General features: G+C 36.9%; 96 protein-coding genes, 3 pseudogenes and 1 riboswitch. Of the genes and pseudogenes, 81 read left to right on the forward strand and 18 right to left on the reverse strand.

What is annotated here, in order from left to right:
• From ACPLVF_RS04040 to ACPLVF_RS04190, 31 genes are all read left to right on the forward strand, one after another.
• Nucleotides 1–736, forward strand: a 736-nt coding sequence (locus tag ACPLVF_RS04040) for an IS200/IS605 family accessory protein TnpB-related protein (RefSeq protein WP_424906541.1), incomplete at its 5' end; no start/stop codon positions are given.
• Nucleotides 737–891: 155 nt separating this feature from the next.
• Nucleotides 892–1,353, forward strand: coding sequence for a low molecular weight protein arginine phosphatase (locus ACPLVF_RS04045; RefSeq protein ID WP_424906542.1), 462 nt, complete (start codon nucleotides 892–894; stop codon nucleotides 1,351–1,353).
• An 18-nt stretch (nucleotides 1,354–1,371) separates the two neighbouring features.
• Nucleotides 1,372–1,818 (forward strand): ribose 5-phosphate isomerase B, encoded by a 447-nt coding sequence (gene rpiB / locus ACPLVF_RS04050; RefSeq protein WP_424906543.1) that lies wholly within the window; start codon nucleotides 1,372–1,374, stop codon nucleotides 1,816–1,818.
• Nucleotides 1,819–1,838: 20 nt separating this feature from the next.
• A complete protein-coding gene (gene glyA, locus ACPLVF_RS04055; protein WP_424906544.1) occupies nucleotides 1,839–3,080 on the forward strand; it encodes a serine hydroxymethyltransferase in 1,242 nt (413 codons plus the stop codon).
• 29 nt (nucleotides 3,081–3,109) lie between these two features.
• Nucleotides 3,110–3,739 carry a uracil phosphoribosyltransferase gene (gene upp, locus ACPLVF_RS04060; protein ID WP_424906545.1) on the forward strand — a complete coding sequence of 210 codons (630 nt, stop codon included), beginning with the start codon at nucleotides 3,110–3,112 and terminating at the stop codon, nucleotides 3,737–3,739.
• A gap of 18 nt (nucleotides 3,740–3,757) precedes the next feature.
• Complete coding sequence (locus tag ACPLVF_RS04065; RefSeq protein ID WP_424906546.1) at nucleotides 3,758–4,204, forward strand: deoxycytidylate deaminase; 447 nt, start codon at nucleotides 3,758–3,760, stop codon at nucleotides 4,202–4,204.
• Nucleotides 4,205–4,268: 64 nt separating this feature from the next.
• On the forward strand, nucleotides 4,269–5,300 hold the full coding sequence (locus tag ACPLVF_RS04070; protein ID WP_424906547.1) for a glycosyltransferase family 4 protein: 1,032 nt from the start codon (nucleotides 4,269–4,271) through the stop codon (nucleotides 5,298–5,300).
• A gap of 13 nt (nucleotides 5,301–5,313) precedes the next feature.
• Nucleotides 5,314–6,483 carry a non-hydrolyzing UDP-N-acetylglucosamine 2-epimerase gene (wecB, locus tag ACPLVF_RS04075; protein ID WP_424906548.1) on the forward strand — a complete coding sequence of 390 codons (1,170 nt, stop codon included), beginning with the start codon at nucleotides 5,314–5,316 and terminating at the stop codon, nucleotides 6,481–6,483.
• Between the two features lie 148 nt (nucleotides 6,484–6,631).
• Nucleotides 6,632–7,354, forward strand: a complete 723-nt coding sequence (gene sigI, locus ACPLVF_RS04080; RefSeq protein WP_424906549.1) for an RNA polymerase sigma-I factor — start codon at nucleotides 6,632–6,634, stop codon at nucleotides 7,352–7,354.
• Nucleotides 7,351–8,439, forward strand: coding sequence for an anti-sigma factor domain-containing protein (locus ACPLVF_RS04085; RefSeq protein WP_424906550.1), 1,089 nt, complete (start codon nucleotides 7,351–7,353; stop codon nucleotides 8,437–8,439). Before sigI ends, ACPLVF_RS04085 begins: the two co-directional genes overlap by 4 nt.
• 214 nt (nucleotides 8,440–8,653) lie before the next feature.
• Nucleotides 8,654–8,884 (forward strand): AtpZ/AtpI family protein, encoded by a 231-nt coding sequence (locus ACPLVF_RS04090; protein WP_424906551.1) that lies wholly within the window; start codon nucleotides 8,654–8,656, stop codon nucleotides 8,882–8,884.
• Nucleotides 8,885–8,901: 17 nt separating this feature from the next.
• Nucleotides 8,902–9,225 (forward strand): V-type ATPase subunit subunit G family protein, encoded by a 324-nt coding sequence (locus ACPLVF_RS04095; protein ID WP_424906552.1) that lies wholly within the window; start codon nucleotides 8,902–8,904, stop codon nucleotides 9,223–9,225.
• Nucleotides 9,212–11,113: a V-type ATP synthase subunit I gene (locus ACPLVF_RS04100; protein WP_424906553.1), complete on the forward strand. Its 1,902-nt coding sequence runs from the start codon at nucleotides 9,212–9,214 to the stop codon at nucleotides 11,111–11,113. The genes ACPLVF_RS04095 and ACPLVF_RS04100 overlap by 14 nt, the downstream gene beginning before the upstream one ends.
• A gap of 78 nt (nucleotides 11,114–11,191) precedes the next feature.
• Nucleotides 11,192–11,671, forward strand: coding sequence for a V-type ATP synthase subunit K (locus tag ACPLVF_RS04105; RefSeq protein ID WP_424906555.1), 480 nt, complete (start codon nucleotides 11,192–11,194; stop codon nucleotides 11,669–11,671).
• 12 nt (nucleotides 11,672–11,683) lie between these two features.
• Nucleotides 11,684–12,283, forward strand: coding sequence for a V-type ATP synthase subunit E (locus ACPLVF_RS04110; protein WP_424906556.1), 600 nt, complete (start codon nucleotides 11,684–11,686; stop codon nucleotides 12,281–12,283).
• 4 nt (nucleotides 12,284–12,287) lie between these two features.
• On the forward strand, nucleotides 12,288–13,292 hold the full coding sequence (locus tag ACPLVF_RS04115; RefSeq protein WP_424906557.1) for a V-type ATP synthase subunit C: 1,005 nt from the start codon (nucleotides 12,288–12,290) through the stop codon (nucleotides 13,290–13,292).
• Nucleotides 13,285–13,614: a V-type ATP synthase subunit F gene (locus ACPLVF_RS04120; RefSeq protein WP_424906558.1), complete on the forward strand. Its 330-nt coding sequence runs from the start codon at nucleotides 13,285–13,287 to the stop codon at nucleotides 13,612–13,614. Before ACPLVF_RS04115 ends, ACPLVF_RS04120 begins: the two co-directional genes overlap by 8 nt.
• Nucleotides 13,611–15,383, forward strand: coding sequence for an ATP synthase subunit A (locus ACPLVF_RS04125; protein WP_424906559.1), 1,773 nt, complete (start codon nucleotides 13,611–13,613; stop codon nucleotides 15,381–15,383). The genes ACPLVF_RS04120 and ACPLVF_RS04125 overlap by 4 nt, the downstream gene beginning before the upstream one ends.
• Complete coding sequence (locus ACPLVF_RS04130) at nucleotides 15,376–16,758, forward strand: V-type ATP synthase subunit B (RefSeq protein WP_424906560.1); 1,383 nt, start codon at nucleotides 15,376–15,378, stop codon at nucleotides 16,756–16,758. The genes ACPLVF_RS04125 and ACPLVF_RS04130 overlap by 8 nt, the downstream gene beginning before the upstream one ends.
• A 2-nt stretch (nucleotides 16,759–16,760) precedes the next feature.
• Nucleotides 16,761–17,387 carry a V-type ATP synthase subunit D gene (locus ACPLVF_RS04135; RefSeq protein WP_424906561.1) on the forward strand — a complete coding sequence of 209 codons (627 nt, stop codon included), beginning with the start codon at nucleotides 16,761–16,763 and terminating at the stop codon, nucleotides 17,385–17,387.
• Nucleotides 17,388–17,665: 278 nt separating this feature from the next.
• Nucleotides 17,666–18,430, forward strand: coding sequence for a YwmB family TATA-box binding protein (locus ACPLVF_RS04140; RefSeq protein WP_424906562.1), 765 nt, complete (start codon nucleotides 17,666–17,668; stop codon nucleotides 18,428–18,430).
• 19 nt (nucleotides 18,431–18,449) lie between these two features.
• Nucleotides 18,450–19,700 (forward strand): UDP-N-acetylglucosamine 1-carboxyvinyltransferase, encoded by a 1,251-nt coding sequence (gene murA, locus ACPLVF_RS04145; protein WP_424906563.1) that lies wholly within the window; start codon nucleotides 18,450–18,452, stop codon nucleotides 19,698–19,700.
• Between the two features lie 71 nt (nucleotides 19,701–19,771).
• Nucleotides 19,772–20,788 carry a stage II sporulation protein D gene (gene spoIID / locus ACPLVF_RS04150; RefSeq protein ID WP_424906564.1) on the forward strand — a complete coding sequence of 339 codons (1,017 nt, stop codon included), beginning with the start codon at nucleotides 19,772–19,774 and terminating at the stop codon, nucleotides 20,786–20,788.
• Nucleotides 20,789–20,847: 59 nt separating this feature from the next.
• Nucleotides 20,848–21,669, forward strand: a complete 822-nt coding sequence (locus tag ACPLVF_RS04155; protein WP_424906565.1) for a peptidoglycan DD-metalloendopeptidase family protein — start codon at nucleotides 20,848–20,850, stop codon at nucleotides 21,667–21,669.
• 116 nt (nucleotides 21,670–21,785) lie between these two features.
• Nucleotides 21,786–22,034 carry a sporulation transcriptional regulator SpoIIID gene (spoIIID, locus tag ACPLVF_RS04160; RefSeq protein ID WP_424906566.1) on the forward strand — a complete coding sequence of 83 codons (249 nt, stop codon included), beginning with the start codon at nucleotides 21,786–21,788 and terminating at the stop codon, nucleotides 22,032–22,034.
• A gap of 82 nt (nucleotides 22,035–22,116) precedes the next feature.
• Entirely contained in the window at nucleotides 22,117–23,127 is a 1,011-nt protein-coding gene (mreB, locus tag ACPLVF_RS04165; protein ID WP_424906567.1) for a rod shape-determining protein MreB, read from the forward strand.
• A gap of 8 nt (nucleotides 23,128–23,135) precedes the next feature.
• Entirely contained in the window at nucleotides 23,136–23,900 is a 765-nt protein-coding gene (locus ACPLVF_RS04170) for a flagellar hook-basal body protein (protein WP_424906568.1), read from the forward strand.
• 110 nt (nucleotides 23,901–24,010) lie between these two features.
• Nucleotides 24,011–24,817: a flagellar basal-body rod protein FlgG gene (gene flgG / locus ACPLVF_RS04175; RefSeq protein WP_424906569.1), complete on the forward strand. Its 807-nt coding sequence runs from the start codon at nucleotides 24,011–24,013 to the stop codon at nucleotides 24,815–24,817.
• A 20-nt stretch (nucleotides 24,818–24,837) separates the two neighbouring features.
• Nucleotides 24,838–25,167, forward strand: a complete 330-nt coding sequence (locus ACPLVF_RS04180) for a hypothetical protein (RefSeq protein ID WP_424906570.1) — start codon at nucleotides 24,838–24,840, stop codon at nucleotides 25,165–25,167.
• A 49-nt stretch (nucleotides 25,168–25,216) separates the two neighbouring features.
• A complete protein-coding gene (gene fabZ / locus ACPLVF_RS04185) occupies nucleotides 25,217–25,639 on the forward strand; it encodes a 3-hydroxyacyl-ACP dehydratase FabZ (RefSeq protein ID WP_424906571.1) in 423 nt (140 codons plus the stop codon).
• A 57-nt stretch (nucleotides 25,640–25,696) separates the two neighbouring features.
• The gene (locus ACPLVF_RS04190; RefSeq protein WP_424906572.1) at nucleotides 25,697–26,566 is read left to right on the forward strand and encodes a hypothetical protein; all 870 of its coding nucleotides are present in this window, start codon (nucleotides 25,697–25,699) and stop codon (nucleotides 26,564–26,566) included.
• A 6-nt stretch (nucleotides 26,567–26,572) separates the two neighbouring features.
• Here ACPLVF_RS04190 and ACPLVF_RS04195 read toward each other — a convergent pair whose 3' ends face one another.
• From ACPLVF_RS04195 to ACPLVF_RS04205, 3 genes are all read right to left on the reverse strand, one after another.
• Complete coding sequence (locus ACPLVF_RS04195) at nucleotides 26,573–27,310, reverse strand: AIR synthase related protein (RefSeq protein WP_424906573.1); 738 nt, start codon at nucleotides 27,308–27,310, stop codon at nucleotides 26,573–26,575.
• Complete coding sequence (locus tag ACPLVF_RS04200; RefSeq protein ID WP_424906574.1) at nucleotides 27,300–27,791, reverse strand: ECF transporter S component; 492 nt, start codon at nucleotides 27,789–27,791, stop codon at nucleotides 27,300–27,302. The genes ACPLVF_RS04195 and ACPLVF_RS04200 overlap by 11 nt, the downstream gene beginning before the upstream one ends.
• Nucleotides 27,792–27,871: 80 nt before the next feature.
• A riboswitch (cobalamin riboswitch) is annotated at nucleotides 27,872–28,049 on the reverse strand.
• A gap of 89 nt (nucleotides 28,050–28,138) precedes the next feature.
• Nucleotides 28,139–28,612 (reverse strand): Spy/CpxP family protein refolding chaperone, encoded by a 474-nt coding sequence (locus tag ACPLVF_RS04205; RefSeq protein WP_424906575.1) that lies wholly within the window; start codon nucleotides 28,610–28,612, stop codon nucleotides 28,139–28,141.
• A 348-nt stretch (nucleotides 28,613–28,960) separates the two neighbouring features.
• On the opposite strand from ACPLVF_RS04205, the gene ACPLVF_RS04210 reads away from it, so the two are divergent.
• Nucleotides 28,961–30,250, forward strand: coding sequence for a cyclic 2,3-diphosphoglycerate synthase (locus ACPLVF_RS04210; RefSeq protein WP_424906635.1), 1,290 nt, complete (start codon nucleotides 28,961–28,963; stop codon nucleotides 30,248–30,250).
• A 219-nt stretch (nucleotides 30,251–30,469) separates the two neighbouring features.
• Complete coding sequence (locus ACPLVF_RS04215; protein ID WP_424906576.1) at nucleotides 30,470–32,104, forward strand: M20/M25/M40 family metallo-hydrolase; 1,635 nt, start codon at nucleotides 30,470–30,472, stop codon at nucleotides 32,102–32,104.
• 188 nt (nucleotides 32,105–32,292) lie between these two features.
• On the opposite strand, the gene ACPLVF_RS04220 is transcribed toward ACPLVF_RS04215, so the two are convergent.
• Both ACPLVF_RS04220 and ACPLVF_RS04225 read right to left on the reverse strand, forming a co-directional pair.
• The gene (locus ACPLVF_RS04220) at nucleotides 32,293–32,781 is read right to left on the reverse strand and encodes an ECF transporter S component (protein ID WP_424906577.1); all 489 of its coding nucleotides are present in this window, start codon (nucleotides 32,779–32,781) and stop codon (nucleotides 32,293–32,295) included.
• Between the two features lie 77 nt (nucleotides 32,782–32,858).
• A complete protein-coding gene (locus ACPLVF_RS04225; RefSeq protein ID WP_424906578.1) occupies nucleotides 32,859–33,368 on the reverse strand; it encodes a transcription repressor NadR in 510 nt (169 codons plus the stop codon).
• 204 nt (nucleotides 33,369–33,572) lie between these two features.
• Here ACPLVF_RS04225 and ACPLVF_RS04230 point away from each other — a divergent pair, with 204 nt between their 5' ends.
• From ACPLVF_RS04230 to plsY, 8 genes are all read left to right on the forward strand, one after another.
• Entirely contained in the window at nucleotides 33,573–35,654 is a 2,082-nt protein-coding gene (locus ACPLVF_RS04230) for a ribonucleoside triphosphate reductase (RefSeq protein ID WP_424906579.1), read from the forward strand.
• Entirely contained in the window at nucleotides 35,645–36,340 is a 696-nt protein-coding gene (locus tag ACPLVF_RS04235; protein ID WP_424906580.1) for an anaerobic ribonucleoside-triphosphate reductase activating protein, read from the forward strand. Before ACPLVF_RS04230 ends, ACPLVF_RS04235 begins: the two co-directional genes overlap by 10 nt.
• Nucleotides 36,341–36,351: 11 nt before the next feature.
• A complete protein-coding gene (gene mobA, locus ACPLVF_RS04240) occupies nucleotides 36,352–36,933 on the forward strand; it encodes a molybdenum cofactor guanylyltransferase (protein WP_424906581.1) in 582 nt (193 codons plus the stop codon).
• 14 nt (nucleotides 36,934–36,947) lie between these two features.
• Nucleotides 36,948–38,081 carry a cation:proton antiporter gene (locus ACPLVF_RS04245; RefSeq protein ID WP_424906582.1) on the forward strand — a complete coding sequence of 378 codons (1,134 nt, stop codon included), beginning with the start codon at nucleotides 36,948–36,950 and terminating at the stop codon, nucleotides 38,079–38,081.
• Nucleotides 38,082–38,109: 28 nt separating this feature from the next.
• Nucleotides 38,110–38,475 carry a P-II family nitrogen regulator gene (locus tag ACPLVF_RS04250; protein WP_424906583.1) on the forward strand — a complete coding sequence of 122 codons (366 nt, stop codon included), beginning with the start codon at nucleotides 38,110–38,112 and terminating at the stop codon, nucleotides 38,473–38,475.
• A 28-nt stretch (nucleotides 38,476–38,503) separates the two neighbouring features.
• Nucleotides 38,504–39,268 carry a tRNA (adenine-N1)-methyltransferase gene (locus tag ACPLVF_RS04255; RefSeq protein WP_424906584.1) on the forward strand — a complete coding sequence of 255 codons (765 nt, stop codon included), beginning with the start codon at nucleotides 38,504–38,506 and terminating at the stop codon, nucleotides 39,266–39,268.
• A gap of 133 nt (nucleotides 39,269–39,401) precedes the next feature.
• On the forward strand, nucleotides 39,402–40,193 hold the full coding sequence (locus tag ACPLVF_RS04260) for a formate/nitrite transporter family protein (RefSeq protein ID WP_424906585.1): 792 nt from the start codon (nucleotides 39,402–39,404) through the stop codon (nucleotides 40,191–40,193).
• 126 nt (nucleotides 40,194–40,319) lie between these two features.
• Nucleotides 40,320–40,910, forward strand: a complete 591-nt coding sequence (gene plsY, locus ACPLVF_RS04265; protein ID WP_424906586.1) for a glycerol-3-phosphate 1-O-acyltransferase PlsY — start codon at nucleotides 40,320–40,322, stop codon at nucleotides 40,908–40,910.
• 85 nt (nucleotides 40,911–40,995) lie between these two features.
• Here plsY and ACPLVF_RS04270 read toward each other — a convergent pair whose 3' ends face one another.
• The 5 genes from ACPLVF_RS04270 to ACPLVF_RS04290 all read right to left on the reverse strand — a co-directional run bounded on the left by ACPLVF_RS04270 (nucleotide 40,996) and on the right by ACPLVF_RS04290 (nucleotide 44,677).
• A complete protein-coding gene (locus ACPLVF_RS04270) occupies nucleotides 40,996–41,904 on the reverse strand; it encodes a peptidoglycan-binding domain-containing protein (RefSeq protein ID WP_424906587.1) in 909 nt (302 codons plus the stop codon).
• 306 nt (nucleotides 41,905–42,210) lie between these two features.
• On the reverse strand, nucleotides 42,211–42,450 hold the full coding sequence (locus ACPLVF_RS04275) for a thioredoxin family protein (RefSeq protein ID WP_424906588.1): 240 nt from the start codon (nucleotides 42,448–42,450) through the stop codon (nucleotides 42,211–42,213).
• 203 nt (nucleotides 42,451–42,653) lie between these two features.
• On the reverse strand, nucleotides 42,654–43,823 hold the full coding sequence (locus ACPLVF_RS04280; protein WP_424906589.1) for a permease: 1,170 nt from the start codon (nucleotides 43,821–43,823) through the stop codon (nucleotides 42,654–42,656).
• 41 nt (nucleotides 43,824–43,864) lie between these two features.
• Nucleotides 43,865–44,200 (reverse strand): ArsR/SmtB family transcription factor, encoded by a 336-nt coding sequence (locus ACPLVF_RS04285; protein ID WP_424906590.1) that lies wholly within the window; start codon nucleotides 44,198–44,200, stop codon nucleotides 43,865–43,867.
• Nucleotides 44,201–44,317: 117 nt separating this feature from the next.
• Nucleotides 44,318–44,677, reverse strand: coding sequence for a putative zinc-binding protein (locus tag ACPLVF_RS04290; protein ID WP_424906591.1), 360 nt, complete (start codon nucleotides 44,675–44,677; stop codon nucleotides 44,318–44,320).
• Nucleotides 44,678–44,895: 218 nt separating this feature from the next.
• Here ACPLVF_RS04290 and ACPLVF_RS04295 point away from each other — a divergent pair.
• The 11 genes and pseudogenes from ACPLVF_RS04295 to ACPLVF_RS04345 all read left to right on the forward strand — a co-directional run.
• Nucleotides 44,896–45,093: pseudogene (locus tag ACPLVF_RS04295) on the forward strand (ArsR/SmtB family transcription factor); the annotation flags it as partial.
• Nucleotides 45,039–46,088 (forward strand): annotated as a pseudogene (arsB, locus tag ACPLVF_RS04300) (ACR3 family arsenite efflux transporter). The pseudogenes ACPLVF_RS04295 and arsB (ACPLVF_RS04300), both read left to right, overlap by 55 nt.
• A gap of 223 nt (nucleotides 46,089–46,311) precedes the next feature.
• On the forward strand, nucleotides 46,312–46,632 hold the full coding sequence (locus ACPLVF_RS04305; RefSeq protein WP_424906592.1) for a hypothetical protein: 321 nt from the start codon (nucleotides 46,312–46,314) through the stop codon (nucleotides 46,630–46,632).
• Nucleotides 46,633–46,637: 5 nt separating this feature from the next.
• A complete protein-coding gene (locus ACPLVF_RS04310; protein ID WP_424906593.1) occupies nucleotides 46,638–47,678 on the forward strand; it encodes a V-type ATPase subunit in 1,041 nt (346 codons plus the stop codon).
• 30 nt (nucleotides 47,679–47,708) lie between these two features.
• Nucleotides 47,709–49,772, forward strand: a complete 2,064-nt coding sequence (locus tag ACPLVF_RS04315) for a V-type ATP synthase subunit I (protein WP_424906594.1) — start codon at nucleotides 47,709–47,711, stop codon at nucleotides 49,770–49,772.
• 24 nt (nucleotides 49,773–49,796) lie between these two features.
• Nucleotides 49,797–50,198 carry an ATP synthase subunit C gene (locus tag ACPLVF_RS04320; protein WP_424906595.1) on the forward strand — a complete coding sequence of 134 codons (402 nt, stop codon included), beginning with the start codon at nucleotides 49,797–49,799 and terminating at the stop codon, nucleotides 50,196–50,198.
• A gap of 1 nt (nucleotide 50,199) precedes the next feature.
• Nucleotides 50,200–50,508 carry a V-type ATP synthase subunit F gene (locus ACPLVF_RS04325; RefSeq protein WP_424906596.1) on the forward strand — a complete coding sequence of 103 codons (309 nt, stop codon included), beginning with the start codon at nucleotides 50,200–50,202 and terminating at the stop codon, nucleotides 50,506–50,508.
• Between the two features lie 9 nt (nucleotides 50,509–50,517).
• Nucleotides 50,518–51,132: a V-type ATP synthase subunit E gene (locus tag ACPLVF_RS04330; protein WP_424906597.1), complete on the forward strand. Its 615-nt coding sequence runs from the start codon at nucleotides 50,518–50,520 to the stop codon at nucleotides 51,130–51,132.
• Nucleotides 51,133–51,134: 2 nt separating this feature from the next.
• Nucleotides 51,135–52,922, forward strand: coding sequence for a V-type ATP synthase subunit A (locus ACPLVF_RS04335; protein ID WP_424906598.1), 1,788 nt, complete (start codon nucleotides 51,135–51,137; stop codon nucleotides 52,920–52,922).
• Entirely contained in the window at nucleotides 52,919–54,292 is a 1,374-nt protein-coding gene (locus ACPLVF_RS04340; protein ID WP_424906599.1) for a V-type ATP synthase subunit B, read from the forward strand. Before ACPLVF_RS04335 ends, ACPLVF_RS04340 begins: the two co-directional genes overlap by 4 nt.
• Before the next feature lie 5 nt (nucleotides 54,293–54,297).
• Nucleotides 54,298–54,927, forward strand: coding sequence for a V-type ATP synthase subunit D (locus ACPLVF_RS04345; protein ID WP_424906600.1), 630 nt, complete (start codon nucleotides 54,298–54,300; stop codon nucleotides 54,925–54,927).
• Between the two features lie 9 nt (nucleotides 54,928–54,936).
• Here ACPLVF_RS04345 and hydF read toward each other — a convergent pair whose 3' ends face one another.
• Nucleotides 54,937–56,160: a [FeFe] hydrogenase H-cluster maturation GTPase HydF gene (hydF, locus tag ACPLVF_RS04350; RefSeq protein WP_424906601.1), complete on the reverse strand. Its 1,224-nt coding sequence runs from the start codon at nucleotides 56,158–56,160 to the stop codon at nucleotides 54,937–54,939.
• Between the two features lie 137 nt (nucleotides 56,161–56,297).
• Here hydF and cdaA point away from each other — a divergent pair, with 137 nt between their 5' ends.
• From cdaA to ACPLVF_RS04375, 5 genes are all read left to right on the forward strand, one after another.
• Nucleotides 56,298–57,119 (forward strand): diadenylate cyclase CdaA, encoded by an 822-nt coding sequence (gene cdaA / locus ACPLVF_RS04355; RefSeq protein WP_424906602.1) that lies wholly within the window; start codon nucleotides 56,298–56,300, stop codon nucleotides 57,117–57,119.
• Nucleotides 57,112–58,317 (forward strand): CdaR family protein, encoded by a 1,206-nt coding sequence (locus tag ACPLVF_RS04360; RefSeq protein WP_424906603.1) that lies wholly within the window; start codon nucleotides 57,112–57,114, stop codon nucleotides 58,315–58,317. The genes cdaA and ACPLVF_RS04360 overlap by 8 nt, the downstream gene beginning before the upstream one ends.
• Before the next feature lie 28 nt (nucleotides 58,318–58,345).
• Nucleotides 58,346–59,686, forward strand: a complete 1,341-nt coding sequence (gene glmM, locus ACPLVF_RS04365) for a phosphoglucosamine mutase (RefSeq protein WP_424906604.1) — start codon at nucleotides 58,346–58,348, stop codon at nucleotides 59,684–59,686.
• A 290-nt stretch (nucleotides 59,687–59,976) separates the two neighbouring features.
• Nucleotides 59,977–61,806 (forward strand): glutamine--fructose-6-phosphate transaminase (isomerizing), encoded by a 1,830-nt coding sequence (gene glmS, locus ACPLVF_RS04370; RefSeq protein ID WP_424906605.1) that lies wholly within the window; start codon nucleotides 59,977–59,979, stop codon nucleotides 61,804–61,806.
• 663 nt (nucleotides 61,807–62,469) lie between these two features.
• Nucleotides 62,470–62,676 carry a hypothetical protein gene (locus ACPLVF_RS04375; protein WP_424906606.1) on the forward strand — a complete coding sequence of 69 codons (207 nt, stop codon included), beginning with the start codon at nucleotides 62,470–62,472 and terminating at the stop codon, nucleotides 62,674–62,676.
• A 106-nt stretch (nucleotides 62,677–62,782) separates the two neighbouring features.
• Here ACPLVF_RS04375 and ACPLVF_RS04380 read toward each other — a convergent pair whose 3' ends face one another.
• Nucleotides 62,783–63,181, reverse strand: a complete 399-nt coding sequence (locus ACPLVF_RS04380; RefSeq protein WP_424906607.1) for a four helix bundle protein — start codon at nucleotides 63,179–63,181, stop codon at nucleotides 62,783–62,785.
• Between the two features lie 859 nt (nucleotides 63,182–64,040).
• On the opposite strand from ACPLVF_RS04380, the gene ACPLVF_RS04385 reads away from it, so the two are divergent.
• The 9 genes from ACPLVF_RS04385 to ACPLVF_RS04425 all read left to right on the forward strand — a co-directional run bounded on the left by ACPLVF_RS04385 (nucleotide 64,041) and on the right by ACPLVF_RS04425 (nucleotide 75,086).
• Nucleotides 64,041–64,382 carry a hypothetical protein gene (locus ACPLVF_RS04385; RefSeq protein WP_424906608.1) on the forward strand — a complete coding sequence of 114 codons (342 nt, stop codon included), beginning with the start codon at nucleotides 64,041–64,043 and terminating at the stop codon, nucleotides 64,380–64,382.
• 287 nt (nucleotides 64,383–64,669) lie between these two features.
• A complete protein-coding gene (locus ACPLVF_RS04390) occupies nucleotides 64,670–66,694 on the forward strand; it encodes a type I restriction-modification system subunit M (RefSeq protein ID WP_424906609.1) in 2,025 nt (674 codons plus the stop codon).
• Nucleotides 66,684–68,057 (forward strand): restriction endonuclease subunit S, encoded by a 1,374-nt coding sequence (locus ACPLVF_RS04395; RefSeq protein WP_424906610.1) that lies wholly within the window; start codon nucleotides 66,684–66,686, stop codon nucleotides 68,055–68,057. The genes ACPLVF_RS04390 and ACPLVF_RS04395 overlap by 11 nt, the downstream gene beginning before the upstream one ends.
• Entirely contained in the window at nucleotides 68,038–71,034 is a 2,997-nt protein-coding gene (locus ACPLVF_RS04400) for a type I restriction endonuclease subunit R (RefSeq protein ID WP_424906611.1), read from the forward strand. Before ACPLVF_RS04395 ends, ACPLVF_RS04400 begins: the two co-directional genes overlap by 20 nt.
• Nucleotides 71,035–71,286: 252 nt before the next feature.
• Nucleotides 71,287–71,487, forward strand: coding sequence for a hypothetical protein (locus ACPLVF_RS04405; RefSeq protein WP_424906612.1), 201 nt, complete (start codon nucleotides 71,287–71,289; stop codon nucleotides 71,485–71,487).
• Nucleotides 71,488–72,170: 683 nt separating this feature from the next.
• Nucleotides 72,171–72,968 carry a helix-turn-helix domain-containing protein gene (locus ACPLVF_RS04410; RefSeq protein WP_424906613.1) on the forward strand — a complete coding sequence of 266 codons (798 nt, stop codon included), beginning with the start codon at nucleotides 72,171–72,173 and terminating at the stop codon, nucleotides 72,966–72,968.
• Nucleotides 72,965–74,068: a toprim domain-containing protein gene (locus ACPLVF_RS04415; RefSeq protein ID WP_424906614.1), complete on the forward strand. Its 1,104-nt coding sequence runs from the start codon at nucleotides 72,965–72,967 to the stop codon at nucleotides 74,066–74,068. The genes ACPLVF_RS04410 and ACPLVF_RS04415 overlap by 4 nt, the downstream gene beginning before the upstream one ends.
• Nucleotides 74,069–74,093: 25 nt before the next feature.
• Complete coding sequence (locus ACPLVF_RS04420; protein WP_424906615.1) at nucleotides 74,094–74,273, forward strand: hypothetical protein; 180 nt, start codon at nucleotides 74,094–74,096, stop codon at nucleotides 74,271–74,273.
• Between the two features lie 639 nt (nucleotides 74,274–74,912).
• Nucleotides 74,913–75,086 (forward strand): hypothetical protein, encoded by a 174-nt coding sequence (locus ACPLVF_RS04425; RefSeq protein ID WP_424906616.1) that lies wholly within the window; start codon nucleotides 74,913–74,915, stop codon nucleotides 75,084–75,086.
• Nucleotides 75,087–76,550: 1,464 nt separating this feature from the next.
• On the opposite strand, the gene ACPLVF_RS04430 is transcribed toward ACPLVF_RS04425, so the two are convergent.
• The 3 genes from ACPLVF_RS04430 to ACPLVF_RS04440 form a co-directional block, all read right to left on the reverse strand.
• The gene (locus tag ACPLVF_RS04430; RefSeq protein WP_424906636.1) at nucleotides 76,551–76,910 is read right to left on the reverse strand and encodes a heterodisulfide reductase subunit A-like protein; all 360 of its coding nucleotides are present in this window, start codon (nucleotides 76,908–76,910) and stop codon (nucleotides 76,551–76,553) included.
• Nucleotides 76,911–76,915: 5 nt separating this feature from the next.
• The gene (locus ACPLVF_RS04435) at nucleotides 76,916–77,122 is read right to left on the reverse strand and encodes a 4Fe-4S dicluster domain-containing protein (protein ID WP_424906617.1); all 207 of its coding nucleotides are present in this window, start codon (nucleotides 77,120–77,122) and stop codon (nucleotides 76,916–76,918) included.
• Between the two features lie 103 nt (nucleotides 77,123–77,225).
• The gene (locus ACPLVF_RS04440) at nucleotides 77,226–77,507 is read right to left on the reverse strand and encodes an ArsR/SmtB family transcription factor (protein ID WP_424906618.1); all 282 of its coding nucleotides are present in this window, start codon (nucleotides 77,505–77,507) and stop codon (nucleotides 77,226–77,228) included.
• Nucleotides 77,508–77,596: 89 nt separating this feature from the next.
• Here ACPLVF_RS04440 and ACPLVF_RS04445 point away from each other — a divergent pair, with 89 nt between their 5' ends.
• From ACPLVF_RS04445 to ACPLVF_RS04495, 11 genes are all read left to right on the forward strand, one after another.
• Entirely contained in the window at nucleotides 77,597–77,914 is a 318-nt protein-coding gene (locus ACPLVF_RS04445; protein ID WP_424906619.1) for an ArsR/SmtB family transcription factor, read from the forward strand.
• A complete protein-coding gene (locus ACPLVF_RS04450; RefSeq protein WP_424906620.1) occupies nucleotides 77,898–78,821 on the forward strand; it encodes a permease in 924 nt (307 codons plus the stop codon). Before ACPLVF_RS04445 ends, ACPLVF_RS04450 begins: the two co-directional genes overlap by 17 nt.
• Before the next feature lie 18 nt (nucleotides 78,822–78,839).
• Nucleotides 78,840–79,049 carry a hypothetical protein gene (locus ACPLVF_RS04455; RefSeq protein ID WP_424906621.1) on the forward strand — a complete coding sequence of 70 codons (210 nt, stop codon included), beginning with the start codon at nucleotides 78,840–78,842 and terminating at the stop codon, nucleotides 79,047–79,049.
• 100 nt (nucleotides 79,050–79,149) lie between these two features.
• The gene (locus ACPLVF_RS04460) at nucleotides 79,150–79,515 is read left to right on the forward strand and encodes a putative zinc-binding protein (RefSeq protein WP_424906622.1); all 366 of its coding nucleotides are present in this window, start codon (nucleotides 79,150–79,152) and stop codon (nucleotides 79,513–79,515) included.
• A gap of 18 nt (nucleotides 79,516–79,533) precedes the next feature.
• Complete coding sequence (locus tag ACPLVF_RS04465; protein ID WP_424906623.1) at nucleotides 79,534–79,872, forward strand: ArsR/SmtB family transcription factor; 339 nt, start codon at nucleotides 79,534–79,536, stop codon at nucleotides 79,870–79,872.
• Nucleotides 79,873–79,892: 20 nt separating this feature from the next.
• On the forward strand, nucleotides 79,893–80,630 hold the full coding sequence (locus ACPLVF_RS04470; protein ID WP_424906624.1) for a DUF169 domain-containing protein: 738 nt from the start codon (nucleotides 79,893–79,895) through the stop codon (nucleotides 80,628–80,630).
• A gap of 162 nt (nucleotides 80,631–80,792) precedes the next feature.
• A complete protein-coding gene (locus ACPLVF_RS04475; protein ID WP_424906625.1) occupies nucleotides 80,793–81,179 on the forward strand; it encodes an ArsR/SmtB family transcription factor in 387 nt (128 codons plus the stop codon).
• A gap of 43 nt (nucleotides 81,180–81,222) precedes the next feature.
• A complete protein-coding gene (gene arsB, locus ACPLVF_RS04480) occupies nucleotides 81,223–82,308 on the forward strand; it encodes an ACR3 family arsenite efflux transporter (protein WP_424906626.1) in 1,086 nt (361 codons plus the stop codon).
• Nucleotides 82,309–82,341: 33 nt separating this feature from the next.
• On the forward strand, nucleotides 82,342–82,575 hold the full coding sequence (locus tag ACPLVF_RS04485; protein ID WP_424906637.1) for a carboxymuconolactone decarboxylase family protein: 234 nt from the start codon (nucleotides 82,342–82,344) through the stop codon (nucleotides 82,573–82,575).
• Between the two features lie 15 nt (nucleotides 82,576–82,590).
• Nucleotides 82,591–82,719: a 4Fe-4S binding protein gene (locus tag ACPLVF_RS04490; RefSeq protein WP_424906627.1), complete on the forward strand. Its 129-nt coding sequence runs from the start codon at nucleotides 82,591–82,593 to the stop codon at nucleotides 82,717–82,719.
• A 218-nt stretch (nucleotides 82,720–82,937) separates the two neighbouring features.
• Nucleotides 82,938–83,165: a hypothetical protein gene (locus ACPLVF_RS04495; RefSeq protein ID WP_424906628.1), complete on the forward strand. Its 228-nt coding sequence runs from the start codon at nucleotides 82,938–82,940 to the stop codon at nucleotides 83,163–83,165.
• A gap of 121 nt (nucleotides 83,166–83,286) precedes the next feature.
• On the opposite strand, the gene ACPLVF_RS04500 is transcribed toward ACPLVF_RS04495, so the two are convergent.
• Nucleotides 83,287–83,685 carry a four helix bundle protein gene (locus tag ACPLVF_RS04500; protein ID WP_424906629.1) on the reverse strand — a complete coding sequence of 133 codons (399 nt, stop codon included), beginning with the start codon at nucleotides 83,683–83,685 and terminating at the stop codon, nucleotides 83,287–83,289.
• A gap of 1,071 nt (nucleotides 83,686–84,756) precedes the next feature.
• Here ACPLVF_RS04500 and ACPLVF_RS04505 point away from each other — a divergent pair.
• Nucleotides 84,757–84,900 carry a hypothetical protein gene (locus tag ACPLVF_RS04505; RefSeq protein ID WP_424906630.1) on the forward strand — a complete coding sequence of 48 codons (144 nt, stop codon included), beginning with the start codon at nucleotides 84,757–84,759 and terminating at the stop codon, nucleotides 84,898–84,900.
• A gap of 304 nt (nucleotides 84,901–85,204) precedes the next feature.
• Here the strand turns inward: ACPLVF_RS04505 and ACPLVF_RS04510 are convergent, their stop codons facing one another.
• A complete protein-coding gene (locus ACPLVF_RS04510) occupies nucleotides 85,205–85,762 on the reverse strand; it encodes a hypothetical protein (protein ID WP_424906631.1) in 558 nt (185 codons plus the stop codon).
• 53 nt (nucleotides 85,763–85,815) lie between these two features.
• Between ACPLVF_RS04510 and ACPLVF_RS04515 the strand changes: the two genes are divergently transcribed.
• The 3 genes and pseudogenes from ACPLVF_RS04515 to ACPLVF_RS04525 all read left to right on the forward strand — a co-directional run bounded on the left by ACPLVF_RS04515 (nucleotide 85,816) and on the right by ACPLVF_RS04525 (nucleotide 87,449).
• Entirely contained in the window at nucleotides 85,816–86,442 is a 627-nt protein-coding gene (locus ACPLVF_RS04515; protein WP_424906632.1) for an ABC transporter ATP-binding protein, read from the forward strand.
• Nucleotides 86,443–86,480: 38 nt separating this feature from the next.
• A pseudogene (locus ACPLVF_RS04520) lies at nucleotides 86,481–87,007 on the forward strand (ABC transporter permease); the annotation flags it as partial.
• Nucleotides 87,008–87,260: 253 nt separating this feature from the next.
• Nucleotides 87,261–87,449: a hypothetical protein gene (locus ACPLVF_RS04525; protein WP_424906633.1), complete on the forward strand. Its 189-nt coding sequence runs from the start codon at nucleotides 87,261–87,263 to the stop codon at nucleotides 87,447–87,449.
• 233 nt (nucleotides 87,450–87,682) lie between these two features.
• Here the strand turns inward: ACPLVF_RS04525 and ACPLVF_RS04530 are convergent, their stop codons facing one another.
• Complete coding sequence (locus ACPLVF_RS04530) at nucleotides 87,683–88,852, reverse strand: alanyl-tRNA editing protein (protein WP_424906634.1); 1,170 nt, start codon at nucleotides 88,850–88,852, stop codon at nucleotides 87,683–87,685.
• Between the last annotated feature and the right edge of the window lie 154 nt (nucleotides 88,853–89,006).

Consider the following 89,006-nt stretch of genomic DNA (forward strand, 5'->3'; position numbering starts at 1 on the left):
GTTGAGATATGGTGAAATTCCGACGCCCGAACTTGAAAGTGGGAGTTCAAACAAGAGAGAGTATTTCAGATGGCAGTGCGCTCACAAAATAGTAGAGATAGCAGAAGAAAAACAAAAAGCTATTGTGATTGAGAGATTGGATATAAGGGACAAAGGGAGAAGTGGAGATTTTTCGGGAAGAAAATCGAGGAGAATAAGACACAATTTCAGTTATCGGTCGCTTCTGGAGAAGCTCAAGATTTTAGCACAGCGTAAGGGTATACAAGTAATAGAGGTTAATCCTGCCTACACATCAGTGATAGGGATGTTGAAATATGCACCGCAGTATATGGTAAGCAAGGACATAGCAGCTGCATACGTAATAGCAAGAAGAGGGCTTGGATTAAAAGAGCAAATTCCCGAAGGGTATATGGCAATTCTAAAAGATTTAGATGCTGACGAATTGGAGGAATTAAAAGAGCACGTAAAGAGAACGGTTAAGAACAAACAACTAAAGAAAAGGCAACTAAAGGAGATAGACAGAGCGATAAAACTGATAAAAAGCCTTGGGAGTGAGCCAGGGAAGGCACTAATACCTCTGGGTGGAACAAGTATTAGTGCCTATAGCACAAGCTATAATCTCTGGCGAGTTCTCAAGGTAGCGGTGGTAACGCCACTCTCCCCTGAGAGGGTATTAAGGGACGTCTCTGTCCTGAAGGGAGTATTACATTCAGGGCAAGTGGGGAGACCCGGTTAAGGGCGCGAGTTCCTGCTTCTTGGGGCAGGGGCTATGGGAGTGCTTAAATACCGCCTGCTGGGAATGAGCACTCTCTGAAAGGGCGGACTATAAATAGCCCAGCCTTCTAAACTTGTGCAGTTTTGCACAGTTTAGATGACCAGGCTGGAATTTTTATGTTCAAGGTACTTTTCGTATGTACTGGTAATACGTGTAGAAGCAGCATGGCTGCAGCGATATTTAAGAAAATTGTAGAGGAAAAGGGAAAAGAGATTGAGATAGATTCCTGTGGGATCGCGGCAGTAGATGGAATGCCCGCTTCTTTTGAAGCTATTGAGGTAATGAAAGAGAAAGGTATAGACTTAAGCGCTCACAGGGCAAAAAAATTAAGGGAAAATCTACTTAATGCAGATTTGATACTTACAATGACAAAAAGCCAGCGAGACTATATTTTGAATAATTTTCCAGAATTGAAGGGAAGGGTGTTTGTATTAACGGAATTTGTGAATGAAGGCGATTTTGAGGATATAGAGGACCCTTACGGAATGGGTATTGAAAGCTACAAAAAAGTAGCTGAAGAACTATGGGAAAATTTAGAAAAACTTATAGAAAAGATTGAACAAAAAAGCGAAAAATGAAAAATGGAGGTAATAGTAATGAAAATCGCTGTTGCCAGCGACCACGGAGGATTCGAGTTGAAGGAGAAGGTTGTGGAGTTTTTGAAAGAAAAGGGCTACGAATATAAAGACTTTGGGACATTTTCAAAAGATCCGGTAGACTATCCCGACATGGCTTATATAGTCGCAGAAAAAGTGGCAAAGGGGGAATTCGATAGGGGTATACTTATATGTGGGACAGGCATAGGGATATCAATTGCTGCTAACAAAGTAAAAGGCATAAGGGCAGCTTTGTGCAATGACGTTTACTCCGCCCGGATGTCCCGCCTTCATAATGACGCAAACATATTAGCTATGGGAGGAAGGGTTATAGGCCCAGGACTTGCTTTATTAATTGTTGAGGAATGGCTAAAGACGGACTTTGAGGGCGGAAGGCATAAAATAAGGGTGGATAAAATTACAAAATATGAAAAGGATCAAAAATAAGATTAAAGGAGTGATTTTTTATGAATGTGTTAAGGCTTGTGGACCCTGAGATTGCAGAGGCTATAGATAAAGAACTTTTAAGGCAGCAGTACAAACTGGAAATGATAGCATCTGAAAATTTTACAAGTAAAGCTGTAATGGAGGCTCAGGGGTCGGTTTTAACAAACAAATACGCTGAAGGATATCCCGGTAAAAGGTATTACGGTGGATGTGAATACGTAGATATTGTAGAAGAATTAGCAAGAGAGAGGGCTATAAAGCTTTTTGGAGCAGAACATGTGAATGTTCAACCTCATTCTGGGTCTCAAGCTAATATGGCGGTCTACTTTGCTTTTTTAAACCCGGGAGATACCGTAATGGGCATGAATTTAGCCCACGGAGGTCATTTAACCCATGGAAGTCCTGTAAATATTTCCGGAAAGTATTTTAAATTTATACCTTATGGGGTATCAAAGGAAACTGGTTACATAGACTACGATGAGGTAGAAAGATTAGCCTTTGAGCACAAGCCCAAAATGATTGTAGCAGGAGCAAGCGCCTACCCAAGGATTATAGATTTTGTAAGGATGTCTGAAATAGCAAAGAAGGTAGGAGCGTATTTAATGGTGGATATGGCCCATATTGCAGGATTAGTAGCTGCAGGACTTCATCCAAGCCCTGTGCCCGTGTCCGATTTTGTGACTACAACTACGCACAAGACCCTGCGTGGCCCAAGGGGTGGCATGATACTTTGCAAAAAGGAATACGCTCAAGCTATAGACAAAGCGATTTTTCCAGGCATTCAAGGTGGGCCTTTGATGCACGTTATTGCTGCAAAGGCGGTTTGTTTAAAGGAAGCCCTATCGGAAGAGTTTAAGTATTATCAAGAGCAGATTGTAAAAAATGCAAAGGCTTTGGCAAAAGCGCTTATAGAAAAGGGATACAACTTAGTATCGGGAGGCACAGACAATCACTTAATTTTAGTTGACTTGAGGAACAAAAATCTTACGGGATTACAAGCAGAGAAGTACTTAGATGAAGTAGGAATAACCGTAAATAAAAATGCCATTCCTTATGATCCGGAGAAGCCTAATGTTACAAGTGGCATAAGAATAGGCACTCCTGCACTAACTTCAAGGGGAATGAAGGAAAAGGAGATGGAAGAAATTGCAGAGCTAATTGATATAACTTTAACAGCAAAAGGGGAAGAAATTAAAGTAGCAAAAGTGAAAAAAGCTGTGAGGGCTTTGTGCGAAAGGTTTCCTTTGTATAGTCAAATGTAATTTTATAAAAATGAAATGGAGGTTTTTTTATGAAAAAGGTATTTGTTTTCGACCATCCGCTCATACAGCATAAATTAGCCTTGATAAGGGATGAAAATACTGGAGCAAAGGAATTTAGGGAATTGGTGGAAGAAGTTGCCATGCTTATGGCCTATGAGGTTACTAGAAATATGCCCCTTGAAGAGGTTCAAATAAAGACACCCATAGGCCCGTGCAAAGCAAAAATGATATCTGGTAAAAAAATAGGTATTGTTCCTATATTAAGGGCAGGGCTTGGAATGGTGAACGGCCTTTTAAAATTGATCCCTGCAGCAAAGGTAGGGCATATAGGGCTTTACAGAGACCCACAAACACTAAAACCCGTAGAATATTACTGCAAACTTCCTCAGGATGTAAATGAGAGGGAATTAATCGTCCTTGATCCTATGCTTGCAACGGGCGGTTCTGCTACAATGGCAGTAGATTATTTAAAAGAAAGGGGAGCAAACAATATAAAGCTCATGTGCTTAATTGCTGCACCGGAAGGCATAGAGGCTTTACATTCAAAACATCCTGATGTAGAAATATACACTGCTGCAATTGATGAAAGACTGAACGACCACGGTTACATTGTTCCCGGCTTGGGTGATGCAGGTGACAGGCTCTTTGGTACAAAGTAAAAAAGAAGGTATTTAAAAATGAGGCCATCATGGGACAGTTACTTTATGGAAATAGCCGAAGTAGTTTCGAAAAGGTCCACCTGTTTAAGGAGGCAGGTAGGAGCAGTTATAGTAAAGGATAAGCATATTGTGGCTACCGGTTATAATGGTGCTCCTTCGGGATTATTGCACTGTGAAGAAGTAGGGTGTTTAAGAGAAAAATTAGGAGTGCCTTCGGGGGAGCGCCATGAGCTTTGCCGGGGTTTACATGCAGAGCAGAACGCAATAATTCAGGCTGCTGCTTTGGGGAGCAGTATAAAAGATTCAACGATTTATGTAACCACACAGCCTTGCGCACTGTGTGCAAAGATGATTATCAATGCAGGCATAAAAAGAATTGTATTTAAAGGAGAATACCCGGATGAATTTGCTGTTAACCTTCTTAAAGAAGCAAAAATAACCTTTGAAAAATACGATGAAAATTGACAAAAGTCAAGGCTTGGTCTAAAATAAAAGAGGCAATTTTATAAAATAAAAGGGAGCGATTTGTGTGCCTATTTATTTGTACGCCTTTTTCATGGCAGCAGCCCTTTCTTATATTTTTACACCCTTTGCCATGAAATGGGCATGGAAATTGGGGGCTATAGATATTCCCAAAGATGCAAGAAGGGTTCATAAAGAGCCTATACCCAGGCTTGGAGGGCTCGCAATTTTTATAGGATTTATGCTTGCAGCCCTTTTAACACTTCCATTGAAAAATCCTTCGGTTCAGGGAATACTGCTTGGAGCAGTGGTGATTGTAGGTGTTGGAATATTGGATGATATTTACAGCCTCTCCCCCAAAGTAAAATTGCTTTTGCAAATAGCAGCAGCTTTAATACCTATACTTTTTGGCATCAGGGTGGAGTGGATTACCAACCCCTTTGGAGGCATGTTTTATATAGGAAAATACAGTGTAATTATTACCCTATTTTGGATTGTGGGTATAACCAATACGTTGAATTTTATAGATGGCCTTGACGGGCTTGCTGCAGGTATTTCCGCAATTGCTTCAATAACCATGCTTTTGGTCAATCTGAATTTGAAACAGGGCAATCCCGTTATTTTTACAGCGCTCCTTGCTGGTGCATGCATAGGGTTTTTACCCTATAATTTTAATCCAGCAAAAATTTTTATGGGAGATACCGGAGCGATGTTTTTGGGATTTGTATTGTCATCGGTCGCTGTTGATGCGGCAGTCAAAAGTGCAACGGTAGTCGCATTAATTGTACCAATGCTTGCACTGGGGCTTCCCATATTTGATACGGCCTTTGCCATAATTAGAAGATTTGTTAACGGTAAACCCATAATGCAGGCGGACAGGGGGCATATACACCACCGGTTAATAGATAACGGGCTTACCCAAAGGCAAGCCGTATTATTCTTGTATTCGATGAGCGTTGTACTGGGGCTTTGTGCAATTTTAATGGTTAAAATAGGAATGAAAGAGGCACTGCTTGCCCTGATTGTTGGATTATTTACCTTTACTTATATGGGAAAGATTTTGCTAAATTCCCAGAGCAAAAAATCAGAAGGAATGTAAAGGGGAATGGGATTTGAAAAGGATAAAGGTTATATCTGTTTTTGGGACGAGGCCAGAAGCAATAAAAATGGCGCCGCTTGTTAAAGAACTTGAAAAATCCGAATTTATAGAGAGTAAGGTGGCGGTTACAGCTCAACACCGGGAGATGCTCGACCAGGTGTTGAGCCTTTTTGGTATAAGACCTGATTACGATTTGGATATAATGAAGGAAAGGCAAACCCTATCAGAAATAACCTGCAATGCACTAAAGGGTTTGGAAAAGGTTTTTTTAAAGGAAAGGCCTGATTTAGTCTTGGTCCACGGTGATACAACCACAACATTTGCTGGTGCATTGGCCGCTTTTTACTCGCACATAAAAGTAGGCCATGTAGAAGCAGGTCTTAGGACCCACAACAAATGGCTTCCCTTTCCTGAAGAGATGAATAGAAAACTTACAGGGGCAATAGCTGACCTTCATTTTGCACCAACACAAACAGCTAAGAAAAACCTTATATTAGAAGGAGTCAAAGAAGAAAATATTTTTGTAACGGGGAATACTGTAATTGATGCTTTAAAAACTACTGTTCAAAGGGACTACATTTTTAAAAACGACGTATTAAATAAATTAGATTATAAAAATAATAAAGTTGTACTCGTCACCGCTCACAGGCGGGAAAATTGGGGAAAGCCTTTAGAGCAAATTTGTATTGCATTAAGGCAGTTATCGCAGGAAAAAGATATTTACATCATTTACCCCGTACATTTAAATCCGGCTGTTTGGGAGACTGCACATAGCATTTTACAGGGGTTGAAAAATGTTATTTTGCTTCCGCCCCTTGATACCGATGAACTCCACAACCTCATGGCAAAATGTTTTCTTGTTTTAACCGATTCGGGTGGCCTTCAAGAGGAAGCCCCATCCTTAGGAAAACCCGTATTAGTTTTACGCAATGAAACAGAAAGGCCCGAGGCAGTTGAGGCTGGGACTGTAAAAGTTATTGGAACTGAAATTGAAGATATTATAAGAGAAACTAAGATTTTACTGGATATAAAAGAAGAATATTTAAAAATGGCTAATGCAGTAAACCCTTACGGAGACGGTTTTGCATCAAAAAGGATAGTAGAAGGCATATTATATTATTTTGGGATAAAAAAAGAAAAACCCGAAGAATTCATCCCGGGGAGGATTCCTAAAAACATTTAAAATTAGAGCGGGTATTTGAAGGAAATGCCCGCTTTTTTATATAAAATGACCGTTTATATTTTGGTATAATATTATGTATAAAATAGAAAAATATCCGATTAGATTTAGCAGTAAATAATCGACTTTTTTATTTCCAGGAGGACAAAAAATGGAGTTTAATTCTATAAACGAAAGGGTTAAAAGCATAAAAAATGAAAAGGAAAAGTTAAACGAGTTTATAGAAGAATACAAACCCTTTGTTGCATCCTGTGTAGAAAATTTTTTAGGAAGAAAAGTAGAATACGGAAGCGATGATGAGTTAAGTATTGCCCTTATTGCTTTCAATGAAGCCATTTTGAAATATGATATTGATAAAGGTAACTTTCTTTCCTTTGCAAGAGGAGTAATTAAAAATAGATTAATTGATTATTATAGAAAGGAACAAAGAGAAAAAGCCAAGGTAGCTTTTCTGATAAAAGATAATAGTGAAGATGAAGAGAATGACGCTTTTGAAGAAGTTAGCAGAATGCGCTCCTTTGAGCTATATGAAGAAGAAGAAATTTCTTATCAGAGAAGGTTAGAAATAGAGGCATTTAAAAGGGAATTAGAAACATTCGGTATTTCTTTATTTGATGTTGCTAAAAGTTCACCCAAAATAAAAGCAACAAAAAAAGAGTGTAGCAAGATTATTCATTATATTTTAGAAAACCGCGAATTATTAGATATACTCTTAAAAAAGAAATATTTACCGGTTGAAAAAATTGCTTCGGGCACAAAAATACATAGAAAAAAGATAGAGAGATGTCGAAATTATATTATAGCGGGAGTTTTAATTTTAAGAGGGGAGTATTATTATTTAAAAGAATATGTCGACTGGAGGTTTGAAGATTGAAGGGAGTAATCCTTGAGATAAAGGGAAATAAGGCGGTTGTTTTAAGTAAAGACGGGGATTTTAAGGTTATAAAACTAAAGGGTAAATGCTTTTATAACGTAGGAGATGAAATTGAAGTTGAGAGAGAAGGGGTATTTTATTATACGAGAAACTTAGCTCTTTATGCTGCAGTATTTTTGATATTTAGTATTATAGCATTTTCAATATATTATAATATGATGATTCCTGTAATGTATGTATCCATAGATATTAATCCAAGTTTAGAATTTGAGGTAAATAGATTAGAAAGGGTTATTGACGTAAACTTCTATAATGAAGATGGTGCAAACATTGTTGGAGATAAGAAGGCTTTTAAAAACAAAACTTTAAAAGAGGCTGTAAAGCTGGTGATAAATAAGGCAAAAGAAAATAAATACATGGAAGGTGAAAAGCCTGCAGTAATGTTCACAATATCCTGTAAGGACAATGCAAAAATTAGTGAAAAAATAAAGGAGACTTTAAAAAATGCGGTAAAGGAAGCGGTGCAAAAAGACAAGGATAAAAGTGATGTCGGGGTAAAAATGATGGCAGATTCTTTACCTGGTCTTAAAGCTGCTGATGCACAAGAATCGGAGAATGTAGATGTTATAATTGAAGAGATTTCTATTCAAAAACATAATGACGCAAAAAAGATAGGTATTTCACCAGGTAAGCTGTATATTTATGAAAAAATAAAGGAAAAGAAGCCTGATATTTCGCTGGAAGAAGTCAAAAAGCAATCTATTAAGAATCTTTTAAAAGGTATGACGAACAATCAAGTAAAAGATTTAATAAATAATAGGGAGAATTCCAATAATTTAAATACGGATAAAGATAATGTAAAGGTAAAAGAGAATCAGGGGAATATAGAAAAACAAAAGGAAACAAAGGAAATAAAAAGATTTATACGAGAAAACAGAAATAGTAAAGAAGAAAAGAAGAAAGACTATCAAGAAAAAGATCAAAAAAATGAACAAAAGAATGAACAAAAGAATGAACAAAAAAGCGATCAAGAAAACAAAAGAAGCAATGAGGTAAACAAAAGGATAAAAAATAAACGACAATGACAAAATAGGTGAAGAAAAAAGGGAAAAGAAAAGTGTTTTAGAAAATTTGAAAGGGAGTACAAAAAAATAAATATCTTAATGAAATAAGTGCAACATATCACAATCACAAAATCGGCAATTTTAAAAGATTAAATTGGTAAGAATTAATTTAAAATAAATTATTTAAGAAAAATGCGGTTTGAAATTTTTTTTGTATTATTGTATAATTACGCATATGAAAGAACCAAAATCCCTACAAAAAATATTTCAAATATTACAAATTGGTTTTAACTTTGCTATTCCGATAGGCGCTGGGGTTTATTTTGGAGCTTTTTTAGATAGAAAATTTAAAACAGGAAGTTTATTTTTATTATTAGGTGTGGCTATTGGAATAATTTCTGGGGTGGCCAGCGCGTATCGAATTTTATCCGAGGAATTCAAGAAAAACCAAAACAACCGCCGATAAAAAGGAGGTGTAGATTATTGAAGGATTACCTTGATGAGATAAGAGAAACTGAGTCAAAAGCGAAAAAAATAATAGAAGAAGCAGAAAAAGAGGCAAAGGCAATAATAAACAAAGCAAGTTCTGATGCAGAAGAATTTTTGTCAAATGTCAAAAAGGATTCCGAGGAGAAAGCACTTTTATTAATAAAAGAGGCTCGTGAGGAGGCTGAAAAAGAGGTAGAGAATATAAAATCAAGATATGATGAGAAGATAAAAGAAATTATAAATCACTCTAAACCCAAAATAGAGAAAGCCTCTCAATTAATTTTGGAAAAGGTAGTGAATTTCTATGGCAATAGTTAAAATGAAAAAAATGCATCTTTTTGGCTTGAAAAAGGAAAGGTATGCTATATTAGATGTGCTCCAGAAGCTTGGGGCCGCAGAGGTTATTGACCTTAAAGAAGAAGGAGAAGTAAGGGATTTTGGTAAAGAAATTAGTGAAATAGAAACAAAATTAAACAGGCTTAGGTTTGCCATTGACCTTTTAAAGCCCCTTGTAAAAGAACAAAATCCTATTTTAACAGGCAAGCCAAAAGTCCAAAGGGAAAACCTCCAGCAAATTATAAGCAAAGAAAATGAATACTTTTTAGAAATAGACAAGTTAGGTGAATATGACAAGAAGTTTTCGCAGTTAAAGAGTGAAGAGGCAAAAATTAATAACCATTTGGAGTTTTTAAAACCTTGGGAAAAATTAGATATTCCACTGCAAGAATTAGGGGAAACTAATAAAGCAAGGTTTATAGCGGGGTCTATTCCAAAACGTATTTATGAAAACTTTATGGCTAGGTCAAAGGAAGAAGAGCTTCCTTTAGAGGTTATCTTGGTAAGTGAAGGTAAGGATGAATCGTATATTTTAATAGTATTTCACAAGGAAATCGAGGAAAAAGTAGAGGCTCTTATAAAGGAATTTTCGGTGAATATATACGACTTTTCTGAGATGAAGGGAACCCCATCAGAACTTATCGACCAAATGAAGGAAAGGCTGAACCAAATAGAAAAAATAAGAACAGAAATTACAAAAGAGATTAGTCTTTATGCTGAATATCTTATGCCTTTCAAGATTTTATACGATTATTACAGTGTAGAAAAGGAAAAGAGGCTGAGCTATTTCAAGGCGCAGGATACGGAAAGCACCTTTTACCTGCAAGCATGGGTTCCTGAACCAAAGGTTGAAGAAGTAAGAGAACGCTTACAAAAGGTGACAAATACACTCTACATTGAGTTTGAAGACCCCAAAGATGATGAAAACTTTCCGGTATTGCTTTCTAACCCGAGAATTATTAAGCCTTTTGAGTTGGTTACTGAACTTTACAGCCTTCCCGATCCGAGAGGTATCGATCCCAATATATTTATGGCACCCTTCTACTTCGTATTTTTTGGCATGATGGTAAGCGATGCAGGCTATGGTCTTGTGCTCGCCCTCCTCATGGGAATAGCTATGATGAAGTTAAAGATTTCGGGAATGGCAAGAAAACTTGTAGAACTTCTGTTCCTCGGCGGTATTTCCACATTTATTTGGGGAGCTATTTTCGGTAGCTGGTTTGGAGATTTAATTAAATTACCTCCTTTGTGGCTTAATCCCCTTGAAAATCCACTGTCAGTTCTTTATCTTAGCTTTACCTTTGGGTTAATTCAAATATATTTTGGCATTATTCTAAATGGCTACAAAAATGTAAGGAACGGTAAAATAGCAGATGCTTTAATGGACCAAGGTTTATGGCTTGTATTCTTAAGTGGGCTTATAATGCTTGCTTTTCCTCAAACATCAAGTTTTGCAAAATATGTGGCATTAGCGGGCGCTATAGGCCTTGTTTTAACACAGGGTAGAGCTCAGAAGGGAATAATCAAAAAGTTTACTTCAGGGCTTCTTAGCCTTTACAATGTGACAGGTTATTTAAGCGATGTTTTATCCTATTCAAGGCTTTTAGCATTAGGGCTTGCAACCGGAGTTATTGCAATGGTAATAAATACCATGGCAAGATTGGTGGGTGTCAATTTAATAGGTTATATTTTCATGTTTCTAATAATGGCTGGAGGGCACATATTCAATATAGCGGTAAATGCTTTAGGCGCTTATGTGCACAGCAGTCGTCTCCAGTATATTGAGTTTTTCGGTAAATTCTACGATGGTGGTGGAAAGCCCTTTGACCCGCTTAGGGTAAAAACAAATTATGTAGATATAAGTGAATAATCTTAACCAAATAACAGAAAAAAATTATAAAAAACTTATAAATTATTAACATTTGAATCATAAGGAGGAGGTTTATTTATGGAAATCACAATTGGTCAAGTAATTGCACTATTAGGAGCTGCTATGGCTGTATTTTTGCCGGGTGTGGGTTCGGCAAAAGGAGTAGGTATGGTTGGTGAAGCAGCTGCAGGGGTGGTAACCGAAGATCCAAACAAGTTTAGCCAAACTTTGATTCTTCAGGCACTTCCTGGTACACAGGGAATTTACGGACTTCTGACAGCATTCGTTGCAATGCAAAAAATTGGATTGCTCGGTGGAGGACTTATTCCATTGACCTTACATCAGGGATTATTGATTTTCGCTGCATGTTTACCAATTGCCGTAGTAGGACTTCTTTCAGCTATAGCTCAAGCAAGGGCAGCAGCTGCAGGTGTAGGTATAATTGCTAAAAGGCCAGAAGAATTAGCAAAAGGTATTACCTATGCGGCTATGGTAGAAACCTACGCTGTTCTTTCACTCCTTGCTTCAATCCTTATGCTTTTCGGCATTAAGTTTTAAGGAGTGCTTAAAATGCAGGGTATTGAAAGGATAAAGGAAAAAATTATAGAGGAGGCCGAAAGGGAGAAGGCCAGAATATTAAGTGAAGCAGACAGGAAAGCTCAGGAAATATATGAAAGGGCAAAGAAAAAGGCCGAAGAAACAGAGAATATAATTATAGAAAAAGCAAAAAAACAAGCAGAAGAGGAAAAAAGAAAGATAATTTCCATGGCAGAATTGGAAGAAAAAAAGAGACTTTTACAGGCAAAACAGGAAATTATAGACGGAGTTTTTAAAGAAGCAAAGGATAAAATAAGGCAAATGGATGATGAAAGTTATAAAAATCTGATATTTAGAATGCTCATTCAAAGTGCTGCAGGGGATGAAGAAGTAGTTGTTGCTGAAAATGACAGAGAAAGGATTACAAAAGAATTTATCGAGAAGGTAAATGAGGAACTGAAAAAGCAAGGAAAACAAGGTAATTTGAAAATAACCTCATATTCAAAAGATATTTCCGGAGGCTTTATATTAAGGTCAAAAAATATAGAAATAAACGGTACCTTTGAATACTTAATTGCAGTAAAGAGGGAAGAGCTGGAAACAGAAGTGGCAAAAATCCTGTTTGAGGAGTGATATTATGCCAAGGGAGCAGGAATTTTTATACGCCTCCGGCAGGATAAGGCTTCTTGAGACAAAGTTATTAAACAAAAACCTTGTGGAAAGGCTTATGGAAGCTGATACAATAGAGGGTGTAATAAAGGCACTGGGAGACACTGCTTATGCTGAGGATTTTACCGATTTGGACAACATCTATGAATTTGAGGAGGTTTTGGAAAATAATTTATTAAAAACCTTTCGAGTTATTGGAAATTCTATAAAAGACTCAAAAATAATAAGGTATTTTACTTTAAAATACGACTACCATAACCTTAAGGTGTGCGTTAAAGGTAAAATAATGGGAGATATAAAAAAGGAGTATTTTTCAAAACTCGGCGAAGTGCCCTTGGAATATTTTTTAAAACTTGCTTCTGAAGAAAAGTCTACCGACTTACCCAAAGACATGATAGATTCTTTTGAAAAAGCTGTAGCAATTTATGAAGAAACTCACGATCCCCAGCAAATTGACGTATATATAGATAGACTCCTTTTTGAAGAATTAGCAAAGCTCGTAAAGGAAATAAAGGAACCCTTTTTAGAGAAGTATCACAATGCATATGTAGATTTGTTAAATATAAAAACCTTTGTAAGAATAAAAAACATGAATATGGATTTAAGGGCTCTTCAGAGGGCTATATTACCTGGCGGAAGTGTTCCTGAAGATTTTTACGAGAAAAAATTTCAGGAATCTATGGAGGATTTTGTAGAGTCTTTTTCCTCAAAGGACTATTATAAAGTTGTTAAAGAAGGGATAGAAAACTGGTCTTTAACCAAAAATCCGTCATTGTACGAAAAATTAATGGATAATTATTTGATTAATTATCTTAAAAAAGGACTTTATAAGCCTTTTGGTGTTGAACCAGTAATTGGATATTTAGGAGCCAAGGAACATGAGATAAAGATATTAAGGCTGATTTTGGTAGGGAAGATAAATGGTATCAGTGAAGATTTAATAGAAGAGAGGTTGAGAGAGCTTTATGTATAAAATAGGAGTGATCGGGGATAAAGATACGGTACTTTCCTTTAAATCCATAGGGGTAGATACCTTCCCTGCCATAGATGAGAAGGAGGCTTTTGAAAATCTTATCAGGCTTACAAAAGAGAAATATGCTGTTATATTTATTACCGAACATCTTGCAGCAAAATTAGAAGATAAGCTAAACACCTTTAGGGAAAAATTACTCCCAATTATTACTTTAATACCGAGCAACAGAGGTACTTTGGGCATAGGGATTAATAGTGTTAAAAAATCTGTAGAAAAAGCTATTGGAGTAGATATAATTTTTGAAAGAGAGGGAAGGGAATGAGCCAGGGTGTAGTAGTCAAGGTTTCCGGTCCGCTTGTGGTAGCAACTAATCTGCCCGAAGCAAAGATGTTTGACGTAGTGAGGGTAGGGCAGCAAGGACTTATAGGAGAGGTTATCGAGATTAGAGGAGAGAGGGTTTCCATTCAGGTATACGAGGAGACGTCGGGAATCGGGCCAGGTGATCCTGTGGTTTCTACGGGCCAACCATTAAGCGTTGAGTTAGGGCCGGGAATGCTTGAGGGTATTTTTGATGGTATTCAAAGACCTCTTGATGTTATTGTAAACCAAGCAGGAAGTTTTATTACAAGAGGTATAGACGTTCCTGCTTTAAACAGGGAAAAGAAATGGTATTTTAAACCTGTTGCGAAAAAGGGAGAAAGGGTCACAGGTGGAGATATATTGGGCACCGTTCAAGAAACGGTAATAGTAGAACACAGAATTATGGTACCACCTTATATCGAGGGTGTTGTGGAAGAAATAAAAGAAGGAGAATTTACGGTAACAGACGTAGTGGCGAGAATACGAAAAGACAATGGTGAAATAGTTGATGTGACAATGCTGCAAAAGTGGCCCGTAAGAAAGACACGACCATATAAACAGAAGTTACCACCTGAAATTCCTATGGCTACTGGGCAGAGGGTAATCGATACCCTGTTCCCGGTAACCAAGGGTGGAACGGCCTGTATCCCCGGACCTTTTGGAAGCGGTAAAACTGTAGTACAGCATCAGCTGGCAAAATGGGCAGATGCAGAAATAGTAGTATATATAGGATGCGGCGAACGCGGTAATGAAATGACGGACGTTTTAATGGAATTTCCAGAATTGAAAGACCCCAAAACAGGGGAACCTTTGATGAAAAGGACAGTACTCATAGCAAATACTTCAAACATGCCTGTAGCTGCTCGAGAAGCTTCTATTTATACAGGCATTACCATAGCTGAGTATTTCAGGGACATGGGTTACAGTGTAGCCTTGATGGCGGATTCCACATCCCGCTGGGCAGAAGCTTTGAGGGAAATGTCTGGAAGGCTTGAAGAAATGCCAGGTGAAGAGGGTTATCCGGCATACCTTTCAAGGCGTTTAGCTGAGTTTTACGAAAGAGCTGGCAGAGTAATATGCCTTGGAAAGGATGGAAGGGAAGGGGCCCTTACCGTTGTGGGAGCGGTTTCTCCTCCGGGTGGCGACCTTTCTGAACCTGTTACTCAGGCTACACTCAGGGTTGTTAAAGTGTTCTGGGCTTTGGACGCACAGCTTGCTTATGCAAGGCATTTCCCTGCAATAAACTGGTTAACAAGTTATTCCCTTTATTCAGATACCGTAGAAAGATACATGAATAATAAAATCGATAAGAGCTGGAGCGAATTAAGGGGAACAGCTATTAGGCTTTTACAGGATGAAGCGAACCTACAGGAAATAGTAAGGTTAGTAGGTATAGATGCCCTTTCCACTAAGGATAGGCTCATATTAGAAGTGGCGCGTTCTATAAGGGAAGATTTTCTGCATCAAAACGCTTTCCACGAAGTTGATACTTATACCTCCCTTCAAAAGCAGTTTAGAATGCTGAAGTTGATACTTTTATTCTACGAAGAAGCTCAAAAGGCTTTGGAGAAGGGAGCGCCTTTTGCAAAATTGGAGAAACTGCCGGTGAGAGAAAGGATAGCAAGGGCAAAATACGTAAAAGAAGAGGATATAGCCGTTTTTGATGAGATTGAAGAGCAGATTAAGCAGGAAATCGCAGAGCTCCTCGAAGGGGGTGAAATATATGCTTAAAGAATATAAAACAGCAAGGGAAATAGCAGGACCTCTAATGTTGGTAGAAGGAGTAGAAGGTGTAAAATACAACGAACTTGTGGAAATTGAAACGGGTACCGGAGAATTAAGAAGAGGACAGGTGTTAGAAGTTGATGGCGACAAAGCACTGGTTCAGTTGTTCGAAGGTTCTACTGGTCTCAATATAAACGACTGCAAAGTGAGATTTTTGGGGAAGAGTATAGAACTCGGTGTCTCTTTGGATATGCTTGGCAGGGTTTTTGATGGGTTTGGCAGGCCGAAGGATAACGGGCCCAAAATAATCCCTGAAAAGAAGTTGGATATCAACGGCAGCCCCATAAACCCTGCAGCAAGAGACTATCCTTCCGAGTTTATTCAAACGGGGATTTCTGCTATTGATGGCTTAAACACTCTGGTTAGAGGGCAAAAACTTCCCATATTTTCCGGTTCAGGACTTCCCCATGCCCAACTTGCAGCTCAGATAGCAAGGCAGGCAAAGGTGTTGGGTACGGAAAGCAAATTTGCAGTAGTTTTTGCAGCTATGGGTATCACCTTCGAGGAAGCGGATTATTTTATAAGCGATTTTAAAAGGACAGGGGCTATTGACCGCTCAGTGCTATTTATAAACTTAGCCAATGACCCAGCAATTGAAAGAATAGCAACTCCGAGAATGGCCCTTACCTGTGCCGAATATTTAGCCTATGAAAAGGATATGCACGTTCTTGTTATTTTAACCGATATGACGAACTACTGTGAAGCATTGAGGGAAGTTTCTGCTGCAAGAAAGGAAGTGCCCGGAAGAAGGGGATATCCCGGTTACCTATATACCGACCTTTCTACAATTTACGAGAGAGCGGGGAGAATTAGGGGTAAAAAAGGTTCCATAACTCAGATACCAATATTGACTATGCCCGAAGACGATAAAACTCATCCTATCCCGGACCTTACCGGGTACATCACCGAAGGGCAGATAATTTTAAGCAGAGAACTTTTCAGAAAGGGAATTTATCCTCCTATCGATGTTTTGCCATCTCTTTCCCGATTGAAAGACAAGGGTATTGGCCGCGGAAAAACGAGAGAGGATCATGCCGACACAATGAACCAGCTTTTCGCCTCTTATGCCCGCGGTAAACAAGCAAAAGAACTTGCTGTAATTCTTGGAGAAGCAGCATTATCCGATACGGATAAATTGTATGCAAAATTTGCAGACGAATTTGAAAAGAGATACGTGGCACAGCGGGAGGATGAAGACAGGAGCATAGAAGAGACTCTTAACATCGGATGGGAACTCTTAACCATATTGCCAAAGGCTGAATTGAAGAGAATCAGGGATGAATATATTGAAAAATATTTACCTAAAAAAGGAGAAGAATAGTTATGGAATTGCGGGTAAATCCTACCCGGATGGAATTGACGAGGTTAAAAAGAAGGCTTGTTACTGCGAAAAGGGGCCATAAGCTTTTAAAGGATAAACAGGACGAGCTTATAAAAAAATTTATCGATATGGTAAAACAAAACAAAGAGTTGAGGGAAGAGGTTGAAAAAGAGCTTGCCGAGGCTTTTAAAAATTTCACAATGGCAAGAAGCCAAATGCCCGACAAGGTTTTAGAAGAGAGCTTACTTATTCCTGCAGCAACTGTGGGAATTAATGTTAAAAGCCAGAATATAATGAGCGTAAATATTCCTAAAATAATTATTGAAAAAAGCGAGGTAAAAAGCCTTTATCCTTATGGATTTTCTAATACTTCTGGCGAACTTGACAGCGCGATTTCTACCTTAGCGGAACTTCTTCCCAAAATGATAAAACTTGCGGAAATGGAAAAGTCCTGCCAGCTTATGGCTGATGAAATTGAGAAAACAAGAAGAAGGGTAAATGCTCTGGAATACGTCATGATTCCTCAATTAGAAGAGACAATAAAATATATAACAATGAAGCTTGATGAAAACGAAAGGGGCAACAGAACCCGTTTGATGAAGATTAAAGAAATGGTCATGAAAGGATAACCCCTTGTTGAGTATATATAATTTTTAAAAATAAAGCCGCTGCTGTAGCGATTGCTATGGCAGCGGTTTTTTCGTTATATTTTGTCGCAAAGTGTATAAAAAATTTTTTTAAAGTGACAAAAACATCTATTCTTTTTCAAAGGAAAATGCGTTTAGAAGTCAAATTATTATGAAAATATATATTAATAGTTAAATTTATTGTAGATATAAATTTTTGCATATATTTTGCATAGTATTATATAAATCCGTAAATAATTAATTTGGGAGGAGAAAATAAAATGAAGGTTGTAAAAATACTTATTACATTGATGATTATTTTTTTGCTTACTACTCTATCAGCATACTATATTTACGCTGCCTCTTATTCAAAAAAAATTGGGGATGAAGCAGTATACGATTTTTTAAAATCCATAAAAGCAGAAAATATTACGTATAATTTAACCGATTGGTCTTTAATATCTAAGGACTATAAAAGCCTTGAACAATTAAAGTCCCTTTTTAAAGATGTAGAAACGGTATTATTCACAGGAATTTCGGATCTTAAGGAAGAACAAAGAGAAAAAAGCAGCTTTATATTAGCAGAAGGCTATAAGGAGAAAGATACTTATGTAAAGCTTGCTCTTCAAAGTTTTAAAATTCCCCCCGGCTTTGAGATGGAAGGGCAAACTTTTATTGCAATAAATGTAATGAGCAATAATAGTAAAAAATTAGAAGAAATGAAAAAAATTATCAAAGAAGTAATCGAAAAAAATGGTGGAAAATCAAGAAAAACCACTTGTTTTTATGGTCAAATTTATAGTAAATTAGATATTAATGGACAAAATAATTTAATTGAGGAATTAAATAAAAAACTACATATAGAGTATTTCGATGTTAGTAAAGATGGCGAAAGGGTTGTTGTTAGAGGATACAGCAAATTATTTGAAGAAGGACTTTTAATAATGGATAAACTTTATAATGTTGAAGTAGAAATATCTGAGGATGAAGAAAAAAATAATACTATTATATGGATAGGTGTACCCGTCTTAACTGCTGAATTTTAGTTTTTTGGGGGGAAAAAGATTGTCAAAATTCATTATAGAAGGCAGGAGAAAATTATCTGGGAAGGTTAAAGTTAGCAGTGCAAAGAATGCAGTGCTTCCTGTACTTGCGGCTACTCTTTTAACACAAGGTGAAAGCGTAATTGAAGATGTTCCAAAGCTGGAAGATGTAAATGTAATGAAGGAAGTTATCACTGCATTGGGGGCAAAGTGTACCCAAAAGGAAAAAAAATTTATTATTAATTCGGCAGATATCAATTCCTTTGAAGCCCCGTATGAGTTGGTAAGAAAAATGAGGGCTTCTTTCTTAGTGATGGGGCCTTTGCTTGCAAGGTTTGGAAAGGCTAAAATCTCAATGCCTGGCGGTTGTGCTATAGGTAGCAGACCTATAGACCTACATCTAAAAGGTTTTAGTGCGTTGGGAGCCAAGATAAATTTGGGTCACGGCTACGTTGAGGCTACAGCTGACCAATTGGTAGGGACGACGATATATCTGGACTTTCCCAGCGTAGGAGCTACCGAAAACATAATGATGGCAGCGGTCCTTGCTCAGGGCCAGACGGTCATAGAGAATGCTGCCAAAGAACCTGAAATAGTTGATCTGGCGAATTTTTTAAATTCCATGGGAGCAAAGATAAGGGGAGCAGGAACTGATATAATAAAAATAGAAGGGGTAAAAGAACTAAAAGGCATATCTTATACCGTCATCCCTGACAGAATAGAAGCAGGGACTTACCTCGTAGCAGGTGCTATAACTGGGAGCGAAATTATTGTTGAAAATGTACTTTCAGAGCATTTAAAGCCAGTAATTGCAAAACTAATGGAATGTGGTTGTAAGATTTACGAAGAAGAAGATAAAATTTTGATAATTGGTAACGAGAGGCCTAATCCTGTTGATATTAAAACTATGCCATATCCGGGATTCCCTACAGATATGCAAGCTCAAATGATGGCATATCTTACTTTGTGTAAGGGGACAAGTATGGTAATTGAAACAGTTTTTGAAAATAGATTTATGCATGTGGAAGAACTTAAGAGAATGGGAGCGAAAATAAAAATAGAGGGTAGAAGCGCGGTTATAGAAGGAGTGGAAAAACTTACCGGTGCACCTGTAAAAGCTACTGATTTAAGAGCTGGTGCAGCTTTAATTATAGCAGGTCTTGCAGCGGATGGAGTTACAGAGGTATTAAATTCTTATCATGTGGATAGAGGGTACGAGAATATTATTGAAAAACTATCTTCCTTAGGAGCAAGAATAGAAAGAGCCGATTAAAGGCTCTTTTTAATTTTTTCATAACTGGTCCCCCTTAAAAATAAAATTAATACTAAACAGGGGGCTTTTTTATGAAAAAAAATGATTTAATAACAATATTTTTAGTTTTTTTTATGTTTGTAATCATTATTGGGATTCCTGCTTTGGCAGTAAAAGGTTGCGGTTCAATAGAAAAAAAGGAATTTATTGATTCAAGGGAAAAGGGGAATGAAAAAGCAAGTAGGGAAGTAAAAATTAATGTATTCATAAATTCGAAAAGTAGAATAGAGCAGTTACCTTTGGAAGAGTATGTAAAGGGAGTTGTGGCAGCTGAAATGCCTGCAAATTTTAATATTGAGGCCTTAAAAGCCCAAGCAGTAGCTGCAAGGACTTATGCAGTAAAAAGAATGATAAATTTTGGAGGAAGCGGATGTGCTTTGCACCCGGGAGCTGATGTTTGCGATGACCCTACTCACTGCCAAGCATATATTTCTAAAACAGAAATGATTAAGAAATGGGGGATATTTGCTTTTTATCATTTTTATTCAAAAATAAATCAAGCTACTTTAGCTACAAAAGGTTTGGTCATATTATACGATGGTAAACCTATAGATCCCCTTTTTCATTCTACAAGCGGAGGGCGAACGGAAAATTCCGAAGATGTTTGGGGTAAGTACATTCCTTATCTTAGAAGTGTGTCAAGCCCGGGGGAAGAGGATTCACCTAAATTTTTGTCGGTAAAAAGTATACCTGTATCAGAGATGGTAGTAAAGTTTAGAGAAAAATGGCCTAATATAGTTATAGACCCCAAAAATCCTGAAAAGCAGATGGAGGTTTTGGAAAGAAGCAGTGGGGGCAGAATAAAAAGAATTAAAATAGGAAATATCGAGGCAAAAGGGACTGATATACGAGAGCTTTTTGAATTAAATTCTACAAATTTTACATGGGTGAGAGAAAAGGATGAAATAAGGTTTACTACAATAGGATACGGTCACGGGGTTGGTATGAGCCAATATGGTGCAAACTACATGGCTAAAAGAGGCTGTAATTTTATTGATATATTAAAACACTATTATACGGGAGTGGTTATTCAAAAATTTTACGAATAATTTACATTAAATGTATAAAAATAAAAAATTTGGCCATACTCTTAATGAGGTGATGAAGTTTGGGAATTTTCGATAGAATAAGAATGAAAACAACAGGGAGTTTAAAAAGATTTTTCCGCTGGCCCTCATTAAGAGTAGGATTGCTGATAATTTTTTTGATCATCTTGTTTACGGCAAACGGAGTTTTTTGGTATTTATACTATTTTAGCCATAAGGATATAGAAGAAAACAAAGCAGAAGAACGGCAAAAACAATGGGAAATAAATTTAAATGAAAAACCATTAGATGAAGCTAAGTTAAAGGAGGAATACAGCTTAAAACCGGAAGAGAAGAAGGAAAATATAAAAAAAGAGAGCACATTAGTATCAGAAAAAGCTGGTGGGAACATAAGGACGGTTGCAAAACAAAATAGCAATATTAAGGATTCTAAACAGGAAATAGTTGAGGTAAAGGAGACAGCAGATTTAAATTTAATTACTCTTCCCGTTACCGGAAAAATTATAACAGAATTTAGCAAGGATACATTAATATATTCAAAAACCCTAAATCAATGGTGCGTACATAAAGGAATTGACATAGCTGCTGATTTGGGGACTCCTGTAAAAGCCGCACTTTCGGGTACAGTTGTTGAAATCAAAAAGGACGACCCCATTTTGGGTGTGGTTGTGGTTATAGACCATGGAAATGACATAAAGACCCTTTACGGCAATTTAATGTCAGATAAGCTTGTTCAAAAGGGTAAAAAGGTAAAAAAGGGAGAAATAATAGGAGGTGTAGGCAATACTGCTCCTTATGAATCAGAAGATCCTCCCCACCTTCATTTTGAAATAATAAAGAACAACGAAAACATAGACCCACAACAGTTCTTCAAAAATGTATAAATTTTATAAATTTAAAAAAAGCATGGCATTATGCCATGCTTTTTCTTCTACAAATAATGTATGGCTCATATATATATAATAAGTATTTTAATGGGGTGAAGGGGGAGCTTTTTTCGATGAAGGACTATATGAGAGAAAGGGTTCTTGCCATAGCTTCTTATATTATTGAGACGAAGGCTACTGTAAGGCAGGCAGCAAAAGTATTTGGGGTTAGCAAAAGCACCGTCCATAAGGATATTACAGAAAGGCTTGTAGAAATTAATCCTTTAAAAGCCATGAAGGTTAAAGAAGTGCTGGAGTTTAACAAGGCAGAAAGACATATAAGAGGAGGTAAAGCTACTAAAAAGAAGTATCTAAATCTTTAATAGAAGGAGGATTTTTACTTAGAATGTAGAATTTTATATAAGCATATAAATACACTTTTAACAGGAGGTTACATAATCTAACATGGATATAGGAATTGATTTAGGGACTGCTACTGTACTCGTATATGTTAGGGGCAAAGGTGTTGTGCTCCAGGAACCTTCTGTAGTTGCATTGGACAAGGATACCGGCAAACTCCTTGCAGTTGGTGAACAGGCAAGAAGGATGATCGGTAGGACACCAGGAAATATAGTGGCTTTAAGGCCGTTGAGAGAAGGAGTAATTGCAGACTATACTACTACGGAATTAATGTTAAAACATTTTTTAGGCAAGGTAATACAAAAGAAATTAATAAGGCCTCGAGTTATGGTGTGTGTTCCAGCTGTAATCACTGAAGTGGAAAAAAGGGCTGTTATTGAAGCAGCTACGGCAGCAGGGGCAAGGCAGACCTTTTTAATTGAAGAACCTGTGGCAGCTGCCATTGGGGCAGGTATAGATATTTCAAAACCCGTTGGGAACATGGTCGTAGATATAGGAGGAGGCACTACTGATATTGCGGTTTTGTCATTGGGCGGCATAGTGTGCGGGACATCGCTTAGAATTGCTGGTGACAAATTTGACGAAGCAATAATGAAATATGTTAGGAAAGAATTTAATTTAGCTATTGGTGAAAGAACAGCAGAAGAAGTAAAAATGAGCATAGCTACTGTTTACCCTGAAGAGGGAGAGGAAAGAGAATTAGAAATCCGAGGGAGGAGTCTAATAAGCGGGCTTCCGCAGACCATAAAAATTACATCTTTCCAGACCTCTGAAGCCTTACAAGAGCCCGTTGAGCGCATAATTGAAGCCATTTTTAATGTACTTGAAAAAACCCCACCGGAATTAGCCGCGGATTTAACGGAAAGAGGGATTGTGATGACAGGAGGTGGTTCTCTATTACGAGGCCTTGACAAATTAATCGCCAAAAAGACTAATATTCCTGTGTATGTGGCTGAAGACCCCGTTTCCTGTGTGGCTCTTGGGGCTGGAAAAGCACTGGAGTTTTTAGATGCCAATAAAGGGGTTAAGATTTCCCTTTTTTCTTTGAGGAGGTGATAACATAAATGATAAGAGGCCTTTATATATCCGCTTTCGGGATGCAGAAAGGCATAGAAAGGGTTGATGTGATTTCCAACAATATTGCTAATATCGATACGCGCGGTTTTAAAAGGGACAAAGCAGTTTTTCGCTCCTTCCCGAGTATGGAACTTTATAGGTACGAAGGTCAGCCCCAGGTTTCTACAGAATTTCCTTCCTATGTTGGTACAATCTCTCTTGGAGTGAATTTAGATAGAATTTATTTTGATTCCTCGGAGGGCATGTTGGAGGACACAAAGGACCCGTTAAATTTTGCATTGACAGATGAAGAGCCGGGTCTTATCAACTTTTTTACAATAATTACCCCTCAGGGATTAAGGTACACCAGGGATGGAAGCTTTTTTTTAAACAGCGAAGGGTTTCTTGTAACAAAAGAAGGCTATAATGTAATGGGAGAAAATGGGCCGATAAAATTAGAGAATAAGGATTTCACCGTCAACGAGAAGGGGGAAATTTTCCAAGAGGGAGAAAGGAAGGATGCCTTTAACATAGTTTCCTTTCAACCCAATGAAGTTGAAAAGGTGGGCGAAGGGCTTTATTCTTCTCCCTTACAGCCTCGTCCGCAAAATGCAAAGGTTTTACAAGGATTTGTTGAAAAATCTAATGTAAATCCAGTATATGAAATGGTAGAATTGATAAATGCCTTCAGGGCTTATGAGGCAAGTCAGAGGGCAGTAAAAGCAATGGACGACACCCTTGGGCTTGCGGTAAATGAATTGGGCAAAATATAGGTGATAAAATAGGGGCTGGACTGCTCTGCAGAGGCCCCTCCAGCTGCCGAATGACTGAGGCAGTGCTTTACGTTTATAATCCAAAAAACAGAATATAGGAGGGGAAAGCTATGATGAGGGCACTATGGAGTGCAGGCTCGGGTATGCTTGCACAGCAGCTCAATGTGGATACTATTGCCAACAACCTTGCGAATGTAAATACTACCGGCTTCAAAAAAAGTCGAATTGAATTTAAAGATTTGATTTATGAAACCTTAAGGAGGCCCGATGTATACGAAGGAGGGAGCGGAACGCCTGCTGGCTTACAGGTTGGCCACGGCGTAAGGCCTTCAGCTTCCACAAAACTTTTTACCGAAGGGAATTTGCAACAAACGGGTAATACCTTCGACCTTGCCATTGAGGGAGACGGCTTCTTTGTAGTAGAAAAACCGGATGGGACCAAGCTTTTTACGAGAGATGGTTCTTTTAAGATTTCAATAGATGGGCAGGAAAGGGTTTTGGTCACTTCGGAAGGCTATAAGGTTTTAAGTGCGGATGAGGATTACATAACTATCCCAGAGGAACTTTCGGAAATAAGCATATCAGCCGATGGAGTGATTACGGGCAAGGATATCGACGGCAATATTCAAGAAATAGGCAGGATTGGCCTTGCTAAGTTTTTAAACCCTGCGGGTTTGCTATCAGTAGGGAATAACTATTTTGAACCCACTTCTGCATCGGGAGAGTATATTTTAAAGCAGGATCCGACGGACAAAGGGTTTGGAAGTGTTTTACAGGGATTTTTGGAAATGTCAAATGTTCAGGTGGTAGAAGAAATGGTTAATTTAATTGTAGCTCAAAGGGCGTATGAGATAAGTACGAAGGCGATACAGGCCTCCGATGAGATGCTGGGTGAGGCCAATAACTTAAGAAGGTAAGCATTTAGGGGGAACCTATTTTGAATATAGAAAATTTTGTAGACTATAAAGGATATAAATCAACCAATATTTTAAATTTAAGTAAGACAAATCACACGAAAGATAAAAGGGATGAACTGAAAAAGGCTTGTAAAAGTTTTGAAGCCCTTATTTTGAAACAATTTTTGAAAGAAGCGTTAAAGGATTTTCCTTTGGGGCAAAGCAAAGATTTCTCCTTTGAGGTTGCAAATGCGTTTTTTATTGATGCCCTTGCGGAGAAAATTTCGGAAAGCAAAAGTTTAGGTATTGCAGAAAAGCTTTATAGAGACCTTTCTAAGTATATAGATAAACAAGAAGAGGCTTATAATTGAAAACAATCTTGTTTTTAAATAATTTATCACAGAAAAAGGAGAATCAGGAATGCTTGATACAACAAAAATTTTGGAAACCCTTCCCCATAGATACCCTTTTTTACTTGTTGATAAAATATTGGAAATCGAACCTGAGAAATACGCAAAAGGTTTAAAAAATGTAACCATTAACGAACCCTTTTTTCAGGGGCATTTTCCAGGCAACCCCATAATGCCCGGGGTTTTAATCGTTGAGGCTCTTGCTCAAGTAGGAGCATGTGCTTTATTAAGTTCCGAAAAGTATAAAGGCAAATTAATATTGTTTGCAGGAATTGATAATATGAGGTTTAAAAAAAGGGTTTTACCAGGTGATACATTAACATTGGAAGTAAGCATCTTAAAAATAAAAGGGAGTGTCGGGAAAGGAAAAGCTACAGCTTACGTTGGTGAAGATATAGTAGCAGAAGGCGAGCTGACCTTTGCTGTTTCATAAATAAAAATGAAACATTTGAGGAAAAATACTCTTAAGGTTAGAAAAGAGGTGTTATTTATGAAACCCTCAAAAACCTTAAGGGTATTTTTTTACTTATTCATATTTTCACTTCTAATTTTGTGTATTATCAATGGTTGTTCAAAAGGACAGGAAAAATCAAGCCCCAATTCCGGTTCGGAAAAAAGTAATAAGGTTGACAATTTGCTTAGAAAATTGGAAGAGGAAGTCAATTCTTTAATCACTGATTTGGAAGGGGAATTTTTTAAAAAAATAATTCCTGCAGAGCAGGGTCAACAAAGTCAAAGTAAGCAAGGACAGCAGGGTTCAAATAAAGACAAGGAGCAATCGAAAGAGAGTCAAGGACAATCAAAACAAGGACAAGGAGGGGGAGGACAAAAACAAGAGCCTGACTGGGAAAAATTCGAAAAAAAAGTAACTGTAATTCACAATATATGGGATGATTTCCGGGGAGAGGCTGCGATGCAAGGTTTTGGAGAAGAGGAGCTCGATACTTTCAATGATAAGTTGAACCAGCTAACGATGATGTTTACCCAAAAGGATTTATACGGCGCCATTGTTTCTACAAATGATTTATACGGGATTTTATTAAGGTATTATAAAGACCCAAAAGAAAAAACGGCAGGACCTGCAAAAAAGACCTTGTTTTATGTGAGGTCTGCCACATACAGAGGTTTAAAAGGCAGTTTTGAAGAATCTCAAAAGGATCTTCTTGAAGCGGTCAAATCTTGGGAGTATGCAAAAGCGGTGGTTGAGGACCCTGTTTTGAATAAAAAGACTGAATTTACGATAAAGGACCTTATTGAGGCTCTAAAGGCAAGGGATCCAAATCTTATAAAGATAAAGTTCATGATAGCTCAAAAAAATTTAGAAAAAGCTATTGAGAAAGCTGAAAAGGCTAAAAGTTAAAGGATTTTATACAACTTCGCCTATAAGGTGTAACGGTTTTGAAAGATCTAAAAACAAATTATTTTCTGCAAAAATAATCGTGCAGGTGCATGGGCCTGCGGATTTTTTTATGTCTAAAGGCAGTGGATAGTAGAGCCTGTAATTCAACAAAGTATTTGATGAAAAGTTTTCTAATTCTCCTAAAATTCCTTTAGAACCCACAGGTATTATTTCATTTACTTCCTTTGAATTTTTCAATTTTATTAGGGTTTTCAGGTCAAAAATGTCGTTGTCTTCCAATTTCACTTCATTCCCTACTTTTGGAATACCCACTACATATATCTTGTTACCCCTTTTTACCCTACCCACGAGGAGGTTTTCTCTTTCATATACTCCTATACACGTCACGCCCAACCCCGTTTGTACAGTGTGAATATTTTTTTCCGTGCTAATCGTTATTGGAAGATTTTCTTTATTTATCTCTTTAAGTTCGCTTTTAATACCATCCAGGATAAGATCACCTGTCGGATGAGGTTCTGCTGCTATACAGACGCTTAAAGCAATAGGTTCGGCATTAATTGAAATTATTTCCATCAAAGCTACCCTTGAAGTGAACCTTCCGAGAATGTAAGGAGACACTTTTACCACATCCCTTTCTTTATCGCCTATTCCCCCTGCTGAATCGCAAGAAATGGCTAAATTTATACTACTTGGCAATTCGATTAAAGCCGCATCTCTATGTGTCTTAATTTTATTAAAAAACATTTTTATCACCCGTCAATTTTTTTATACCTCTATATACCATATCGGCAAGAAATATATTTGCAAAAGAGGCTACCAATAAGGGTACAACCATTGCTAAGAAAAAGGGTTTTCCGAAACCCTTAATAGGAATAAAACTTGCAGGAGCGGCAACACCGTTTAATAGAATAGCTATAACATCACCGATGTAACTATTTTTCGTATAAATTATTCCAAAAATGAAAGCAAAAACAGCCATTTCTATTCCTATTAAAATATGCAGGGGCAGAGTGAGAGGAAACCCCACCACAAGGCTTGTAAAAATGTGACCTAAAAAAGCACATACAGCGCCGCTTAAAGGGTCAAGTAATAATGCTGCAAGGAAACCAGGCATTGAGTCAAAGGCCACCGTGCCTGTAGGGCTTGGTATTTTAATATTTGCTCCAATGTAGCTTAAAGCTATAAATAAAGCCATATAAATTATTTTTTTGAGATTTTTGGACATTAAAATAACCCCCTCATTTTTTAATTAAAAATAAAAAGCCCACAGTCTAAATTTTTTAGACCGTGGACTTTACCATCATCCACTGGCTCTGCTTTAAGGCAGGTCTCCTGGCTCGGGTTCATATCTTCCTTACGCCTTCCCGGTTTCCCAGTGGCATAATTGTAAGGAAAATCCCCCTTACAGTGGCGGGTCCGCGCCGGAATTTCACCGGTCTTCCCTATTCTCCCTTTTTTGGGCACCTTAAAGCAAAAAGAATGTTTAATTTTCTAAAAAAATTATATTAAAATTACAAAAAAAAGTCAAATAAAAAAAGCCCCGAAGGGCTATTTTAAAATAAAATTGGACTGTTAGTATAATGGACAAACACCATTGCCACCAAAACCTCTAACTCCAAAACCGCGTCCAGCTTTTCCTTTAAAACCGCCGGGTAAACTGCTTTGATTCTGAAGCTTTGAAAGCTGTTCTGAGGTTAAAACTCCCTTGATTTTTTCGAATTCCTCCTGCTTTAAGGAAAGCATTTTGTTCCTTAATTCGTTGATTTTTGAAACCTTTTCATCGATCAATTTTTGATCCGGATTTTTTTGGAGGTATAGATTCTTCAACTCAAAATTTAATTTTGCCATATCGTTTCTTAAAGTCTGCATTTTTTCAAAATACTGTGTTCTTATATCTACTATTTTTTTGATCTGTTCATCGGTGAGGTCGAGGCTTTTTAAACCCTGAACATTTCCGGTTCCCATTTTAGGAAACGCATAAGCGAAGGTTGCTATACCGAGGATAAAAACTATCAAAAGCCCCATTACAAAAAACTTTTTAATCATTAAAAATCCCTCCTTGTTATTCTTGTTTATTCTTAGTATAAACCCATTTTATGATGATATTGTGATGAAATTGAAAACAATTTATAAAAAAAATTTTAAAAAAGTTAAAATCTATATTTTTAATAAGCAAAAAGGATTTTACTGCAAAATAATTTTGCGCAAAAATGAAAAATATGCAAAAAACTAAAATTGTTTGTTATAAATTTTAAATATATTCAGCATTATAAATGATGTAAATGAGGGAAATTAAGTGGCATGAATTTTGCTATATAAAATATCAACAGGTGTAAAAAAAATTATAAAAAGCTGCAGGGAGGGGTTTAAGTGTCGAGAAAAAGGGTAATCATCATGGGAGCAGCCGGAAGGGATTTTCACGTTTTCAATACTTTCTTTAGAAACAACGACTATTATGAAGTGGTTGCATTTACCGCTACCCAAATACCAAATATTGAAGGGAGAAAATATCCGGCAGATTTAGCAGGAAGGCTTTACAGCGAAGGAATACCCATTTATCCCGAAGAACAATTGGAAAGCTTAATAAAGGAACTCGATGTGGACGAAGTAGTTTTTGCCTATAGCGATGTATCCCATGAGGAAGTTATGCATAAAGCTTCGAGGGTATTAAGCGCGGGAGCGGATTTTAAACTTCTTGGACCCAAGAGCACAATGATAAAATCAAAAAAACCGGTAGTGTCCGTATGCGCTGTCAGGACGGGAGTAGGAAAGAGCCAGACGACGAGGAAAGTATGCAAGGTTTTAAAAGAAATGGGTAAAAAAGTAGTCGCTATAAGGCATCCGATGCCCTACGGTGATCTGTCAAAGCAGGTGTGCCAGAGGTTTGCTTCTTATGGAGATTTGGACTACCATAAATGCACCATTGAAGAAAGGGAAGAGTACGAGCCCCATATTGATATGGGCATAGTAGTTTACGCCGGAGTGGATTATGAAGTCATTTTAAGAGAAGCAGAAAAAGAAGCGGATATTATAGTTTGGGATGGAGGGAACAACGATTTTCCGTTTTATAAATCCGACCTCCATATAGTTTTGGTTGACCCGCACAGGCCCGGCCATGAACTAAAATATCATCCGGGAGAAACCAACCTAAGAATGGCAGATGTTTTAGTAATAAATAAAATAGATACTGCACCTCCGGAAGGAATAGATGCGGTAAGGAAGAGCATCGAGGCGGTGAATCCAAAGGCTATTGTTGTCGAGGCAGCCTCTCCTATATTTGTAGAAGATCCGGAGAAAATTAAAGGGAAAAGGGTTTTAGTTATAGAAGATGGTCCTACACTGACACATGGTGAAATGACCTATGGAGCAGGTTATGTAGCAGCGAAAAAATACGGTGCTTTAGAAATTATCGATCCAAGGAGATATGCTGTGGGAAGTATAAAAACCACTTATGAAAAATATAAGCATCTTTCCTTAATCCTTCCCGCAATGGGTTACGGTGAAGAGCAGATGAGAGAATTAGAGAAAACTATAAATCAAGCAGAATGCGACACCGTAGTTATAGGAACGCCCATAGACCTTACAAGAGTAATAAACATCAATAAACCTTCGGTGAGGGTCAGGTATAAACTTCAGGAAATTGGAGAACCTACTTTGGAAGAAATATTAAGGAGATTTGAGTAGATAAAAGTTTATATAAAGTTAAAAAGTAAGGCTGTTGGAATTTTATTCATGCCCAACAGCCTTATCCTTATGAGCTTAAATTCTGTTATAATAATAATTGGGTATTCTCAATCATCCTTAATGAAATCGAAATTTTTAATATATTTATATTTTAAGAAAGTTTATGTTTTGAATTATAATTCATGGAGTACTAATTAAGGAAAGGCAGTGATTTTTAAAATGAAAGAATTTTTAGTCGATCTTGTAAAAAAGCTTACCGAGCAAAGCAGTATTGTGGGGACCGATGGGGAAATTAAAATAGCACACCTTATTTACGATGAATTGAGTAAATTAGAATATTTTAAGAAACATCCGGGAAATTTATTCCTTAGCGATATTAAAGGCGATTCCTTGGGGAGAAAAAATGTTATTGCTGTTGTAAAAGGCGAAAAGCAAGACATTGATGATACGATTATCCTAATAGGGCATATGGATACGGTGGGTGTAGAAGATTACGGAAACTTAAAAGAATTTGCTTTTTGCCCAGATGAATTAAAAGATGAGCTAAAAACAAAGAGTTTAGATGAAGATGTCATTGAGGATATGAATTCGGATGATTGGCTTTTCGGCAGGGGAATTTTTGATATGAAGGCAGGTGTAGCTGTAGAAATAGGTCTTTTAAAAGAGATAACGGAAAACATTAAAGATTTTAAAGGCAATATAGTATTTTTGGCATTGGCGGATGAAGAGGGGAATTCAAAGGGAGTTCTTTCTGCAGTAGACGATTTATTAAAACTTCAAGAGAAGTACGGATTTTCCTATCAGGCGGTTATAGATACCGATTACATGGCACCGAAATTTACGGGGGATGAAAAAAAATATATTTACATAGGAACGGTAGGAAAACTCTTGCCATGCTTTTATATATACGGTAGGGAAACCCATGTTGGTCAGGCTTTTGAAGGTCTTGATGCGAACTTAATTGCTTCGGAAATTCTTAAGGAAGTGGACCTTTCCTTTGAACTTTCTGATGTGGTAGAAAATGAGGCATCACTTCCTCCTATAAGCCTATGCATGAGGGATTTAAAACAGGAATATTCCGTGCAGACGGTCAACGAAGCCTATATATATTTAAACTATTCAACCTATATAAGCACTCCCGATGAAGTTATCGATAAGTTAAAAAATAAAGCCTATAAAGCCTTTACAAATGTAATAAACAAATTAAATAAAGAGTATAAAACCTACTGCGAGGCAACAGGCCAGCCTTTTAAAAAGCTTCCTTTTGAACCAAGGGTTTTAACCTTTGAGGAAATGTATAAAGAGGTATGGGAAGAAACGGAAGGAAAAATTGATGAAATTTTAAAAAAGAAAAAACAAGAACTTCTGAGGGAAAATATTGATGAGAGGCTTTTCAGCTTGGAGATGGTAAGGGAAGTTCACAAAAACTGGTCCTATAGGATGCCGGTGGTTATTATTTATTTTTCTCCACCCTATTATCCTCATATCTATGTAAAATCAGAAGATGAAAGAGGAAGAAAGCTTATAACTGCAATTATTGAAGCGGTAAAGAAAGCAAAATCAAAATACGATTATGAATTTGAGGTAAAAAAGTTTTATCCATATATTTCGGATTTGAGCTATTTTGCGATACCTGATAAAAGAGAAGCCATTGATGCACTGACAAAAAATATGCCTGGATATGGTGAAATATACTCTTTACCCTTTGAGTCTATATTAAAGCTTAATTTGCCTGTTGCCAATATTGGCCCATTTGGTAAGGATGCCCATAAATTTACTGAAAGGGTAAACGTAAAGTATTCTTTTGAGGTTTTGCCTGAATTAATCGAAGAAGTTATAAAAAATCTTTTATGAAAAGGAAGCAGTAAAAAGCAAAAAACAATTGATAAAAATAAATTAAAAGATAAAAGAAAATATCGAATTTAAATATAAAACCTATAAACATAAATAATGAAACCCCTTAAAGATAGTAGAAAATCTACTTTAAGGGGTGAAAATTTTTCAAAATTTATTTTTTTATTTAAGTCAAATTTATAAAGGCTTTATCTAATTTTCGCTATAGCTTTTGAAAGCACAGTTCTTACCAAAACCACTGATATTCCGCTGTCCATAAAGTGGTGAATAAGCGTTCCCACTCCTACAATATAAAAGGCTTTATACATACCCGCACCGAAAGGCAGTACTATTAAGGCTTCTCCGAGGGCATGGATTGGAGCTGTCAAAATCAGTGCTTTTTCAAAGGAAACGCCTTTTTTAACAAGATAAGCGCCTATTATGCCGAATATTACATGTATAAATGCCCTTGCCGCTATCATTGGGCCCATCATAATTAAAAAGCCCAAAGTAGAACCCAAGCCAACCATTCCGGCCACAAGGGGGTTAATTAGGAAGGAAATCATTACGGGCACATGAGATGCGAGAGTGGCTGAAAAGGGCGGGATGTATATTCTAAGATATGCCCCGAAAGAAAGTGGTATAATTAGTGCTAAGGCTGTCAAAAGCGCCCCGGTTATAATATTTTTTGAAGACACGGAAACTCCCTCCTATCCATCTCTTACAGATATTTTACTGTATATACAGCTGCATTGTCAACTATTTTTGTAATTTTTTATTCCAGCAATATTCCCTTTTCTTTTAGTATCATTCTTGCCTTATTTATAGCATCTTCATTAATGGCTTCTATTGTATGAAGATGTACTCCACCGGTTAATTCTGAAAGGAGGGCAGCTTCCTTTTGTTCAAGGTTATTTAGGAAATTTTCTACATCCTTAGAATTTGAAATCATTAAAATTCCGTGAAGTTCGCCATAAATGGGGTGTTCTACAATCACGTCCACTATCTTGCAGCCGCATTCCACAAAGGTCATCAATTCTTCTTTTAACTCCTTTCGACTGTGGCGACATGCTACCTTTTTTGTTATTAAGCGCTGGGAAGATTCTATCATATAGCCCGAAGATGTTGAAAATATATCCTTTCCCGAAGCGCGGAGTATCGCAATATCCTGAACAATAATTTGCCTTGTAACGTTAAACAACTTTGCAAGCTCATTTCCGGGAATGGGTTTTTTTGTCTTTTCTAAAACTTCAATTATTTTTGCTCTTCTTTCTTCAGCGTTCATTTAATCCCTCCATGAAAAAATTATTAAAAAGTTTTTTTTAAATTATAACAAAAAGTCTACTAAAATACTATGGATTAGATTATTAAAATGTTTATACAGCCCAAAAATATGCTTTGACTACAAAATTTAGATTTAATAAAATAAACAAAGAGATATGCGATATACTATTGGAAAATAATGGAATAGTAATTGGGGGTTTTAAAAATGTTAAATAAAATAATTAAAAGGGATGGTAGTTTACAGGATTTTGATAGAAAAAAGATAGAAAACGCCATATTCAAAGCAGCAAGGGCGGTAGGTGGTAGTGATAGAAATTTGGCATCTAAATTAACCGATGAGGTAATAAATATCCTCGAAGAGAAGTTCACGGAAAGTATACCTACAGTAGAGAATATCCAGGACATTGTTGAGAAGGTATTGATAGAAAATGGGCATGCAAAAACTGCAAAAGCTTACATCCTTTACAGAAAGCAGCATCAGGATATCAGGGAATTTAAGAAATTGTTTTTGGATATTGAAGAAACCGTCGACCAGTACATAGGCAGGGCCGATTGGAGAATAAACGAAAACAGCAACATGGGATATTCCCTTCAGGGGCTTAACAATCACATTTCCAGTGCTGTGATTTCAAAATACTGGCTTAACAAAATATATCCCGAAGAAGTGAGGAATGCCCATATCAACGGGGATTTTCACATTCACGATTTAGGGCTTTTATCCGTCTACTGCTGCGGTTGGGATTTAAAGGATTTGCTCTTAAACGGGTTTACAGGTGTAAAGGGTAAGGTTGCAAGCAAACCGCCCAAACATTTTAGGTCTGCCTTAGGCCAGATAGTTAACTTCTTTTATACCCTTCAAGGAGAAGCTGCAGGGGCACAGGCCTTGAGCAATTTTGACACATATCTTGCGCCGTTTATTTACTACGACGGATTGTCTTACAGAGAAGTCAAGCAGGCAATTCAGGAATTTATATTCAATTTGAACGTCCCCACAAGGGTGGGGTTTCAGACTCCTTTTGTAAATATTACCTTAGACCTTGTCCCGCCTGAAATAATAGCAAGGGAGCCAGCAATCATCGGTGGAGAAATTATGGATAAGACCTACGGAGAGTTTCAAAAAGAGATGGACATGTTAAACCTTGCTTTTGCGGAAGTAATGATGGAAGGAGACGCAAACGGAAGGATATTCACCTTTCCCATTCCAACCTACAATATAACCAAGGAGTTTGACTGGGAAAACCCCGTTGTGGACAGGATAATGGAGATGACCGCGAAATATGGTCTTCCGTATTTTTCTAATTTCATCAACAGCGATATGAAGCCCGAAGATGTACGTTCTATGTGTTGCAGGCTAAGGCTGGACAACCGGGAGCTCAGAAAAAGGGGAGGAGGGCTTTTCGGGGCAAACCCCCTGACGGGTTCCATTGGTGTAGTTACAATAAACATGCCGAGAATCGGTTTTCTTTCAAAAACCGAAGAAGAATTCTTTGAAAGGCTCGGACACCTTATGGACGTCGCAAAAACAAGCCTTGAAGTAAAAAGGAAAGTGCTCGAAAGGATGACTGAAGAAGGCCTTTATCCTTACGCGAAATTTTATTTAAGGGATGTATACGCAAGGTTCGGTTCCTACTGGCAGAACCACTTCAATACCATAGGCCTTGTAGGGATGAATGAAGCCCTTTTAAACTTCATGGGATGCGGCATTGCCGACCCGGAAGGCAGGAATTTTGCCCTTAAAGTGCTGGATTTTATGAGGGAAAGGCTTTCCCAGTATCAAGAGGAGACAGGTATATTATATAATCTTGAAGCAACTCCTGCAGAAGGGGCATCCTATAGGCTTGCAAGGAAAGACAGGGAAATGTTTGGCGATAAGATCATCACATGCGGTGAAAAGGAACCTTATTACACCAACTCTACCCAGCTTCCTGTAAATTATACCGATGATGTATTTGAAGCCCTGGATCATCAGGAAGAACTTCAAATAAAGTATACGGGTGGAACGGTTTTCCACATGTTTGTTGGAGAGAAAATAGACAAGGATGCCTGCAAGGCACTTATTAAGAAGATTGCGGAAAACTATAGAATACCCTATTATACCCTTACGCCAACTTTTTCCGTATGCGAGGACCACGGATATATAACGGGGGAACACTTTAGTTGTCCTTACTGCAGCAAAGAATGCGAAGTTTACAGCAGGGTTGTCGGGTATTACAGGCCGGTCCAATGCTGGAACAGCGGAAAACAAGCAGAGTTTGCAGACAGGAAGGAATTTAGGATATGGCAGTAATTTACGATTTTTTACCGGTTACCTTAGCGGATTATCCTGGTATGGTAGCTACTACGGCATTTGTGGCAGGGTGCAATTTTCATTGCCCTTACTGCCACAATGCCCCCTTGATTAAATTTTTAGAGCCTGATGGGGAAAGGGAAGGAAAATTTTTTTTACACCTTGAAAACAGGAAGAATAAGATAGACGGGGTAGTCTTGACGGGAGGGGAACCTACCTTAAATCCGGGGTTGAAAAATTTAATAGAGAAGATAAAAACTATGGGGTTTAAGGTAAAACTGGATACGAATGGGTCAAGGCCGGAGGTTATTAAAGAGCTTTTGCGGGAAAACTTATTGGACTACATCGCAATGGACTTAAAGGCGCCTTTTGAAAAATACGGAATTTTTACTAGAAATGAAGAGGATATTTTAAATATAAAAATAAGTATTGAGATCATTAAAAAAAGCGGTATTCCGTATGAATTCAGAACAACGGTCCATGAAAAGATATTAAATTTTAGGGATTTTCAAAAAATTGCGGAACTCTTAGAAGGGGCGGAATGCTATGTTTTACAGGCTTATAAATTTTCCAAAAATGTACTTGATGAGGAATTTTGCGGCAAGGAGCCGACTTCGAAAGAATTTTTGTTAAAAATTAAAGAATTAATGATTAATAGAGTAAAAAGACTGGAAATAAGGTTTTGAAAGGGATTTTTATGAATTTATCGGCTGTTATATTAAACGGGGGAAGTTCAAAAAGGCTCGGAATAAAAAACAAAGGACTTTTAAAAATAAATGATAAGACATTATTAGAAATCATTTACGAAGTTTTAAAATCTATTTTTGAGGAAATAATCATAATTACCAATTTCCCTGAGGATGTAAAATCATTAAAATTGAATGTTTCCCTTTACACTGATGAAATCCCTGGGCTTGGGCCATTAGGAGGAATATACACCGGTTTAAAAAAAATCTCATGCGAAAAAGCCTTTTTTGTTGCATGTGACATGCCTTTTATAAGAAGGGATTTAATTTTAAGGATGTCCAAGGAAGCTTTCTACCATGAAGCTGTATGTCCCTGTTATGAGGATTATATAGAACCTTTGCACGCATTTTACGGAAAGGACTGCCTAAGTGCCATCAAGGAGATATTAACGGAAAAAAGGAATTTGAAGGTAAGGGAAATTTTCAATTATGTTGATACCTGCTTTTTTAAAGTATCGGAAAAAGACTTTAATACCTTTTTTAATATAAACTCATGGGAAGATTATAGAAAAATTAGAAGCTTTGCAGAATAGAAGGGGTAAGAATTTTGGAACTGTTGGAACTTGCCGTAATCTTAGCAGCAGCAAGAATAGGGGGATACATTGCTACAAGATTCAACCAATCCAATGTATTAGGGCAGATTTTAGCAGGTATAATAATTGGTCCATCCGTAATCGGTGCGGTGCATTCCACCGAAGGATTGGAATTTATGTCTCAAATAGGGGTAATACTTTTGATGTTTCTTGCAGGCCTTGAAACTGATACAGAAGAGCTTTTTTCTTCGGGCCTTTCGTCTACCGTCATAGCTGTAGGTGGGGTAGTTGTTCCTTTTGTATTAGGAACTTATACTTCCCTTTTTATGCACGCAAGTCTTAAGGAAGCGTTATTCTTAGGCACCATACTTACGGCAACATCCGTGAGTATAACGGTGCAGACTTTAAGGGAGATTAATAAATTAAATTCAAAGGAAGGCATAACAATAATGGCTGCAGCCGTTATTGACGACGTTTTGGGCATTTTAGTGCTTACTGGAGTTTCAAGCTTTATTACCGGGAAGGGAAGCGTATTTGAAGTAATAATCAAAATTTTAATTTTTACTGCTGCAATTTTAATTATAGGATATTTATTATTAAAATATCAAAAAATCTTTTACAACTTTATGAGCGGAACAAGAAGTGCAACTTTTGCCTTGGTGTTTTGCTTTTTGCTTTCCTTTTTTGCAGAAGAGGTTGAGATAGCGGCAATTACAGGAGCATACTTGGCAGGGGTTTTGCTTTCCAACACGATTTATAAAGAAAAAATAATAAAGCAGATAGAGTCGCCGGCTTTTTTGTTCTTTACCCCGGTCTTTTTTACCAATATTGGCTTAAAGGCTGACGTAAAGACGATGATGACCGGAATAGTATTCAGCATAACTATAATTATTGTTGCAATAGTTGGCAAAATAGCAGGATGCGGATTGACGTCCAAATTATTCGGCTTTAAATGGAGGGAAGCCTTAGCAGTAGGAATAGGGATGATTCCTCGAGGAGAAGTAGCTTTGATAATTGTTGACCTCGGATTAAAAAAAGGGATTGTATCTCATAAGGTTTTTGCCACATCGGTTTTAATGGTGCTTGTCACCACCGTTATTCCTCCGCTGTTTTTAAAAGGGTTATTTAGCAAGAAGGAAGGGGCTTAAAAATTTTATTTTAAAGGGGGAGTATTAATTGTACCTTTTTGTGATAATATTAAATAAGCCGGAGAAATTGACCAAGGTTTTGGAGGTTATGAGGAAAAACGGGTCCAAAGGGGCAACGGTGATAGATTCTATCGGTGCAGGTGAAATAATGAAAAAATTTGAAGAGGATCAACCTATGATAGCCAGTATAAAGCGTTTAAAGGAAGATGGTTTTTATACCAATAAAACCATCTTATCTGTTGTAGAAAGCAAGGAAATTCTTGAAAAAATTGCAGAAGCTGTTGAGAATGAGGTAGGAAGCTTTTCTGATAAAACCATGGGGATAATGTTTTCAATGCCTTTAAACATGGTGAGGGGCGGAAAGATAGGAAGGTTTGACAAGGTTTTTGAGTAAAAAATAAATTCATAAGGAGGCAGAAAAATTGGGAGAAGGGTTGAGCAACCTTAGGCTGATAGTCGATGATGATGGATTTAAAAAGGTTGCGGATGTTTCGAAGGATAAAAAAATAGGGATGCCCAATGGACACGTAGATTCGGAATTTATTAGAAATTTGACTCCGGGAAGTTCTTTTGAGTTCAACGGCAGAAAATTTCATGTTTTTGAATGCGGCATGTTTGATTACGTTATGTACAAATTAAAACGTCAGACCCAGATAGTTTATCCTAAGGAAGGGTATTACATAATGATGAAATTGGATATAGCTCCTGGGAAAAGGGTAGGAGAAGCGGGGACGGGTTCCGGAGCTTTTACGGTATGCCTCTCGAGGGCTGTAGGACCTGAGGGGAGGGTCTATACCTATGAGCAGAGGGAAGAATTCTATAACCTTGCTAAAAAGAACTTTAAGGAGGGTTTGGTTTTTGACAACGTTGTTTTTTACAATAAATCAATAAATGAGGGTATCGAAGAAAGGGATTTAGATGCCTTTTTTCTTGATGTCAGGGAACCCTGGGAGGTAATTGATAAAATAAGAGAGGCTTTAAAACCATCGGGTAATTTGGGAATTATCGTGCCCACAGCAAATCAGGTTAGCGAGACCATGAAAAGTTTAATAAAAAACAATTTTTTCATTGATGAGGCTGTGGAGATAATGACGAGGAAGTATAAATTAAACCCAGAAAGGCTTAGACCTGAAGATTTGATGATAGGGCATACGGGTTACCTAATATTTGCAAAAAAAATGATATAATATAAAAAAGCTTTGCCGTTTGGCAAGGCTTTTTTATCTTTATCAAAAATGGAATAGGAGAGATTGATAAAAAATTAACATTATTGTATAATAGAAAATGTTAAATATTTCACAATATCGCGGAGGGGTGGCGATGGAAAAAAGATTTCTTACTCCAAAAGAAACGGCAAAAGTTCTAATTGATATTAGCGAAAAAAAATCCCAGTTGGCTTTTTTTAATATGGTTTTACTTGGAATATTTGCCGGTGTTTTTATTGGGTTTGCCGGACAGGGAAGCATTACCGTAATGCAGACCTTAAGAAATTTCGATATCGGTTTTATGAAATTTATGGGGGCTATAGTTTTTACTGTAGGATTAATGATGGTCGTAATATGTGGTGCAGAACTTTTTACCGGCAATAACTTGATGGTTATAGGATTATTGGATAAAAGGATAACCCTCGCAGGACTTTTGAGGAATTGGCTTACGGTTTACTTTTCAAATTTTATCGGTTCGGTTTTACTTGTAATTTTAGTCGTAAAGAGTAATATTTTTACCAAGGAAATGACTGAATTAATCTTTAAAATGGCGTTTAGCAAAATATCCCTTACTTTTTCTGAAGCCGTTATAAGGGGAATATTGTGCAATATATTGGTGGTTCTTGCGGTGTGGATGGCTACAGCTTCTCAAGATGGAGTATCAAAGCTTTTTTCTTGCTTTTTCCCAATTATGCTTTTTGTACTATCGGGTTATGAACACAGCATTGCAAATATGTATTTTATACCCCTTGCTAAATTTTTAGGGGCGCAAATGAGTTGGGGTGATATTTTAATAAAAAATATTATTCCCGTAACTCTTGGCAATATTATAGGCGGTGCAGTTATAGTACCTTTAGTATATTACTGCTGTTACATTTGCGAGGATAAAAAAAGAGATTTGGTTTAAGGTTTTACATATAGTTTTTATATATTAGATATTAGCCGCTTCTTAATACATAGAAGCGGTTTTTTTATTAACTTTATTTTCAAACTTTCATTTGAATGCTAAAATTATATTAAAAGGGGTGATCAAATGTTAAAATATATTGTTTTTGCCTTGCTGAGTTATTTATTCGGTTCCATTTCCTTTGCGTATATAATATGCAAAAGGTACTACGGAATTGATATAAGGAAATACGGAAGCGGCAACCCGGGGACGACGAATGTATTAAGAACGGTAGGTAAAAGGGCAGCAGCAGCTGTATACATTGCAGATTTTTTAAAGGGATTTTTAGCTGTTGTTATAGGAAGGTTATTTGGAGGACCTATATTCGGTGTTTTTTGCGGTCTTTTTGCTATAATTGGACATGATTACTCTTTATTTTTAGGGTTTAACGGCGGAAAAGGCATTGCAACAAGTATGGGTGTGGGGTTTGCAGTTTCACCCCTTGCTGCGCTGCTTTCGACATTAATCGGCGTTACTGTAATTTATTTTACCCGCTACGTTTCCTTAGGGTCCATAACCGGTATAGCACTTTTTCCTATTTTTCTCGGAATCCTGGGTTTTAAAGGGATTTACATTTTATATGGACTTATTATGGCTGTTATTGCAATTTACAGGCACAAGAGCAATATAAAAAGGCTTCTTGAGGGGAAGGAAAATAAATTGGGACAAAAAAGGTAAAAAAAAGACGATTAATAGGCATTACTTTAAACCTATTAACCGTCTTTTTAATTTTTATTTTCTTATCCTGATTACTTTATAATATTTACTTTGCCACTTTAGCAGCTTCTACGATTGCGGTTATGTAGCCGTATGTATCTTGCAAGGTAGCGCCGGTGACCGCATCCACCATTTCTTCTTTGGTTTTGTGTGCAAGCTCCGATTCTAATTCGGAGATGGTCTTACCTTTTACGTAATTTACGATTGCCGCGAAGTTTTGATTAATAGGTACCGTAGAACCTGCCTTTATTTTCATATTATTGCTGTAGTATTCAGCATTGGTCAATTTTGAAGCCAGTACGTAACCTTCGGGATAGTTTTTCCCGAACTCTTGATCGGAATTGGGGACTCCCGTTGCCACATCTTTGGGGAGGAACTGGTAATCGTCAATGTATGCGGCAACTATCTTGTCGCCTAATACCGCCGCCGATGCAATTGTGAAGCACTTGGTTCCGTGAGCTGCATAGACGACCTTTCCGATTTTAACCGCAACCTTTTCACTTTGAACGGCCGGCTGTTCTGCAGGCTTTGAAGCCGCCGTCTGGGTCGGAGCGGGATTTAGTTTTGCTAAGGTTTTGGGTCCTACTATCCCGTCTACCTTAAGGCCGTTTTTCTTTTGGAAATCCTTTACGGCCGCTAAAGTTTTGGGCCCAAATATACCATCCACCTTAAGCTTATAACCGTGTTGATTTAGAAGTGTTTGAAGAAGCTTCACATCTTCTCCATAGGAGTGTAGAGCAAGAAAACGAGTTATGCCTTTAAAGGTTTTTGAAGTAGCAGAAGTAGTAGTAGGTTTGTTTGTTGTTGTTTGTGCTTGGGTTGAAGTATTTCCACCATTAGTTGCTGCTGACACAGCATCAACATTTAAAAATTTAACATTTTGAATTGGTGCAGTAACTGAAAGAATTATTACTGTAATCAATGAAAAGATCAAAAGTTTTACTTTTTTATTCATATAATACTCCCTTTAAATAAATCTTTTTGATTTATTGCAAAACCCTTAAAATTAAGGGTTTGCACACTAATAACCCAACTTTTATTACATTAAAGAATATACTGAAAAGCTTCTTTAAAATAATAAGTTCGAATAATCACTTTCATTAATATATTATAATATAAGATTATATAAATTGCAATAAATTTCGTAATATAATTAAAAATTTAAAATGTATATATATATAGATAAATGTTTATCGATAATTCTTTTAAAATAATAAATACCCCACTTCTCAATTAATGAAAAGTGGGGTATTTCGACAATTTATTTTATATATTCTTGTAAATATTTTTTGATTTCTTCCGGTGTTGCAACTTTGCCGGCAACTTTAACTTCTTCATTAATCACAAGAGCAGGTGTAATCATAACGTATTCAGTAATTTTATTTAAATCCTGAACTTTTTCGACTTCTGCTTCGATCCCCAGTTCTTTCAATGCAGCCTTTGTGTTTTCCTCTAAAGCTTTGCATTTTGCACACCCCATGCCGAGGATTTTGATATTCATTGTTTTTTCCTCCCTTTTCATTATTATATTTTTTGAAAAATTAATTTAATAGGTATCGAACTCTCTAACATATCAAAATTAAATTATTATTAAAACCTTATATTTTTTAAAGATAATAAATTATTTATTCCTTTATTTTCATATAAGCATTTTTATTGTAGCATAAAATTTTTTAAAAGAAAATAACGTAGTAGGGAATAGTTTTAAAAAAAGTTTCCGAAAATGAAGCCAACAAAAGTCGACATTATTATTACCAAACTTACATAGGTAATGGTCTTTTTAGGTCCGAGGACGCTGTTAATTACAAGCATGCTGGGGAGACTCAAGGCAGGTCCTGAAAGCAAAAGCGCAAGAGCAGGGCCCTGCCCCATACCGGACCCTAAAAGCCCTTGAAGTATGGGAACTTCTGTAAGAGTAGCAAAATACATAAAGGCGCCGATAATAGAAGCTATGAAATTTGAAAGTAAGGAATTTCCTCCTACTACTGCTTCAACATACTTTGAAGGAATTATTCCCGCATCGTATCCCGGTCTTCCCATTAAAAATCCTGCTATTGTGACACCTGCAAAAAGAAGCGGAAGTATCTGTTTTGCAAAACTCCAGGTGGCCTCGACCCATGATGTAATTTCTTCTTTTTTGAACCATTTAACAAGGATTATTGCAAGGAGCAAGAGGAAGAATAAGGTCAAGTACCATTTTACATTATATACGGCGCTGAAAAATCCTACAGGCTGTGCGGGCTTGCCCCAAGCTGCAAAAATTAATATAAATACAAGGCTTGCAAAATACAAAATATCCTGTAATAGGCTCCTTCCTTCATGTTTTGTTGAAACTTGCTGGATTTTTGACAATCTTTCCACATCTTCTTTTTTAAATATTATTTCCATGATTAATCCTATAATGATGGAAAATAACACTGCACCAAGTGCCCTTGCAATCCCCAATTTATATCCCAAAATTCTTGCAGTCATGATAATTGCAAGGACGTTTATTGCAGGCCCCGAATACAAAAACGCTATCGCGGGACCAAGGCCGGCTCCCCTTTTATAAATCCCTGTAAAGAGCGGCAAAACCGTGCACGAGCAAACGGCAAGAATCGTTCCGGATACAGAGGCAACCGCGTAGGAAAGCCACTTTTTTGCACCACCTCCGAAGTACTTCATAACAGCCTGCTGGGAAATAAAGTTTGAAATGGCACCTGCTATAAAAAGGGCAGGTATTAAGCAGGTGAGTACGTGAAGCCTTGCGTAATCCTGAAGCATATAAAGGGATTCTATGAAAGCCCCTTTAAAGCGCATGCTCTCTAACGGCATATAGTAGGCAAAAAGGAAAACACCTGCGATGATTAGGAATTTTTTAAGTTCTTCCCTCATTAGTAATTCTCCTTTCGATAAATTTTATAAATCAAAAAAAATTATTCAACTTTGTTCCTATTAGAATCAATAAAAGAAACCTTAGTTACAAGGTCGCTCTTTATGGTTTCGTCAACACAAATAAAATAATCTTTTATACAAGGGAACCTTACTTTGTAAAACACTGAAAGGCCCTCTTTCCTGCTTTCCAAGATGCCAGCTTTTTTTAATATGTTTAGATGCTTTGATATAGTGGGCTGGTCAATACCTATTTTTTTAACAATTTCGCAAACGCATATCTCCTTTTCATCCAGGATAATATCTAAAATTTTCAGTCTTGTTGGATGAGCAAGAGCCTTAAAGAATTCTGCTTGAAGATCATAAATGTTTTTTGCCATATACTACACCTCCTATATTCCTATATTAGCATATAAGAAAACAACAGTCAATAAAAAAAGACAAAATAGTTTACCCTGCATAAATAAGGCATTGTATTGAATAATTTCTTTAAAAGATTATTCCTGAAAATTTTTTTCTATTTTTTCTTTAAGTACTTTTTCAACCTCTCCAATACCCGTTTCATCATTAAAATTTTTGTTTTTCTTAAGGCCAAAATCAGAAGTAAGGGTAATTTCTTCGAAATCGTTTATTCCAATTTTCTCTAAGGTTTTAGAAGAGCATTTAACTTCACAGCCGTTAATTGCAATAAATTTATCGTTGGATTTTGCCATTTTAATAATTCCTTCGATACCTAAAGGTAATCCCAGAGCGCATACCATGTTTATATTATTGTTATCCACATACTTCAAAGCAATCTTGCCCGTCATATTGCCTAAATTGCATGCTCCCTGGCAGGGAAGAAGACCTAATTTCATGTTTATAACCTCCAATACTTTTTAGTGATAAAAATAACAAATACTATATTCCTATATTAGCATAATGGGAAATATATGTCAATAAGTGAGATATAAAATTTTGTCTTTTTAAAGAGTACTAGATTTATTGTTTTGATAGAGATTGATTTATTGTTTTGCTTATCATATAATATAATTAAATTTGAATTTAATCATATGTTATTAAGGGAGGTGAACCATTGATAGTAGATATATTAAAGGCATTATCGGATGAAACCCGTCTGAGGATGCTAAATTTGCTTATCGAAGAAGAATTGTGCGTTTGCGAGATGGAAGAAATACTTAATATTAATCAATCCAATGCTTCCCGCCATCTGGAGAAATTGAGCAATGCGGATCTGGTTGTTTACGAAAAAAGGGGAAAGTATATTTATTACTATGGGTGGCTCTTTGCATAATTGCGGGTGTTGCCATAGGTCAGTGGTTTCCGGCCTTTCCCCAAACTTTAAGCAGATTCTAATACGCCCACGTTTCCATCCCTGTTGCTATCCTTATTTGGCTAATGATTTACCCCATGATGTTGAAGATAGATTTTTCAAGCATAGTAAATGCAGCCAAAAACCCAAAAGGACTTATTGTTACATGGGTTAATAACTGGCTAATAAAACCCTTTACCATGTACCTGATTGCATCTTTTTTCTTAAAAACCGTGTTTAAACCCTGGATATCTCCTGAACTTACTACAAGTTACCTGGCGGGAGCAATACTTTTGGGAGCTGCGCCCTGCACCGCAATGATCTTTGTATGGAGCTATTTGACAAAAGGTAATCCTGCTTATACCCTTGTTCAGGTTGCAACCAATGATTTAATTATACTTGTAGCCTTTACACCCATATTTGCCTTTCTCCTGGGTGTAAGCAACGTCAGGGTGCCTTACGATACCCTGTTTTTATCCGTAGTGCTTTTTGTGGTAATACCCCTTACTGCCGGTTACTTTACCAGGAAAAACATTATTGCAAATAAAGGGCTTGATTATTTTGAAAATGTATTTTTGAAAAAATTTGATAACGTAACAATAACTGGTCTACTTTTAACACTTATTATTTTATTCTCTTTCCAGGGAGAAATAATCCTTTCCAATCCGGTTCATATCGCATTAATAGCAGTGCCGTTAACCATTCAAACCTTCTTTATATTTTTCATAGCATATATTTGGGCAAAACTTTGGAAACTACCCCATGATATTGCTGCGCCTGCTGCAATGATAGGTGCCAGTAACTTTTTCGAACTTGCGGTAGCGGTAGCTATTTCGCTTTTTGGATTGGAGTCAGGAGCGGCCCTGGCTACAGTAGTAGGGGTTTTGACAGAGGTACCTATTATGCTTACTCGGGTTAGAATAGCAAACGCTACCCGCGAGTGGTTTACTAACTAGGACTTACCCCCAAAAGGGTTTTTTTTGGACATTTTATGCTCCGGAAATAAAGGAAAAAAGAAAAAAACAAGGCAAAACTGAGATAAAATAAGATAAATAATATTGGATACCGGGAAAATAATATATATAGCTTAAACAAAGATTAATCAAGCTTTTTAATTATTTGTAAGTATTAAAAAAAAGGAGTATAACGGTATAAAGAAATTAAAAGAAGGTGAAAAATATGGAAGAAAAGGTCATAGAAAGACTTTTGGAGATTGACCGGAAAGCTCAGGAGATTCAATTAAAAAGAGAACAAAACCTTCGGGAATTAGAAGAGAGTTACAAAAAGCAGATTCGAGAAATGGTGGAAAACTATGAAAGGGATATAGAAGAAAGTAGTAAAAAAGCCTTTAACGATGCAGTAGAAGAAGGGGAAAGGGAAGCGGATGAGATTAGAAGGGATGCAGAAAAGACATTAAAAAATATGGAGGAAGTATTTTTAAAAATAAAGGATGATATTGAGAGGGAATTTTTTCTGAAGATTTTTAAGGTAAAGAGGTAATAAAAATGGGAAACGTTATGAGGTTTGCGGCGGTAAATACCAAAATAAAGTTCTTAGAGGGAAAATTTTTAAAAGATGAAGATTATTTGGAGCTTTTAAAGAAAAAGAGCATTCCCGAAATGGTTCTGTATTTAAAGGAAAAAACCTCTTACGGAAAACTATTAAACAGTGTAAAACCGGAAGAGGCCAATAGAAGAACCCTGGAAAATGCCTTAAGAAGAAATATGGTTAAAATTATAGATAAACTGCTTTTTTATCTGAGGGATGAATATAAGGATTTTGTAAAAACCCTTTTTCTAAAATATGAAATTGAGGACTTAAAAAATTTAGCGAGGGACATATACAACGGCAGGTTAGAAAAAAATATTGAAAATTATTCGTTTATAGGGAAATACAGCAAAGCCGATCCAGAAAGGCTCATAAAAGCTAATACCGTAAGGGAATTAATAATTGCCCTTGAAGGCTCTGAGATTTTTGAGTATTTAAAACCCCTGCTTGACGGCAAAAGAGAGAACCTTTTTAGATTTGAAATGGCTTTGGATACAGCTTATTTTACTATTATAAGGAGAAAATGGGAAAAACTATCAAAAGAAGACAAAAAGATTTTGAGCATTTGGGAGGGTATAGTTGCAGACCTTTACAACATTCAATGGATATATAGAGGAAAAAAATTTTACAATCTTTCTCCGGAAGAAATACTAAACTATACTATAGATTTTGGCTATAAAATTAGCTATCAAAGGCGAAAGCAAATGTGCTATGCAAAGGATTTAAGCGAGCTTTTTGAAATCGCCGAAAAAGAAGGTTATGGGTTTTTGTTTAAAAAAGACTTAAATCAGGATATTTACATGGAAAGAAGGATAAATAGGTACCTTTATTTTAAATTTAAAAACCTAACGAGGGCGGCACCTTTAACCATAATTCAAATTGTATCTTATATTTGGTTCTTAGATTTTGAGGTTAGGGATATAATTTCCATAGCTGAAAGCTTAAAATACGAAGTTGACTTAGAAAAGGCGAAAAAGTTTTTAATTCGTCCGTTATGATTTGCCTTAGCAATTTGGGAGGCGTTTTGTATGGCTATAGAAAAAATGAAGATAATGGGAGTCATAGGCAAAAAGGAGCTTTTAGATAGGGTAATGCGTCTTATTGTTTTAAGCGGGAGCATGCATTTTTTAAATGCCTTTTCCAGAATAAGTGCTTCTGATTTTGTCCTGCCGCCCAATGAAAAAAACATAGAGGCCCTTGAAGAGCTGCCTTTTGTCAAGCCTTATAATGTAAAAAGGGACTTTTCAAGGGATGAAGAAATGGTGGTATCTCTATTAGGACTTTTTAATATTTCTCCCGAAATTAAACCTGAATATTTAAGCCAAGATTATGATTATGAGGAGTATATTAAAAATATTAGCGATATATATTTAAAAATTCGGGAGTATGCAGATGAGATAAAAGGAAAAAGCCGAATTATAGAGGAAAAAGAAGAATATATACAAAATCTAAAATACCTTGAAAAATTTGATTTCGACCTTTCAAGATTGCTAAATATGAAATTTATGACCTTTAAACTTTTAAAATTAACAAAGGAAAATTATCTGAAGTTAAAAAAGAATTACGAGAATATACCGGCTGTAGTAATAAAAGTAGAAGCGGAGTCAAAATATGTTTATGTGGCATCAATTACGCCTAATACCCTGCAGGAAACGGTAGAAAGAATTTTAAGCTCCTTAAATTTTGAAGAACTGAAACTTCCTGCGGAATATGAGGGTAATGCCTCGACGATTATACGAAAACTTAGTGAGGAAATAGAAGAGGACAATAATAAGATAGAGCAGCTTAAAAAGCAAATCGAGGGATTTGGCAGGCAGTTTAAGGAGGATATAAAAAAATCCTTCTCAAGGCTTGAAATGGAAAAGAAGATAGAAGAATTAAAATCTGATGTGGCAATAAGCAAGAGTTTGTTTTACCTTTTTGGGTTTGTACCGGTAAGCAGGGTAGAGAGCTTAAAAGACGGATTAGAAAAAAATTTTAAAGACGAGCTGATAATATTAATTGAAGATGCGGACAATAAAAATTCAAGTTTAACTCCTCCCACCAAGCTTAAGAATCTCGGACTTTTTAGGCCCTTTGAGGAAATGGTAAAAATGTACGGCATTCCTTCTTACGATGAAAAAGACCCTACGGTGTTTTTCGGGATAACCTACATGCTCTTATTTGGGGCAATGTTTGGGGATTTGGGGCAGGGGCTCATTCTTTTTTCAGCAGGTGTTGTGTTAAACCATTTGATGAAAAGGCCCAATTTGGGAGGAGTACTAAGCCGAATAGGTTTAAGCTCTGCATTTTTTGGACTTTTGTACGGAAGCGTTTTCGGTTCGGAAGAATTGATACCAGCACTAATAGTGAGGCCTATGGCAAATATTAATTTCATGCTTTTAAGCGCGGTGGTGCTCGGTATTTGCCTTTTGATTGCGGGTTTTGTTTTTGGGATACTAAACTCAAGTCTTTCAGGCAACTTTAAGGAAGGTGTTTTCGGCAGAAACGGAGCTGCAGGCCTTTCCTTTTACATTCTTCTTCTTTACACCATATATAATTATGCGGTAAAAGACGTGGGACTTTCCCCATGGATTACTTTTGTATTGATTTTGACCTTGATGGTAATAGTTTTTAGAGAGCCCCTTTCCAATATTTTGCTTAGAAAAGAAAAACTTTTTACCGAGCCTGTAGGGGATTATTTTGTAGAAGAAGGTTTTGGAGTTTTAGAAACCCTGCTTTCTATGGTTTCCAATACCATTTCCTTTATAAGGGTAGGGGCTTTTGCTTTGAATCATGTGGGATTGTACATCGCCTTTGCAACCATGGCTGAAATGACAAGATCCAAGGTTGGAGGCATAATGCTTTTAATCTTAGGAAATACGATAATAATAGGGCTTGAAGGCTTAATAGTATTTATACAGGCTTTAAGGCTTGAATACTACGAACTTTTCAGCAAGTATTTCAAAGGAGAGGGAATAGAATATTCACCAGCGGTCGTTGTAAAATCTTCTGATTATATCAGGAAGATAAGGTCTCTCAGTAGAAAGACTTTTATGGACCAATTTGGAAGGACCTTAAAAATGAAAATGATCAAGATGGCATTAATATAAAAAATTTTGAGGAGGAATAGGTTTATGATGGCGATTGTATTTTTACTTATTCTAATTTCAGTTTTAACAACAGCAGCAGGATTTTATCAATTAAATAATTTAAAAGCTAAAAAAGTGCTGAAATTTAGCGTATTTGCTTTTTCCTTGATAATAGCTTTCTTCTTATTCGTCATTATGCCTCAGGCGGCAAAGGCAGAAGGAGCCACAAATCCCGTTTCCAGCACTGCTTTTTTAGCTGCTGCTTTATCTACTGGGCTTGCGACTATTGGGGCGGGTTATGCTGTTGGAGCGGTAGGCTCTTCAGCCCTCGGGGCAGTTTCGGAGGACCCTAAAATCTTGGGTAAAACCTTAATTTACGTGGGCCTTGCGGAAGGTATTGCCATTTACGGGCTGATTATATCCATTATGATACTGGGAAGGGTTTAATATGAGGATGTTTGTGATAAGCGACAGCTCTGATACCATAACAGGCTTTAGACTTGCAGGTATAGAAGGCAAATATATTGAAGAAAGCCAAGAGGTTTTGAAAGAAATAGATAAATTAAAAAATGATGAGGACATTGGTATAATCCTTATTACTGAAAGTCTTGCACAAAATATAAAAAATGAACTAAGCGCAATGAAGCTTTCAAAAGATTTTCCCATAATTTTAGAGGTTCCAGACAGGCACGGCAGTATAAGGCCTAAGGACTTTTTAACGCGTTATATAAAAGAAGCAATTGGCGTAAAGATTTGAGGTGATATCATGTCAACCACCATTGAGGATAAAATTTCCCTTTTTGCTAAGGTTTTATTTGAAAGGATAGAAGAAGAATATGAACAAAACAGGGAAAATATTGTAAAATATTATGAAGCAGAAATAAAGAGAATAAAAGAAGAATACGAAAAGAAAAAGGCGGAACGTATAAATAATGCTTTAAAAGAAGCGGAAATCAAAAAGCAGAGGATAATATCAAAGGCTTTGGCGGATAAAAAACAGGAAATATTGAGGAAAAAGCAGGAACTTTTAGAAAAGTTGATAGAAGACATCCTCCAAAAGGTAGAAGAGTTTCTAAAACAGGAAGGCTATAAAGAGTTTCTTTTGAACACAGCTTTAGAGTTAAAGGAAAAATTCCCTGAAGGCGAAAAAGTAATAATAAATCTATCCAAAAGGGATTTTGAGCATTATTCGGAATACCTGAAAAAGTCTCTAAACGGCAACTTTGAGTTGAGAATAAGCCAAGAGGAGATAAAAGGAGGAATAATTGCTGAAAGCGATGATGGAAGGATAAAGGTGGATTTATCCGTTAGCAGTTTGTTGGAAGAAGGCAAGTCATTACTTGCCCAGCTTTTATTTACAAAGTTGGGCGAGGAGGTATAACTATGTCCGATTACAGGGTTGGAAGCATAGTTTATATCAACGGTCCTGTGGTAAGGGCAAACAACATGTCCGGTTTTACCATGAGAGAAATGGTAATGGTAGGAAATAAAAAATTGATAGGAGAAATAATATCCCTTGAAAAGGATTTAGCGACAATTCAAGTGTATGAAGAAACATCGGGATTGAAAGCGGGAGAGCCAGTAATGGGTACCGGCAAGCCCCTCTCGGTAAAATTAGGCCCGGGCATCTTGGGCAATATTTTTGATGGTATAGAAAGGCCTCTTTCGAAGATATATGAAAAAGGGGAAAGCTTCATACCCGAAGGGATTGGTCTTATTTCTATTGATGAAGAAAAATTATGGGAAGTAAGGATATTGACAAAAGTAGGAGAATATTTAAAGGGCGGGGACGTTTTTGCTGAAGTTCAAGAAACTTCGATGATTCTTCATAAAATAATGGTTCCACCTACAGTAAAGGGCAGGGTAGTTGAAGTAAAAAAGGATGGCAGTTACAACATCAATGAAACCCTTGTTGTTTTGGAAAATGAAGGAAAAACTTACGAGCTAAAGATGTATCAGGAGTGGCCTGTAAGGTTACCGCGCCCGGTCAAGAAGAGAATGCCAATACAAAAACTCCTAATTACAGGTCAAAGGGTAATAGATACCTTCTTCCCTTTAGCAAAGGGAGGTACCGCAGCTATCCCTGGGGGGTTTGGAACCGGAAAGACGATAACCCAGCATCAGCTTGCCAAATGGAGCGATGCGGACATAATAGTATATATTGGCTGTGGAGAACGGGGCAATGAAATGACGGAGGTGCTGGAGGATTTTCCAAAATTGGTCGACCCGAGGACTGGAAAACCTTTGATGGATAGGACTGTTCTAATTGCCAACACTTCCAACATGCCTGTTGCAGCAAGGGAAGCCTCTATATATACGGGTATTACCATTGCGGAATACTTCAGAGACATGGGGTACAATGTGGCAATTATGGCGGATTCAACTTCACGCTGGGCAGAAGCCTTAAGGGAAATAGCTGGAAGGCTTGAAGAGATGCCCGCCGAAGAAGGTTATCCTGCATATCTTGCTTCAAGGCTTGCGCAGTTTTACGAAAGGGCAGGTTTCGTAGAAAACCTGAATGGCACTGAAGGTTCCATCACCGTTATAGGTGCGGTTTCACCTGCAGGTGGAGATTTTTCAGAGCCTGTAACCTCCTCAACCAAAAGGGTAGTAGGTGCTTTTTTAGCATTAGACAAGGAACTTGCTTATTCAAGGCATTTTCCCGCAATTAACTGGCTCTTATCCTACAGTGGCTACATCAAGATGCTTAGGGAATGGTTTGCGGAAAATGTGGCAGCGGATATGCTGGACTTAAGGGCTAAGATGATGAGGCTTTTACAGGAAGAAAACAAGCTCATGGATATAGTTAAATTGGTCGGGGAAGATGTACTTCCCGACGACCAAAAACTTATCCTTGAAATTGCAAAGGTTATTAAAGTAGGTTTTCTACAGCAGAATGCTTACCACAAGGAAGACTCCTATGTGCCTTTGGATAGGCAGTATAAGATGTTAAAAGTAATCAACAAACTTTATGATAGGGCAGCCTCGTGCGTAAAAAAAGGCATTCCTCTTTCGAAGGTAAAAAATGATGAACTTTTTAACGAGATTATTATGATGAAATATAACTTTTCTACCGAAAATAAGGGATTTTTTGATGAAATAATTAATAAAATCGACAGTTACTACGACAGTATCGAAACAAGGTATGAAAAAGAAGGTGCTTTAAAATGAAGATAAAATACAAAAGGGCAGATAAAGCGGAAGGCCCGTTGTTAATAATGGAAAATGTGAAAAATGCGGTATTTGATGAAATAGTAGAAATAGAGATGCCCGATAAAACTTCGAGGCTCGGCAAAGTGGTGCAGATTGACAGAAACAAAGTGGTCATTCAGGTCTTTGAGGGCACTTCGGGTATTTCACTGCCTGATATTACTGTTGCTTTTACTGGAAGCCCTATGAGAATTCCCCTTTCAAAGGAGATTCTCGGCAGGGTATTTAACGGTATTGCAAAACCCATTGATGGAGCTGGAGAAATTTTTTCCACAAACTACTATGATATAAACGGTAGGCCTATGAACCCGGTTGCTAGGGTTTACCCTCGAAACTTTATTCAAACGGGTATTTCAGCTATAGACGGCCTAATGACCCTGATAAGAGGGCAAAAACTCCCAATATTTTCAGGGGATGGCCTTCCCCATAATGAATTAGCAGCACAGATTGTAAAACAGGCAAAAATTTCGGGGGATGATGAAAAAAATTTTGCAGTTGTATTTGCGGCTATGGGGATAAAACACGATGAGGCGGATTTCTTTGTAAGGACCTTTGAAGAAGCTGGTGTAATGGATAGGGTTGTGATGTATGTAAACCTTGCGGATGACCCGGTTGTTGAAAGAATAATAACTCCTCGCTGTGCTCTTACTGCTGCAGAATTTTTAGCTTTTGAATGCGACATGCACGTCCTTGTTATTTTAACAGACATGACAAGCTACTGCGATGCTTTAAGGGAGATATCTTCTGCGAGGGAGGAAGTGCCTTCAAGGAAAGGCTATCCGGGGTACATGTACTCGGATTTGGCAAGCCTATATGAAAGGGCGGGGATGCTGAAGGGCTCTAAAGGGAGCATTACTCAAATACCTATTTTGACCATGCCCAATGACGATATAACCCATCCTGTCCCCGACCTTACGGGTTATATAACCGAAGGTCAGATAGTTTTGAACAGGGCGCTCTACCAAAAGGGTATTTATCCACCGATAAATATTTTACCTTCCCTTTCCCGACTCATGAAGGACGGCATAGGTGAAAAATATACGAGGGAAGATCATCCAGACCTTGCCAACCAGGTCTTTTCAGCTTATTCCCGTGTTCAGGAGGTTAGGGCTTTAGCACAGGTTATCGGCGAAGAAGAGCTATCCGATGTGGATAAAAGTTATATGGAATTCGGAAGGCAATTTGAAGAAAGCTTTGTAAAACAAGGTTTTGATGAGGAAAGAAGTATTTTTGAAACCTTAGATTTGATGTGGGAGCTTCTGAAAATACTTCCTGAAAAGGAACTTACAAGAATCAACCCATCCCTTATTAAAAAATATTTGAGGGGATGATATTCTTGCTATTTAATATTGCACCTACCAAAGCAAATCTGCTTTCTGCCCAATCTACCCTTGAGTTTTCGAAAAAGGGCTACGAGCTTTTGGATAAAAAAAGGAATGTCTTAATAAGGGAATTGATGAGCATAATGAAAAGGGCTGAGGAGCTGCAGGAAAAAATAAACAAAATTTTTGAAGAAGCCTATGAAGCTCTAAAGATAGCCAATATAACCTTAGGAGTAAACCAGGTGTATGAAGTAGCTTGCTCTATTCCGTTAATGGAAGAGTTCGATATATTACACAAAAGCGTAATGGGTGTTGAAATTCCAAAGATAAAATACGAAAAAAAGCCCTTAGAACACTACTACAGCTTTTACCATACTAATACTGCCCTTGATATTGCCCTGACAAAATTTTACGAGGTAAAATATCTTCTACTTGAACTTGCAGAAGTGGAAGACTCCATATTTAAACTTGCTATTGAGGTAAAAAGGACCCAAAAAAGGGCAAATGCGTTAAAAAATATTCAGATACCCAAGTATGAAAAAATTGTAAAAGTTATTTCAGAAGTATTGGAAGAAAAAGAAAGGGAAGATTTTTTCAGGTTGAAAACTTTAAAAAAGAAATTAAAAAGAAGGGTGAAAAGGTAAACCCTTCTTTTACTTTTTTAGCGGCTTTAAAGCCCTGTCCAATATACCGAGGGCGAATGCAATGAACACACCGTAATTTACTACCGGTATATTTTTTTCTTTTAAAACGGATAGTCTGTAAAGCATTTCCTTTCTATTTATCATACAACCGCCGCAGTGGATTACTAATTTATATTCATCTAAATTTTCCGGGAAGGTAAAACCAGAAGACCATGAAAAAGATAGCTCTTTTTTGGTTATTTCCTTCAAAAGCCTTGGAATTTTTACTGTTCCAATATCATCTTCCTGCCTGTGATGGGTGCAGGCTTCGGAAATCAAAACCTTGTCCCCGTTTTCTAAGTTTTTAATGGCTTTTGTCCCCTCCACCAATTGTTCGAGATCCCCTTTATAACGGGCAAATAATATGGAAAAGGAAGTGAGCGGTATGTCTTCAGGGGTTATTTCGGCTACCTTCTTGAAGGCTTGAGAGTCAGTGACAACTAATTTGGGTTTTTGTTTTAAAGAGTTTAAAGCGGTTGAAAGTTCGCTTTCTTTTGCGACAACAGCTATGCAGCCGCTGTCAAGAAGTTCCCTTATGGTTTGCTGCTGGGGTAGAATTAGCCTTCCCTTCGGGGCAGCCTTATCTATGGGTACTACCAGCACTGCTAAATCGCCGGGGTTTAAAAGGTCCGAAATAAGCGGCACATCAGTGAAACTGCTGGGGGCTTTGTTTATAATTTGCCTTTTTAATTCTTCAATTCCTTCCCTTTTAAAAGCGGATACCTCAAGTAAAGGGAGGTTCAGCAAATCTTCCCACTTCTTTTTTTCTTCCTTTTTATATTTTAATGAATCCTTTTTATTAACCACTCCAACAACGGGTATATTTTTTTCTCTTATTTTTGACAGTATTTCTAAATCGTAGTCTGATACTCCGCTTTCACCGTCTATAACAAGGATGGCCACATCGGTCTTATTTAGCACCTGATAGGTTTTTTTGACCCTTAGTTCTCCAAGAACCCCTTCGTCGTCTATTCCTGCTGTGTCTATTATTACTACGGGACCAATTGGTAAAAGTTCCATAGCCTTAAATACGGGGTCGGTAGTAGTGCCTGCAACGGGAGAAACAAGGGCGATTTCTTGATTTGTAATGGCATTTATGAGGCTGGATTTTCCAGCATTTCTTTTACCAAAAATCGCTATATGAAGCCTGCTTGCTAATGGTGTAGAATTAAGGCTGTTTTCGGGCAATGACAAATTAAGCTACCCCCTTTCAGAGCATCTCTTAAGAGCATTATATCATAATTTTTTTATTTTGAATTTATTTTAATTACACCATTATTTATTAAAATGTTATAATAAATTTAAGGAAAATAAATGGTTGAGGTGAAAGGATGATTATTCAATTAGCCGAACTTTTCAAAGGCTTTAGGTTGATGGACCTTTTGGATATTGCCATAGTTGCCTATGTATCGTATAAAGCTATACAGCTCATAAGAGGTACCCGGGCGGTACAGCTTATCAGAGGACTTATACTTTTTATTATCTTTACAAAAGTAAGTGAATGGTTGGGGCTTTACACCATAAACTGGATTTTAAAAAATGCTATGACGGTGGGTGTTATAGCACTGCTTATCGTTTTTCAGCCTGAATTAAGGAGGGCTTTAGAACAGCTGGGCAGAAGCAGGTTCTTTTCCAGTACCGTTTTTGGGTGGGGTGAAAAAGAAATTATTAGATTGATTGATGCTGTTGCCGAGGCCTGTGAGGAACTGTCTAAAAACAAGATAGGCGCTCTTATGGTGTTAGAAGGACAAACTGGATTAAATGAGTATATCGAAACGGGTGTCAAAATAGGTGGTTTGGTGAGCCCCGAGCTTTTAATAAACATTTTTATCCCAAATACCCCCTTGCACGATGGGGCTGTAATTATAAGAAACGATAAAATTATGGCGGCTTCATGCTACCTTCCACTAACAGAAAACCCTAACCTCAGCAAGGAATTGGGCACAAGGCACAGGGCAGGACTTGGGATAACCGAACAGTCTGACGCGGTAGCGGTTATTGTTTCCGAAGAAACGGGAGTAATTTCCGTGGCAAGAGAAGGGAAGCTGAGCAGGTATTTGGATATAAAAACCTTAAAGAGCATGTTGAGGGAGATATACCAAGTAGGTGAAAAAAAGGGAAATTTGTGGAACTGGAGGCGGACTAATGCGTAATATTTTGTCAAACGATTTTGTTTTAAAGGTGTTGTCCGTATTGGCCGCTTTGATTATGTGGATGTACGTGATGAATGAGCAAAACCCTCAGGTTACTTATGTAATTAAAAATGTTCCAATAAAATTTGTTAATTTGGATACCGAAAAATATGTAATAAAAGAAGATGGAAGGAATTATTTTGTAAATGTTAAGGTAAAAGCCCGCAGGAGCATAATAGTGGGTCTAAAGCCGGAGGATATAAGTGCTCAGGTAAACCTTCAAGGGAGAGGGGAAGGAGACAATCTGCTTCCTGTAAACGTGACTGTACCAAATTATGTGGAGCTTGTGGACTTTACACCGAAAGAAATACTAATATCCTTAGATAGAGTAATTGAAAGCCAGGTAAATGTTGTAGCAAATGTAAAAGGTATTCCTGCTGAAGGATATGTGGCAAAACCTGCAGTGTTACAACCTCAAACTGTAGTAATTAGAGGGCCTAAAAGCGTAGTTGATGTTGCAAAAAATGCGGTTGTAGATGTGGATATATCAGGCAAGGCCTCTACTGTCGTAACAAAACTTCCAGTAAAAGTGTTTGATGAAAAGGGAGCGGAGCAAAAAAATCTTTCTGTTGAACCGGATACAGTAGAGGTTATCGTTCCTATTGTAAAGGCAACCACCGTTTCTTTAAAACCTGTTGTTATAGGAAACCCACTTTCGGGGTATATAGTTAAAGACATCAAAATCGAGCCGTATAATATTTTTATTATAGGAAATGAAGAAGTTATTAAAAATATTTCCGAATTGACTACAAAACCTGTTGATATTAGCCAAATAAGCACAGATACCGTAGTAGAAACCCAGATAATATATCCCGATGGCGTTGTTCCTGTAGATGAAAATATGAAAAATGCAAGGATTACAATATATATCGAAAAAGCGGAATCAAAAGAGCTTTATTTTAATACCAATGATTTAGAAGTAAGAAATTTAAAAGAAGGATATCAGGTTTTACTGGAAGAAAAAGGTTTTGTATTGACAGTAGTAGGTCCTGAGAGTATGATAGAAAAAGTGAGCAAAAAAGACGTACGCTGCTTTGTAGATTTGTCGCAATTGACGGAAGGAAAGCACGAGGTAAAAGTCCAGGCGAATGTATCAGCTCCATATAAAATAGAAAATATAGAACCTTCTACTGTAAAAGTTACCATAACGCGAATTTAAAGGAATATGATAAAGAAAGGGGAACAGTATGGGTAGGCTTTTCGGGACGGATGGAGTAAGGGGAATAGCAAATAAAGAACTTACTCCAGAACTTGCTTTTTATTTGGGCAAAGCAGGCGCAAAAGTATTATCAAAATATCATAAAAAACCTTTATTTGTCATCGGAAGGGATACTCGGATTTCAGGAGATATGTTAGAAGCCGCAGTTGTTGCAGGTCTTTGTTCTTCTGGAGCCGATGTGGTAAAAGTTGGAATAGTACCTACACCTGCAGTAGCCTATCTTACAAGGCATTTTAAGGCGGACGCAGGTATAGTTATATCCGCTTCTCACAATCCGGTGGAGTATAACGGTATAAAATTCTTCGACAGCAGGGGTTATAAACTTCCCGATGAATTGGAGGATGAAATAGAAGAGATAGTACACAATGGGGATTTTGAAAAAAATCCCCCTATTGGTGCTGAAGTAGGGAGAGTGTACGAAAAGGATGGGCTTTCTTCCTATGTAGATTATGTTGTTTCCCTTTTTGGAGAAAATTATTTTAAAGGATTCAATGTTGCATTGGACTGTGCTAACGGAGCTTCTTTTAAAGCTGCTCCCCTTGTCTTTGAAAGGCTCGGAGCGAAACTCACTGTTATAAATAACGAGCCCGATGGATGCAATATAAATGTTAAATGCGGTTCTACTCATCCTGAGGTATTGTCCCAATTTATTAAAGATAAAGGTTTTGATATTGGCTTTACCTTTGATGGGGATGCGGATAGATTGATAGCGGTCGATGAAGAAGGAGAAGTTGTTAACGGCGATCATGTTATGGCCATCTGGGCTTCCCATTTAAAAGAAACGGGTAGGCTTTTAAAGGATACAGTAGTCGCTACTGTAATGAGCAATATGGGGCTTGAAGTAGCCTTAAGGAAAATGGGCATAAAGATGGTGAGGACCAAAGTCGGGGATAGGTATGTCATGGAAGAAATTTTAAAGAATGGTTATATCTTCGGCGGAGAACAATCGGGTCACATCATATTTTTAGACCACAACACAACGGGAGACGGCATTATTACTGCTGTTAATCTTTTAGCAGTTTTAAAAGAAAAGAATAAAAAACTTTCCGAGCTAAAAAATATAATGCAGGTTTTCCCTCAGGTGCTAATTAATGTAAAGGTGAAGAGCAAGGAGGAATATGAAAAAAATGATGAAATAAAAGAAGAAATAAAAAAAGCTGAAAGGGAACTCGGCGAAAACGGCAGGATAGTCGTTAGGCCTTCAGGCACCGAACCCTTAATTCGAGTAATGGTGGAAGGCGAAAAGGAGGATATAATAAATAGTATCGCAAAAAGGGTTGCGGATGTTATACAAAAGGCTTTGAACTGAATAAATATAAAATATTAAATATAATATGTTGAAGGGGGTGGTTAAATTCAAAAAGATAGTTTAAATAAAAAAAAGAAGAATGAATCTAATTAAAGCGCCTGAGCTTAAAAGGTGATACACCTTTTAAGCTGACGAGGATGGGGTTTATCGAGTTTTCGGCGGGTGCCCCACGGAGCCTGCCATCCGCAGGAAGCCTACAAAACCCGCAAGCGATTGTGGGGACAAAGGGGCTTTCGGGCAGGGTGAACCTTGAAAAATTAACATTAAATTTATGAAAGGTAGGAAGTAACATGTGCGGTATAGTAGGATATATTGGCGATAAAATGGCAGCTCCTTTTTTAATAGACGGCCTAAAAAGGCTTGAATACAGGGGATACGATTCGGCGGGTATCGCCGTTATAGATTCAACGGATTTAAAAATTGTGAAAAGCGAAGGAAAGATTAAGGTTTTAGAGGAAAAATTAAAGGGCGAACTGCCTAAAGGTAGTTTAGGTATAGGCCACACCCGGTGGGCAACTCACGGGAAACCTTCCGATATTAACGCTCATCCCCATGAGGACTGTACCGGCGATTTTATAGTTGTCCACAACGGGATTATAGAAAATTATTTAGAAATAAAAGAATGGCTGGAATCCCAGGGGCATGAATTTAAATCAGAGACCGATACCGAGGTAATACCCCACTTAATAGAGCACTATTACGGCGGGGATTTATTTGAAGCCGTAAAAAAGGTTGTAAACATTTTAAAAGGTTCTTTTGCCCTTGGGGTAATAACAAAAAGGGAAGCCGATTGCATAGTAGCTGCAAGGAAATCAAGCCCCTTGATAGTTGGCATAGGCGAGGGTGAAAACTATATAGCATCGGATATCCCTGCAATTTTACAGCATACGAGGAAAGTATATATTTTAGAAGACGAAGAAATGGCAAAAATTACAAAGGAAAGCATAGAAATTTGCAGATTCAATGGAGAAGAGGTAAAGAAGGAAGTTTTTGAAGTCAAATGGGATGCTATTGCTGCAGAAAAGGGCGGCTATCCGCACTTTATGCTAAAGGAGATTCACGAACAGCCTCGTGCTTTTAAGGATACGCTGACGGGTAGGCTCGATTTAGAAAAACACGAGGTAAAATTAGATGATATTAAGATTACAAAAGAGGACTTGCAAAAAATCGAAAAAATATTTATAGTAGCTTGCGGAACAGCTTACCATGCCGGAGTAGTCGGGAAATACATTATCGAAAAGCTCTGCAAAATTCCCGTAGAAGTGGATGTAGCTTCTGAATTCAGATATAGAGAACCGATGATGAACGAAAATACCCTTGTGATTATTATCAGCCAGTCGGGAGAGACGGCGGACACCTTAGCTGCACTTCGTGAAGCTAAAAATAAAGGGTCAAGGGTTATTGCTATTACTAATGTGGTGGGAAGCTCGGTAGCAAGGGAAGCCGATGATGTACTGTATACTTGGGCAGGGCCCGAAATTGCAGTTGCTTCTACAAAGGCTTACAGCACCCAGCTAATCGCACTCACCCTGATCGCCCTTCGTTTTGCTAAGGAACTTGATACCATTTCCAATGAAATATTTGATGAAATAGCTTTGGAACTTAAAAAACTTCCCGAAAAAGCTGACCTTTTGCTTACTAAGGAAGAAGAAATTAAAAAACTTGCTGAAAAATACTCGAAAGTGGAGCACCTTTTTTATATAGGAAGGGGCCTTGACTATGCAGTAGCATTGGAAGGGGCCTTGAAGCTGAAGGAAATTTCATATATACATGCAGAAGCATATGCAGCAGGAGAATTAAAACACGGAACCTTAGCGCTTATAGTCGACGGCACACCGGTTATAGCCATTGCTACACAGGAACACTTATTTGAAAAGACTTTGAGCAACATAAAGGAAGTAAAGGCAAGGGAAGCGGTAGTAATTGGCTTTGCAAAGGAAGGAAACGAGGAAATCAAAAAATCGGTAGACCACGTATTTTATATACCAAACACCCATCCCATGTTAATGCCTATTTTGACCGTAATACCTTTGCAGCTTTTTGCCTACCACGCCGCTGTGGCAAGGGGCACCGATGTGGATAAACCCAGAAACCTTGCAAAGAGCGTAACTGTTGAGTAAAAGTAGAGGGATAAGTGGAAGGTGTTGTATATTTCATTTAAATCTTTTCCGCATGCGAAAAAAGTGTTTCCGTTGAGTGAGTGTTAAGGGAAAAGGATTAAGGATTAAGTCTTTGCAGAATAGCAAAGGGATAAGTGGTAAGGCCTCGAAAAATCAAGGTTTACGCCACTTATCCCTTTTTCCTTTTGCCTTTGAATCTGTCCATTCGGACAAACTTTTTTCACACAAAATAGGAACATGATTGGGAATTTTTAGTAGAAATATTGTTGCTTCACGGAAAAACTTTATTACCTCCCAGAAAATGCCATGTAGAGTTTATGCGGGTTTGAGGGATTGGAAATGGAAAGGGTTTTTTTTAAATCAACATAGTTAGTGACAAGGAAAAAGGAGATAAGGATCAAGTTTAGAAATTGTTTTTGGCTGAAGTTTTTCCGTGAGTAAAAAAGTCGTTCCAAAAAGGGAAAAAAGTTTTTCCTATAAACTGTATTCATTTCTCATTTGCTTATTTCACATACGAAAAAGCAGCTTATTCTTATTTTTGAAATCCTTGAACCTGTAAAAAAACATCTTCTTTTAATAGATATAAAAATTTGATATTATTATGGCAGGAAAGATAAGGAGGGACAGAAACTGGAGCGAAGAATAGTTTTCGGAAATGGCTGTATGATAGATTGCTATGATACTGACAAGAAGGTATTAGAACAAAAGGTTACTGAAATAATCAATAAAAGCAAAGATTATATCAGGCAACTCGAAGAAGGAGATGTTGGCAGAATTGCTGATATTAACGAACGAATTTTTATCAGGTTCTATGTTACGGAAAAAAGTATAATAATAGATGAAGTGCAGGAACAGGTTTATATAGTGTAAGGAATAGGTGGGTGAAGGATTTTAGGAATAAAGTAGTAAAAAAGGGGGAATAGGTAGAGTGGCTGTATATTACCTATTCCCACGAAATTCGGAAAGATTGTAGAGATTATACTATTTCCTTATCATCTGCTTGTTCTTGCAGTTTTCTTATATAGCCGATTAACATTCTAATTATTTCAATTGTTTTTTGTTCGAGCTTATTATAGTCTTCTTGTGAGATATATTTGTTATCAAGGGCTGTAATAAGCCAGTGCCTTGTTTCTGATGCGCTTGCTAATGCATTATTAAGGAAATTGATTTGTTTTTTCTTATAAAGTTGGCCGTTGCCCTCTGCGATGTTGGCGCCAATGGAGGTGGCGGCCCTTATTATTTGCGATTTTGTTGCATAAGTTTCGAATGGCGGGAAATTAGCTGAAATTTGATAAATATTTTGAGCTAATTCTCTTGCTTTTTGCCATACAATCAGCGTCTTAAAATCCTTTATGCTGATGTCAATTTGCTCCATCTCTATCACTCTCCCTTCTTAAGAATGTTATTATTTGTTGTTATAATAACTAATAACATTAAAGGGATTTTAAAATCAAATTTTACTAAAAGTTTATTAGAAAAAAGGATTAAGGATTTAAAAGTGTTAGTGCATAGAACTATAAAATGAAAAGCCTCTACCCTGCAGACTTTCAGAGTAGAGGCTTTCGTTTTTTAACTTCATTTTTAAAAACGAATGCAACGATTTTGAATATATGAAACTTAAAGATTTTCGTTTTTAAAATCGAAGTTATATTTATATTATAAAGGCTTCACCCAATCTTGTGCTTCAAACACCGTGAATGAGTTGAATGGTGTATAGAAAGTTTGTTTATGAACAGTTTTTATACTCTCCGCACTTTATAAGCAAAGGTTTTTAAAAACGAGTTTAAACTAATAAAATTACAGCAGCTTTATTAATTCCTATTAATATGCATTGATTCGTATTAATGGCGATTAATTTCTATTAATGCGTATTGATCCGCATTAATAGCGATTAATAGAAATTAATAGCTGCTGTTGGCCCCTCAAAAAATGCTCTTTAAAAAATGAGTGTTAACCGAAAGCGAAAAATTATGTTTTTAAAAACACCACACGCACACCGATTATTAAGAAAACATTATAAAGAAAATCGCGGCAAGCGAAAGAAAAACGAAATAATTTATAGATAAAAGCTTATAAATGCCTTTTATTTGCCAAAGTCAGTCTTAAAAGGTAATTTTCAATGCTACAGTATAAGCTTAGTTTTACTCATGAAGTTTAAAGAAAAATCTAAAAAAAAACTTGATGAATTTTATTATATATTGTGCTATGATTAAAGAGAGGGAGGGGTATGTTTTGTGAAAAAGCAATATCAGATATGGGCTTTACTGACACCAGAGATGCATAAAAAACTAAAAGAATATGCAGTTGAAAATCAAATAGCTTCCACACGGGCGAAAATGATTATGTATATCCTTTACAATTTTCATCCTGACCAGCTTTTGGAAGATTATACTTTCCAGTCGAAGACAGGGAAGATGGTTAATATAAAAGTTTCCGATGCAGAGCTTGAATATATCAAAAGCCTTGCTCAACGCTACAATGTAACTATTAGCCGATTGTTACGAAATATGGTTTATACTTATTTCCGTAGTATAGGGGGAAATAGCAAAAAAGAAAGCAAAACAGTAAAAGAATAAAAATTAAAACAATTAAAAACAATGAGGGAGCTTATGTCTTAGTTTTTATTTTACGATGGAAGTAGAGTAATATAGAAGCATATAGATAAACATAGGTTTTTTAAACCTTTCTACGCTAGAAGGGAAATTGCTAATAAAGTATGATTGAAGTTATAATTTCTAAAATTTAAAGGTTTTTTATTTAATGTAAAGAAGTTACGAAGAGATTTAAAAATAAAAAAACAAAATATTAATAACGAAGGGGCTTACAAGAGTTTTTTTATTTTAGCAAAAGGAGGCGCTTGGTGTTGAATAACTTTCAGGACAAAGTAAACTTTATCTGGACGATTGCAGAGCTTTTAAGAGGGCCTTACAGAAAAGAACAATACGGTGAAGTTATTCTTCCAATGGCAGTCCTGCGCCGTTTCGACTGCGTTTTGGCACCGACCAAACAAGCGGTTTTAGAAAAATATGAGGAACTCAAAAAGATGGGGATCCACAATATGGATCCCATCTTGAACAGAATTTCTGGTCAGAACTTTTACAATATCAGCAAATTTGACTTTGAAAAACTGCTGGCTGATCCCGACAACCTCGCCAGCAACCTGCGAAACTACATTAACGGCTTTTCCAAAAATGCCAGAGAAATAATCGAACACTTTGACTTTGACAAACATATAACCAAACTAAACGACAACAATCTTCTGTACCTTGTCCTTTCGGAATTTGCCAAAGTGGATTTTCACCCAGAAACTGTCAGCAACACCGAAATGGGCTACATCTTCGAAGAACTTATACGACGCTTTTCCGAACACGGCGAAGCGGGCGACCACTACACTCCAAGAGAAGTCATAAAGCTCATGGTCAACCTCCTTCTTAACGAGGACAGTGAGGAACTGACACAAAAAGGGCTGATCGTCACGGTCTACGACTGCTGTGCGGGAACAGGCGGGATGCTCTCGGTTGCCGAAAACTACATGAAGGAATTAAATCCCGACATTCAGGTTGAACTTTTTGGGCAGGAGATCAATCCTCAGTCCTACGCCATCTGCAAAGCGGACATGCTTATCAAAGGACAAAATGCGGACAACATCATCCTCGGGGATAGCTTAACCCAGGACGGACATAAGGATAAGAAGTTCCGCTACATGCTGACAAATCCGCCGTTTGGCGTTGACTGGAAAAAGCAGGAGAAGTTTATCAAAGAAGAAGCTGAAACACTGGGCTTTAGAGGCAGGTTTGGGGCAGGAACGCCGAGAGTATCTGACGGCTCTCTCCTTTTTCTACAGCACCTCCTTTCTAAAATGAGGGACGACGAGAAGGGAAGCCGTATTGCCATCATCTTTAACGGCTCTCCGCTTTTTACAGGGGATGCAGGTTCAGGCGAATCCGAGATCCGCAGGTGGATTATTGAAAACGACTGGCTCGAAGGGATTGTTGCCCTTCCCGACCAGCTTTTTTACAATACTGGTATTTCAACTTATATCTGGATTTTGACTAACCGCAAGAATGCCGACCCCAAAAAGGGGCCTGTCCGCAAAGGCAAAATCCAGCTTGTGGACGCAAGGAGTTTTTATCAGAAGATGCGTAAGAGCCTCGGCAATAAGCGAAACGAAATAACTGAAGAACAGATTAAGGAAATCACCCGCATTTACGGGGAATTCAAGGAGAACGAATACTGCAAAATTTTCGACAACGAAGACTTCGGCTACTACAAAATCACCATAGAAAGACCGCTCCGCTTAAACTTTATGGTAAGCGACGAAAGAATAGAAAACCTCAAAAACGAGCCTGGCTTTGTAAAACTTGCCGAGTCCAGAAAGAAAGGCTCTGCCGCTCTGCAGGAAATAGAAGAAGGAAAGAAACTGCAAAAAAGGATAATCGAAATTCTCAATACTATGGATAAGACAAAGCTTTACAAGAACAGGGATGAGTTTGTTGCCGACCTGAAAGAGGCGTTCAAAAAGAACGGCTTGACTCTTGACAGCAATCTTTTGAAAGTTCTGCTTTCTGGGCTTTCGGAGAGGGACGAAACTGCCGACATCTGCTACGACAGCAAAGGCAATCCCGAACCAGACCCAGAGCTTCGGGATACGGAAAATGTGCCGTTAAAAGAGGACATTCACGAATACTTTGAGCGTGAAGTCAAGCCTCATGTTCCCGATGCCTGGATTGACGAGAGCAAGACGAAGATCGGCTATGAAATACCGTTTAACAGATACTTTTACAAATACCAGCCACTGCGATCTTCAGAGGAAATACTGAAGGAAATCATCGAGCTGGAACAGCAGATTCAGGAAAAGTTGAAGAAGGTGATCGGAAATGGGATATAAGCGGTATGAAAGATATAAGGACTCGGGAATAGAGTGGATTGGGGAAGTACCAGAACATTGGGAAATAACGAATTTAGGATATAGAGCAAAAATGATTGTCCCAATGAGAGATAAGCCTACAGAATTTAACGGTGATATACCTTGGATTAGGATAGAAGATGTTGATGGCAAATATATTGAGGATTCAAAATCAGAGCAAAGAGTTTCGAAAGAATTAGTTAAGAAAATGAATCTTAAAATATATCCTATTGGGACTGTTTTGTGTACATGTAGTTGTAATATGGGAGCAACAGTTATTGTTAAAAGACCACTTATATCAAATCAAACTTTTATAGGAATAGTACCTAAAAAAGATTTGGATTCTACTTTTTTATACTATGCAATGAATGCTAATTCAGAAAGACTTCAACATCTTAGCGAAGGTGCAATACAGCGATATTTATCAAGACATGATTTTGAACATTTTAAATTAGCATTTCCTCCTAAAGATGAACAGAAAACCATTGCCAACTTCCTCGACCAGAAAACCGCCGAAATCGACAGTCTTATTGCCGACAAAGAAAAGCTGATTCAGCTTTTGCAGGAAAAACGGCAGGCTATTATCAGCGAAGCCGTCACCAAAGGGCTTGACCCGAATGTGCCAATGAAGGATTCGGGCGTGGAGTGGATTGGTGAGATACCAGCACATTGGGAGGTAAAAAAGATTAAACATTTGCTTGTTAGTAAAAAAGATGCAATTAAACCAGGACCTTTTGGTAGTCAATTAAAATCTGAAGAAATGCAAGAAGGAGAAGTTAAGGTATATAACCAAAGAAATGTTTTAGATAATGATTTTATAAATGGAGATAACTTTGTATCATATGAAAAATATCAAGAGTTACGGGCTTTTACTGTATATCCTGGTGATATTCTTGTTACTACAAGAGGAACTATTGGAAAGGTAGCGATATTACCTCAAGGTTGTGAAATAGGAATATTACATCCCTGTTTAATAAGACTACGAGTTGATAATTCAAAGATTATTTCTGAATACCTTCAACTTATTTTTAATAATACAAATCTGCTGAGTAACCAGCTATTTTACCAAAGCAATGCTACGACAATCGAAGTTATTTATTCAGATACTCTGAAAAATATTGTTATACCTTTGCCTAATGTTCAAGAACAAATGTCGATATTGGAAAATATTAATAAAATCTATGTACTTTTTGACGGCTTAATAAAAAACATTCAAGCTCAAATCGCCAAACTCAAAGAATACCGTCAGTCCCTCATTTATGAAGCAGTGACAGGCAAAATTGATGTGCGGGACTTTACTCCAAATACGGAAGGAGTGGTTTTAGATGCCCAAAACTCCAATTGACCTTACCGAAAAAAGCCTCGAGGAATATGTCGAAGAGTGCCTTTTAAAAGGCGGATACCTAAAAGGCGACCCCAATGACTACAACAGGGAATACGCCATAGACACAGAAATGCTGTTTGATTTTCTGGAAGATACCCAGCCAAAGAAGATGGAAAAGCTGAAAACAGTCTATCAAGACCAGTATAAAGCCAAAATCCTCTACCGCTTAAACCAGGAGCTTGCCAATAGAGGGACAATCGATGTTTTAAGGCACGGCATCAGGGACTACAATGCCCACCTTGACCTTGCCTATTTCAAGCCCGCAAGCAAACTGAACGCCGAAGCGTTGGAGCTTTACGGCAAAAACAGGGTCTCCGTCACAAGGCAGGTTCATTACAGCACGAAAGACGAAAAAAGCGTAGACATGGTGATTTTCATAAACGGCCTTCCCGTAGCAGTTCTGGAGCTTAAAAACCCCTTTACAGGGCAGTCATACGAGGACGCCATACGGCAGTATAAGAAGGACAGAAGCCCGAGCGAACTGCTTTTCCAGTTCAAGAAAAGAGCAGTGGTTTATTTTGCGGCAGATACCGATGAGGTATATATAACTACGAGAATTGCGGGTGATAAGACGGAATTCTTGCCCTTTAACAAGGGGAACAACGGTAGCAAAGGCAATCCCGAAAACTCCAACGGCTTTAAAACTGATTACCTCTGGAAAGAAATCCTCCAGAAGGACAGCTTGCTGGATATAGTCCAGAAGTTCATATTCGTCAAGAAAGAGGAATACAAGGATGAAAAAGGCAACAAGAAAACAAAAGAAAAGCTTATATTCCCCCGCTACCACCAGCTCGATGCAGTGAGAAAACTCGAGCAGGATGCAAAAGAAAAAGGCACAGGACACAACTACCTCATCCAGCACAGTGCGGGTTCGGGGAAAACCAATACCATTTCCTGGCTTGCCCACCGCCTTGCAAACCTGCATGATGATAACGACAACCCCGTCTTTGACACCGTGGTGGTCATAACGGACAGGAGGGTGCTTGACAGGCAGCTTCAGGACAGCATCTATCAGCTTGAACACAAGCACGGAGTAGTGCAGAAAATAGATAAAGATTCCAATCAGCTTGCCGAAGCCCTGAAGGGAGGAGCAAGGATTATTGTCTCTACCCTGCAAAAATTTCCGTTTATCCTCGATAAAGTGGGGCAACTTGAGAAGAGAAAATATGCGGTTATTATTGATGAAGCACATTCAAGCACCACGGGAGAGAATATAAGTGTCTTAAAGGAAGTGCTGTCGGCTGAGTCTCTTGAAGAAGCTCAGCGCCTGGATGAGGAAGCCGAGAAGAAAGCTGGAGATCCCGACGATGCCATACTTGCAGTGTTGAAAAAAAGAGGTCCGCAGAAGAACATAAGCTTTTTTGCTTTCACGGCAACTCCGAAGCCAGAGACTCTGGAGATGTTCGGAACAAGAGGTCCTGATGGCAAACCGCAGCCTTTCCACCTTTATACTATGAGGCAGGCCATAGAAGAAGGGTTTATCCTTGATGTTCTACAGCATTATGTTACTTACGAGATATACTACAAGATAGCAAAGAAAATAGAAGATGACCCTGCTTTTGACAAGGCAAAAGGGACAAAAGCTCTTACACGCTTTGTGAGCCTGCACCCGCACAACATCGCGCAGAAAACGGAAATTATGGTTGAGCATTTCCGCAATGTGACTATGAGGAAAATCGGCGGCAGGGCAAAAGCGATGGTGGTGACCAGCTCGAGGCTTCATGCGGTAAGGTATAAGCTGGCTTTTGACGAATACATAAAAAAGAAAGGCTATAAAGACATGAAAACATTAGTGGCTTTTACGGGGACGGTAAAGGATGGGGATGTTGAGTATACCGAGGCAGGCATGAACGGGTTTAAGGAAACGGAACTGCCCGACAGGTTCGACACTGACGAATACCAGGTGCTTCTGGTTGCGGAAAAGTACCAGACTGGCTTTGACCAGCCAATTCTTCATACGATGTATGTCGACAAAAAGCTTTCAGGAGTAAAAGCGGTTCAGACGCTGTCGAGGCTCAACAGGACTTATCCAGGCAAGACGGATACTTTTATTTTGGATTTTGTAAACAAAGCCGAAGACATACAGGAAGCGTTCAAGCCTTATTACAACAAGACGATTGTTGAAGAAACGACAGATCCCAACTTGATATACGACCTGCAGACAAAACTGGACGAATACGGCGTATATCTGCCAGAAGAATTGTTGAACTTTGCCGAAATTTACTATAAGGAAACGACAAACAAAAGCCAGAGGCTTAATGCCATAGTGGACAGGGGAGTAAAAAGGCTTAAAGAGATGAAGCAGGAAGATGAAAGCAAATACGAAATCTTCAAAAAGCAGGCGGAAAAGTTTATAAGGCTTTATACTTTTCTGCTTCAGATTACGCCTTTTGAGGATACCGAGCTTTTCAAGCTGTATCTTTACCTCACTTATTTATTGAAAAAACTTCCTAAAGGCAGTCATTCGCCGATAGATTTGACGGATAAAGTGGCATTAGAGTATTACACAAACAAGAAGACCTTTGAAGGCAGTCTGTCACTTTCTCCAGAGGACGGAAATACTCCTCTTGCCCCTGCCAGATTTTCGGGGACAGGAGAGAAAAAGGAACAGAAAGAGCTGCTTTCTGAAATAATTGAAGAACTCAACAGGAGGCACGGCACTGACTTTTCGCCAGCTGACAGATTATCGATAGAACAGATTGTAGAAGACTTCAATTCGGATTCTGAGATGGTTATAAAAGCCCAAACAAACACGCCAGAGGATTTCTGGTATGCATACGAAAAAGAGTTTATGAATAAAGTAATAAACAGGATGAATGAGAATCTAAAGTTTTTTACGAAGGTGATAGACGACTCTTTGTTTGCGAAAAGTTTAATGGAATTACTGTTTAAAAAGGTCTATGAAGAATTAAGAAAGCAGAACAAAAATGCTGGATAAAAATTCAGTAGCCCCACTTTTATAGTGGGGCTTTTGTTTTTTTTGCAGACAAAGCGTTAATTGTGACTACAATAAATCCTGCTTTGCGTTTTCATTCAGGTTATTGTGGTTCTTTTTTCACATTTTGAAGAAAATATAACGGATTTAAGTTGAGTGTGGTATTTATGAAAAGGCTTCTTTTGCTTGAAAAAGAAAAGAGATTGGCGTTACTTATATTTTGATTTTGATAGATATTTTTAAAGATGAAGCAGGATGTTGGAAATTATGAGGATAATCGAAGCAATAGCTAAGGCTATTGCCGAAGCTGGGGGAAGAACTTTTTTTGTTGGAGGCTGTGTCCGTGATTCTCTGCTCGGGTTGCCGAGCAAGGATTACGATTATGTAGCGAAAAATACGATAATAAAGATTTGTATTGTTATCTTCAGAATCGACCTTACTAACCCAATAAAATAATTAAGCCAAAATTTTGGAATTGGGTCAGACGAAAGAGAGGAAAGAAAAACAACTTAATAGATAACTTCTCCTTGAAAAATATGTTATTGATCATGTCATATAATTTATGGCAATATTTCTCATAGAAGGAGTTGGGGGCGAGTCGGCAAGTCGATTTGACAAAAAATTTTTTTACGAAAGATTATAGCTAAGACTGTTTTAAATGCTCATTTATTCGTTTTGTGCTTTTTCGATTTTAAAGGTAGAGTTTTTGTAAAATCGCGTATGAAGCATCTTACCCATAGATAACTTGGGCTGAAATTTCAAATTTTGTATGGTAGAATCCGAGCAGCTGTTAGCATGGGCAGCTGCTTTTTTTATTTCCTGTATTTTTGAAAAGTAAGTTTACCCTGAAAAATTAACGGCAGGGGGAGTAAAATTTGAGTTTTATCCTTATGATGTTCTAAAATGATAAGGAAAATCCTCTAAGTAAATTTTATTTTGCGGGCAAGCTTAAAAACGAAATTTTGGAATCGGCTCTTGCAATAAAGCGGAATGAAAGACAAATTAAAAGATAACTTCACACCTTATAAATGTCTATAAATTTTTGTTTAAGTATAAAACCTATATAAGTACTAGTACTCAAGGAAGGAAGTGTCGCTTTCCCGCCGCGCCCGCAAGTTTAAGGAAAGGAGGAGGATCCGATGAGTCAGAATAAAAAGAATAAGGTTATAAAGATTGAACAGGTATCGGACGGATATAAAATCTTTTACGAAACGCCTCAAAAAAATTTGTTGGCTTATACAATTCACTACGGTTTGCTGAATTTTACTGAGAAAGAATTGGCAAACACAAATAAGATAGGCGATTATAATGCCGTTTATATTGAAGATTCAATTATTTACGCAAAGGACATGAGTCTATGGGAAAAATTGGTCTATATAATGATCAAGTCATACTGCAACATAAACTACGAAGCATATCCTTCGATTGAGCTGTTGGAGAATGCGGCTGGCCATTCACACACAACTATAATTGAAGCAATCGACAAACTGGCAGAGAAAGGGACGATATTTGCAATTCGAAGCAGACGCAGAAACGGAACTGATCAGCGCTATATAAATAACTTGTACAAATTTAAAAAAGCAAATGATTCCGAATATTTAACTTATATTCCGCTGAATCTTGTTTTTTGTAGAAGTCTGAACATAAATTCAAAGATGCTGTATATATTTCTGCTTGCAAAAGCAAAAAATGGATACATGGTAACTGTGACAAAAGAGGAACTCAAAGAGTATTTATGCGTGCGCACATGGGACACTGTAAAGAAACATATAGAAATTCTCCATCGTCTTGGGTTTATTTACACTTACTGTAATACGACAAAAGGGCCTGAAAAAGAGAAAGGGATTCGTTTTCTGCTGCGGCGCATTTGCCCGAAAGAATTAATGATTACAGATGAAGACATCGAGAATATTATTGGAACGGAGGCGGTATCTTGATTTCAAAAAGAATTGAGCGGACGGTGATAAGAAATACAAATGTAATTGAATTGCTTGATGATTTAGATGTCAGTTACAAAAGATATGGTGATGAAGTAAGGATTGTTTGCCCTTTTCACCAAAATGCAAACGGTTATAACCTTTCAATAAATGTAGAAAAGAGGGTTTTCTGCTGTTTTAGTCACGGTTGCGAAAAGAACGGTTACAACCTGGTTGATCTTGTTATGCGAATAATGAAAACAGACGACAGGGAAAGAGCAATCAGGTATATGGCAAGCTTGGCAAATTTGGAAATAGATTTGTTATGCCGAAATATTACCAAGTATAGTTATAAGAATAAAAAAGGATTATTATCGTTCAAGGACAGCACTCTTTCATTCATAAAGGAATATAGAACAGTTGAAGCAGAAGATGAATCTGCTGTATATAAAGAATCGCAAATTCGCGAATGGCATAATGCATTATTAGAGAGTAAATATCCTCTCCGTTATCTTACTGAAGAACGCAAGCTTACTGATTGGGACATCGAGAATTTTTGGATTGGCTTTGATCCCGAAGAAGAAGATATTATTTTCCCTGTTTATTCTACAGATGGAAAACTGAAGGCGGTTGTAAGACGCACATTGTCAGAGGAAAAGGCTGAGTATTTTGGTAAATATAAAGTTATAGGTGCAAAAAGTGAATGCCTTTACGGGTTATATGAAGCACAAGGCGAAGGTTATGATTTGAGCAAAATTATACTTGTTGAGGGTGTTTTTGATGCGATAGCACTTCACCGTATGGGATATACTGCGGTAGCACTTTTAGGCACTTCAATTTCTAAATATCAGTTGAAATTACTGTATGAACTATCGCCTGCTGAGATAATTCTGTGTCTTGATAATGACAGCTGCAAAGGTGAAGATGAAGATTCGGGGAAAAACGGAGTGATCAGGAGTATTAATCAGTTTTCAAAAGCGGGTTTTAACCTTGACGAGATTAGTGTTATCCAGCTTTCTGGATATCAGGATCCTGACGAAGTTCCCGAAAAGGAATTCAGAAAAATGTATGAAAATAGAATATCAGCAATTGATTTTTATCTTATGCAACAAATAAGGTAATTTTGGAATCGGTTCAGGTGGGAAAGTGGAAGGAAAAATAAATAACAAGATAATTTCTCATTTCAACTACTTCTCAAAGAGGGAGTTGTGGGTGGGCGAAACGGCTTGCCGTAAAGAGCTGGGCATATACATTTGTTACAAAGGAGAAAATGAGCTTTTTCCAGCATCAATCTTGCCAAGCACTAAAAAAGATGATAAGATGTAAGCGAGGAAAAACCTGGAAAGAAAAAGCAAGTAAGACAGGAGGGCTATAGATGAAAGTAATCTACGAAAAGTTCGTTTACTCCCCTCGCAGGGGAGCGTTTTGGATATATGTTGTTCAATTTAGCTTTTGGCGAGGTGAGGTTATGCTTGCAGTGCCGAGCGGCAGCGGAAAACGCTTAGTCTGGCATAAGCGGTATTATTTCCCGTGTGCCGCACCTCTCCTTACAATTTCGGTTCGCCTCGCGGAATCGTTCGCACTATAGGAGCCCTGTTTCTGCAGGGCTTTTTATTTTGCTGCAGAGCGGAGGATGGAAGAGAAAAGATGAAAAAAAGCAGAATAAAGATGGTTTTATTTTTGTATTAGGATGGTGTTTGGGAAGTAAAAATAAAACAAGCAAGGGCGAAAATCGTTTTCCCTCTTAGGTTTTCGCAAAGAGCCTAACGCTGGTAACTTTAAAAACACAACAAAAAAGTTACTACATTACTACAATACTACATTGCTACATTACTACATTACTACATTATTACATTACTACAATTAATGCGTCGCTGTAAGAGTAACAAGAACGGCATTTTAAAAACCAAATACAAATACTGTTTCTGCAAAAGAAAAGGCACAAAATCAAGAGATACAAAGTCTATGAGAGTTATGACAAGCATCTCGCTTTCTTTGTTTTTGAAAACAAAAAACCCCGCAAGAAATCGAGGCATGATAGTAACAAGCAGTGCTGTTTTAGAATTTTCAAAACAGCCGTCGCCAATTCTGCCAAGTCACGGCATCGGGGGATTATGCTCGTTTCATGAAGTTGTTTAAAGTGCGGAGCACCCTGATGTTCTATTTGTTTGGAATCGATAAGCATTTTAGTGATTTTTGTAATTTTTTGCCCAAGGTTATTATAACTTTTTCTGAGGGAATATACCCGTTACCAAATACGATTATTAGCCAGTGCCGAGTTTCCATTCCTAAAGCCATAAAAATAAAAGCCTCTGCATAAGGATAAAGTGTATGTAGAGGTTTTTTATTTTTAAATGTGTAATTACGATTTTAAAATTGAAACGCTAAAAACGAAATCTTTTTAAAAACTTTTCGTTTTTAAAATCGAAACCTGAAAACTTATCGGAAAAGTAATTGTAATTCAGAAAGATTGCCTGTGGCGTAAATTTCACCCTTTAAAAACGCTCTAAATCCAGTAAAATCAAAGCTTCCATGGATTGGGGGTTGTCGGGGGGAAGATAACATAATAATGTAAAAACAAAAGGATTAGCCATTAACACGAAGTAGTAATATAAATTGATTCCCTATTTTAAAGGTGCTTTGAAGCCAGTAAAATTGCCTATGGCGTAAATTTTGCCCTTTAAAAGTGCCTTCAACCCAGTAAAATCAAGGGTTTCAGAAGTTGAGGATATGTGGGGGAAAGATAACAATAATGAGAGAGGCCACATTAATTTATATTGTCCAAAAATCAAAATAGAAAGCTTAGAAGTTGAGCATAAAGAACAAGAGTAGGAATATGAAATGAGATTTTAGAAACAAATAGCCTTTTGCATTTGCTTCAAAAAAAACTCTTTTGAACACTTCCAAAGAGGAAAAATATTAGAATAAGTTTGTGATAAAATTTAAAAAATGTTACAAAGCAAAAAGCTTGAGACATAAAAATCTTGATTTTTAATAAGATATTTGATTTAATATGTTTTTGAAAACGAAATGGGGTTTTGCGAGATGACCAGGTTTTTGAAAACCTCCTTCTTTTTCTTTTTGCTTTACACATTGTATGTTTTGAAGGAGCGATTTTTGCTCCTTCTATATTTTTAAAAACGAATAACGATTTTAAAATCGGACAGCTACATATATATGAAAATTTCGAAATAGGATAAAAGGTGCTTTTGCTCATTTGGTTTGTGCGCTATAATGTATCCATCCATATTTGGCATATTTGAGTCAGGGGTGGTGTATTTAAAATTGAAATAGGAAAAATGCAATTGTATATGTCATTTATACCTTTTCCGCATGCGAAAAAAGTGGTTCTTTTGAGAGAGTGTTAAGGGAAAAGGTTTAAGGTTCAAGTGGTATTGAACAAGATGAGGGATAAGTGGTGAAGCTTTGAGGGAAGCGTCCTTTATGCCACTTATCCCTTTTTCCTTTTATCCTTGACCCTGCCCTTCTTTCGGAACAACTTTTTTCATACAAAATTTCCTCCCACAAAATCCCATGTAGATTTTACGCGGGTTGGAGGGCAGTGGAAGAGTTTTTTTAAATTTTTTTAAAGTAATAGTTTTCTTAATTATGCTCTTCAACAGCTTTTTTAATAGCATTAATTGCTTGTTGAGTGTCCATGTTTCTGATTTCAACACCTATGTGCTTTTCTTTTGGAAAACCTATTGCTTCGAAAGCGTCGCGATACATTTTTTTCTGCATTGTTGGATCGCAACCTGCCACATAAAGCTGATCTATTTGAGCACCATTAAGCAGCTCTCTTAAATATTTATCTCCATCATCAGAACAAAGCTGAGGATGTAAACCTACCCATTCAAATATACCTTCTCTTCTCAAACTGTTTAACACCTCAAAAATATCCATCTTGTGAAATGAAGGACATGTTCCTTGACATACACACAACAACAAACCTCTTTTTGCCATATTTCTCACCTTTCTTCTCCAAAATATTTGATAGCCTCGTTAGGGCAAATTTTTTGACAACCTCTACAGAATTCAACACAATTATCAGGATTTTTTACATTTGGATATCCATCTTGACCAATCTCATAAACATCATGGGTGCAAAAATTAACACACTGATAACATTGGATACATTTTTCTTTGTCTATAATGGGATACCAGTTTTTTGCCAATATTTTCACCTCCCTTCAAAGCATTATTATGGATTATTTAAGACAAATCGCATATTCGAATAATCAAATAATTATAACAAAAAATAAACAAAATGCATACTCCTTAATTAGTGAACTTTTCTTTGACTCTTTTAATCATCTCTATGCTTGCGTGATCTACTAACTTATAAAATACCCTATTTCCTTCCCTTCTGTCTTCTACAATACCCATGCTCCTTAAGATAGTAAGATGTCTGGAAATATGAGACTGATCAAGGTTAAGTCTACTAATCATTTCACAAACACAAGTTTCATTTTCAGAAAGAAGCTCTATTATCTTGATTCTGGTAGGGTGAGAAAATGCCTTAAAATATTCAGCTGTTTTTTTTAAAATTTTTTCCGACATATCATAACTCCTTTCAAAAATAGTATATTCGATTATTCGAATAATGTCAATAAAATTTTTTATTGAATACTGAAGGGGTGAATACATTAATGACAAATAAGCTGTTAACCCAGCAAGCCAATCAATTTAAAGCTCTTTCCGATGAATTTCGATTAAGGATTCTTTTGTATTTATATTTAAACGGGGAAAAATGCGTATGTGATATTTGTGATTTTTTTAACATCGGTCAGTCAAATATTTCTTATCACTTAAAACTGCTTTATGATGCAAATATAATTAACAAAAGACAAGTGGCAGTGTGGAATTATTATTCCTTAAATACCGAGAATAATCTTTATCCTTACCTGTGTGAAATATTCAAAAGTATAAGTCAGGAGGAATTAAAGGAAAATGTTTCAAACAGTTAATTTGCTCAACACAAGAAAAGTATTTATCACCATAATGGGGGAACTTATATTTCTTTTTATTGGTATAAGTTTTCTTGTGGCTCTTATTCAAAGATACCTATCGAAAGAGAAAATAAAAATGATTCTTTCGGTACCGAAGAAGGGTTTAAACAGCATACTTGGTGCGGCACTTGGCGCTGTGACGCCCTTTTGTTCATGTTCAACAATACCTATTTTGGTAGGATTATTTAAAAGCGAAGCGCCGTTTTGCGGTGCAATATCTTTCCTTATATCTTCCCCTATACTGAACCCTGCTATTATAGCGTTATTTTTGACATTTTTCGGGCTTAAGGTAACACTTGTATATGCGGCATTTACCTTCATATTTGCCGTAGTCATAGGTATTTTACTTGATAAGCTCGGCATGGAAAAGGAAGTTAAAAGAGTAACCATTAAAGGAGAAATGCAAGAAGAAGCTACATATGATAAGCTTCAAGGTTCATTTTTTGAAAAGAACAAAATAGTGATTAAATCCGCCTTAATTGATGCCGTAGGATTATTTAGAGGGGTATTTCCGTATCTGTTAATTGGAGCTGGTATTGGATCGTTTATTTATGGATTTGTTCCAGAAGATCTAATAATTAAAGTTGCAGGTAAATCTAATTTCTATTCAGTGCCTGTTGCTGCAATTATTGGTATTCCAATGTATATCCGAACTGAGACGATGATACCTATTGCACAGGTGTTGGTTTCAAAGGGCATGAGTTACGGTACAGTAATGGCACTAATCATAGGCGGAGCGGGGGCAAGCATACCAGAACTGTTGCTTTTAAATTCCATTTTTAAGAAAAAGATGATGGTTGCTTTTGTGGTATCTATATTTGCCGTAGCCGTTATTACAGGATATGTGTTTAATATAATTATGTAAGAGCAGGAGGTGATTGAAATGGCAGAAAAAAAGGAGTCAATTTTCTCAAAGCTGTTTAAACCATCTAAATCTTGTTGTTGTTCCATGGAAATTGTAGATGAAGATAAAGAAAAGACGGCAGAGGATAAAGAGGAAAAAAAAGGAGTCGAAATAAAATTTTTTACTATGGGAGGAGGCTATCCCAAAAAGAAATTTTTTAAATGGGATAGCCTATTTTTATTCAATTAAATTAAATGGCTTTTTCAGCTTCTTGACAAATACGATTTTCCAGTATAGTATATTTATATACGCATATCCGTATATAAATATAATTATAGGAGTGATTTTTATGAAGTTAGGTATTTTGCCTTGCCAAGGGGCATGTAATGTAGGGAATATGACAAGTAAGGTGGCATTGAAGTATGTAGACAATGAAAAAATTAACATGGTTTGTGCATTAGGACTTCCTTTAGGAATTAAAAAGATTATTGACATGGCGAAGGAAAATGATAAGTTTATTGCACTAAACGGCTGTCCGATGAAGTGTTCATCAAAAACATTGGATAAAGTAGGAATAACAGGATATGAAGAAATAGTGCTGACCAGTGATTTCGGCATTGAAAAAAACAAAAACTTTAATGATGTGAGTAATATGGACAAAGTGGAACAAAAGGTTGAAGAGATTATTAAAAGTTTTTTCCATAACCAAAGATGATGAAGAAAGGGTGGAGCGATGGATAAATTAATAGAATTTTTTAAGGTTTTATCCGATGAAACAAGGCTGCGGATTTTGGTTTTATTGTTTCATAAAGAACTTTGCGTATGTGAGATGTGCGAAATTATGGAGGAAACACAGCCCAAAATATCCAGGCACCTTGCAAAACTTCGAGATATTGGATTTGTGAGAGACAAAAGACAAGGACAATGGATTTTTTATTACTTAGATTTAGACGATACTATTATGAAACATATTATTGAAACTATAGTTGGCAATAAAGAAAGGTATCCTGTTATTCAGAAAGATATTCAAAGACTCCACTCAAAAACGAAATGGTGTGATAGAAAGAATTAGAAGGAGAGGTGCTGAGCTTAATGAACAATTTAATGGAATATGCAACCAAATTGAAAGAGATTCTTGGACTTGAAAGAGAACCTGTTGGGGTTAAATTTTTAAAGGAAAAAGAAAAACAAAACCTAAAAGATAATTATGATGATGTGACAAAAACGCGGTACTGCCAGGCGCTTATGAGAGCAGGAAATGGAGAAAAAGTAATGGTTACCAGCGAGAATATTTCATGTCCTGCTTCTGCTGCTGCTTTTGGGTTTAAGCCGTTACCAGAGGTGCTGGCATCAGGGCAGATGCTTTATAACTTGGGATTATTTGCAACGCCTGAGGCTGGTAAAAAAGCTATGGAAGGGATGACAAGGCTCAACCTTGGGGATTACCATGCGGTAATATTAAGCCCGCTTGGAGATATGGAAGTTGAACCTGATGTAGTAGTGGTAGAGTCCAAACCTGAACACCTTATGTGGTTATCTTTGGCATATATTTATGAGACAGGAGAAAGGCTGCAGTTTAATTCAGCAATATTTCAGGCAACTTGTGTAGATTCAACAGTTATTCCATTTGTTACGGGAAAATTAAATTCAAGTCTGGGTTGTTATGGATGCAGGGATGCTACTAACATAAGAGAAGAAGAAAACTTAATTGGGATTCCTTACAAAAAACTTAACTCTGTGGTAAAGAATCTTGAGCAATTATCACTAAAACCCATGAAAAAAGCAAGGGCAAAGGAAGCTTTCCATTCTTTCAAAAAGTGTGGGGAGTAGAAAATAATATTCTCCATTATCATTCTATAATTGTTTATGAAGCTTGATTTGCTGAAATGTATGTTGCTCATTTTTTTATATTGACAACATTCAATTAATGGAATATTATTATGATTAGATTCAATTATAATCATATAATATTTAATATTTAGCATTTGGGAGGTGAGAAGCTTGTCGCTGATTTCAGTACTGAAAGCTTTGGCAGAAGAGACTCGCTTGAGAATACTTAACCTGTTGATGGAAACTGAACTTTGTGTATGTGAGCTTGAAGACATATTAAATATTAACCAATCCAATGCTTCAAGACACTTAAACAAGCTGAGCAATGCAAATTTAGTAATATATGAAAAAAGGGGCCATTATGTCTATTACCGTATAAACCGAGAAATGCTCACTAAATATCCTTTTTTAAATGAACTTTTAGGAAAAGAGCTAAGCGAAATAAAGCAATGCGAAGAAGACAAAAAGAAATTATCATTATATAAGAATAAGGGGATTACTTGCGAACAACTACAAAAAGAAAAGCTCTCTCTTTATATCAACCTGTAGTAGGAGATTAAGGAATTTAATAAATAATGAAGGAGTGATTACAATGGAAACTGAAAATAAATCTAAATTATCTTTTTTGGATAGATTTTTAACTCTTTGGATACTATTGGCTATGGCGGCTGGAGTATTGTTAGGTTACCTTTTTCCTGGACTTGCAAAAACCCTTGAAGGTATGAGTACAGGTACGACCTCATGGCCTATTGCTATAGGTTTAATACTGATGATGTATCCACCTCTTGCAAAAGTAAAGTATGAAGAAATGGGGAGGGTTACAAAAAATAAAAAAATCTTTATATTTTCTATAATACAAAATTGGATAATTGGTCCTATTTTGATGTTTATACTTGCACTTTTGCTTCTTTCAGATAAGCATGAATACGCCATTGGATTGATTATTATTGGACTTGCAAGATGTATTGCTATGGTTATCGTATGGAATACCCTTGCCAAAGGTGATAATGAATATGCAGCAGCGTTAGTAGCTTTAAACTCAATATTTCAAATAATATTTTATTCATTCTATATATATATCTTTGTTACATTACTACCGAAAATTTTGGGGTTGTCTTGGGGTGGTATGATAGTTGAGGTTTCTATCTGGGAAGTTGCCAAAAGTGTTCTTATCTATCTTGGTATCCCCTTTGCTGCAGGTTTTATTACAAGATTTGTTTTGATTGGTTCAAAAGGCAAGGAATGGTATGAAAAAGTATTTGTTCCTAAAATTTCACCAATAGCTTTGATTTTCCTTTTATATACTATCATTGTGATGTTTATTTTAAAAGGGAAATATATAGTTACACTTCCTGGTGATGTTATAAGGATTGCTATTCCGCTATTGTTATACTTTGTCATTATGTTTTTTGTAAGTTTCTTTATCTCATACCTTGCTGGTTTCAACTATGAACAGACTGTTACTTTATCCTTTACTGCAGCCAGTAACAATTTTGAGCTTGCCATAGCAGTTGCCGTTGCAGTTTTTGGTTTAGGCTCAGGTCAGGCGATGGCTGCTGTTGTTGGGCCATTAATTGAGGTTCCAGTAATGCTTGCACTTGTAAATGCGGCTTTAGCCCTGAAGAAAAAATATTATAATAAAGAGGGTTTACCAAAGCGTATTAATGGAATAAGGTAATAAATAAGTATATTTTAACTTAATGAGGAGGTAATATATATGGGAAACATGATAGATGATAAAATAAGGGAGCTTATTGCCATCGGCGCAAGTATTGGGGCAAATTGTGTTCCTTGTCTGCGATATCATTATTCCTATGCCTTTGAGTTGGGGGTGAGTTCGGAAGACATACAGCAAGCCATCGAAATAGGCAAAATGATAAGAGAACAACCTAGGAAACATATAGATGAAGAAATAACCGAATTACAAAAACGCTATCAAAAATAGAAGGCTTTAAGCAAAATGGTAAGAAATTGGTATCCAATCATAGATAAGGATAAATGCACTCAGTGTTTAAGCTGCGTAAATTTTTGCAAGCACATATATTTCTCATTTATACCTTTCCCCATGCGAAAAAAGTGGTTCCGTTGAATGAGTGTTAAGGGAAAAGGATTAAGGTTCAAGTCGTAAAGAAATAGCAAAGGGATAAGTGGTAAAGCATTGAAAAATTCTGGATTTACGCCACTTATCCCTTTTTTCCTTGAACCATGAACCTGACATTTTGGTAAAACAAATTCTTTCAAGAAAAATAAAATTTTGTTATTATTAAGACAGAAGAAAATAAGGAGGGTCTGAAACTGGAGTGGAAGATGGTTTTTATCAAGGATTGCTTGGTGGATTGTCATGTTATTGATAAAGAGATATTAAAGCAAAAAGTAATTGATGTAATCAATCAAAATAAAGATTACATCAGTCAACTTGAGGATGGAGATACGGGTAAAATTGCTGATAGTCAGGAACAGATTTTCGTCAGGTTCTATGTTGTAGGAAGCAGGTTAATAATAGATGAGGTGCAGGAAGAGGTTTATGTAGTATAAGGAGTAAATAAAAGAAGGATTAAAGGATTAAGATGTGAAAGAAGGGGAATAAGTGTAGAGTTTATAATAATAAGGAGCGTATACACTTATTCCCATATAAAAGGCAGAAACATGACAAAGGTTATGCTATTTCCTCATCCTCTGCTTGTTCCTGCAGTTTTCGGATACAGCCGATCAACATCTTAATTATTTCAATAGTTTTTTGCTCAAGAACAGTATAATCTTCTTTAGAAATATATCCATTATCAGCAGCAATAACAAGCCAATGCCGCGTTTCCGATGCGCTGCCGAGCGCATTATTAAGGAAATTGATTTGTTTTTTCTTATAAAGCTGGCCGTTGCCCTCTGCAATATTTGCCCCGATTGAGGCAACGGCCCTTATTATTTGTGATTTTGTTGCATAAGTTTCGAATGCAGGAAAATTAGCGGAAACTTTATAGATATCTTGAGTCAATTCCCTTGCCTTTTGCCACACCTTGAGTGTTTTGAAATCCTTTATGTTTATATCATTTTGCTCCATCCCTATCACTTCTCCCTTCTAAAAATGTTATTATTTGCTCTTATAATAACTGAAAGGGGATTTTAAAATCAAATTTTACTAAATGTTTATTGGAGGCAAGGGGAGAGTATTAGTTTTAAAGAAATAAAAAATGAAAAGCCTCTACCCTGGTTCTCAGAGTAGAGGCTTTATTTTTTTCATTTTTGTTTTTCATTTTTAAAAATGAACGGAACGATTTTGAATATGTGAAACTTTAATCAAAGATTTTCGTTTTTAAAATCGAAATTGTATTTATATCACAAGGGTTTCGGCCAATTTCACTCTGAAGACCATGAACATGTTGAATAGTATATAGAATGTTTTTCTGTAAACAAAACAGTTTCAAGCTTTCCATTCATGTTCGGAGTTGCTATTTCAACACTGTTGAATATAAGATAAAAACTTGAATAGTAAGCAATACATTTTTAAAAACGCTTTACTTTAAGCATTATCTTTTTTTTAAACCTGTTATGGTTTTCAAAAACGAATTTAGAGCTATAAGACTGCATTCCGATGGTATTAGTTTATGTAGCTCCAAGGCTATTTTTTTGGATGAGGCAGCTTTATTAATGTCTGTTAATTTCTATTAATCTTTATTAATCTGTATTAATGCCTGTTAATGGAAATTAATAGAGATTAACAGCAATTAATCAATTTTCGTATCAATACATCAAAGCCAAGGAGGTCAGGTACTATGCTTGAAAATAACAATGGGGAAAGATATTGGGCACGATTTTAAAAACAAATCAAGTATTTAGAGAATAAGTGGAATTCAACGCTAAAAACATTAGTATTGTGAGAAAAACATAGTATATTTGTGATAAAACAAAATAATTTGCCAAAGTTAGTCTTCAAATAATACTTTTGCGAGGGAAGTCAAACTTCATCTTTCGATTGTCTGGATTAACGAAAATAAAGCCAAGATAGGTTATGAAATCCCGTTTACAAGATATTTTTACGAGTATCAGCCTCTGCGTCCGTCGGAAGAAATACTGAAGGAAATTGTGGAACTGGAACAGCAGATTTAAGAAAAGCTAAAGAAGGTGATAGGGAATGGGATATAAGCGGTATGAGAAGTATAAAGATTCGGGTGTTGAGTGGATTGGGAAAATACCAGAGCATTGGACAGTATGTAAATTGAAGCCTATTCTAAAAGAATTAGTTTCTGGAGGCACACCTTCATCTATCTACAGATGAAGAAAATTGGACAGAAGATGAAGATGGTATAAATTGGGTTAGTATTGGTGATATGTCGAATACGGATTATGTTTATAAAACTGCAAAAAAATTACGCTGAAAGGATTAAAAGAAAAAAGTCTTAAGATATTAAAAAATTGAACAGATTTGTATTTTTTGCTTTTTGTCAAGTAAAAAAAGTGCATTTGCATCACCTTGCATAATAGTGAGACATAGTATGCAGGCGATGCCTATACGGAATATGTAAACAAACAATATAAAATATGTATCTAAACGAGTGCGTTGCAGGCGCACTCGGTGTATTCTATGCCGAAAGTCGTTTTCGCAAGAGCGAGCGAAATTCTTGTAAAAGTCGTTTTTTATGTCGTTTCACCGTGATCGTGCTTACGGCGTGTTTTTTAGCGATTTCTTCCAGCGTCTCTGTAACTTCTCGTGGCGCATATTCATCCGCCACCTTGGTAATGAATTGGCAAAAAATATCTATTTCAAGTTCGTTTTTGTTGTATAGAAAATCTTCTATTGCGCTCGTTAGAGCCTTTTTTAGCTCTCTCGTGAGCACTGTGTTTTCTATGTTTTTTAGCTCTGTATTTGCTTGGATTTCCGCAAAAATCACCACTTTCTTTTCCAGTCTCAGAATTCGGTAAAGATAAGGCGAAACGCTGTTCCTTACGCGCTTTGCCACGATACTGCGGATGTCGTCTGTGTTTCTGGCACATTCAATGATAGCGGGATTCTTTTTTATTTCTTGCAAAACTTTCCAAAAATGCATCAGGACTTCTTGTTCTGCCTCCGCTTTTTCGTTATCGTCTGTGTATACATATTGCTTACAACTTTTATAAAAAGACTTACGGTAATATGTCAATACCCTAAAAATGGAAATTAAAAATATTCAGATGAAAAAAGGGAGGATGTAACATGTTTCGTCTGCAGGAAGTTAAATACAAAGATATACTTTACGTTAAAAATCTATTTATCCCAAAAGGCAAAATAACCGCGATAGTAGGAGAAAGCGGAAGCGGAAAAACCACTCTGTTGAGGTTATTAAATAAACTCATAAGTCCCACATGCGGAAAAATATTTTATAACGAAAAGCCGTTAGACGAGATAAATTCCATTGAATTGAGAAGAAATGTGGTCATGCTACCCCAGACTCCTCCAATTTTTGACGGTACCGTCAGGGATAACCTGCTTATCGGCTTGAAGTTTTCAGAAAAACCAATTGTTGGAGATAATAAACTGCTGGAAACTTTGAATATGGTGCATCTGAACAAACCTCTTACAGAAGATGCGGAAAAATTATCGGGTGGAGAAAAGCAGCGATTGGCTCTTGGAAGAATCATATTAATGGACCCCGAAGTTTTTCTGCTGGACGAACCTTCATCTGCTCTGGATGAAGATACAGAAAAAGTGATTATAGAAAATTTGGTTCAGTATACAAAGGCAAAGGATAAGACACTTATTATGGTTACTCATTCCAGAAAAGTTTCAGAGGTTTTTTCCGACATTATAATTGAAATAAAAAAAGGAACGGTTGCAGGCTAAGGAGGGGAGTGAAAATGAAAGGCGTGATCGAGCTTCAAATTTGGCAAATTGCTGCAGCTTACAATATTTACAAGCGGACAAAAACGAAACTTGCACCAAAAATAAAAAGAATCATTGCCTTTTCGATGATATGCGGGACGCTATCCAGTCTTATGTACTTCATACTCGTTGTGGTTAATCTGTCTCCATGGTATGAACCGAGATACTTTATACCAATTGCCGGAATGATTATCGGCAACTCGATGACGGGAATCTCCCTCGGCGTAACAAGGCTTGTTGACGGTGTGACCGCCCAGAAAAATCTGATAGAATCAGCATTGATGCTCGATGCAACTCCCAAAATGGCAGCAAAGCAGATCGTTGACAGTGCATTTGATTCTGCAATTCTCCCAACAATCAATTCTATGGTGGGAATGGGCATAGTGTTTTTACCGGGAATGATGATATAGAATACCAAATAGCGATCATGCTCGGGATACTTGGAAGCGTAACACTGACGGTTATTTTATTTGTACATTTAGGGTATAAAGCTTTTTTTAACAAAGAGCAACAGCTGGAAATATAGTGCCAACACCTATAGCAAAAATGCTAAACTTTGATTGTAAGCCTAAAAATACGTGGAAATTATCATTATTCCCATTAAAAATGTAGGTGTAACGCTTGCAACTACGGGGTCTTCAGAGTCTTTCATCATCTCCTTTTTTTAAATTGTCGTGCCACAGTGTGAAAGTAAAATACCGTTACGGGGGAAAATATATTATAGCTGGTTAATGGCTTGTGCGGTAAAGGGAAGGATGTATTCAGGAGGTTGAATATAAATGGCTGTAAAGTTAGACATGCTGGGTTTGGGGTGGTTTGCAAACTTTATTGCCCGTGCTGTGTCGGAAAAAGGGGCCGGAAAGGTGACCGTTGAGGCAGCCTGTGATGTAAATCCGGAAAAGCTTAAGGAACACTTTGTTTGGAAATATCCGAAATACTCATCTTTTCTATATCTCTGCCGGTCATAAATAGCCTGCCGACTTTATGAAGACCGACAATTTCGGCTATTTTTAATGCTGTGGCAGTTAAGTCCATATTCTTTTTTAACAACAATAGTAAAAGAGCCGGGATCAAAATCAATTGCAGATAAAGGTGTCGTAATAGATGAGACTTAAAATCATATTTTAACAGCCTGCTTTTTCTGTTGCTTATCTTGGTTGAATGGGCAAGTATTTTGCAAATCCGCTTTTGCAAATGAATGTTAGGAAGTATGCATTTTGTAATTTTTAAAAAAATTTATAAATTTATATATATCCTCTACCTTTTCAAACGATCCTTGGGCAAATTTTGGACTTCCACCACCACGGCCGTTAAACTTAGCAAGAATTTCTTTAAAAAGTTTTCCACAGTTTATGTCTAGATTACCATTGTGTGATAAGATAACTTTTTTATCAGGGATAGAAGCAAAAAGGATTAATATATCTTTTAGTGAAGATAACTTATTAGCAATTAGCTGTATTTCCTCAAAGGGTTTATCTTCGAATATTTTTATAATTCTATCATCAGCATCTTTTAAAAGTTCCTTTGCTATAAATTCGGCATTTAATTCTTTTTGTGAATTTAATTGCCTTGTAAGATTTTTGATTTCATTTTGTAGTGATTCTATTTTTATGGTTATTTCATTTTGAGGAACAGATAATAATTTTATTAAATTGTTTATTATATTGTTCTTCTCTTGAAAATCCCTAAGAAGCCTTTTGCCACACTTAAAATAAACCCTTGTCATGTTTTTGTATTTTTCAGTCTTTAATATCTTTACCATCCCAATTTCCCCAAGGCTTTTTACATGGGTTCCACAGCAGGGTGAATAGTCTATGCCTTCTATTTCAACTATTCTTATATTTACATCACTTGGAGGGAGCTTTCTTAAAGGAAGATTTTTAATTTCTTCTTTAGTTATTGTATAGGATTTTACAGGGATATTTTTAAATATAAGTTCATTTACTCTATTTTCAACATTTCTTATAATTTCGTCGTTTATATTATCAAGCCCTATATCTATTGTTAAATAGTCATCTCCAAGGTGAAAGCTGTTTGTTGGAGCATCGTACATTTCCAAAAATACTGCTGATAAAAGGTGCTGTCCTGTATGGTTTTGCATGTGGTCAAATCTTCTCTCAAAATCAATTTTGCAGTAAACATTATTTTTTTCAAGTTTTTGTTTAAGAACATGATATATTTTATCATTTTCCTCAAACAAATCTACAACTTCAATTCCATCAATCCATCCAAAGTCTCTTGGTTGCCCACCACCTTCTGGATAAAAGGCTGTTTCTGAAAGTTCTACAATGTAATTGCTGTCCTTTTCTATTTGATTTACAATATATGCATTCCATTCATATATGTACGGATTATAGTAATAAAGCCTCATGGGAGCATCACCTTTTTGTTTTAATAAGATGAAATTTTATGTAATTATTATAATATAATCATGAATATTTTAAAAGAAACTTAAATTTTTCTGAACTTATGTCAAGCGTCAATGAAAATGTCAGGTAAAGCTCGTCTGTGAATTTGTCAGGGTA

The organism is Thermovenabulum sp. (genome assembly GCF_049701175.1).
In the GTDB taxonomy this organism is placed as follows: Bacteria; Bacillota; Thermosediminibacteria; order Thermosediminibacterales; family Thermosediminibacteraceae; genus Thermovenabulum.

What these genes read in the sequence shown, in the direction of transcription:
- ACPLVF_RS04045 (WP_424906542.1), top strand. Translation starts at nt 892, where the DNA reads ATGTTCAAGGTACTTTTCGTATGTACTGGTAATACGTGTAGAAGCAGC.
- rpiB (WP_424906543.1), top strand. Translation starts at nt 1,372, where the DNA reads ATGAAAATCGCTGTTGCCAGCGACCACGGAGGATTCGAGTTGAAGGAG.
- glyA (WP_424906544.1), top strand. Translation starts at nt 1,839, where the DNA reads ATGAATGTGTTAAGGCTTGTGGACCCTGAGATTGCAGAGGCTATAGAT.
- upp (WP_424906545.1), top strand. Translation starts at nt 3,110, where the DNA reads ATGAAAAAGGTATTTGTTTTCGACCATCCGCTCATACAGCATAAATTA.
- ACPLVF_RS04065 (WP_424906546.1), top strand. Translation starts at nt 3,758, where the DNA reads ATGAGGCCATCATGGGACAGTTACTTTATGGAAATAGCCGAAGTAGTT.
- sigI (WP_424906549.1), top strand. Translation starts at nt 6,632, where the DNA reads ATGGAGTTTAATTCTATAAACGAAAGGGTTAAAAGCATAAAAAATGAA.
- ACPLVF_RS04090 (WP_424906551.1), top strand. Translation starts at nt 8,654, where the DNA reads ATGAAAGAACCAAAATCCCTACAAAAAATATTTCAAATATTACAAATT.
- ACPLVF_RS04100 (WP_424906553.1), top strand. Translation starts at nt 9,212, where the DNA reads ATGGCAATAGTTAAAATGAAAAAAATGCATCTTTTTGGCTTGAAAAAG.
- ACPLVF_RS04105 (WP_424906555.1), top strand. Translation starts at nt 11,192, where the DNA reads ATGGAAATCACAATTGGTCAAGTAATTGCACTATTAGGAGCTGCTATG.
- ACPLVF_RS04110 (WP_424906556.1), top strand. Translation starts at nt 11,684, where the DNA reads ATGCAGGGTATTGAAAGGATAAAGGAAAAAATTATAGAGGAGGCCGAA.
- ACPLVF_RS04115 (WP_424906557.1), top strand. Translation starts at nt 12,288, where the DNA reads ATGCCAAGGGAGCAGGAATTTTTATACGCCTCCGGCAGGATAAGGCTT.
- ACPLVF_RS04120 (WP_424906558.1), top strand. Translation starts at nt 13,285, where the DNA reads ATGTATAAAATAGGAGTGATCGGGGATAAAGATACGGTACTTTCCTTT.
- ACPLVF_RS04125 (WP_424906559.1), top strand. Translation starts at nt 13,611, where the DNA reads ATGAGCCAGGGTGTAGTAGTCAAGGTTTCCGGTCCGCTTGTGGTAGCA.
- ACPLVF_RS04130 (WP_424906560.1), top strand. Translation starts at nt 15,376, where the DNA reads ATGCTTAAAGAATATAAAACAGCAAGGGAAATAGCAGGACCTCTAATG.
- ACPLVF_RS04135 (WP_424906561.1), top strand. Translation starts at nt 16,761, where the DNA reads ATGGAATTGCGGGTAAATCCTACCCGGATGGAATTGACGAGGTTAAAA.
- ACPLVF_RS04140 (WP_424906562.1), top strand. Translation starts at nt 17,666, where the DNA reads ATGAAGGTTGTAAAAATACTTATTACATTGATGATTATTTTTTTGCTT.
- spoIID (WP_424906564.1), top strand. Translation starts at nt 19,772, where the DNA reads ATGAAAAAAAATGATTTAATAACAATATTTTTAGTTTTTTTTATGTTT.
- spoIIID (WP_424906566.1), top strand. Translation starts at nt 21,786, where the DNA reads ATGAAGGACTATATGAGAGAAAGGGTTCTTGCCATAGCTTCTTATATT.
- mreB (WP_424906567.1), top strand. Translation starts at nt 22,117, where the DNA reads ATGGATATAGGAATTGATTTAGGGACTGCTACTGTACTCGTATATGTT.
- ACPLVF_RS04170 (WP_424906568.1), top strand. Translation starts at nt 23,136, where the DNA reads ATGATAAGAGGCCTTTATATATCCGCTTTCGGGATGCAGAAAGGCATA.
- flgG (WP_424906569.1), top strand. Translation starts at nt 24,011, where the DNA reads ATGATGAGGGCACTATGGAGTGCAGGCTCGGGTATGCTTGCACAGCAG.
- fabZ (WP_424906571.1), top strand. Translation starts at nt 25,217, where the DNA reads ATGCTTGATACAACAAAAATTTTGGAAACCCTTCCCCATAGATACCCT.
- ACPLVF_RS04190 (WP_424906572.1), top strand. Translation starts at nt 25,697, where the DNA reads ATGAAACCCTCAAAAACCTTAAGGGTATTTTTTTACTTATTCATATTT.
- ACPLVF_RS04195 (WP_424906573.1), bottom strand. Translation starts at nt 27,310, where the DNA reads ATGTTTTTTAATAAAATTAAGACACATAGAGATGCGGCTTTAATCGAA.
- ACPLVF_RS04200 (WP_424906574.1), bottom strand. Translation starts at nt 27,791, where the DNA reads ATGTCCAAAAATCTCAAAAAAATAATTTATATGGCTTTATTTATAGCT.
- ACPLVF_RS04205 (WP_424906575.1), bottom strand. Translation starts at nt 28,612, where the DNA reads ATGATTAAAAAGTTTTTTGTAATGGGGCTTTTGATAGTTTTTATCCTC.
- ACPLVF_RS04210 (WP_424906635.1), top strand. Translation starts at nt 28,961, where the DNA reads ATGGGAGCAGCCGGAAGGGATTTTCACGTTTTCAATACTTTCTTTAGA.
- ACPLVF_RS04215 (WP_424906576.1), top strand. Translation starts at nt 30,470, where the DNA reads ATGAAAGAATTTTTAGTCGATCTTGTAAAAAAGCTTACCGAGCAAAGC.
- ACPLVF_RS04225 (WP_424906578.1), bottom strand. Translation starts at nt 33,368, where the DNA reads ATGAACGCTGAAGAAAGAAGAGCAAAAATAATTGAAGTTTTAGAAAAG.
- ACPLVF_RS04230 (WP_424906579.1), top strand. Translation starts at nt 33,573, where the DNA reads ATGTTAAATAAAATAATTAAAAGGGATGGTAGTTTACAGGATTTTGAT.
- ACPLVF_RS04235 (WP_424906580.1), top strand. Translation starts at nt 35,645, where the DNA reads ATGGCAGTAATTTACGATTTTTTACCGGTTACCTTAGCGGATTATCCT.
- mobA (WP_424906581.1), top strand. Translation starts at nt 36,352, where the DNA reads ATGAATTTATCGGCTGTTATATTAAACGGGGGAAGTTCAAAAAGGCTC.
- ACPLVF_RS04260 (WP_424906585.1), top strand. Translation starts at nt 39,402, where the DNA reads ATGGAAAAAAGATTTCTTACTCCAAAAGAAACGGCAAAAGTTCTAATT.
- plsY (WP_424906586.1), top strand. Translation starts at nt 40,320, where the DNA reads ATGTTAAAATATATTGTTTTTGCCTTGCTGAGTTATTTATTCGGTTCC.
- ACPLVF_RS04270 (WP_424906587.1), bottom strand. Translation starts at nt 41,904, where the DNA reads ATGAATAAAAAAGTAAAACTTTTGATCTTTTCATTGATTACAGTAATA.
- ACPLVF_RS04275 (WP_424906588.1), bottom strand. Translation starts at nt 42,450, where the DNA reads ATGAATATCAAAATCCTCGGCATGGGGTGTGCAAAATGCAAAGCTTTA.
- ACPLVF_RS04280 (WP_424906589.1), bottom strand. Translation starts at nt 43,823, where the DNA reads ATGAGGGAAGAACTTAAAAAATTCCTAATCATCGCAGGTGTTTTCCTT.
- ACPLVF_RS04285 (WP_424906590.1), bottom strand. Translation starts at nt 44,200, where the DNA reads ATGGCAAAAAACATTTATGATCTTCAAGCAGAATTCTTTAAGGCTCTT.
- ACPLVF_RS04290 (WP_424906591.1), bottom strand. Translation starts at nt 44,677, where the DNA reads ATGAAATTAGGTCTTCTTCCCTGCCAGGGAGCATGCAATTTAGGCAAT.
- ACPLVF_RS04305 (WP_424906592.1), top strand. Translation starts at nt 46,312, where the DNA reads ATGGAAGAAAAGGTCATAGAAAGACTTTTGGAGATTGACCGGAAAGCT.
- ACPLVF_RS04310 (WP_424906593.1), top strand. Translation starts at nt 46,638, where the DNA reads ATGGGAAACGTTATGAGGTTTGCGGCGGTAAATACCAAAATAAAGTTC.
- ACPLVF_RS04315 (WP_424906594.1), top strand. Translation starts at nt 47,709, where the DNA reads ATGGCTATAGAAAAAATGAAGATAATGGGAGTCATAGGCAAAAAGGAG.
- ACPLVF_RS04320 (WP_424906595.1), top strand. Translation starts at nt 49,797, where the DNA reads ATGATGGCGATTGTATTTTTACTTATTCTAATTTCAGTTTTAACAACA.
- ACPLVF_RS04325 (WP_424906596.1), top strand. Translation starts at nt 50,200, where the DNA reads ATGAGGATGTTTGTGATAAGCGACAGCTCTGATACCATAACAGGCTTT.
- ACPLVF_RS04330 (WP_424906597.1), top strand. Translation starts at nt 50,518, where the DNA reads ATGTCAACCACCATTGAGGATAAAATTTCCCTTTTTGCTAAGGTTTTA.
- ACPLVF_RS04335 (WP_424906598.1), top strand. Translation starts at nt 51,135, where the DNA reads ATGTCCGATTACAGGGTTGGAAGCATAGTTTATATCAACGGTCCTGTG.
- ACPLVF_RS04340 (WP_424906599.1), top strand. Translation starts at nt 52,919, where the DNA reads ATGAAGATAAAATACAAAAGGGCAGATAAAGCGGAAGGCCCGTTGTTA.
- cdaA (WP_424906602.1), top strand. Translation starts at nt 56,298, where the DNA reads ATGATTATTCAATTAGCCGAACTTTTCAAAGGCTTTAGGTTGATGGAC.
- ACPLVF_RS04360 (WP_424906603.1), top strand. Translation starts at nt 57,112, where the DNA reads ATGCGTAATATTTTGTCAAACGATTTTGTTTTAAAGGTGTTGTCCGTA.
- glmM (WP_424906604.1), top strand. Translation starts at nt 58,346, where the DNA reads ATGGGTAGGCTTTTCGGGACGGATGGAGTAAGGGGAATAGCAAATAAA.
- glmS (WP_424906605.1), top strand. Translation starts at nt 59,977, where the DNA reads ATGTGCGGTATAGTAGGATATATTGGCGATAAAATGGCAGCTCCTTTT.
- ACPLVF_RS04375 (WP_424906606.1), top strand. Translation starts at nt 62,470, where the DNA reads ATGATAGATTGCTATGATACTGACAAGAAGGTATTAGAACAAAAGGTT.
- ACPLVF_RS04380 (WP_424906607.1), bottom strand. Translation starts at nt 63,181, where the DNA reads ATGGAGCAAATTGACATCAGCATAAAGGATTTTAAGACGCTGATTGTA.
- ACPLVF_RS04395 (WP_424906610.1), top strand. Translation starts at nt 66,684, where the DNA reads ATGGGATATAAGCGGTATGAAAGATATAAGGACTCGGGAATAGAGTGG.
- ACPLVF_RS04400 (WP_424906611.1), top strand. Translation starts at nt 68,038, where the DNA reads ATGCCCAAAACTCCAATTGACCTTACCGAAAAAAGCCTCGAGGAATAT.
- ACPLVF_RS04405 (WP_424906612.1), top strand. Translation starts at nt 71,287, where the DNA reads ATGTTGGAAATTATGAGGATAATCGAAGCAATAGCTAAGGCTATTGCC.
- ACPLVF_RS04410 (WP_424906613.1), top strand. Translation starts at nt 72,171, where the DNA reads ATGAGTCAGAATAAAAAGAATAAGGTTATAAAGATTGAACAGGTATCG.
- ACPLVF_RS04425 (WP_424906616.1), top strand. Translation starts at nt 74,913, where the DNA reads ATGAGAGTTATGACAAGCATCTCGCTTTCTTTGTTTTTGAAAACAAAA.
- ACPLVF_RS04430 (WP_424906636.1), bottom strand. Translation starts at nt 76,910, where the DNA reads ATGGCAAAAAGAGGTTTGTTGTTGTGTGTATGTCAAGGAACATGTCCT.
- ACPLVF_RS04440 (WP_424906618.1), bottom strand. Translation starts at nt 77,507, where the DNA reads ATGTCGGAAAAAATTTTAAAAAAAACAGCTGAATATTTTAAGGCATTT.
- ACPLVF_RS04445 (WP_424906619.1), top strand. Translation starts at nt 77,597, where the DNA reads ATGACAAATAAGCTGTTAACCCAGCAAGCCAATCAATTTAAAGCTCTT.
- ACPLVF_RS04450 (WP_424906620.1), top strand. Translation starts at nt 77,898, where the DNA reads ATGTTTCAAACAGTTAATTTGCTCAACACAAGAAAAGTATTTATCACC.
- ACPLVF_RS04455 (WP_424906621.1), top strand. Translation starts at nt 78,840, where the DNA reads ATGGCAGAAAAAAAGGAGTCAATTTTCTCAAAGCTGTTTAAACCATCT.
- ACPLVF_RS04460 (WP_424906622.1), top strand. Translation starts at nt 79,150, where the DNA reads ATGAAGTTAGGTATTTTGCCTTGCCAAGGGGCATGTAATGTAGGGAAT.
- ACPLVF_RS04465 (WP_424906623.1), top strand. Translation starts at nt 79,534, where the DNA reads ATGGATAAATTAATAGAATTTTTTAAGGTTTTATCCGATGAAACAAGG.
- ACPLVF_RS04470 (WP_424906624.1), top strand. Translation starts at nt 79,893, where the DNA reads ATGAACAATTTAATGGAATATGCAACCAAATTGAAAGAGATTCTTGGA.
- arsB (WP_424906626.1), top strand. Translation starts at nt 81,223, where the DNA reads ATGGAAACTGAAAATAAATCTAAATTATCTTTTTTGGATAGATTTTTA.
- ACPLVF_RS04490 (WP_424906627.1), top strand. Translation starts at nt 82,591, where the DNA reads ATGGTAAGAAATTGGTATCCAATCATAGATAAGGATAAATGCACTCAG.
- ACPLVF_RS04495 (WP_424906628.1), top strand. Translation starts at nt 82,938, where the DNA reads ATGGTTTTTATCAAGGATTGCTTGGTGGATTGTCATGTTATTGATAAA.
- ACPLVF_RS04500 (WP_424906629.1), bottom strand. Translation starts at nt 83,685, where the DNA reads ATGGAGCAAAATGATATAAACATAAAGGATTTCAAAACACTCAAGGTG.
- ACPLVF_RS04505 (WP_424906630.1), top strand. Translation starts at nt 84,757, where the DNA reads ATGGGATATAAGCGGTATGAGAAGTATAAAGATTCGGGTGTTGAGTGG.
- ACPLVF_RS04515 (WP_424906632.1), top strand. Translation starts at nt 85,816, where the DNA reads ATGTTTCGTCTGCAGGAAGTTAAATACAAAGATATACTTTACGTTAAA.
- ACPLVF_RS04525 (WP_424906633.1), top strand. Translation starts at nt 87,261, where the DNA reads ATGGCTGTAAAGTTAGACATGCTGGGTTTGGGGTGGTTTGCAAACTTT.
- ACPLVF_RS04530 (WP_424906634.1), bottom strand. Translation starts at nt 88,852, where the DNA reads ATGAGGCTTTATTACTATAATCCGTACATATATGAATGGAATGCATAT.